Source organism: Enterococcus sp. 5B3_DIV0040 (assembly GCF_002140755.1).
Classification (GTDB): Bacteria; Bacillota; Bacilli; order Lactobacillales; family Enterococcaceae; genus Enterococcus_D; species Enterococcus_D casseliflavus.
In genome coordinates this window covers 2,400,521-2,503,874 of record NZ_NGLC01000001.1, presented here as the reverse complement: position 1 = coordinate 2,503,874, position 103,354 = coordinate 2,400,521, and the positions used below count along the sequence as shown (strand labels likewise).

90 protein-coding genes, 1 tRNA gene and 3 pseudogenes (1 of these 94 only partly in view) are annotated in these 103,354 nt (G+C 41.1%); 78 read left to right on the top strand and 16 right to left on the bottom strand.

What is annotated here, in order from left to right; translation table 11 throughout:
• On the bottom strand, nt 1-625 hold a 625-nt coding region (locus A5883_RS19485; RefSeq protein ID WP_254907842.1), incomplete at its 3' end, for an AraC family ligand binding domain-containing protein.
• Nucleotides 626-907: 282 nt separating this feature from the next.
• Here A5883_RS19485 and A5883_RS11760 point away from each other — a divergent pair.
• Both A5883_RS11760 and A5883_RS11755 read left to right on the top strand, forming a co-directional pair.
• On the top strand, nt 908-2,104 hold the full coding sequence (locus tag A5883_RS11760; RefSeq protein ID WP_086338629.1) for an IS110 family transposase: 1,197 nt from the start codon (nt 908-910) through the stop codon (nt 2,102-2,104).
• A gap of 239 nt (nt 2,105-2,343) precedes the next feature.
• On the top strand, nt 2,344-3,699 hold the full coding sequence (locus A5883_RS11755; protein WP_086338628.1) for a PTS sugar transporter subunit IIC: 1,356 nt from the start codon (nt 2,344-2,346) through the stop codon (nt 3,697-3,699).
• Between the two features lie 205 nt (nt 3,700-3,904).
• Here the strand turns inward: A5883_RS11755 and A5883_RS19825 are convergent.
• Nucleotides 3,905-4,070 (bottom strand): annotated as a pseudogene (locus tag A5883_RS19825) (ISL3 family transposase); the annotation flags it as partial.
• A 416-nt stretch (nt 4,071-4,486) separates the two neighbouring features.
• Between A5883_RS19825 and A5883_RS19820 the strand changes: the two are divergent.
• The 9 genes and pseudogenes from A5883_RS19820 to A5883_RS11715 all read left to right on the top strand — a co-directional run.
• A pseudogene (locus A5883_RS19820) lies at nt 4,487-5,531 on the top strand (transposase); the annotation flags it as partial.
• 79 nt (nt 5,532-5,610) lie between these two features.
• On the top strand, nt 5,611-5,823 hold the full coding sequence (locus A5883_RS11745) for a hypothetical protein (RefSeq protein ID WP_141108403.1): 213 nt from the start codon (nt 5,611-5,613) through the stop codon (nt 5,821-5,823).
• A gap of 1,438 nt (nt 5,824-7,261) precedes the next feature.
• A complete protein-coding gene (locus tag A5883_RS11740; protein WP_086338626.1) occupies nt 7,262-8,200 on the top strand; it encodes a metal ABC transporter solute-binding protein, Zn/Mn family in 939 nt (312 codons plus the stop codon).
• Nucleotides 8,197-10,761 carry a pneumococcal-type histidine triad protein gene (locus A5883_RS11735; protein WP_086338625.1) on the top strand — a complete coding sequence of 855 codons (2,565 nt, stop codon included), beginning with the start codon at nt 8,197-8,199 and terminating at the stop codon, nt 10,759-10,761. Before A5883_RS11740 ends, A5883_RS11735 begins: the two co-directional genes overlap by 4 nt.
• Nucleotides 10,762-11,029: 268 nt before the next feature.
• Nucleotides 11,030-11,182: an LPXTG cell wall anchor domain-containing protein gene (locus A5883_RS19710; protein ID WP_141108417.1), complete on the top strand. Its 153-nt coding sequence runs from the start codon at nt 11,030-11,032 to the stop codon at nt 11,180-11,182.
• Nucleotides 11,183-12,670: 1,488 nt separating this feature from the next.
• Nucleotides 12,671-12,907, top strand: coding sequence for a group II intron maturase-specific domain-containing protein (locus A5883_RS19705; RefSeq protein ID WP_369596882.1), 237 nt, complete (start codon nt 12,671-12,673; stop codon nt 12,905-12,907).
• Between the two features lie 60 nt (nt 12,908-12,967).
• Nucleotides 12,968-13,329, top strand: a pseudogene (tnpA, locus tag A5883_RS11725) (IS200/IS605 family transposase).
• A gap of 431 nt (nt 13,330-13,760) precedes the next feature.
• Nucleotides 13,761-14,156, top strand: coding sequence for an RNA polymerase sigma factor (locus A5883_RS11720; RefSeq protein WP_086338623.1), 396 nt, complete (start codon nt 13,761-13,763; stop codon nt 14,154-14,156).
• A complete protein-coding gene (locus A5883_RS11715) occupies nt 14,150-14,395 on the top strand; it encodes a helix-turn-helix domain-containing protein (protein WP_086338622.1) in 246 nt (81 codons plus the stop codon). Before A5883_RS11720 ends, A5883_RS11715 begins: the two co-directional genes overlap by 7 nt.
• 654 nt (nt 14,396-15,049) lie before the next feature.
• Here A5883_RS11715 and A5883_RS11710 read toward each other — a convergent pair.
• Nucleotides 15,050-15,122, bottom strand: a tRNA-Lys gene (locus A5883_RS11710).
• A gap of 73 nt (nt 15,123-15,195) precedes the next feature.
• Here A5883_RS11710 and A5883_RS11705 point away from each other — a divergent pair.
• The 12 genes from A5883_RS11705 to A5883_RS11650 all read left to right on the top strand — a co-directional run bounded on the left by A5883_RS11705 (nt 15,196) and on the right by A5883_RS11650 (nt 27,903).
• Nucleotides 15,196-15,426, top strand: a complete 231-nt coding sequence (locus tag A5883_RS11705) for a helix-turn-helix domain-containing protein (RefSeq protein ID WP_086338621.1) — start codon at nt 15,196-15,198, stop codon at nt 15,424-15,426.
• Between the two features lie 43 nt (nt 15,427-15,469).
• The gene (locus A5883_RS11700; RefSeq protein ID WP_086338620.1) at nt 15,470-16,639 is read left to right on the top strand and encodes a tyrosine-type recombinase/integrase; all 1,170 of its coding nucleotides are present in this window, start codon (nt 15,470-15,472) and stop codon (nt 16,637-16,639) included.
• Nucleotides 16,640-17,092: 453 nt separating this feature from the next.
• A complete protein-coding gene (locus A5883_RS11695) occupies nt 17,093-17,659 on the top strand; it encodes a DUF1836 domain-containing protein (protein WP_034858210.1) in 567 nt (188 codons plus the stop codon).
• Complete coding sequence (locus A5883_RS11690) at nt 17,652-18,512, top strand: DegV family protein (protein WP_005225280.1); 861 nt, start codon at nt 17,652-17,654, stop codon at nt 18,510-18,512. The genes A5883_RS11695 and A5883_RS11690 overlap by 8 nt, the downstream gene beginning before the upstream one ends.
• Nucleotides 18,513-18,644: 132 nt before the next feature.
• The gene (yycF, locus tag A5883_RS11685; protein ID WP_010747607.1) at nt 18,645-19,349 is read left to right on the top strand and encodes a response regulator YycF; all 705 of its coding nucleotides are present in this window, start codon (nt 18,645-18,647) and stop codon (nt 19,347-19,349) included.
• 3 nt (nt 19,350-19,352) lie between these two features.
• Complete coding sequence (gene walK / locus A5883_RS11680; RefSeq protein WP_016610545.1) at nt 19,353-21,194, top strand: cell wall metabolism sensor histidine kinase WalK; 1,842 nt, start codon at nt 19,353-19,355, stop codon at nt 21,192-21,194.
• Nucleotides 21,191-22,501, top strand: coding sequence for a YycH family regulatory protein (locus tag A5883_RS11675; protein WP_016610546.1), 1,311 nt, complete (start codon nt 21,191-21,193; stop codon nt 22,499-22,501). The genes walK and A5883_RS11675 overlap by 4 nt, the downstream gene beginning before the upstream one ends.
• A complete protein-coding gene (locus A5883_RS11670; RefSeq protein ID WP_005225285.1) occupies nt 22,502-23,356 on the top strand; it encodes a two-component system regulatory protein YycI in 855 nt (284 codons plus the stop codon).
• Between the two features lie 55 nt (nt 23,357-23,411).
• Nucleotides 23,412-24,218 carry an MBL fold metallo-hydrolase gene (locus A5883_RS11665; protein WP_005231151.1) on the top strand — a complete coding sequence of 269 codons (807 nt, stop codon included), beginning with the start codon at nt 23,412-23,414 and terminating at the stop codon, nt 24,216-24,218.
• A 43-nt stretch (nt 24,219-24,261) separates the two neighbouring features.
• Nucleotides 24,262-24,999 (top strand): MurR/RpiR family transcriptional regulator, encoded by a 738-nt coding sequence (locus A5883_RS11660; protein WP_034858213.1) that lies wholly within the window; start codon nt 24,262-24,264, stop codon nt 24,997-24,999.
• A gap of 155 nt (nt 25,000-25,154) precedes the next feature.
• On the top strand, nt 25,155-26,447 hold the full coding sequence (locus A5883_RS11655) for a PTS sugar transporter subunit IIC (protein ID WP_005225288.1): 1,293 nt from the start codon (nt 25,155-25,157) through the stop codon (nt 26,445-26,447).
• Nucleotides 26,448-26,472: 25 nt separating this feature from the next.
• Nucleotides 26,473-27,903, top strand: coding sequence for a 6-phospho-beta-glucosidase (locus tag A5883_RS11650; protein ID WP_086338619.1), 1,431 nt, complete (start codon nt 26,473-26,475; stop codon nt 27,901-27,903).
• Nucleotides 27,904-27,945: 42 nt separating this feature from the next.
• Here A5883_RS11650 and A5883_RS11645 read toward each other — a convergent pair whose 3' ends face one another.
• Entirely contained in the window at nt 27,946-28,590 is a 645-nt protein-coding gene (locus tag A5883_RS11645; RefSeq protein ID WP_005225290.1) for a CPBP family intramembrane glutamic endopeptidase, read from the bottom strand.
• A gap of 217 nt (nt 28,591-28,807) precedes the next feature.
• Between A5883_RS11645 and groES the strand changes: the two genes are divergently transcribed.
• Entirely contained in the window at nt 28,808-29,092 is a 285-nt protein-coding gene (gene groES, locus A5883_RS11640; protein ID WP_005225291.1) for a co-chaperone GroES, read from the top strand.
• A gap of 32 nt (nt 29,093-29,124) precedes the next feature.
• Complete coding sequence (groL, locus tag A5883_RS11635; protein WP_005237384.1) at nt 29,125-30,753, top strand: chaperonin GroEL; 1,629 nt, start codon at nt 29,125-29,127, stop codon at nt 30,751-30,753.
• 206 nt (nt 30,754-30,959) lie between these two features.
• Here groL and A5883_RS11630 read toward each other — a convergent pair whose 3' ends face one another.
• Complete coding sequence (locus A5883_RS11630) at nt 30,960-31,166, bottom strand: hypothetical protein (RefSeq protein WP_223597468.1); 207 nt, start codon at nt 31,164-31,166, stop codon at nt 30,960-30,962.
• A 390-nt stretch (nt 31,167-31,556) separates the two neighbouring features.
• Here A5883_RS11630 and A5883_RS11625 point away from each other — a divergent pair, with 390 nt between their 5' ends.
• From A5883_RS11625 to A5883_RS11615, 3 genes are all read left to right on the top strand, one after another.
• A complete protein-coding gene (locus tag A5883_RS11625; RefSeq protein WP_016610552.1) occupies nt 31,557-32,303 on the top strand; it encodes a YcjF family protein in 747 nt (248 codons plus the stop codon).
• Between the two features lie 98 nt (nt 32,304-32,401).
• Nucleotides 32,402-32,908, top strand: a complete 507-nt coding sequence (locus A5883_RS11620) for a hypothetical protein (RefSeq protein ID WP_034858218.1) — start codon at nt 32,402-32,404, stop codon at nt 32,906-32,908.
• On the top strand, nt 32,908-34,227 hold the full coding sequence (locus A5883_RS11615; protein WP_086338618.1) for a glycosyltransferase family 2 protein: 1,320 nt from the start codon (nt 32,908-32,910) through the stop codon (nt 34,225-34,227). Before A5883_RS11620 ends, A5883_RS11615 begins: the two co-directional genes overlap by 1 nt.
• A 64-nt stretch (nt 34,228-34,291) precedes the next feature.
• Here the strand turns inward: A5883_RS11615 and A5883_RS11610 are convergent, their stop codons facing one another.
• A complete protein-coding gene (locus tag A5883_RS11610) occupies nt 34,292-34,990 on the bottom strand; it encodes a GntR family transcriptional regulator (RefSeq protein WP_034858220.1) in 699 nt (232 codons plus the stop codon).
• A gap of 199 nt (nt 34,991-35,189) precedes the next feature.
• On the opposite strand from A5883_RS11610, the gene A5883_RS11605 reads away from it, so the two are divergent.
• The 4 genes from A5883_RS11605 (at nt 35,190) to A5883_RS11590 (ending at nt 38,876) form a co-directional block, all read left to right on the top strand.
• The gene (locus A5883_RS11605; protein WP_086338617.1) at nt 35,190-36,569 is read left to right on the top strand and encodes a glycoside hydrolase family 1 protein; all 1,380 of its coding nucleotides are present in this window, start codon (nt 35,190-35,192) and stop codon (nt 36,567-36,569) included.
• Nucleotides 36,570-36,580: 11 nt separating this feature from the next.
• Nucleotides 36,581-37,894, top strand: coding sequence for a PTS sugar transporter subunit IIC (locus A5883_RS11600; RefSeq protein ID WP_086338616.1), 1,314 nt, complete (start codon nt 36,581-36,583; stop codon nt 37,892-37,894).
• A 151-nt stretch (nt 37,895-38,045) separates the two neighbouring features.
• Nucleotides 38,046-38,345, top strand: coding sequence for a MazG-like family protein (locus tag A5883_RS11595; protein WP_086338615.1), 300 nt, complete (start codon nt 38,046-38,048; stop codon nt 38,343-38,345).
• Nucleotides 38,346-38,417: 72 nt separating this feature from the next.
• Nucleotides 38,418-38,876, top strand: coding sequence for a GNAT family N-acetyltransferase (locus A5883_RS11590; RefSeq protein ID WP_005225310.1), 459 nt, complete (start codon nt 38,418-38,420; stop codon nt 38,874-38,876).
• Between the two features lie 255 nt (nt 38,877-39,131).
• Here the strand turns inward: A5883_RS11590 and A5883_RS11585 are convergent, their stop codons facing one another.
• Nucleotides 39,132-39,971: an AraC family transcriptional regulator gene (locus A5883_RS11585; protein ID WP_086338614.1), complete on the bottom strand. Its 840-nt coding sequence runs from the start codon at nt 39,969-39,971 to the stop codon at nt 39,132-39,134.
• 114 nt (nt 39,972-40,085) lie between these two features.
• Here A5883_RS11585 and A5883_RS11580 point away from each other — a divergent pair, with 114 nt between their 5' ends.
• Nucleotides 40,086-40,964 (top strand): DMT family transporter, encoded by an 879-nt coding sequence (locus A5883_RS11580; RefSeq protein ID WP_086338613.1) that lies wholly within the window; start codon nt 40,086-40,088, stop codon nt 40,962-40,964.
• 74 nt (nt 40,965-41,038) lie between these two features.
• On the opposite strand, the gene A5883_RS19205 is transcribed toward A5883_RS11580, so the two are convergent.
• The gene (locus tag A5883_RS19205) at nt 41,039-41,179 is read right to left on the bottom strand and encodes a hypothetical protein (RefSeq protein ID WP_005237363.1); all 141 of its coding nucleotides are present in this window, start codon (nt 41,177-41,179) and stop codon (nt 41,039-41,041) included.
• A gap of 612 nt (nt 41,180-41,791) precedes the next feature.
• On the opposite strand from A5883_RS19205, the gene A5883_RS11575 reads away from it, so the two are divergent.
• Both A5883_RS11575 and A5883_RS11570 read left to right on the top strand, forming a co-directional pair.
• Nucleotides 41,792-43,432: a C40 family peptidase gene (locus A5883_RS11575; RefSeq protein WP_086338612.1), complete on the top strand. Its 1,641-nt coding sequence runs from the start codon at nt 41,792-41,794 to the stop codon at nt 43,430-43,432.
• Nucleotides 43,433-43,675: 243 nt separating this feature from the next.
• Entirely contained in the window at nt 43,676-45,448 is a 1,773-nt protein-coding gene (locus A5883_RS11570) for an oleate hydratase (RefSeq protein ID WP_010747625.1), read from the top strand.
• Nucleotides 45,449-45,534: 86 nt separating this feature from the next.
• On the opposite strand, the gene A5883_RS11565 is transcribed toward A5883_RS11570, so the two are convergent.
• Nucleotides 45,535-46,323, bottom strand: coding sequence for a MerR family transcriptional regulator (locus A5883_RS11565; protein WP_086338611.1), 789 nt, complete (start codon nt 46,321-46,323; stop codon nt 45,535-45,537).
• Between the two features lie 73 nt (nt 46,324-46,396).
• On the opposite strand from A5883_RS11565, the gene A5883_RS11560 reads away from it, so the two are divergent.
• From A5883_RS11560 to A5883_RS11545, 4 genes are all read left to right on the top strand, one after another.
• A complete protein-coding gene (locus A5883_RS11560; RefSeq protein ID WP_086338610.1) occupies nt 46,397-47,020 on the top strand; it encodes a GNAT family N-acetyltransferase in 624 nt (207 codons plus the stop codon).
• Nucleotides 47,021-47,176: 156 nt separating this feature from the next.
• On the top strand, nt 47,177-48,016 hold the full coding sequence (locus tag A5883_RS11555) for a Cof-type HAD-IIB family hydrolase (protein WP_176323982.1): 840 nt from the start codon (nt 47,177-47,179) through the stop codon (nt 48,014-48,016).
• 108 nt (nt 48,017-48,124) lie between these two features.
• Entirely contained in the window at nt 48,125-49,072 is a 948-nt protein-coding gene (locus A5883_RS11550; protein ID WP_086338608.1) for a hypothetical protein, read from the top strand.
• A gap of 228 nt (nt 49,073-49,300) precedes the next feature.
• Nucleotides 49,301-50,965, top strand: a complete 1,665-nt coding sequence (locus A5883_RS11545) for a peptide ABC transporter substrate-binding protein (protein WP_016610573.1) — start codon at nt 49,301-49,303, stop codon at nt 50,963-50,965.
• A 194-nt stretch (nt 50,966-51,159) separates the two neighbouring features.
• On the opposite strand, the gene A5883_RS11540 is transcribed toward A5883_RS11545, so the two are convergent.
• A complete protein-coding gene (locus A5883_RS11540; RefSeq protein ID WP_010747631.1) occupies nt 51,160-51,744 on the bottom strand; it encodes a polymer-forming cytoskeletal protein in 585 nt (194 codons plus the stop codon).
• A gap of 245 nt (nt 51,745-51,989) precedes the next feature.
• Complete coding sequence (locus tag A5883_RS11535) at nt 51,990-52,799, bottom strand: MurR/RpiR family transcriptional regulator (protein WP_008377267.1); 810 nt, start codon at nt 52,797-52,799, stop codon at nt 51,990-51,992.
• 107 nt (nt 52,800-52,906) lie between these two features.
• Between A5883_RS11535 and A5883_RS11530 the strand changes: the two genes are divergently transcribed.
• From A5883_RS11530 to A5883_RS11510, 5 genes are all read left to right on the top strand, one after another.
• A complete protein-coding gene (locus A5883_RS11530) occupies nt 52,907-54,778 on the top strand; it encodes a beta-glucoside-specific PTS transporter subunit IIABC (RefSeq protein WP_086338607.1) in 1,872 nt (623 codons plus the stop codon).
• Entirely contained in the window at nt 54,775-56,217 is a 1,443-nt protein-coding gene (locus tag A5883_RS11525) for a glycoside hydrolase family 1 protein (protein ID WP_016610579.1), read from the top strand. Before A5883_RS11530 ends, A5883_RS11525 begins: the two co-directional genes overlap by 4 nt.
• A 1-nt stretch (nt 56,218) precedes the next feature.
• Nucleotides 56,219-57,679 (top strand): glycoside hydrolase family 1 protein, encoded by a 1,461-nt coding sequence (locus tag A5883_RS11520; RefSeq protein WP_074536531.1) that lies wholly within the window; start codon nt 56,219-56,221, stop codon nt 57,677-57,679.
• 247 nt (nt 57,680-57,926) lie between these two features.
• Entirely contained in the window at nt 57,927-58,127 is a 201-nt protein-coding gene (locus A5883_RS11515; RefSeq protein WP_005225331.1) for a cold-shock protein, read from the top strand.
• Nucleotides 58,128-58,684: 557 nt separating this feature from the next.
• Entirely contained in the window at nt 58,685-59,038 is a 354-nt protein-coding gene (locus A5883_RS11510; RefSeq protein ID WP_086338606.1) for a nuclear transport factor 2 family protein, read from the top strand.
• Nucleotides 59,039-59,488: 450 nt separating this feature from the next.
• Here the strand turns inward: A5883_RS11510 and A5883_RS11505 are convergent, their stop codons facing one another.
• The gene (locus A5883_RS11505) at nt 59,489-60,889 is read right to left on the bottom strand and encodes a metallophosphoesterase (protein WP_086338605.1); all 1,401 of its coding nucleotides are present in this window, start codon (nt 60,887-60,889) and stop codon (nt 59,489-59,491) included.
• A gap of 391 nt (nt 60,890-61,280) precedes the next feature.
• Between A5883_RS11505 and A5883_RS11500 the strand changes: the two genes are divergently transcribed.
• On the top strand, nt 61,281-62,657 hold the full coding sequence (locus tag A5883_RS11500) for a CHAP domain-containing protein (protein ID WP_034858235.1): 1,377 nt from the start codon (nt 61,281-61,283) through the stop codon (nt 62,655-62,657).
• A gap of 164 nt (nt 62,658-62,821) precedes the next feature.
• Here the strand turns inward: A5883_RS11500 and A5883_RS11495 are convergent, their stop codons facing one another.
• The gene (locus A5883_RS11495; RefSeq protein ID WP_086338604.1) at nt 62,822-64,960 is read right to left on the bottom strand and encodes a HelD family protein; all 2,139 of its coding nucleotides are present in this window, start codon (nt 64,958-64,960) and stop codon (nt 62,822-62,824) included.
• A 263-nt stretch (nt 64,961-65,223) separates the two neighbouring features.
• Between A5883_RS11495 and A5883_RS11490 the strand changes: the two genes are divergently transcribed.
• The 21 genes from A5883_RS11490 to A5883_RS11390 all read left to right on the top strand — a co-directional run bounded on the left by A5883_RS11490 (nt 65,224) and on the right by A5883_RS11390 (nt 85,305).
• Nucleotides 65,224-66,261 (top strand): NADH:flavin oxidoreductase/NADH oxidase, encoded by a 1,038-nt coding sequence (locus A5883_RS11490; RefSeq protein ID WP_016610585.1) that lies wholly within the window; start codon nt 65,224-65,226, stop codon nt 66,259-66,261.
• 320 nt (nt 66,262-66,581) lie between these two features.
• Entirely contained in the window at nt 66,582-67,064 is a 483-nt protein-coding gene (locus A5883_RS11485) for a PTS sugar transporter subunit IIA (RefSeq protein ID WP_231473535.1), read from the top strand.
• Complete coding sequence (locus A5883_RS11480) at nt 67,061-68,464, top strand: PTS fructose transporter subunit IIC (protein ID WP_016610587.1); 1,404 nt, start codon at nt 67,061-67,063, stop codon at nt 68,462-68,464. Before A5883_RS11485 ends, A5883_RS11480 begins: the two co-directional genes overlap by 4 nt.
• Nucleotides 68,465-68,517: 53 nt before the next feature.
• On the top strand, nt 68,518-69,384 hold the full coding sequence (locus A5883_RS11475; RefSeq protein ID WP_086338603.1) for a ketose-bisphosphate aldolase: 867 nt from the start codon (nt 68,518-68,520) through the stop codon (nt 69,382-69,384).
• Nucleotides 69,385-69,451: 67 nt separating this feature from the next.
• Nucleotides 69,452-70,156, top strand: a complete 705-nt coding sequence (locus A5883_RS11470) for a DeoR/GlpR family DNA-binding transcription regulator (RefSeq protein WP_016610590.1) — start codon at nt 69,452-69,454, stop codon at nt 70,154-70,156.
• A 156-nt stretch (nt 70,157-70,312) separates the two neighbouring features.
• The gene (locus tag A5883_RS11465; RefSeq protein WP_008377296.1) at nt 70,313-70,630 is read left to right on the top strand and encodes a PadR family transcriptional regulator; all 318 of its coding nucleotides are present in this window, start codon (nt 70,313-70,315) and stop codon (nt 70,628-70,630) included.
• 6 nt (nt 70,631-70,636) lie between these two features.
• Entirely contained in the window at nt 70,637-71,470 is an 834-nt protein-coding gene (locus A5883_RS11460) for a hypothetical protein (RefSeq protein ID WP_016610592.1), read from the top strand.
• Between the two features lie 118 nt (nt 71,471-71,588).
• Complete coding sequence (locus A5883_RS11455) at nt 71,589-72,533, top strand: tocopherol cyclase family protein (RefSeq protein ID WP_034858240.1); 945 nt, start codon at nt 71,589-71,591, stop codon at nt 72,531-72,533.
• A gap of 90 nt (nt 72,534-72,623) precedes the next feature.
• Nucleotides 72,624-74,603: a S9 family peptidase gene (locus A5883_RS11450; protein ID WP_016610594.1), complete on the top strand. Its 1,980-nt coding sequence runs from the start codon at nt 72,624-72,626 to the stop codon at nt 74,601-74,603.
• A gap of 300 nt (nt 74,604-74,903) precedes the next feature.
• Nucleotides 74,904-75,056 carry a 50S ribosomal protein L33 gene (rpmG, locus tag A5883_RS11445; RefSeq protein WP_005225339.1) on the top strand — a complete coding sequence of 51 codons (153 nt, stop codon included), beginning with the start codon at nt 74,904-74,906 and terminating at the stop codon, nt 75,054-75,056.
• Between the two features lie 16 nt (nt 75,057-75,072).
• Nucleotides 75,073-75,342 (top strand): 30S ribosomal protein S14, encoded by a 270-nt coding sequence (rpsN, locus tag A5883_RS11440; RefSeq protein WP_005225340.1) that lies wholly within the window; start codon nt 75,073-75,075, stop codon nt 75,340-75,342.
• A 15-nt stretch (nt 75,343-75,357) separates the two neighbouring features.
• A complete protein-coding gene (locus A5883_RS11435; protein ID WP_005237325.1) occupies nt 75,358-75,492 on the top strand; it encodes a putative metal homeostasis protein in 135 nt (44 codons plus the stop codon).
• Nucleotides 75,493-75,521: 29 nt separating this feature from the next.
• Nucleotides 75,522-75,692, top strand: coding sequence for a 50S ribosomal protein L32 (rpmF, locus tag A5883_RS11430; RefSeq protein WP_005225341.1), 171 nt, complete (start codon nt 75,522-75,524; stop codon nt 75,690-75,692).
• Nucleotides 75,693-75,729: 37 nt separating this feature from the next.
• Nucleotides 75,730-76,125, top strand: a complete 396-nt coding sequence (locus A5883_RS11425) for a hypothetical protein (RefSeq protein WP_005225342.1) — start codon at nt 75,730-75,732, stop codon at nt 76,123-76,125.
• A gap of 25 nt (nt 76,126-76,150) precedes the next feature.
• A complete protein-coding gene (locus tag A5883_RS11420) occupies nt 76,151-76,558 on the top strand; it encodes a NusG domain II-containing protein (RefSeq protein ID WP_086338738.1) in 408 nt (135 codons plus the stop codon).
• Between the two features lie 375 nt (nt 76,559-76,933).
• Nucleotides 76,934-77,641, top strand: coding sequence for an EAL domain-containing protein (locus A5883_RS11415; RefSeq protein ID WP_086338602.1), 708 nt, complete (start codon nt 76,934-76,936; stop codon nt 77,639-77,641).
• A 4-nt stretch (nt 77,642-77,645) separates the two neighbouring features.
• On the top strand, nt 77,646-78,755 hold the full coding sequence (locus A5883_RS11410; RefSeq protein WP_086338601.1) for a GGDEF domain-containing protein: 1,110 nt from the start codon (nt 77,646-77,648) through the stop codon (nt 78,753-78,755).
• Between the two features lie 332 nt (nt 78,756-79,087).
• Nucleotides 79,088-80,140, top strand: a complete 1,053-nt coding sequence (locus A5883_RS11405; RefSeq protein ID WP_086338600.1) for a GGDEF domain-containing protein — start codon at nt 79,088-79,090, stop codon at nt 80,138-80,140.
• Nucleotides 80,141-80,199: 59 nt separating this feature from the next.
• On the top strand, nt 80,200-81,240 hold the full coding sequence (locus tag A5883_RS11400) for a bifunctional glycosyltransferase family 2/GtrA family protein (protein WP_074932399.1): 1,041 nt from the start codon (nt 80,200-80,202) through the stop codon (nt 81,238-81,240).
• Nucleotides 81,237-83,501, top strand: a complete 2,265-nt coding sequence (locus A5883_RS11395) for a glycosyltransferase family 2 protein (RefSeq protein ID WP_016610597.1) — start codon at nt 81,237-81,239, stop codon at nt 83,499-83,501. Before A5883_RS11400 ends, A5883_RS11395 begins: the two co-directional genes overlap by 4 nt.
• Complete coding sequence (locus A5883_RS11390) at nt 83,476-85,305, top strand: hypothetical protein (protein ID WP_034858247.1); 1,830 nt, start codon at nt 83,476-83,478, stop codon at nt 85,303-85,305. The genes A5883_RS11395 and A5883_RS11390 overlap by 26 nt, the downstream gene beginning before the upstream one ends.
• Nucleotides 85,306-85,497: 192 nt before the next feature.
• On the opposite strand, the gene A5883_RS11385 is transcribed toward A5883_RS11390, so the two are convergent.
• The gene (locus tag A5883_RS11385; RefSeq protein ID WP_005225353.1) at nt 85,498-86,379 is read right to left on the bottom strand and encodes an AraC family transcriptional regulator; all 882 of its coding nucleotides are present in this window, start codon (nt 86,377-86,379) and stop codon (nt 85,498-85,500) included.
• Nucleotides 86,380-86,578: 199 nt separating this feature from the next.
• On the opposite strand from A5883_RS11385, the gene rhaB reads away from it, so the two are divergent.
• The 4 genes from rhaB to fucO all read left to right on the top strand — a co-directional run bounded on the left by rhaB (nt 86,579) and on the right by fucO (nt 91,312).
• Complete coding sequence (gene rhaB, locus A5883_RS11380) at nt 86,579-87,994, top strand: rhamnulokinase (RefSeq protein ID WP_153883577.1); 1,416 nt, start codon at nt 86,579-86,581, stop codon at nt 87,992-87,994.
• Nucleotides 87,991-89,244 carry an L-rhamnose isomerase gene (gene rhaA, locus A5883_RS11375; protein ID WP_016610602.1) on the top strand — a complete coding sequence of 418 codons (1,254 nt, stop codon included), beginning with the start codon at nt 87,991-87,993 and terminating at the stop codon, nt 89,242-89,244. Before rhaB ends, rhaA begins: the two co-directional genes overlap by 4 nt.
• A gap of 7 nt (nt 89,245-89,251) precedes the next feature.
• Nucleotides 89,252-90,076, top strand: coding sequence for a rhamnulose-1-phosphate aldolase (gene rhaD, locus A5883_RS11370; protein ID WP_005234418.1), 825 nt, complete (start codon nt 89,252-89,254; stop codon nt 90,074-90,076).
• A gap of 84 nt (nt 90,077-90,160) precedes the next feature.
• A complete protein-coding gene (gene fucO, locus A5883_RS11365) occupies nt 90,161-91,312 on the top strand; it encodes a lactaldehyde reductase (RefSeq protein WP_034858251.1) in 1,152 nt (383 codons plus the stop codon).
• Nucleotides 91,313-91,590: 278 nt separating this feature from the next.
• Here the strand turns inward: fucO and A5883_RS11360 are convergent, their stop codons facing one another.
• Nucleotides 91,591-92,454, bottom strand: coding sequence for an alpha/beta hydrolase (locus A5883_RS11360; RefSeq protein WP_086338599.1), 864 nt, complete (start codon nt 92,452-92,454; stop codon nt 91,591-91,593).
• 169 nt (nt 92,455-92,623) lie between these two features.
• Between A5883_RS11360 and allC the strand changes: the two genes are divergently transcribed.
• From allC to arcC, 7 genes are read left to right on the top strand one after another with little or no spacing between them, the layout of a single operon-like run.
• Nucleotides 92,624-93,853 (top strand): allantoate deiminase, encoded by a 1,230-nt coding sequence (gene allC, locus A5883_RS11355; RefSeq protein WP_086338598.1) that lies wholly within the window; start codon nt 92,624-92,626, stop codon nt 93,851-93,853.
• Nucleotides 93,854-93,868: 15 nt separating this feature from the next.
• Nucleotides 93,869-94,654, top strand: coding sequence for a (S)-ureidoglycine aminohydrolase (gene allE, locus A5883_RS11350; protein ID WP_086338597.1), 786 nt, complete (start codon nt 93,869-93,871; stop codon nt 94,652-94,654).
• Between the two features lie 13 nt (nt 94,655-94,667).
• The gene (allD, locus tag A5883_RS11345; protein WP_086338596.1) at nt 94,668-95,744 is read left to right on the top strand and encodes an ureidoglycolate dehydrogenase; all 1,077 of its coding nucleotides are present in this window, start codon (nt 94,668-94,670) and stop codon (nt 95,742-95,744) included.
• An 8-nt stretch (nt 95,745-95,752) separates the two neighbouring features.
• Nucleotides 95,753-97,507 carry an acyl-CoA synthetase FdrA gene (gene fdrA, locus A5883_RS11340; RefSeq protein WP_086338595.1) on the top strand — a complete coding sequence of 585 codons (1,755 nt, stop codon included), beginning with the start codon at nt 95,753-95,755 and terminating at the stop codon, nt 97,505-97,507.
• A 12-nt stretch (nt 97,508-97,519) separates the two neighbouring features.
• The gene (locus A5883_RS11335) at nt 97,520-98,782 is read left to right on the top strand and encodes a DUF1116 domain-containing protein (RefSeq protein WP_005234461.1); all 1,263 of its coding nucleotides are present in this window, start codon (nt 97,520-97,522) and stop codon (nt 98,780-98,782) included.
• Nucleotides 98,783-98,820: 38 nt separating this feature from the next.
• Entirely contained in the window at nt 98,821-99,684 is an 864-nt protein-coding gene (locus A5883_RS11330; RefSeq protein ID WP_086338594.1) for a DUF2877 domain-containing protein, read from the top strand.
• The gene (gene arcC / locus A5883_RS11325) at nt 99,657-100,592 is read left to right on the top strand and encodes a carbamate kinase (protein WP_015509188.1); all 936 of its coding nucleotides are present in this window, start codon (nt 99,657-99,659) and stop codon (nt 100,590-100,592) included. The genes A5883_RS11330 and arcC overlap by 28 nt, the downstream gene beginning before the upstream one ends.
• Nucleotides 100,593-100,622: 30 nt before the next feature.
• Here arcC and A5883_RS11320 read toward each other — a convergent pair whose 3' ends face one another.
• Nucleotides 100,623-102,254 carry a PucR family transcriptional regulator gene (locus A5883_RS11320; protein WP_086338593.1) on the bottom strand — a complete coding sequence of 544 codons (1,632 nt, stop codon included), beginning with the start codon at nt 102,252-102,254 and terminating at the stop codon, nt 100,623-100,625.
• 130 nt (nt 102,255-102,384) lie between these two features.
• Between A5883_RS11320 and A5883_RS11315 the strand changes: the two genes are divergently transcribed.
• Nucleotides 102,385-103,354, top strand: partial view of a pyridoxal-phosphate-dependent aminotransferase family protein gene (locus tag A5883_RS11315; RefSeq protein WP_086338592.1) — the 5' portion only. 245 nt of this gene lie beyond the right edge of the window; the window shows 970 of its 1,215 coding nt (coding positions 1-970); the start codon lies at nt 102,385-102,387; its stop codon lies off the right edge, out of view.

Genomic DNA, 103,354 nt, shown 5'->3' with positions numbered 1-103,354 from the left:
GTTTATATAGCTGACTGTAACTTATGTTAAAATATTGAGCTATTTTTTTTGGAGAAATATCGTTCATATAATGGTTATTAATATAGTCAATAATGTTAACTTGAGTTGGTTTATTTGTGATTAAAGAAGGTGCTAAAAAAGCTTTTTTAATATAATACAAAAAATTATATATACTTGCTATATTTCTTAATTCTTTTAAAGTTTCCGGTTCATCAATTAGTTCTCTATTTTCACATACTATTTTCAATAGTATGTTTTTTATTTTTTTATTCATATTCTTAGTCAAGCTAACTGTATGAGTATTTAGTAAAGTTGTTTCTTTCAAAAATTCAGAAGTCTTATCACCTTGTATACCTAACCAAATCAGTGTCCAAGGTTCCTTTTTATCTGTATAATACTTCACTTTTTGACCTTGAAAAAAAAAGAAAATATCGTGTTCTTTAAGTTCAAAATGTTGAGCTTCTACTTCTAAGAATCCCTTGCCAGATAAAACATAATGAAATATCCATTTTTGTTGAACTATATAATTACGAATAGAAGATTTGGGATGATAAGATTCATATCCGCATTGAGAAAGAGAAATTGGAGCAGAAACTGAGCTATTATGATACCAAAAATCTTCCATCATTATCTCCTTATATTTAAATTACTCAATTAAGCAGCCATTCCGTTTTAATTAGCTGTTATTTTATCTATAATTGAGTTAGGTGCTGTGGACTAGTATGCATCTCCACCAGATTCCTTTGGAATACTGTTTTAGAAAGGCTCTAGCCACAGCTCTTTGTCATATTGTTAATAAGTTTGTTAGCGCATGGCATCTGTCTGTGACGCTTGATTGATCACAAGATTACATAGGCAAAGAGTAAGTGGAGCACAGCGTAAATTTAATCTGTCAGGAGTGGTTCTTATGTTGTACGTTGGAATAGACGTTGCCAAGCACAAACATGACTTAGCGGTCATTGATACTGAAGGAACGATTTTTGTCCGTCATCTTCAGATTGAAAATAATCGTGAAGGATTTACAAAGCTTCAAATGACGCTTGCCAATCTGCAGAAAACAACCGGTGAAGACATACAAATCGCCTTAGAAGATACCGGTCATTATTGCTTCAATATCCTACGCTTCCTTAGGACGCAAGGATACCCAACCTACAGCTATAATCCGTACTTAATCAAAGAATTTGCCAAAAATCAAAGTTTGCGAAAAATCAAAACCGATAAAAAAGATGCCATAACGATCGCTCGAAAACTACGAACAGATCTTGATAAACAATCATTTAGTGCTAACCCTTCAATGATTGAGTTGAAGTATTTAACTCGACATACAGCCAGATTGAAAGAGGATTGTACTCGAAAAAAAGTAAGCTACACACGCATTCTAGATATTCTCTTTCCGGAACTCGCACCTTCTTTGGGTTCTTCTTCTGCGAAACACCAATCCTATGTGTACGCAATCTTGAAAGAATATCCTTCTGCTAAAAAGCTAGGAAATGCACATTTAACGAAGCTGACGAATCTTATTTCAGCGCACTCAAAGGGCCGCTTTGGAAAAGAACAGGCGGTCAAGCTCAAAGCACTCGCGCAAGCCTCTATTGGTCAAGAGTCCCCTGCATTAGAATTTGAACTCCTTCAAACCATTGATACCATTCAGTACCTTACGACTATGCGGGACGAAGCAGAGAAGGAAGTCGCTCGATTAATGAATGAAATCGATTCCCCACTTTTAACGATTCCTGGCATTGGTTTTAAATTAGGGAGTGTCATTCTTGCCGAAATTCGGGATATTAAGAATTTTCGTTCGCCGAATCAGTTACTTGCTTATGCAGGCGCAGAACCTTCAGTCTCCACTTCTGGAATGAATCAAACGGAAACTGGACGAATGGTCAAACGTGGCTCTTCGCAATTACGCTGGGCATTGCATGAGTCCGCCAGGCTCATGTCTATTTGGTCGCCGTCTATGCGTGTCTATTTCCAGAAAAAACTAGCGGAAGGAAAACACTACAATGTCGCAATTAGTCATGTCGTAAGAAAACTGGTGCGTATCATTTATCAATTACTGAAAGATAATAAACCCTATGAGGAACAGAAGATGATCGTTAATTGATCCTTTCAAAAATTACCTTTGTCTAGGGTTTCTTTGTCATGCCTTCAAACTACATCCAAACTATGTTATTCAAACTTTTCATTTTGTGCTTGACTCAATATAGTTTGTCTTTATAGAACTAATTATGAAGAAAATACCATGTTTTAAGTATAAATTATCATGTTCAAATAGTCAAAAACAATTATATACTAAAATTTAGATAGCGCTTTCTAAATTTTATATTCAAAGGAGTTAATGCAATGGGTGAGAAAATAATGGATACAATTCAGAGTAAAATTTTACCTATGGCTACTAAAATTGGGAATCAACGATTTTTAGTAGCTTTGAGAGATTCGTTTATAGGGACAATGCCTATAGTAATGACAGGTTCAATTGCGTTGTTAATCAATGCTTTTTTGGTTGATATTCCTGATCAGTTTAATTTACAAAAGATTACGTCGGTTTTTCAATGGTTGGTGGATATTAATAACTTGGTTTTTAAAGGTAGCATTTCTATTGTATCTTTGCTTTTTATTTATTGTTTAGGAGTAAATATTGCCAAAATATATAAAACAGATACTTTGTCTTCAGGACTAGTCGCACTGTCTTCATTTATTATTTCCATAGGTAATTCTATGACTTCAACTTACAATTTATCGAATAATGATAATATTGACTTAACAACACTATTTACTGGGGTTGAGGGAATAAAAGTTACAGGTAGCAGTTTAAATGTGACTATATCAGGATTGTTGCCTGGTACTCAAATTAATTCAAATGGTTATTTTACTGCAATAATCATAGGTTTTTTATCTTCAATTATTTTTTGTAAACTCATGAATAAAAATTGGACAATTAAATTACCTGATACAGTTCCTCCAGCTATTGCTAAACCATTTTTATCAATAATTCCAGCTCTAGTTTCATTGTATATAGTAGCTATTTTTACTTTTTCATTCACTAAAATTACGGATTTATTAATTATAGATTGGATATACAAAGTATTACAAACACCGATGTTAGGCTTATCTCAAAGTTTTCTTGCAGTGGTATTAGTGGCAATCTTAACACAATTTTTCTGGTTTTTCGGTATTCATGGTGGAAATGTTATGGCGCCTATTATGGAAGGTGTATTTGGAGTGGCTCTATTAGCTAATTTAGAAGCTTATCAAAACAATGAAACTATTCCTTATGTTTGGACAAGCGTATCATACGGGTCGTTTGTCTGGTATGCAACTTTAGGTTTATTAATTGCGATTTTTTGGGTATCAAAAAATAGTCATTATAAAGAAGTTGCAAAACTTGGAATTATGCCTGTTTTGTTTAATATTGGTGAACCAGTAATGTATGGATTACCTACTGTATTAAATCCTATTTTATTTATTCCATTTTTATTATGTCCTGCTGTAATGTCTAGTGTGGCTTATTTAGCAACAGATTTAGGTTGGGTTTCTCCAGTAACACAAAATGTAACTTGGGTAATGCCACCGATCTTATATGGCTTCTTTTCGACAGGATTTGATTGGAGATCAATTATTTTATCAATTATTAATTTAATTTTAGCCATGTTAATTTATTTGCCATTTGTAAAGATGGCTAACAATGAAACTATTTAACAAGTAAGAAAAGATAAAGTTATACCCATAGTGATAATTCCTTTTTTGACGAAAAATGATTTGAAATATTGTTAAATCAACAAAAAACGTCTATATTAGATATTGTTTTTTTGAAATTTTGAGTCTAGTATAGGCGTTTAATAAAATATGGTTTTAAGTCAATTAGTGTTACCTCGGTGCTTCCTTTTTTAGGAGATCGAACGTTCTTACATAGGTTCTGTTGGATTAACACTCGTTTACGAAGATGAAGGAACGTTCGAAAGTTGCTTAATCACTTTGATCAGAGTGCTTTTCCCTTTTAGTTTTCCGTTGAAATAAGGATATTTTACGGAAATGATGGTTGCTTTCCGATGTTTATTAAGATGGGTAACGGTATTTTAAAACCCGCATTTATCTGTTGTTTACCCGATATATTGTTAAGTAATCTGTTTGTAATTTTATTTGTTTCTTGTTACAAGGAGCATATGGTTCGGTGAAGTAAAACTGAATGCCATTAAGTATCTCTGTTATTTCTGAACGATTATTTAGAAGTGACAGGATGTTCGTGGATAAGATTTGATATCTGTATTTTCCTCTTTTCAATCTTGTATGTTTATATGTGTAGCTTTGTTTTTCAAGCACAACTAACTGTGACAAAGAGCACGTAAACTTATTTTTGGATGAGTGACTTGTTTGTGTAGAGCTTTGTAGTCCCTATATAGTTTTTCTAATATCAAGGTAGATTCTCACGATGTTAAAAACCGTGTATCCAAACTGCTGTGGTATTGATGCACATAAATAGTTCGTTATCGCTATGATCGCAATCACTGACAGCAAAAGAATTACTAAATACAAGTGTCGTTGCTTTTTAACGTTTATGAATTCGTTGAAAGAGTTGAAAAAAAGTTTGATTTCCATTCTTATTTTCACGTTTGTATGGAATTTACTACTAAGTATTTGGGTCCACTCTATAACTTCTTTGAGGACGAAATGGCCTAGCCTAAATATGTCAAAGCGATTCGGATTTATTCCGATACCGAATGAAGCGGATCTATCTTTAAATTAGTGAAAAACGTTATCAGAACAGTTTGATTTTGTTAAATCTTCAAATTGTTAGTGTTATTTTCGATCCTTTAGGAAAGCCCGCTCAAAAAGTATTCAGAGTATTCTAGACAAGATTGATGAGAAAACTGATATAGCTATAATGATTTACTGTCGTATGCAAGTTTCTATTGAAGAATTAGAGATTTCAATGGTTGGTGAGCTATCTGATGAACAAGTAGAGAGACTGTACGTAATCAAAGTTCACTATGATGCGATTACTTTATGAAAAAAATCTCGAAGAGATGATCACTGAGTTAGGTAAAGAATATGCGCACTAACAAGAGTTGATTTAAACCGTTCTTGGATTTAAAAATTCTCTAACTGAGTTACGGGGAATTTCGGAAATCGACATTGTTATGAATCAGTTTTCTTCTGTTAGGCACCTCTATTCATAGGATGGGGTAGTTCCTGTTAACAACTAAAGTGCTGGTAAGAAATACTCCACACGAATATTTAAACGTGGTTGCTACCCGAAGCTTTTACTGGTTGAAGTTGCTAATGCAGTCGTAAAGTCTAACAAATTTTTAGAATGTAGAAATAGATAGCTCCAACGTAAGAAACGTAGAGGGCATAAGAAAGCAATAATTACGATTGCTCGTCAGTTGCTTGTGGTGATCTATCATATTTTGAGAAAAGATGAGGTATATAATCCTAATCCGTATCACTATCACGAATATTTCATTCCCAATAGAAAGTTGTCTATTCAGGAATATGCAAATTCACAAGAAAATATCGAAAAAACTGTTGCAAATATTCAGTATTTAAACTGTTCGGTACTTATTGACACTAAAGATAAAATGATTTCTATAAAGAAAGAAGAGTATGAAATTGAATAAAGCAATAATAATAAATATATTAAATCAATCAACATTTCAGATAAATTTATCAATAATTCCAAGGGTGGGAGAAACTTTAAAAATTGAAGGGTTTGATGACAATATTTTATTAATACATGGTATTTGCTATGATTTAAGAGAAGGATTAGTTTGTTTGTTATTTGTGGAGCCTATAAATGAAATATATTGGAGGAACGATATTTAGGAATAATATGATATACGTTAATAAAAATTATTCTATACACTAACATATAATGTGAAAAGAAGTTAAATCTTATGTTGAAATTTATATGAATAAGGTAGTATCTATTTTAATTTCTTGATAATTATTTTATTTATAGATGAAATATCTCGTGTATTATTAACTGTTTAAGCATTATAGTTCAGCTTTCAATTTAGTCACCTGACCACTTCGCCTATAATTCTTTTGTGTGTAAATAAAGTAGTTTTATGAGTGCACTCTTTTTAGAGAGCACTCTTTTTTAGGCTTTTTTGAAACCTAAATTAACATTTTCAACTGTATTTGTAGTGTGTATAATTTTCCGAATGGTACTGCTGCGATTTTGTTTATAGCTCTCGTCCCTTCCCTACACTCTTGTGCAATTCTTTTTCAAAGAAATGAAAAAGCAGATTAGATGTTATTTTCGTTTGTGTGGAAGGAGAATCCAATGCTATTGTCAGCTTCTATTATTTCATTGAGAATAAAGATGTGAAACGAGGTTGTGATGTGATTGGAAAAGGTATTTATATTTTTGAAACGATATGAATCATTGTCATAGGCATAATCGTTATCTTTTGCAGAAATAAATTCTATTTATGACAGAAAAATGAAGTACAGATTGCTCTTGTTTACTTTATTTTTGTTGTTCTGGATTATTTTAGTGTTGATCTAGAATATGATTATTTCATGACATTGATGGAGAAGAGTATGTGTCAGTTGTAGATGATGCGACTGTCAATTTTTTTGATATCGTGCAAAGAAAGAATCATTTCTATAATTGAAACCGGTCACGTTACGATAATTTTGATAAATATGAATACAAAATAGATTATCATCATTACTATTAAAAACAAAGAATATGTTTTTGTTGCTTACTACAGATGGGAGTATTCATGAGTAAAATCAGAAAAGGATTTGTTGTTTTTGACATATATTGCACTTTTAATTTGTATGTAGCTGTTGCTATAGCTAGTGAATTTGTATGATTGATGCAGATCTCATTGAACTTAGGATATCGTTTTTTTGATTTAATCGTAGAATAATCGGTGATTCGAGGAAATACTAAGTGAATCAAATGGTGGTGCAACAACTGATAAAGCTTTTTTATTTGTAAAAGAACTTTACTGTAAAGTATAAACTCTGTTAGTTTTTGCAATTGGTTATATTGTTATGTTATTTTGGCGAAAGATCTATTTTGTTTGTTGTGACATAGGATTTGACGAACTTATCTTACTTGGTTTGTCGTTTGAATAAACAATATAAATAAGATTTGTTACAGTATTATTAAAGTCAGAAAATATGTTGTATTAATTAAAAAATGATTGACAAATAATACAGTGTTTGTTAAATTTTTACTGCAAATAGTAATCGTTACGATTTGATTTGCGTAAAATGTAGTGAAATATTAGAGAGGAGACTATTGATGAAGAAATGTAAGATTTTACTGTTATTTTCCCTTACATTCGGACTTATACTTTTATGTTCATGTAAGGACAATCATCATAATAACTTATCTACTGATAAGAATTTAGAAATTGTTACTAGTTTTTATCCTGTATATGCAATTACTAAAGAAATATGTGGAAATCTGAACGATGTACGGATGATTAATTCCATTAATGGTATACATTCTTATGAACCATCTGCTGCGGATATAAAGGCAATTAATGATTCAGATGTTTTTATTTTTCATTCTAGGACTTTAGAAAGTTGGGCACGTAATTTGAAAGAAACCTTTAATAACGAGCAGGTAAAAATTATTGAGGCATCTGACGGACTAAATCTAAAGAGGGTGCAAGGTTTAGAAGATATTGAGGTAACTGAAGGTATAGATGAAAAAAGTTTGTATGATCCGCATACTTGGTTAGATCCTATATTAGTTAAAGATGAAGCAAGGATTATTGCTCAGAAGTTATCTGAATTGGATCCTAAAAACAAAAAAGAGTACTTAAAAAATGCAGATACATTTGGTAAAGAAGTTATAGAAATATCTAGTAATTATGATGAAAGATTCAAAAAGGTCAAGAGCAGAACTTTTGTTACACAACATACAGCATTTTCTTATATAGCAGAAAGGTATAATTTGAAGCAATTGGGAATTTCTGGGATAGAGGATGAAGAACCTAGTCCTAAACGTATGGCTGAAATTTCAGAATTTGTAAAAGAAAATAATGTTAAGACTATTTTTGCGGAACCACAAACTTCGAGAAAAAAGGCAGAGACTGTTGCTAAATCAACAGGGGCAAAAATAAAAATTCTTAATCCACTAGAAGCGGATCCTCAAAATAATAAAAGGTATTTAGAAAATTTAGAAGATACTTTAAATACTATTGCTGAAGATTTAGAAGGGGATAAACAATGAAATACAGAACGAAATTAATTACTATAGGTTGTTTTATTGCATTAGGATTTGGTGTATGCGGATATACCTTGGCTTCATTTCAACATGGACAAGTCGATTCAAGAGATAATCGTGTTCATTATATTGATGATAGTGAATCAAGCAATATAGAGCAGTTTTCTAGTAATGACGAGTCATCAAAGGCACAGACGGCCAAGTTAAATAGTGAAGAAGGTATAGATGCAGAACAAATTGTTGTAAAGATTACAGATGATGGATATGTTACTTCTCATGGGGATCATTTTCATTACTATAGTGGAAAAGTACCTTATGATGCTTTAATTAGTGAAGAACTAGTAATGAAAGATCCGAATTATAAATTAAAAAAAGAAGATATTGTAAGTGAACATGAAAATGGATATATAATAAAGGTTAATGGCAAATACTATCTATATCTGACCGATCCTCAAAATGCAACTAATATAAGAACCAAGGAAGAGATTATTGAGCAGCAAAAAGGTACAAAGGATAAAGGAATCATGACTAGTTCTGGGCATAAAAATAAAGAAGGGCGGTATACAACAGATGATGGCTATGTGTTTACACCAGAAAGTATAGTTGAAGATACTGGAGATGCTTTTATTGTATCTCATGGAGATCATTTTCATTATGTGCCTAAGGCGGATTTATCATCCTGGGAATTAGAGTTAGCTAACAAATGGTTGTCAGGAAAAGGTATTTCTTCAGTCCATATTCCTAAAACACAAAATACGTCAATTGTGAGGGACAGAGATGGCAATATGGTTGATTTGAAGCTCAACTATAATGATAATTATTTTAATTCCAAAGAAAACTTAAATAAGGGAATTCACATTTATCCCAATAATATTATTAGTAAAACATCTACCCATCATGGTCTAGTAAGGAAATCGAGCAATGTAAATACATCTTCACTAAGTAATAATGCTATAGGAAATGCTATGGATAAATGGTATAAATTACCTGAAAGCCAAAGACACAAAGAAAAAGATGGTCTAGTATTTGATCCACGTATTGTAATTGAAAGAAAAGCTTTTGGTTATGTGTTGCCTCATGGAGATCATTACCATATTATTCCGTTTTCTCAATTATCAAAAATTGAAATTGAAGCAGCAGAAGCAGTAATAAATGCTAAACAAAGAGGAATAAAAATTCCTAGCCAGAAAGAATTGTCCCAAAATAAAAAAGATGAAAAAATAAAAAAAACAAATAAAAAACGAATATTTCATAAGTTTTTTGGGAATAATATAGAAGCTTATGGTAAAGGATTAGATGGGAAACCGTATTTTACCAGTGATGGTTATACATTTACAGCAAGTTCCATTATTGATGTTGATGAGCATGGGGTTGTTGCTAAGCATGACGATCATATTCATTATTTTGGATTAGGCGAATTAGAACAGAATGAATTAGCTATGATAGAAAAATGGACTAAAGAAAATAAAAAAACAATAGTCAGTTCAGAGATAAATTCTGATGATGAGAAACCTGCGTTTGACCACAACAAAATTATTATTAAAAATAAAAACATGTATGTTGTCAAGGATAATAACCAGGTATATAGTTATTCATCTGAATCTTTGGATTTAAATCAACGAGCTTTTGCTGAATTAAAAACATCTGAATTAAATAATGGAAATTACAAGTTTTCAATAGTTCCTCCAAAGGATGGAGAGCTGGCACCAGCTTTGTTGGTTAATGTTGATCAGCTACCAATGCATGTTGGTAATGCTACTATTGATACCGGTAAGGAGTTTATCATTCCTCATATTGATCATATACACGTAGTTAGATATTATCAACTAAAGCCTGAAGAATTAGCAACTGTTAAGTATTTAATGCAAAATCCTGAAGTTAGACCAGATCCGTGGATCGCTGCTCATGGAAGTGAAGATCAAACTGATAAATATTCTCAGTTGAAGTATATAGTTAATGTTACTCCGAAGGAAGAAAGAGAAAACTTGAAAAATTGGCAAATTATTCATTCTGTAGAAGAAGTCAAACAAGCTTGGAGGGAAGGAAGATATGCAACAACAACTGGATATATCTTTTCTCCGCAAGATATTCTTGATGAACAAACTTATGTTTTTTCAGATTCTTATACAATTCCTACTCCGTATGGAATATTTAAAAGTATATTAAAAACTGAATTATCATCGAGTGAACTGAAAAATGCAATTGAAATGGAAAATAAAATCAAAGAAAAAAATATGAATAAAGAAAAGAAAGATTTTGTAAATAAAGTTGATTTTCCTCAGTATAAAGGAAAAAATGAAAATATAGACAAAGAGTCATCAGAGATAAAAGTTGAAGGAAATGCCAGTCACGATTCAGAGCCTTCTTTAGACAAGAAGAGTAAAAATGAGGAACAGAAATCAGAGCCTTCTTTAGAGAGTGATATTCAAAATGAAGATCAGATTTTAGATTCATCAGATTCATTTATTGAAAATAAAAAGAATGTGGAGGGAGAAAATAAAAATTCAATACAAATAACAGAAAGTGGTAAAGCTAATTATCAAATAGAAGAAAATGAAAATAATTAAGCAGAAATAAAGTTGAGCTGAATGAATCAATCATTAATAATTGTTAACCTCAGTTTTAGAGGAGAAACAGTAAAAGAGTTTAAAGAATTAGCAGATAATCAATTGAATATTTGTTTTGATTAGTTAATAGTGAAACAGATTAACTAAACCTCTTTTTTATTAAATATTTTAGAAGTAGCGGATACCTTAGCATCTCTAAAATAAAGTTGATCTTGTTAAATAAGGGAATACTGATAAATTAGGCAATACAAGTGAATCAAAAGCTACTATTGTTTCATATCAAAAGAAATCAGCATTAGTTTTCTTTGAAGAATTATCTAAAACGGGCGAAGCAAGTAATAGTTTGTATACTTTTACTGGTGGACCTATTTTTATGAGCATATTGAAATTACTTGGTTATAAAAAGAAAGAGCATGAATAGAAGTTAGAAGCTATTCATGCTCAGAAGAGAAGAGCTTTTCATTTATGATTTTAGTCAATTTTGTTCGTGTAGCGTACGAAACAAAAAAGTACTTTTCTACTTGTGGTCGAGATATCTTTAGCGATAAAAACTCCTTTCAATATACTAATAGTGGTTATCAACCGCATATTAGATCGAAAGGAGTTTTTTTTGTTTAACGATGATAAAAGTTTAGCATATAGTGTGTCCTGAATGTGAGGGGAATTGAAGGAGGAAAGGTATTTCCTAGGCAATGCTTTTTAAAAGATGGAAGTAGGTCTTCCATAGTTGATATGCAGGTATAGGCTTTTGAAAGGAATAGGGGAATCCTGATTTGTAATAATAAGTGAAACATTCAAGCAAACACATATGCGAGAATGAAAGCAATTAGGAATAAATCAGGTATGAAAGAATTTGTAGTGAAGGGATCTATTATCACAACTTCTTTTATTTAACAAACAAGTGAATGAGAGCATTTTATGAAGTGAGGGAAATAATTTAAAACTACACAGAACAAAGCATTATATGCATACAAACATGTAAAACAAATAAAGGTGCGAATGGGATTTATGACGTTGGTCTTCATACATTTGACAAAAAATGAAAAGATCAATTAAACAGATTATGGAATCGAATAACATTTGGAAGTTATTTCTCGAAAGCTGTTAGAGGTGTTGGTATTTCAAAGAGAATTGGAAAGACTAGTCTTTTAGACATTCTAATAATAGAAGATCGTGTTGTTCAAATGATAGTCAGAAATCGAATAGAACTTAGGTTAGAAAAAAATTTTTAGAAAACTTCTACGGTTACAGATTGAATTAATCTGCGTTAGTTACTATTAGAATTACGAGAACGAGGTGTTTCAAATATCCTTGGATTGTCGAATTTGATAGTGTAGGGTTATTTGATTTTATCAACCATGAAAAAATACTAGTAATTATGAGCAGAAATGTTAAAGAAAATGGTTTTATTGTATTATCAAAGATTTATAACAGCTCCAATTCGATTATCAAATGGTGAGAAGAAAGAAAATTTGGTACATCTCAAGGAAGTGTTATCCGTCCAATTCTAACCAATTCATATATACACTATGAATTTGACTTGTGTATGAGAACGATATTTCCAGAAAATCCATGGTGAGATATGTAGATGATGGCCTGATTTAGTATACCGAAAATGTAAGTATTCTATCTTATGAAAGAAATGAAAAAAACGAATGAAAGATTGTTTTCTTGAAATTTATCTATGTAAAAGAAAAATTGTTTAAAAGAAAAATGATTAGTCAAATGAAGAAAATAGTTTTGAATTTCTGGGCTACTTCCTTCGAAATCGATTATGTAAAAATTGATATGGCGTTTATTTCACAGGATTTATTCCAGCAGTAAGTAAAAGTGCCGCAAAGAGTTTCAGAAACAAAACTAAGTTAGCTATAAAAGAAGCGAATACCACTTTGATTATCTGCTTGCTGGAGTGGAGAGTTCGAATCTCATTATTCGAGGATGGATTAATTATTTTATGAGGTTCAATAAAAGTGAAGTTATCAGGAAAAGAAGTAATTATATGAATCTGACATTGATAAGATGGTTAAGAAAAACACACAAATCGGCCAAAAATCGATTGAATAAACCGCAAAGACTACTAAGAAGAATGTCATCAAAAAGTAGTCCAAATCTCTTCTATCATACGGAAATGACTATATGCCAATGAATTGATAATAAGAGCTGTATGATGGGAGACTATCACGTACTGTTCCGTGAGAGGCTTGAGGTGAGATCCCTCTTGACTATACGACCGAGATGGAATTATAAGGATCACATAGTTTTCACCCCGAAGTATCGACGAGAAGTGATTTATGGAAAGTTAAGAACAAGTATTGTCAGATAGTAAAATAATTATGTGAGATGAAAGATGTTGAAATTATTGAAGTTCACGCGATGCCTAATCACATTCATTTGTTAGTAAGAATACTGCCGAAGATCCCTATTTACAGCTTTGTGGACTACTTAAAAGGATGAAGTGTAACCTTAATCGATGAAAAACATGCGAATTTGAAATATAAATATAGAAATAAAAGTTTTCGGTCTAAAGGGTATTATGTGCGTGCGTTTGGGTTTAATAAATACAATTAAAAAATATACTTGGAAATAAGAGGCAGAGAATCGAATTAGAGACACTATAAGTAATCAATAGTACATAGATCTATTTAAATAATGAAAGAGAGATAGGGATGTGAGTGGTTGGTGCTCATATAAAAGATTTTTTAAGAGGATATTGAGTAGTGAATTCTTCTAGATCTGTTAAAAAACTGGTTTTGTGTGTGGATATTTACTTTATTTCTATCCCTATTCGTTTGATTTCCTTCTAAAAATGTAAATTCTTATAACTTAAGAAGAACTGTAAAGACCCATTTATTTATTCTATTGCAAAATATAAGATGTTATTGAAACGATATATAGACTCAAAATATTAAGTTCATTTTATTTATTTTTTTTATTTTTCGAAAAAAAGGCACTTTCTGATCGTTGTATTAGTGGAAAGGGGATAAAAGGAGCATATTATCATGCAACGAAACGATATATCTATACAGCACCAGTTTGATGCCTACTGCAAAAAAGTATTACGAAATGAAGCTAAGTCTATTAGAAAACAAAACTCTAGAATAAAGGAAAATGAGGAACCGCTGAATGATGCAAATGAAGGTAAGTATATACAAACTAATTTTGATGAGCAAGATATTTATTCCTTATTTGGAATGGATATCTTGATTTCAGATCAAAAGCTATCAGCAGCAATTGATCAGTTATCGAATTTAAGAAGAAAAATTATTTTGCTTTATTATTTTGCAGGTTTTAATGATACTGAAATCGGTAAAATTCTTAATATGAGTACTAGTGGTATCTGGTATCAACGAACGAAGGCAGTTGAGCAATTGAGAATGGAGTATGGCTTATGGTAGACAAACAAAGAAATCGACATTATCCATTAGTCCCAACATCCATTATCTTATCTGCTATGGAAGAAGATCCAATTTCGATCAAAATGATACTTAAACACTATCATAATTATATGGCTAAGTTGTGTTTAACAAATGGATTTAATGAGGTCGGTCAATTTATTACCTATGTAGATGAGTATATGTTGAGACAGCTAGAAATTAAATTAATAAAAGCTATGGTGAGATTCAAAATTAACTAATTAAAATAGTCCCCTTTCCACTTTTTTCTACCTAAAAGAATCTACTAATCTAGCCAATATTAAAAGATTCTTTTAGGTAGAAAAACTATTGGTCATTGAAAATTATATAAATTCTATCAGTACGTTAACATTTCAAGGAGCATATTTTAGTTGCGCCATGATCTCTTATTGTAAAGAAGGAGCGATTAAAATTCTAAAATAATTTTTATAGTCAATAAAAAGCGATGATTTGAAGTTGGGATAATGATACTTCCGTAAGGCTCGCCGTAAACTTGGGGAGAGGTGAAATTCCTATGTGCTTGTGACAAAAGCAGCTGATTAAGAATTGTTTTCACATGTTGATTTCAACATTTTTTATTATTTTTAAGACTTGAGTAATATAACAATTATAAAAAATTACAAAACTATACTGAAAATGAAATGTCAAAACATACCTATTTAAATTTAAGTACTATAAAAACTAAATTTACATGATGCTATTTACTTTAGCGATTTCATTACTCATAATCATTTTTTACCTAAAAAATAGATTATAGTATTTTGGTTGGAAACAGGGATACTATAGTATTTTTGTGGAACAAAAAAATACAGTATATACGTTTTCTAAATGCTAAGCACCAACGTTTTTACTGTATTTAAGGGTTTGGCACCCAATGGGCTGTGAGGGGCTCGAACCCGCGACCCGATGATTAAGAGTCATCTGCTCTACCAACTGAGCTAACAGCCCAATTTAATACTTTGTTATTTTAACACTTAAATGAAAAAAGTTCAATACTTATTATCAGATTGGAAGTGAATTTATGGATTTTCAAGATTATGAAAAAATATTTGAGAGTTATCCATCTCTATTGAAAATTACTGATTTGACTAAAATGTTGAATATTGGAAGAAATAAAGCTTACGATCTGCTGAGAGATAGATCAATAGAAAATATAAAAATTGGAACAAGGTATAAAATTCCTAAAAAAGCTGTGATTGAGTACTTATTAAAAATACAAGATGAGGGTAAAAATCATGCTATAATAGAATAGTCAAAATTTTTGCCGATATTTCAGTTTAAGAGGAGAGATTGAATTGAAATTAAGAGCAAACATAATTGAAAAAAGAGGGACATTACAAGTAGTTGTATCTTACAAAGACTCTAACGGAAAAATTAGACAAAAGTGGAAAGATACAAAATTAAAAAAGAAAGGAAATAAAAAACGAGCAGAAAAAATTAGAGATGAATTTTTATTAGAGTTGGAAAGTCAATTAGCTATGGAATGTGAATGTGCTAATCCAGATTTATTGTTTTATGACTATTTGCTTAATTATTTGGAAGTATCAAAAAAACAAGTAGAATTTAACACATATGTTGGGTATAAGCATTACGTCCATAATCGAATTTACAAGTTTTTCTACCCTAAAAAAATTAAGCTAAATAGGTTAAAGCCTTATCATTTACAGGATTTTTATCAATATATGCTTGATGATGACTGTACAGCCAATACGGTTATTCATTATCACGCATTTATACGCAAAGCTCTTCAAGAGGCTTTTATTACAGAAATGATAAGTACAAATGTAGCAGATAAAGTAAGAAAGCCAAAAAAGAAACAATTTGTTTCTCAAGTTTATAATCAACAAGAGATCTTGGAATTACTTGATATTTTGTCAGAAGAAAAGCTCTATTTAGTAGTTCTTTTAACAGCATTTTATGGATTGCGAAGAAGTGAAGTTTTAGGATTAAAATGGTCTGCTATTGATTTTTTAAACAAAAAAATCGTGATAAATCATGTGATTATAGAAAATCCAGAGAACATGTCCGAGTTAATAAAGAAAGATCAAACAAAGAACTCTTCCAGCTATCGTACGTTGCCTTTGGTTGAAACGATTGAACGAGCATTAGTAAATCAAGCGAAATGGCAACAAGATAATCGTATTCTTTTAGGAGACGATTATCTTTTAGAAGATAATGAGTACGTATTTACTATGGAAGATGGACGGTTGATGAAACCTCAATATGTAACGCATCGTTTGAGTAAATTGATTAAGAAAAATGGATTGAAAAAAATTCGCTTTCATGACTTGCGTCATTCTAATGCTTCAATAATGTTAGATAGTGGACAGAATATGAAATCCATTCAAGAATGGCTGGGACATGCATCGTATTCGACAACTGCTAATTTATATACGCATTTAACTGCAGGAGTAAAAGATTGTGCAGCAGAAGCGTTAGAAAACGCATTTGGGTTTAAAAAATAAAAAAACAAGAAAGAATATCTTTGCAGTGTTGTTTCTTATTTTTTTCGTTGGCAGTTTGTTGGCAATATGTTGCCAACAAAAAATGCACAAACTAAAAGCCTATTTATAAAGCTTTATAAATCTATTTTCACAAACAGAGCATTTGATTAAGAGTCAGCTGCTCTACCAACTGAGCTAACGGCCCGTACCAAAAGTACTTCATTATCTTAGCACTCCATTGTTGAAAAATCAATCATTCTTTTGAAAAAAATATGCGCTTTTTTCAGTTGAGAAACTGGCGTTATCTTAATAAAACACCATTTGTTTCCCAAATTCAAATGATAGGAAATTCTTAAAAGATTGATCAGATTGCTTTAAAAACTCAGAAAACCGTGATAAAATGTATCTAGTTATCAAAACTAGATGATTAGTTTGTGATAATCTAACCTTCTGTTCGTCAAAATGGAGGATGACATGGAAAAATTACAAGCAGACATGAAAAATTGGGGCAATTCATTGCTGAAATTCCACCTGCCGAGATGGGAAGAATTGCCAACGCTGGAACTGTATATGGATCAGGTGATCACATTGATCGATCAATATTTATCGCCGGTGATCCAAACGGAAAAGCATCCGCTATTGACCTCTTCCATGGTCAATAATTATGTCAAAAAAGGGATGATTCCAGCACCAGAGAAGAAACGTTACAATCAAAAGCATCTCGCATTTTTGATTGCGATCACGATGCTCAAGCAAGTGCTGACGATTCCTGAAATAAAGACGGGGATCCTTTTTCAAGGGAAAGTTGTCGGCATCAGAAATGCCTACAATGTATTTTGTGAAGAACAAGAAAAAGCGATCCACCTTGTCGGCAAAGAAGCGATGGGAGAACCCGAACAAATGACGTCGGAACCGATCCCAATTGAATTAGTAGCCATGAAAGGTGCGACGCGTTCCTTTGCCAACAAACTATTGGCAGAAAAAACGATTGAATTAGAAGTCATTTATTTAGACACACATAAAGGAGAAGCCCATGAATAAAGAGAAAATTGCCCTATTAGTTGATTCAGGTACCGATGTTCCCGCACAGATCATGGAGCAATACGGCATGTATATGCTGCCATTGCAAATTATCTACAAGGATCGGACCTATACCGATAAAGTTGATATTACTGCGGAAGAAATTTACGAGCGCTTGCCGCAAGAGATCCCTAGTACCTCGTTACCTGACGGTGCTGCGATCGGGGAAATCTTTGATCGGATCAAAGCCGATGGGTATGAGAAAGTCTTTGCCGTAACCATCTCCAGCGGATTGAGCGGAACGTTTAACGTCGTTCGCCTGTTAGGTGAACAACGGACGGATCTTGAGGTTTTCGTGCTTGATACGAAAAATATCGGAATCGGTGCAGGGCTGCAAGCGATTCGTGCAGCAGAACTGTTAGAAAAAGGCGTGACTTGGGAAGAACTGCGGGCACAATTAACGAATGAAGTGCCGAAAAACAAAGTCTTTTTCAACGTAGCTACCTTAGAGTATTTACAAAAAGGCGGCCGCATCGGTCTGGTTGCATCCATCTTAGGCAATGCCTTGAAATTGAATCCAATTATCTCTTGTAATGAAGAAGGGATCTACTATACGGTCGCAAAATCTCGTGGACGGAAGAAAAGCTTGGACAAAACCGTTGACTTGATCAAGCAATTCATCGGTGATCATCGCCATGTGCGTTTAGCTGTGGCGCAAGGTGATGCACTGCAAGAAGCCAAAGAAATGAAAGCACGATTAGAAGCCGAATTTCCTAAGGTCAAAGAAATCTTATTTGGACAAATTTCTCCCGCATTAGTCGTCCACACGGGTCCTGGGTTGTTAGGGATCGGTATCCAGCTTTTAGAAGAGTAAAAAAGAAAGGCCCCGTGCCTTTCTTTTTTTGTGCTTTCCTTAAGAATAAGGCCGCGGTTTTTGGGAAAGATGAAAAGCCCGTTTAAATAATGTATAATAAGTAAGAAACCAAAAAAAATTGAGGTGACATTTTTGAAAAAGATCCTAGTCGTGGACGATGAGAAACCAATTTCTGATATCGTCAAATTTAATTTAACCAAAGAAGGATATGAAGTATATACCGCCTATGATGGAGAAGAGGCATTAGAAAAAGTAGCCGAGGTCGATCCTGATCTGATTTTGCTTGATTTGATGCTGCCAAAAATGGATGGGTTGGAAGTTGCACGGGAAGTGCGCAAAACCCATGACATGCCGATCATCATGGTCACAGCAAAAGATTCTGAAATCGATAAAGTACTAGGCCTCGAGCTTGGTGCGGACGATTATGTAACCAAACCATTTTCAAACCGGGAATTGGTGGCCCGCGTCAAAGCCAATCTGCGTCGTGGCTCGGCAGCTGCGAAGGAAGCAGACGATAACGCCAACAGCGAATTAACGATTGGTGATTTAACCATTCATCCTGATGCGTACATGGTCACTAAAAATGGTGCAGCCATCGAATTGACGCACCGGGAGTTTGAATTGATGCACTACTTGGCAAAACATCTTGGTCAAGTGATGACCCGGGAGCATTTATTGCAAACGGTTTGGGGCTATGACTACTTTGGTGATGTTCGGACCGTTGACGTGACGGTGCGTCGTTTACGTGAAAAAATCGAAGACAGCCCGAGCCATCCAAATTATTTGGTTACTCGTCGCGGAGTGGGCTATTACTTGCGGAACCCAGAACAGGAATAAGCTATGAAAAATAAAGTTCGCTTTTTTCAATCGGTGAACTTCAAAATCGCCCTGACTTTTATCTTGATCTTATTGATTGCGATCCAGATTATCGGGGCGTATTTTATTCGCGAATTGGAAAGAACAACGGTCGATGCCTTCAAACGCGACATGGAGGCACGTGCCAGCACGTTAGTGGTAACGTTAGGCTCTGAATTGAGTCGAATGGATAATGATGACGGTTTAGATTGGGATTCCATGAATGCTTCCTTGAATCGAATCTTAACGAGTACCAACTCATCGGAAATTTTGGAGATGCGGGTGGTGGATGAGCAAGGGATCATTCGTGCAACCACCAATATCAATGATCGTGGCTCGGTGGGAGAAAAAAATGATTACCGTGATTACGATACGAACCGCAGTGAAGTCCTCTATGATGAATCCAGCGGCCAGCGGGTGTTCAATATCGTGCAGTCGATCCAATCACCGACAGGGGATACCGTTTTAGGAACCCTTTATTTACGGAGCAATCTTGAGTCAAAATACAATGAAGTCAGTACGACTGCGGTCATTTTTGTGACAGCCTCGCTGATTGCGGCAGTGATTTCGATCATTGTGGCACTATTGGTCTCTCGTTCCATCACCCAACCGATCGGGGAGATGCGCGAACAAGCGATTCGCATCGCCAAAGGAGATTATAGCCGCAAGGTCGCGATTCATGGAAAAGATGAATTGGGGCAACTGGCGGAGACCTTTAATCAACTAGGAGAACGAATCGAAGAGACTCAAGAGGCGATGGAATCCGAGCGAAACCGCTTGGACAGCGTCTTGTCTCACATGACAGACGGCGTTGTTGCCACCGACCGACGAGGCAAAGTCATTACCATCAATGAGATGGCGATGTCCTTGTTAAATGTCAGCAACGAAGAAGCGATCGGGCAGTCGATTTTGACGTTATTGGAAATCGATGAAGAATACACGTTACGAAAGCTTTTGGAAAATCCTGAAGACATGCTGTTGGAGCGTCCTAGCAATGATTTGACGGGAGCAAATATGATTTTGCGCATCGATTTCTCCATGATTCGTCGGGAGTCTGGCTTTATTTCTGGGTTAGTTGCGGTGATGCACGATGTTACAGAGCAAGAAAAAAATGAACAGGAACGGCGAGAGTTCGTTTCCAACGTTTCTCATGAGTTACGGACACCATTAACGAGTATGCGCAGCTACATCGAAGCGTTGAGTGAGGGTGCTTGGAAAGACCCAGAAATTGCGCCGAACTTTTTGAAAGTGACGTTGGATGAAACGGATCGAATGATTCGGATGATCAATGACTTGTTGAGTCTGTCGCGGATGGATAGCGGCAATTCGCAACTGCAGTTGGAATACATCAACTTCAATGAAATGGTCAATTTCGTGTTGGATCGTTTTGACATGATGGTGACGAATGAAAGCAAAAAATACTTGATTCGTCGGGAGTTCACTAAACGAGAATTGTGGGTGGAAGTCGACACCGATAAAATGATCCAAGTGATCGATAACATCATGAATAATGCCATCAAATATTCGCCAGATGGCGGGATCATTACGGTGAAATTGATGGAGACCCATAACAACATCGTACTTAGCATCAATGACCAAGGACTAGGGATTCCGAAAAAAGATCTCACGAAGATCTTTGATCGTTTTTACCGAGTCGACAAAGCTCGTGCCCGTCAGCAAGGAGGTACTGGCTTAGGATTGGCGATCTCACGAGAAGTCATCAAAGCTCATGGCGGTGCGATTTGGGCGGAAAGTCGAGAAAATCGCGGGTCAACATTTTACATCATGTTGCCGTATGAACCGTATGAGGAGGATTGGTGGGTATGAGAATCTCAGAAAAAATCATTCGTGTAGGCTTGATCGTGATGATCGCCTTGAGTTTTTATTTCTCCTATATGATTTGGCTGAATCCGACTGGGTTCAACAATGCCAGCACGGAAACAGATACCGGCGTCAATCCTTCGGTTCAAACCTACAAACAAAAAAGCGATTTGTTTTTGCCCCTGTATTTGACTTGGAATGACGAGGACGCGATCAAAGAAACCAACTCTGAAGCGGTGATTCGTGAGATCCAAGAGGCGATCAATGAGGCAACGATCAGTGATTTGACGCTGCGAACCTATGGCGAGGAACAAGCTTTTTCAAAAGCCCAAGAAGTCAATCAAGGGGTGTCCTTAAACTACTATACAACGTTTTACTTGAAAGATTATGAGAAAACCTTTGAAAAAGAGCTGTCCTTAGAGGACGAAAGTGAAACAGAGGATTTTCCGTTTTCCCGCATCCAGTTTGACCTTGAAGAAAACACGATCCAATTTGTTGATTTTACCCATCAACGAGTGGTGCGAGGCAAAATCGACTGGGACAAAAGCCAAGTAAAACACTTACTAGCAGACAACCCTCGGGAATGGACCACAATGGTGGCAGATGAAGAACGATCCAGCAAGCAATATTATACGCAGGATTCGATCAAGCTGAAAAAATACAGCTACTATTCTTCGACCCAATCTCAGAGCTTATTTCGAGAAGCTTTTTTCAGCAATCCTAAAAACGTCAAGATCAATGATGAAAGTGTCGATACCTACTATTATGAAGGTGGGCAAAACATGACGGTCTTGCAAGATCAGCAGCAAGTCAAGTTTGAAACTACCACAGACAGTTCCGATGAAACGGATCTGGCGATGTTGAGTGCGGATTATATTATTCGTTTAGGCAACAATTTTGGGACGATCCGCTATTTTGATCAACAAGACAAGCACTTGGATTATCGGGTTTTCGTTGAAGGCTATCCAGTCTTTAGTACTGGTGGTCAAGGGGTGATCAGTGTGGCTTTTTCAGAAAGTGGTCAGACCGGCAGTCGGGAAATGACGATTTCTGCCAGTTTGAACGCGATTCAAGTGCCGATTCCTTCTGAAACCGAGATTGAATTGCCCTCTAGTTTGTCGGTCAAAAATGAGCTGATTGCGGCAGGGGCTGATCCTGATTTATTGCAACAGATCATCGTTGGCTATCAATGGGGGGAGATCAAAGATGCACCACTCGTTGATTTGACGCCTGCTTGGTATGTCAATTATGACTCGTCTTGGATCAGTTATGATGCATTAATGACAAAATTAGCAGAAACGGAGGAGAATTAATTGGATTTTAAACGAATCGAATGGATTTTTTTCCTCGCTTTTCTTGGTCTGAACGTCTTTTTATTCAATGTTTACAGTGAGGCTCGCAGCGAGCATCAGATGGTTTCACAATCAAACCAAACGATTCCTATCGAACAACGTCTCGAGTCTGAGGACATTCGGTATTCTGGCGAATTATCAGATGAGGTCTTGAGTGGCTATTATTTGAGCGGTGAACAGACGGATTTTGATGTGGAGCTACGAAATCCGCAACTCAATACGCAGTTCAAAAGAGGGTCGACGGTCAAAGGGCAGCAGTTGATCCATGTCTCAACCAATGGCTTTTACATCAGTGATGATTCTCAAACGGAAGAAACCGTCAATGGTTTTTTGCAACGAAAAGATCAAGTCCTGTTTGGGGATGAATATGACTATTTGGAAAACCTCTCTGTCTTGAACGCCAATCATCCGACCGTGGTGGCGGTTCAATCCTATGAAGGCATTCCTTTCAATGACAGCTCAAGTCGAATCGATATCACCTTAGAACAAACGGATGATCTATTGCAGATTGCTCGTTACACGCAAACACATATCTCCAATATTACGCCTCTAAGGGAAAAGATGACGGTCTATTCAGAAAAAGAAGCAGTAAATACGCTTTATCTAAACAACAAGCTGCCGAGTCACTCGAAAATTCTCTGGACGGAATTAGCCTATACGATGATTTTGAAGGTTAGGGAAAAAAATGTGTACATTCCTGCATGGTTTATTGCGTTCCAATTAGATGGCGATGACACCATCCAAATCGAAACGGTCAATGCCTTTAGCAATCGGATCATCACGAATAATGCCGTTCAAAAGGTAGAAAATCCATAAAAAAGCGGGTATAATGGAACTCGTTGAAACAACCAGAGAGGAAGTCACGTAAACCATGATGAAGGAAAATGCCTTTCAAGTAAGTATTCTAGCCAGCGGAAGCTCAGGAAATTCGCTCTATATCGAAAGCAATAAAAAGCGGATCTTAGTGGATGCCGGTTTGAGCGGCAAGAAGATCACTTCATTATTGGATGAAGTAGGGCGTAAACCAGAAGATTTGGACGCCATTCTTGTGACCCACGAACATCGAGATCATATCCACGGTGTCGGAGTACTGGCGCGAAAATACAAACTTGATGTCTATGCGAATACAAAAACATGGCAAGCGATGGATCCAATGATCGGTAACGTCGCTGTCGAACAAAAACATATCTTTGAAATGGGAAAAGTGCTGACCTTGGGTGACTTGGACATTGAAAGCTTTGGCGTCTCTCACGATGCTGCAGCGCCGCAATTTTATCGTTTCCATAAAGACGGCAAATCATTCGTAATGTTGACGGATACCGGTTATTGCAGCGATCATGTGCGAGGCATTATCAAAGGCGCCGATGCGTATCTTGTGGAAAGCAACCATGACCTAGAAATGCTGCGAATGGGCCCTTACCCATGGAGCCTCAAACAACGAATTCTTGGAGACCGTGGTCACTTATCGAATGAAGATGGCGCTCTGGTCATGACGGATATCTTGACCGACAATACCAAACGGGTCTATCTTGGTCATTTAAGTAAAGAAAACAACTTGAAAGAGTTGGCGCACTTAACGATGGTCAACACCATGAAAGAACATGATCTAGGTGTTGGAGAAACATTTGAAGTCTATGATACCGATCCTGACAAAGCGACGGAATTATTTGCAATCTAATCGATCAAACAAAGGATAAAATTGTCGGGTGGAGGCAGCAGGTATGTTTGATGAAGAAAAAATCAAGCGTCTGAACGAGCTTGAAATGGCTGTTTACAAGTACATTGTCCAGCATTTTGAAGAGATCGATCAGTTGACGATCCGCGAATTTTCAGCTGCATGCCATGTCTCGACCTCGACGATTTTACGATGTATCACGAAATTAGGCTATCGCGGGTATTCAGAGTTAAAGTATGCGATCTGTCAAAAAAAGGAACAAGATGCACGAGCGTTTGATCTTTTCTATGATGCAACGATCCAAGTCAATACATTTTTAAAAAAAGTCAATAATGAAGATTACCGTAAGTTTATCCAGCCAGCGGTAGAACTGATTCTTTCCGCACGCCATGTGGCGTTTTCAGGTATCGGCACAAGTGGCATTCTTGGCACCTATGGCAGTCGCTATTTTGCTAATTTAGGCATCAATGCCTATAGCATCGTCGATCCCTTTTTGCCAGTACCGCCTCGTGGGATGGAAAATACGTTAGCGATCATTTTATCAGTTTCGGGGGAAACCATTCAAATGATCAAGCAAACGGAGGACTTCAAACGGTATGGGGCAAAAGTACTCAGCATCACCAATGATGAAAAATCGACGATCGCCCAAATGGCAGATTACAATATTTCCTACTATATGCCCGTCGTCAGTGGGGGAAAAGAAGTCGATTTGAACCTGACGACGCAAGTCCCGGTGATTACACTGATCGAACTTTTAGCCCATCAAGTCTACAAGCAAATCTAAGTGATCGTAAAAAAACAGCTTCGGCTGTTTTTTTTGTTGGAACATGTTTCATAACTTGGAAAAGCTATAGGCAAGGGGAATATTATCTATTAAGATTTATTTGTAAGCGAATTCACTGGCCAGTGGATGGAATTTTATTTTAGGAGTGATGTGAGATGAACGAATGGATCAATGAGAAATTATTACCCCCAATATTAAAATTTGTCAATACGAAAGCAATCACTGCATTAAGAAACGGTATGCTCTATACGATGCCCTTTTCAATCGTAGGATCGATTTTCCTGCTATTAGCAAACTTTCCCGTCCAGTCGATTGCGGATTGGGTAACGAATAGCGGCTTAGGTGAATACTTCAACCAAGCCTATGGCGCCTCTTTTGCAATTATGGCCTTTTTCGCCGTAATGGGCATCGCCTATTCATATGTAAAAGCAGAAGGTTACGAAGGACTCCCTGCAGGAATGATTGGTTTAGTTATTTTCTTATTAACTATGGAGTCAAGTGTGACGGATGCTGAAGCAAATGTGACCATCGCAAATGTCATTGATAAGACGTGGACCGGTGGACAAGGAATGATCAGTGCCATCTTAGTGGGACTTTTTGTGGGTTGGGGTTATACGTGGTTCTTGAAACGCGACATCCGAATCAAACTGCCAGAGCAAGTACCCACCAATGTCGCAAACTCATTTACAGCATTGATTCCAGCCGCTGTTTTGACGACCATCGCATTAGGCATTTATATTTTCTTTGATAAAGTTTTTCAAACAACCGTGGTCGAATGGATCTACACCGTGATTCAAAGTCCAATGCAAGGGGTGACGGATTCTCTTGGTGGTGCAATGATGCTAGGCTTCTTAGTGCCATTCTTGTGGTTCTTTGGGGTTCATGGTTCGACGATCGTGGGCGGGATCATGGGACCAATTTTACAAGCCAATTCATTAGCCAATACGGCTATTCTTGAATCTGGTAAAGCATTGACATTAGAAAATGGCGGACACATCGTGACCCAGCAGTTTTTGGATCAATTTATGACGGTAACTGGCGCAGGAATGACGATTGGGATCGTGCTATACATGGTGGCTTTTGCCCGTTCGGCGCAGTTCAAACAATTAGGACGTCTTTCCTTGATCCCGGCATTCTTTAATATCAATGAACCAATTATTTTTGCGACACCGATCGTCATGAACCCAATCATGGTATTACCATTTATTTTGACACCGATGGTTTCAGGCGTGATCACGTATTTTGCACTTTATACCGGTATCGTACCGCTATTTACTGCTGTGCAAGTTCCATGGACGACCCCGCCGATCATTTCAGGTTTTCTAGTAGGTGGCATTCGTACCGCTATCTTACAATTTGTTGTTTTAGCAATCGGCTTCTTTATTTACTATCCTTTTATTCGTAAGGTCGATAGTTTGAACTATAAACAAGAAACAGAGATCGTTTAATACCAAGGAAGCAGGTTGAATAGAAATGAATAAACTAAGAAGCGATTTTTTATGGGGTGGCGCAGTCGCTGCTCACCAATTGGAAGGCGGCTATCGTGAGGGTGGAAAAGGCGTGAGTGTCGCTGATGTCATGACTGTCGGAGGCAACGGAATTCCTCGCCGAATCACGGAAGGTATCCAACCGGGCGAAAGCTATCCCAATCATGAAGCGATCGATTTTTATCATCGGTATCCTGAAGACATCAAGCTTTTTGCCGAATTAGGGTTGAAGTGCTTCCGAACATCGATTGCCTGGACCCGTATTTTTCCAAAGGGGGATGAGCACGAGCCGAATGAGGAAGGCCTGGCCTTTTATGATCAATTATTCGATGAGTGTTTACGCTATGGCATCGAGCCAGTCATTACCCTGTCTCACTTTGAAATGCCTTATCATTTAGTGACCGAATACGGAGGTTGGCGTAACCGTAAGTTGATCGATTTGTTTGTCCGCTTTGCAGAAGTTTGTTTTACGCGCTATCAAAAGAAAGTGAAGTATTGGATGACCTTCAATGAAATCAATAATCAAGCAAACTATAAAGAAGATTTTGCGCCATTTACCAATTCTGGTCTGTTCTTTACGGAAGGAGAAGACCGAGAAAAAGTCATGTACCAAGCAGCTCATTACGAGCTCGTTGCCAGTGCAAAAGCGGTGGCGCTAGGACATGCGATCAATCCTGCGTTTCAAATCGGATCGATGATCGCGATGTGCCCAATCTATCCGTATTCTTGCGATCCCAAAGACATGATGGCAGCTACGGTGGCCATGCAACGGCGCTATTGGTTTTCAGATGTTCATGCCCGTGGGCACTATCCGAGTTATATGCGCAGCTATTTTGAAAGAAAACAATTTGATTTAGATATCACCCCTGAAGATGAAGCAGCTTTGGCAAAAGGTTGTGTTGACTACATTGGTTTTAGCTACTATATGTCTTTTGCGATCAAAGGCAAGGAGAATGATCCAACCTATGACTATGATGAGAGCCAAGATCTGGTGGACAATCCTTATGTCGATGCTTCTGAATGGGGCTGGCAGATTGATCCCGTAGGCTTGCGCTATGCCCTGAACTGGTTTAACGAACGCTACGAATTGCCGCTTTTCATTGTAGAAAATGGCTTTGGTGCGGTGGATACGGTGGAAGAGGATGGACAAATCCACGATGACTACCGTATTGACTACCTAAAAGCCCATATCGAAATGATGAAAGAAGCAGTAGCTTATGATGGCGTCGACTTATTAGGTTATACACCGTGGGGCATCATTGACTTGATTTCTGCGGGGACAGGGGAAATGAAGAAACGCTATGGTGTGATCTATGTGGACAAAGACAATGAAGGAAATGGAACCCTTGCTCGTCAGAAGAAAGATTCATTTGCATGGTATCAGCAAGTGATTGCGTCCAATGGCACGAAGGTCTAAAGAAAAAAACGTTACGCAAAATTTCTGCGTAGCGTTTTTTCTTTAGGGCATTTGGATATAGCCGTAATGAAGCAATAACTGAATAATAATAACTAAAGTGTTCATTCCCACATGGGTGATCATGGAAGTCCAAATACTGCCGGTCAAAGCATAAAGCCCAGAAAAGAACAGTCCTAAGAAAATATAGACTAAGAGATGATTGTCATTGTGGGCAAAGGCAAAGGCTACGGCGCTGACCACTACACCAACCCAAACATTGCTGTATTTCCCAATGATGCCAACTAAGGCTCTGCGGAAGACAAATTCCTCCATAATTGGCCCACCGACCATTGCTGCGAGAGCAAAGAGTGGGTTTTGCACCACGATGGCAATGATGTTTTCGGTATTTTGCGAAGCGCTGACTTCTCCGAAAAAGGATTCGATAAAGATGGCTAGATTTTGTAACAAAATCGCTGCGACAATGCCGGTTAGCCCGTAAATAAGAATCGCTGAGACTTTGGTTTTTTTGTGTTCAAACGATAGCGGTTCTGTTTGTTTGAAATACAAGAAAAACATGATCGCTGCACCAGCTAAGTAACCGATCGTTGTTGCTGCTACTTGATGTCCGCTAGGGACGAAGGCGATCGGTAGAAAAAAGACGATGCCGTAAGTAAGAATCGTGGACAAAGAATATTTTGATAAAGACATAGTTGTTTCCTCACACTCCTTTGCTTCATTATAGACTAGGTTGCTTCTAGAAACAAAAAATCCTACTATATTTATCAATCAATTAGAAATGCAAAAAAAATTTAGCAAAAGGCTTGCAAAAATTTGGGAAAATGAGTAATATTGAAACTGTAAGTTAGCACTCGATATAAGAGAGTGCTAATGCTAAATTCTATAACATTCATTGGAGGGATTTATCGTGTTAAGACCATTAGGTGATCGTGTGATTATCGAAGTCGCAAAAGAAGAAGAAAAAACTGTAGGCGGAATCGTGCTTGCATCAGCAGCAAAAGAAAAACCACAAACGGGTACCGTTATTGCAGTCGGCGAAGGACGCACGCTCGAAAACGGTGAAAAAGCTCCTGTTGCTGTCAACGTTGGCGAACAAGTAATGTTCGAAAAATACGCTGGCACAGAAGTGAAATATGAAGGAACAGAATATTTGATCGTTGCTGCAAAAGATATCATTGCAGTAGTAGAATAAGAAAAATAAAAAATACTTGAGGTGATGAAATCATGGCAAAAGAAATCAAATTTGCAGAAGACGCACGCGCAGCAATGCTTCGTGGGGTAGATAAATTAGCAGATACAGTAAAAGTAACCTTAGGCCCTAAAGGTCGTAACGTGGTTTTAGAAAAATCTTACGGTTCACCATTGATCACAAATGACGGTGTAACGATCGCTAAAGAAATCGAATTAGAAGATCATTTTGAAAACATGGGCGCAAAACTTGTTTCTGAAGTCGCTTCAAAAACAAACGATATCGCTGGTGACGGAACAACGACTGCTACGTTATTGACACAAGCAATCGTTCGTGAAGGATTGAAAAATGTCACCGCTGGTGCGAACCCATTAGGTATTCGTCGTGGGATCGAAATGGCAACAAAAGTGGCTGTAGAAGAGCTACACAACATTTCATCAATCGTTGATTCAAAAGAAGCAATCGCACAAGTTGGTGCTGTTTCTTCTGGTAGTGAAAAAGTTGGTCAATACATCGCTGATGCAATGGAAAAAGTCGGCAATGACGGTGTTATCACTATTGAAGAATCAAAAGGGATCGAAACAGAATTAGATGTTGTGGAAGGAATGCAATTTGATCGTGGTTACTTATCACAATACATGGTAACTGACAACGATAAAATGGAAGCAGCGTTAGAAAATCCATACATCTTGATCACTGACAAAAAAATCTCTAACATCCAAGATATCTTGCCATTGTTAGAACAAATCTTACAACAATCAAAACCATTATTGATCATCGCTGATGACGTTGATGGCGAAGCATTACCAACACTTGTATTGAACAAAATCCGTGGAACATTCAATGTTGTTGCAGTGAAAGCACCAGGATTTGGTGACCGTCGTAAAGCAATGCTAGAAGACATTGCGATCTTAACTGGTGGTACAGTGATCACTGAAGACTTAGGTCTTGAGCTGAAAGATGCAACCATCGATAACTTAGGTCAAGCAAGCAAAGTGGTTGTGGATAAAGACAACACAACAATCGTTGAAGGTGCTGGTGAAAAAGAAGCAATTGACGCACGCGTTCAATTGATCAAAAACCAAATCGCTGATACAACTTCTGACTTTGACCGTGAAAAACTACAAGAACGCTTAGCAAAACTTGCTGGTGGGGTTGCAGTGATCAAAGTTGGGGCACCAACTGAAACTGAATTGAAAGAATTGAAATTACGTATTGAAGATGCATTGAATGCAACACGTGCCGCTGTTGAAGAAGGCATGGTCTCAGGTGGGGGAACTGCCTTAGTGAATGTCATCAACAAAGTTGCAGAAATCGAAACAGATGGCGATGCAGCAACAGGTGTCAAAATCGTTTTACGTGCCTTAGAAGAACCAGTTCGTCAAATTGCTGAAAATGCAGGCTACGAAGGTTCAGTTATCATCGACAAATTGAAAAACGCTGACTTAGGCGTTGGTTTCAATGCAGCAACTGGCGAATGGGTAAACATGCTAGAAGCTGGGATCGTTGACCCAACAAAAGTGACGCGTTCTGCATTACAAAACGCAGCTTCTGTTGCCGCATTATTGTTAACAACTGAAGCAGTCGTTGCCGACAAACCAGAACCAGCAGCGCCAGCAGCTCCTGCAATGGACCCATCAATGGGTATGGGCGGCATGATGTAAGCAAGCCTTGAGAACTCCTCTTTTGAGGGGTTCTTTTTTTGTGCGATCTAAAAATACTTCAACACAGAAAAAGACAAAAAACCTTTCTTCTTAGTATTCTAAGCACCAAAGAATTGGTTCATTGCTTGAATAAAAGGAGAAAGGATTGGTAGATATAAGCTATCTATTTGTCTTGTAAAGGCAGCGAGTTTTGTAAGGAACGTCAATTACAACCGTTCCCAAAATCCCTGCGCAAAACCAGTAATAAATTCGTAGAGAGCCGGCAGTATCACCGAAATACATAAAACGACAAAGACCATTTTCTGAACAGCAGTTAATTGTTTGAGGAAATGGTTTTTTGTGAACAATAAATACGCGATACAGATAACGGCAAGCAGCTGCAATAGATCAAATAAAATGGACAAGAAAATCACCTTTTCTGATTAGATTGAATGGACGATAGAATGATGGATTCTCTCAACATAGAGCAAAGAGTTGAATGATATGGTTCTGAGAAAATGTGAAGATCAACGTTTATAAAGAAACGGTATTTCGACTCCAAAGAATGCGAAGATCCCGCTTAAAAGAAAGTAAGTCAATAAGCCTAGATAAAAAAGGACTTTCCAATTCAATTTCTTTTTCATTCGATCCACTCCTTTTGTGTATCATAGCATAAAAAAACGATAATATAAATAAATAATCTAAAGATGCAAATTTGCATTTTTCAGCAAGTGTAAGCTCTCTCAAGCTACATTTTCGCTATCTTGAAAAACCTGAGCTAAAATAGAAAGAGGAACAAAATCATGGCTCACTTTGATTTTTAAATGAACAACGAGTCGAAAGAAGGAGACATTTCTTTGAAAAAACCATGGATAAAACGCAAAAAGAAGCAAAACGAAAATGAATTATTAACGGAACAGTCCGTTCAAGTCGAGCAAAGTCAAACGAGAGAAGAGCTGCAAGAAGAAGCGGAGTTTACTTCTTTTTTTGCGGATGTCATGAAGCGAATGCCGAAAAAATCGGCTTCCCTGGTGATGAAAGGCTATGACGGATCAAAAGCCCAGGCGGAAAAAGTGTTAGCGAAAAGCAAGGATCAATTTGATCAGGTGTTTGAGGAGTTTTTGGTTGGCGTAGATGATGAAACGCGGAAAAAAGCCCACCGCACGATCCATGCGGCTTCTTTGACGGCGGCGATCATCGGCTGTTCACCGATTCCCTTTTCAGATGCAGTGTTACTTGTGCCAGTTCAGATGACAATGATGGCCCGTTTGTATCGTATTTTTGGGCGAACATGGCGTGAAGGGTTAGCGAAAAGTATTTCGAAAGAGCTAGTCGTTGTGAGTTTTGGTCGCAGTGCCGTTGGCAATATCTTGAAATTTGTCCCAGCAGTCGGCACCGTTGCTGGAGCTGCAATCAATGCCAGTGTGGCTAGTGGTATCACCGAGGCATTAGGCTGGGTGACTGTCAAGATGCTGAATGATGGGGAAGATGTGTTTGAGCAAGTGATGTCCTTTAAAGGCCAATTTCACACGCTGTTCAATGCGTTGAAAGTTGGCAAGAAATCCAAGTGAGACAAACAGAAGAAGAACGAAACAGGTCCAGAGGACTTGCTTTTGTTGCTTCTTTTTCTTCACAGCAAATAAATAGTTATTTTAAAGGAGTGAGTAAAATGAAACAACGAGTGACACGGGAAGAAGTCAAAGAACGGTTGGTCACCGATGCGTATTTTCAAAAAGGTCGTTCCGCTTTAAAGACCCGCCAAACGATTTTGACGATTCTTGCTTGGCTGATGGTCTTGGTTCCCTTTGTCTGGCTGGCCATTCCGTTGACGCTGCCGAATCTGGCGGATCGGATTGCCTTTCGAACATATCTGGAAGAAGCAGTGACTTTTGATTTTTTGGCGTTATTTTTAGGCATTTCTTTTTTGATTTTAATTCTTACGTTTGCTTTATTAACTTTGAGGAACAACCGCCGCTTCAAACGATTGCTGCAAAAGCAATCGATGCATGATGAAGCTGCCTTGGAAAAACGCAAAGAGTTGCTAGAAGCATTTTACGAAGAACGCTTCGGGACGAAAGAAGAACGCCACGGGGCAAAATACTACGCGGTTGCACCGGAGCAAAACATCGGAGAAAGAGAGATCCAAGAACTTTTCCGTAGAAATGGGGTGGGCTGATGGTTGTCAATTTTGATACTGGGTTCCCGTGGTTGGATACATTTTTAACAGTCGTTTTAATGATTCTGTTCACGTATCCCATTTTGGGCGGCTTTGCTTGGTTCATCGGGGTGATCTGCAATCGTTTTTTGTTCCGTTATCGACAATTAGAGTGGATACCGATCCCCGAAGAGATCGAGCCGATGATCACGATTATGGTACCAGCTCACAATGAAGAAATCGTTATTGAAGACACGATTCATTATTTAATGAACAATCTGAACTACAGCAATTATGAGGTGTTGGTGACTGATGATGGTTCAACGGATCAAACTCCTGTGATATTAGGCCGATTGATGGAACAGTACCCAAATCTAAGAGTGTTGCGCATCGAAAAAAACCAAGGAAAAGCCCATGCCTTTAATATTGGGGTAGGGTTTGCCAAAGGGGAATTGATCTTGAGCAACGATGCAGATACGGTTCCTGAACCTGATGCGTTATGGAAATATGTCAATTATTTCATCCGCCAAGACTCCATCAATATCTCTGCCATTACGGCGAATATGGACGTTCAAAACCGCACAACGATCGTAGGAAAATCACAAACTGTTGAGTTTTCAAGTATCGTAGGAATTATCAAACGGACACAGCAAGCCGTTTTCGGCGTCATCTATGCCTATAGCGGTGCCAATACGATGTATCGCCGCGCGGCCTTGATGGACGTGGGTCTGTTTCGACAAAATCGAGCAACAGAAGATATCAGTATTGCCTGGGACCACCAATTCCGAGGTTGGCTGTCTTTATTTGCTTCACGAGTGATGTTTTTCATGGAGGTGCCAGAAACACTCAAGATGCTCTACCGACAACGGAAACGCTGGGCGAAGGGCGGTACAGAAGTATGGCTGACCAACTTTAAAAAGGTCTTTTTGCATCCTTTTGAAAACATTGGTCGAACCGCTATGTTTGTCGATCAAACATTAAGTATCATTTGGTCATTCTTTTTCTGGCTTTCATCTGCCTTGTTTGTCTTCTATCTGATCTATTATGGTGCAACTGGGAATTACGAACGGATCTATCATATGTTTACGATGGCCTTTCTCTTCGTTTGTTTCGAGATGATTGCGGGGGTCATGCAGCTATTTACCAGCCTCTTGGCGGATGATAACCGCAGCAAGCTGAAGTATTTCCGTTTTGCCCCTTTTTACATGCTGTTTTACTGGATGATCAATGCCATAACGATCGTCACTACCTTTATTCCAGCCGTCAAGACCATCCTTGGCTACGGCAGCGGTGTTTGGGTCAGCCCTGAGCGAACGGCGAAAAAAACCGAAGAATCTTAACGAATTCACCTTCCCTGGACAATAAAAACAAGTCTGAGTTTTCTTCAGACTTGTTTTTTTGCCATTAAGGTTCAGAAAGATAGTAAATCTCACGATTTTGGTATGGATAACGAGTTTGCGAAAATTCGAAGGGCCGTCCGTCGGAGAGACGAGCAACTTGTTCTAATTCTAAGATCGGATCATTGGGATCGACTTCTAAATATTTGATATCATAGGAATCTGCTTTGTCGGCACGGATTTTACGTATGGCGGGACCTATTTTGAGATGTAAGGAATCAGTGATATATCGATAGATCGAGTGTTCAAGGATCGCCATATCAATATCGGGAATGGTTTTGATGGGCATGATCGTGTACTCCAATTCAAAGGGTTCGTTATCAACATAGCGCAGTCGTACGATATCATAAACAGGTTCGTTTTCTCGCAAAGACAAGTAATCCATTTCGTTGGCTTCTGGAAAACGTACATTGAAACTAATGATTTTACTTTGCACTTTATGCCGTCCGCCATATCGGTTGACTAAACCGATATACTCATTGATCTGTCCTTGGTAGGTCGCTGAATTGACATAGGTGCCATGACCTCTTTTGGTAGAAATCAGGCCTTCTTGCTTCAATTGATTTAGCGCTTTTTGGATCGTCATTCGCGAGGTTTGAAATCGTTTGGCTAACGCCGTTTGTTCCGGTAGTTTTGATAAAGCTGGAAAAACTCCTTCATAAATATCTGTCCGCAACTGATCAACGATCTCTTTGTATTTTGTCATAGTCATCACTCCTTATGTAAAGAAATTCATGGACTTGAGTTTTGTTTGAAGGGGATAAAAACAAGGTATATCACTAAAGAATCCGCTGAAATTCACATGTATAGAAAAAGCTTTACATGTGTTTTTGAAAAATTTACATGCCTGTTTCGCCTAATTATAATAGGTTTTGTAAGCGAATACAAACGATGGAGGAATCAATATGAAAAAATTTTACTGGGGAAACAGTGTCAGCAGTATGCAGACAGAAGGTGGTTGGAATGAAGGCGGTAAAAGCTTATCCGTTTATGATATACGGGAAGCTTCGGAACAGGCTAGCGATTGGCATGTAGCAAATGATAACTATCATGCGTATACAGAAGATTTTGATTATATGCAAGATTTGGGGATGAACATGTATCGTTTCCAAATTTCTTGGTCAAGGGTCGTTCACGATGGAGATGGTGCCTTTAATGAAGAAGGGATCGCCTATTACGATCGTTTTATTGATGATCTGTTAGCTCGAGGGATCGAGCCTATGATTTGTTTGTACCATTTTGATATGCCTCTGCATCTGGCGAAAACCTATAACGGGTTCATCAGCAAAGAAGTGAAGGACGCATTCATTCGTTTCGGAAAAGAAATGGTGGATCGTTTTGCGGATAAAGTCCATTATTGGTTAACCTTTAACGAACAAAATCTTTTCCACCAAGACCATGGTTTTAAGATCAGCGGTTATTTAGAAGGGGAAGAAACGACAGAAGAATTGTATCAGATTTTCCACAATGTCATGGTTTGCCATGCAGAAATCTGTAATTATCTTCATGAAACAACAAATGCGAAGATCGGCGGCATGCTGGCGTATTCTGAGGCGTATCCAGCGACTTGTCGTCCACAAGACATCAAAGCAGCAAGAGAGTTTGATGAATTTGCGAACTTTACTTTATTAGATTGCTATGCGCACGGCAAGTATTCGGCAGCACAAGACCGATACGTGAAAAATCATCAACTCAATATGAATATTTTACCTGGGGAATTAGAAGCGATCGCAGCGCAGAAAAATGATTACATTGCCTTTAGCTATTATGCTTCTTCTACCTTGAACGCTGAAAAAATTCCTGAAGGAACGCCGCCAAATCGGTACATGACTTTTGGAAAACAAGACAATCCGTATATTGAAACGACGGAATGGAATTGGCAAATTGATCCACTCGGCTTCCGTGATGTCTTAAATAAAGTCTATCAGCGGTACCGGTTGCCAGTGTTTCCGATTGAAAACGGGATTGGTGTCAGAGAGCATTGGAATGGCAAAGAACCGATTCAAGATGATTACCGTATTGCCTACCATCAAGAGCATATTCGAGCGATGTTTGAAGCGATGGTGGAAGATGGAGTGGTCTGTCTTGGGTATCTTGGTTGGGGGCTAATCGACATTTTGAGCTCGCAAGGTGATATGGAGAAACGATACGGGCTCGTGTATGTCAATCGTGGCAACCATGAGTTGCGAGATATGAAACGTGTGCCGAAAAAATCGTATGAATGGTTCAAAGAAGTGATCAAAACAAATGGTAGTACGATCTATGCAAACCCATATACAGAATAGGAGGAACAAAAATGGCAGCAGAAAAGCGCACGTTTTTAGATAAATTTACAGAGTTTTCGGTCCGTCTCGGCAATCAGGTTCATCTCAAAAGTCTTCGTGATGCGTTTGCGACCTTAATGCCTGCCTTTATTATCGCAGGGATCGCTGTGTTGTTTAATAATGTCTTCTTTCCATGGTTTTTAGAAGGGGCTGCCTTGGCGCGAATGCAAGTGTTTGGCAATTCCATCACCAATGGAACATTGAATATCGCCGGTCTGCTGATCGCCCCGATGATCGCTTATTTTCTTTGCCGCAACAAAAACAATCCGAGCGCCATCAATGCAACCTTTGTGGCAACGACTTGCTTAGTGGTCATGTTGGCGATGGCTCATGCCGTGTTGCCAGAAGGCGCTCAAGCAGAAGTGACCATCAGTGGTGTGATGCTATTTAACGATGTCGGGACCAAAGGGATGTTTTCTGGAATCATTTGTGGGTTAGTTGCCACGGAATTATTTATTCGACTGTCAGAAAACAAGCACCTAAAAATCAATTTAGGGGATCAAGTTCCTCCTGCCGTCAGCAAATCCTTCAGCACGTTGATCCCTGCTATTTTGGTGATTTCCTTCTTTGCCGTAGTTGCGACCGTGCTAGCAGCCTTTGATACCGACCTGATTCAAATCATTTCAACAGTGATCCAAGAACCACTGCGTTTATTGAACACATCGATTTTTGGGTTCTTGATCATCTATTCAACGGGAAATTTTCTGTTTACTTTAGGCATTCACCAAACCGTCATCAATGGCACCTTGTTAGATCCATTGCTGTTAGTCAATATGAATGAAAACATGCAAGCCGTGCAAGAAGGCGCTACGCCACCCAATATCTTAAATTCAGCATTCGTGACGGTTTTCGCACAACTAGGCGGGACTGGGTTTACGATCAGCTTGATCATTGCAGTGCTCTTATTCGTCCGCAATTACCAACCTTTTCGAGATGTCGTCAATCTATCCCTAGCTCCGGGTATTTTTAATATCAACGAGCCAATCATCTTTGGTTTACCGATCGTCTTCAATTTACCAATGATCATTCCCTTCGTTGCAAGTCCAATTGTTGCGACGTTGATTGGCTACTTTGCTACCGCAGTAGGATTCATTGAGCCACTTTCTGTGATGGTTCCTTGGACGACACCACCAATTCTTAGTGCATTGTTGGCATCAAAAGGGGATTTCAAAGTTGTTTTGGTTCAAGTGATCATCATCGTCGTCTGTGTAGCAATCTATTTTCCATTTCTAAAAATCGCTCAACGGGTTGCAATCAAATCTGCTGAATTGGAGCGGGCAGAATAAACAAAACAGGATGAATCCTATACTAGAGTGACCTACAAAAGTTAGAACAAAATTCTAACGTTTTGGGGGTCACTATTTTTTGAGGTGATTTTTTACTAAGTTTCTATTTTGAACTTTAATTAAATGGTATACTATCCCAAAAGGAGCGACTATGAAACTTTCAGAAATGCAAAAAGCGATTTATCAAAACAAAATCGATCACCAATTCAATGTCACAAATATTGAAAAAGAGTTTTTGGCTTTATATGGTGAAGTAGGGGAAGCCTTTGACGCGTATCGGAAGCAACAAGAGGTAGGAGAAGAATTGGCGGATGTGGCGATTTATCTTCTTGGGTTAGCGGAAATCCTTTCCATCGATCTTGAAGCAGAGATTCATAAAAAAATGGCCGTCAACCAAGAGCGTCGTTATACGAGTTATGGCAATGGCTATGCCAAACGAATCGATAATTGATACACGCACAAAAACTAGTAGATTCCTCGAGTATAGGCCCTTACCGAAATAGAAATGGAAGCAGGAGATAGGATGGAAAAGAACGTAAGCATGCGTGAATTAACCACGGCAGATTTAGCAGAAGTCGTGGACCACTATATTGCCGTATTTTCAGCAGAACCATGGAATGACCAATTGACAGTGCCACAAATCACCGACTATGTATCATCAATGATGGCAATGAATACTTTTATTGGTTATCGACTAACAGACCGAGCATCGAATGAATTGATTGGTCTTTCATTAGGCTTTATCAAGCCCTGGTATCAAGGAAAAGAGTATGTGATCGATACCTTTTTAATTACTGGCACGCATCAAGGAAAAGGCCTTGGTTCCACTTTTTTAGAAAGGATCAAAGAGGATCTGCTCAAGAAAGAGATTCCAACGATCCTGTTAGATACCGAAGAAAGTATGCCAGCAGCGGATTTTTATAAAAAGAATGGCTTTAAACCGCTACCAGATAATGTGAGCTATTATTTATCTCTAGAATAATAATAGCTTGTCAATAAATAAAAAAGTCTGCGAAAAAATCGCAGGCTTTTTAGTTATGCACAGTTTCAACAGGTTTATCCACAATATGTTGTAGGAACATGTTTTCGCCTACTAAATATTGGGTGTGTGGTTTTTAGAAAAGGATTTCAAAGAGATTCTTATGGACCAATGAGCGTAAAAGTGAAAAAAGTACTGAAACGCTTATAGAATATAGCAATATTTATCTAGATGAGAGGCTCTGTTGGTACCGATCAGCTAATTTCTATCATCTTCGCGATAGGTTTTGCGATACTGTAGCGGCGTTAAACCAAATTTACGCTGAAATCTTTTGCTAAAGTAGCTCAAGTGATTGAAGCCAACGTGGTAGCAGATGGTTGAGATCGGCTCATCCGTTTCGATCAATAGGTTTTTGGCTTGAGACAATCGATAATCAATCAGATAGTTGATTGGGGTCAATGTCGTGTATTGCCGAAAAAGGGCGGTACAAGTACGTGTATTGATGGCAGCAGCTTTAGCGATCGCAGGAACCGTTAATGGTTCTTGATAATGCTCATGGACAAATGCCAGCATTAAGTAGATAGTTTCTTTCTTTGGTGAAGCAGGTCTTGCAGCCATTAGCTGTGAAAGGGCAGCTAAAAACAATTCATAGAGAGTAAATCGTTGTTCAATAAGCAGAGGCAGACGCACGGTTTGAACAAATGCTTGATGTTGGGCGGTTAAGGTTAAGCGCCGATAGCTGCGGGTGCGATCGTGGACTAATTGTTCGATCGCTTCTTTAAAAACAAGGTCAGCAATAAAGCCTGAAGAAAAATCAAAGCAGCAATATCGGATGTTTTCTGAAGCTAAAACAGCACCATGGAGTACACGGCTATTAATAATGATCGCCTCATTCTTGCTTAGCAAAATTTGCTCGTCGTCTATCGTATACACGAAGCTACCTTCTTCGACCCATACAATTTGCAGCTCGTCGTGCCAATGCAGAGGCAATTGGTCGCCACGCTTTTGTTGCAAGCAACGTTGATAAATTGCGAAGGAGCGATTTGTAGTTGTATGTTTGGTCGTTTCTTCGTTTTCTTCTGTGCGTTCAAAGTACATACCGCACCACCTTTTTACAGAATAGTGTTAAAAACAATCAGGATATTGACAAAAGTTCACTATCTGATTCGGTATAATACTAACAAAGTAAAGTGAAAGACAAAAGGTGTTTTTATGAAAAAAACAGTTGGGATTGTTTATGCTTGTTCAGCAGCAGCTTTGTGGGCAGTTTCTGGCATCGCTGGACAAATTTTATTTACGAAATATAGTATTTCAGCAAATTGGCTCGTTTCAACAAGATTGGTTCTTTCAGGGTGTTTGTTGCTAAGCATTGGGTTAAAGGATCGCGCTCGATTGATTTCCCCATTTCGGGAGAAAAAGGACTTCATTCAGCTGCTCTTGTTTTCTTTCTTAGGCATGTTTCTCGTTCAATTTACCTACTTTAAAACGATTGAGCAAAGCAATGCTTCGTTTGCAACGATTATTCAATATACAGGACCTTTCTTTGTTTTACTCTATGCCGCGATAGCCAAAAGGCAGCTCCCCTCGTTAAAGACATGTTTCTGGTTATTGGTAACCTTACTTGGTGTGACGGCTGTGGCATCAAAAGGACAGATTGAGCAATTAGCGACTTCCCAATCTGCACTAGGCTGGGGGTTAGCATCAGCGATATCACTAGCTTTTTATTCTATACAGCCGCGTAAACTCTTGCAAAAATATGGGAGTTTACCAATTGTCGGCTGGGGGATGTTGATTGGTGGAGGCTTGGGGAATGTGGTTCATCCAATGTGGCAGATAGGTAGTCAACTGAACGTTCAAGTAATTCTTTATTTGCTGGTGGTCATTTTATTTGGAACAGCACTAGCGTACTTGATTTTTTTAACAAGTTTACGCTATTTATCCTCAACACTTGCAACAGTTTTAACAGCAGTTGAGCCATTGCTGGCTGCTTTCTTATCGATCATTGTTTTTCATGATCACTTCACAATGGTGGAGATACTAGGATTTATGGCAGTCATAGGGAGCATCATGTGTTTACAAAAAAAATTGTGAAAAAGACGAGATTCGCCAAAATCGGTGAAGTCTCGTCTTTTTTATAAATCAACAGAAAAAGAAAACGCAGGAGTCTACGCTTTCTTTTTCTGTTCTTCTTTTTTCTTGTCTGTGGTCGGTACGGAATCTAGGGCTTTTTTGAAAATCTCTTCTTTTTTCGTTTTATAGTTATGTTGTCGTTCAGCATACACTTTTTCTTTCGTCTTTGTTTTCATACTCGGTCACCTCTTCCTTTTTTTTAAGTATAGCATAATTTCACAAACTTATGCAAATCCTTGATTTTCTCCTTGATGTTATAATCTTTCTTGTAAAATACATTGTGAAAATATTTCTTTTGGCAGAGATGAGGGACTTCTCTATTAAGAAATTCGCATCCGGTTGGAAGCGATGTAACAGGATTTCATCTAAGCGTCGATCACACAGGTGAAAGCAGCGTTCTTTTTGAAACAATTTTTTCACAGAATCCCTCGTGTAAAAAAGGAATGATAAATGGGTGGTTTTAGTATCGATTTTTGAAAAAGGGAATCAGGAAAGAAATGTTATTCAAATAACAGTCTTGTTTTTCAAAAAGTGGGTTTGTTTGCAAAAAAAATCCTGTTTTTATTCGCGAATTAAAATAACGTTGAATGAAATAGCGTTTTTCTGTAGTTTATAGAAATCTTTGTAAATAGAGTGCCATTGAGCAACACCAAAGAGAAAGTGATCAAAAAGAATAACGCAGGAAAATAAATGACACGTTTTATTAAACGTAAAGTAAAAAAATACAAAACGAAAACAATATCAAAAAATATTAATTTTTGTTAAAATGGGGTACAGGGGGTGTTTTATTGGAATCTCGGAAAATCAAACGTAAGCGTTTAGTGAAACAAAAACGGTCCCTTTTCGTACAAAAAGGATTGGGTATCACAGCAGCGTTAGCATCGACTTCAGGTGTCTTTACGTCTCTTGCTCATGCGACCGAAACGACAAACGCTTCGTCATCAACCAACACAACTGCTACTCTTGCCAGATCGTCAGCTGAAACGGCGATCAATCGACAATTTAAAACAACAGCTTCACTGAATGTTCGTTCAAATGCTTCAACAAGTGCCTCTATCGTAAGTGGTGTAGGAGCAAATACAACAATCACTGCGGTGGCTCAAAAGAACGGTACCTCAGTGAATGGCAATACAACATGGTATAAGCTATCAACAGGCGGCTGGATCTCAGGGGCTTATGTGAAAAGCACTTCAGGCTCTTCTTCTGCCAATACAGGCTCGTCCAATTCGTCGTCTTCATCGGAAAAAGCAATTTCGAAATCAGTGAAAACGACCACTGCATTGAACGTCCGTTCAAATGCAACGACTAGTTCTAGTGTCGTACGTGGACTAAGCAGCAATGCGACGGTGAAAGTCGTTGCACAAAAGAGTGGAACGTCGGTGAATGGCACGACCACTTGGTACAAATTGTCCACAGGCGGTTGGATCACGGCGGCCTATGTCAAAGATGTTTCCAGCAGTTCGACAGGAAATAGTTCTTCTGGCGGCAACACAAGTGTTTCTGCAGAAACGGCTATCAACAAGAACGTGAAAACAACAGCGGCATTGAATGTCCGTTCGAGTGCCTCAACAAGCGGGAGTGTCGTTGGTAGCCTAAGCAACAGCACGACGGTGAAGGTCGTTGCCCAGAAAAATGGCACATCCGTTGGCGGCACCAATGTTTGGTACAAAGTATCGACTGGTGGTTGGATCACAGCGGCATATGTGCGTGACGTCACGTCTAGTTCTGGAAATACAAGTAATAACAATAATTCAAACACAGGTTCAAGCAACACTGGTTCATCAAATGGCTCAAGCAATGCGAGTGAGCAAGCCATCAATAAAACGTTCCAAACAACCACTGGTATGAATGTCCGCTCAAATGCATCGACTTCTGCAAGTGTAGTCAGCAGTTTGGGCAGCAATGCGACCTTCAAAGCAGTCGCTCAAAAACAAGGAACGTCAGTCAATGGCAATGCCACTTGGTATAAGTTATCAACGGGTGGCTGGGTATCTGCAGCGTATGTGAAGGAAGTCAGTGCAACGACTCCTGGCAACAATAACAACGCAGGCAATACCAATGTTCCGATGAGCGTGAACGGAGCAGCGATCGTTGCAGAAGCTAGAAAACATATCGGCACTCCTTATCAATGGGGAGGCAAAGGACCAGATGTCTTCGACTGTTCCGGGTTTACACGCTACGTCTTCTTAAAAGTGACGGGCAAAAACATCGGTGATTGGACAGTCCCACAAGAAAGCGCAGGGACGATCATTCCTGTCTCGCAAGCACAAGCTGGCGACTTGCTGTTCTGGGGTCAAAAAGGGAATACCTACCACGTAGCGATCGCTACCAGTAATACAAGCTATATCCATGCGCCAAGCACGGGTTATACAGTCACTGAAGCACAATCAGGCTTTTCGACTGCTAGCTTCGCTCTACGAGTGAAATAAATGTTTCATTGAATAGGCAAAGGGTTTGTCCTTTGTTAGAAACGCCCATAAGAAAGCTGCCATCAGTTTTCTTATGGGCGCTTTTTGGGTTGGGCGCAGATCTTTTTAAAAGGTGGGCTTTGCCCTGTTTTTTTGACAAAAAGGCCGATTTGTCAAAATCACTTGTTTTTACTAGTACAAATTTTTGTCAAAAAAAATAGTTACTGATACCATAAATACGTACCAATATTAGGAGGGATCTACATGAGATATACGAACGGAAATTACGAAGCTTTTGCAAGAAGCAGAAAACCGAAAGATGTCGAAAAGAAAGAAGCCTATATTGTTGGTGGGGGATTAGCAGGACTTGCTGCGGCAGTCTTCTTGATCCGTGACGGCCATATGGCGGGTGAGAAAATCCACGTCCTTGAAGAACTTTCTTTATCAGGCGGTTCATTGGACGGAAAATTCATTCCCCATGATGGATTTGTGACCCGCGGCGGTCGAGAAATGGAAAATCATTTTGAGTGTCTGTGGGATCTATTTCGCTCGATTCCATCTTTGGAGGTGGAAGATGCTTCGGTGTTAGATGAGTTTTACTGGTTGGACCACGATGATCCAAATTCGTCTAACTGTCGGATCATTCACAATCGCGGCCAACGAGCAGCAGATGATGGAGAATTTACCTTGTCTGCTACAGCACAAAAAGAATTAACCCAATTATTTATGACTTCAGAAGATCAATTGATCGGGAAAAAAATCGAAGATGTTTTTGGCGATGAATTCTTTGAATCCAATTTTTGGCTATACTGGTGTACGATGTTCGCCTTTGAAAAATGGCATTCGGCGATTGAAATGCGCCGCTATGTGTTGCGTTTTGTGCACCATATCGATGGCTTGCCTGATTTTACTGCGTTAAAATTTACCCGTTACAACCAATATGAGTCATTGGTCAAACCACTACTTGCTTATTTGGAAGAACAAGGAGTTGACTTCCAATATGAATGCACCGTCAGCAATATTGATGTTCGGATCGTGGGCGAGGAAAAAGTTGCTCAAAAACTTGTGCTAGAAAAAGCGGGGGCAATCGAAGAAATTCCTTTATCAGAAGATGACTTGGTCTTTGTTACCAACGGATCGATCACTGAAAGTTCCACGCAAGGGGACCATTATACTCCAGCGCCTATCTCAAAAGCACCTGGTGGCAGCTGGCGTTTATGGAAAAACTTGGCGGCGCAATCGCCTGAGTTTGGTCATCCAGAAGTCTTTTATGAAAACTTGCCTGAAGAAAGCTGGTTTGTTTCGGCAACCGTGACTTGGCAGAATTTTGATGTGGAACCTTATTTAGAAAAATTGACCCATCGCAAGTTACGAACAGGCAGAATCGTCACTGGCGGGATCATCACCATCAAAGATTCCAATTGGATGATGAGCTTTGCGACCCATCGCCAACCGCACTTTAAAGAACAAAAAGACCAACAAACGATCACATGGGTGTATGGCTTGTTGTCAAATACACCAGGAAACTACATCAAAAAACCAATTGAACAATGTTCTGGACAAGAAATCGTGCAAGAACTGCTTTACCATTTAGGCGTGCCGGAAGCAGAAATCCAACGCATTTCAAAAGAATCAAGTGTGGCAGTTCCAGTCTACATGCCGTTTATCACTTCTTACTTCATGCTGCGTGAACCAGGGGATCGGCCATTGGTTATTCCAAATGGCTCCAAAAACTTAGCTTTTATCGGTAATTTCGCAGAGACTGAACGAGACACTGTTTTTACAACAGAATATTCCGTTCGGACTGCAATGGAGGCTGTTTATCAGCTATTAGATGTGGAACGTGGGGTACCAGAAGTGTTTGCTTCCGCTTATGATCTACGTACTTTGGCCAAAGCTGTCTATTATCTGACCGATAAGAAAAAAATTACGGAAATGGAGCTGCCGTTTATCGAACGGAAACTCTTGGAAGGCTTCGTTAAGAAAACCGAACATACCTACATTGGCGATCTGTTGAAAGAAAACCATTTGATTTAAATAAAACGCAACGACAACGAGGCGAAAGAAGCTGCTCGTTGTCGTTGCGTTTTTTATTTACTTTTTAGCGCAGTTTGAACGAATCATTATTCCTCAGATAAAATCCGAACTTGGATCTCTGTCAAATAAGCTCGCTCGTTGCTAAGGGTCGTTTCGTGGATCGATCGTTCATAGAAGTAGTCATCGACTTGCCATTGGTGCGTCGCAATCAGCTGCTTGAGTTTTTGATAGACCTGCTTCAATCCTTCGTCATCCCCCTGATAAATGGCGGTTAAATAGCATCCTGCTGGTTTCACGAAGGAAGTCCTTTGCGGCTCTTCTTGACGCACGTAAACGTAGTCGATGTCTTGCGTATCGTCTTTGTTCGTCCGAATCATAAAACCGTACTCGTTATTCGAAAAAAGATAAGGCTGTGCCATCAAAAGGTCGTAGGCTTGGGTGATCATCTCTGGGATGGAGCTGCCGTTTAATCTAGGACTAAGGGAGAAATATTCCTCTGGCTGTTCCTTCAAGGTGAAGGGGGAAGTTTTTTCTGCAGCCAGGCGCAAGTCCGCAGCTTTTCGTTCGATGATTTTTTTGATGTTGGTCAACTGCTGAATTTTTTCATCGATGGTTTGCCGCTTGGCTTCCAATAAGTTTCTCATGGTCTCGGCATCCCCCTGCAGCGCTGTTTGGATCTCTTTTAAGGGCATCGATAATTCTTTCAATGACAGGATCAATCCGAGATCCAAAAGTTGATCAAGGGAATAATACCGATACCCGTTCTCGTCTTTACTGTTTGGTTGAAATAGCCCAATCTCGTCATAATAGTGGAGTGTCCGAGGATTGATCCGCGCGAAGCGTGCCATTTCCGATACTTTTAATTTGGTTTTCATGAAACTCCTCCTTGACCTTACAGTTACTGTAAACTTTATACTAAGGATAGTCAACTACTGGGAGGAAGATAGAATGAATAAAAAAGTAACGTATCGACCATTTAAACGAGAAGATCTGCCTGCGCTTGTGCAAGTAATTATTGATAGCTGGAACTACGACAAGCAATTTGACAAGAAGACCGCCAAGCACTTTGCTCATGTCTTTTTGTGTTATGAACTTGCCCGTGCGACCTATTCGCGGGTGGCTCTTTTAAATGGTGAAGCTGTCGGTATCTTATTAGCAGACAGTAAGAGAGGGAAGAAGCTTCATCCAGCGCGCTATTGGGGGAAAACGATTTGGCATGCTGGCTGCTTACTGCTTACGAAAGAAGGGAGAAACACGCTGCTGCATTATGCCAAGGAGGTGGCTGAGTTAAATCAAGCGATGTTGAAAGACTTACAAATTCCTTTTCAGACCGAAGTTGGTTTGTTTGCCGTTAGTCCCAAAACACAAGGATTGGGTGTAGGCAAGCAGCTCTTTACTTCCTTTTTAGCGATGGTCCAGCAGAAAAAAACGGCTCCGTTTTTCCTTTATACCGATACCACCTGTAATTTCGGTTTTGATGAGCATATGGGCTTGAAGCGGGCAGCTGCTGTGAAACGCTGGATCAAAAAACCGATGAAGAAGGAAATCGAGTTTTATATCTATACTTCCTAAGAGTGCAGCGATGCACTCTTTTTTCATTGGCTAGTATGGTAAACTGGAAGCAAAGAAGGTCAAGGAAGCTGTTTTCGTTTTATGGAAACGGCGCTTATTTTGGTCGAAAGCGATGGCTCAATCCGCTTTCGTAAAAAGGATGGGGAATGGGAAAGGATGGTTTATTTGGAAAAAAAGCAGATAGGGTTTATTTTAAGTGATATTGATGGGACGATCTTGGATCATAAGCATCAAATCGATCTGGATTTGATTGAAGAAATCAAACGATTGAAGCAGCAAGCGATTCCTTTTGTTTTGGCTTCCGCTCGCTCCCCGAAAGGAATGCTACCGATAGCTCAAGAATTAGGGATAGAAGACTGGCCCTTGGCTTGTTACAACGGTGCCCTGATTGGAGGGTACGATCAAAAGGGCACACTGGTACCGATTTTCAGTCATGAGGTCAAAAAAGCAGAAGCAAATACTTTGGTTGCGCGCATCAAAGCTGATTTTCCTGGTGTTTCCATCAATGTCTACTCTGGTGATCAGTGGTATTGCGAAAGAGTGGACCAATGGGCACGAGCAGAAGCGGCGATCACCAAAGAGACTCCTGTAGAAACTTCATTAGAACAACTGTTGGCACAAGAAGCTTTTGAGGTTCATAAGTTTCTTTTGATCGGCACAACGGCAGAAATCCAAGCGCTTCATGCTGCCTGCCAGAACGCTGGATTTTTAGAAAGCGCCTTTTACTTATCCAAAGAGAATTATTTGGAAGTCACTCATCAAGCTGTGGGAAAAGATAAGGCGCTAAATGAATTGGCGGCCTATTTTCAAGTGCCGCTGGCGCAAACCTTAGCGATTGGCGATAATTTTAACGACCTGCCAATGATTGCTTCAGCTGGTATTGGTGTTGCGATGGAGAATGCGCCCGAATTGGTCAAAGCAAAAGCTGATTTTGTGACGACTAGCAATACAGACCATGGGGTTGCTGATGCGTTGCGGCGATTTGTCACAGAATAGATAAAAAAACTAGGTTTTTTGAACAAATTGATTGACTTTCATTTCTACTCTCCTTAAACTTTTAGCTATACCTAAAAAGGTAAGTGTTTGTTGGAAAGAAGGAGAAAAATGAATAAGAAGATCGAGAAGACATTGACCAAATTTGCCGAGCCGTTGGGGCTCTCCGTTGATACTTCCACTGGGGTGATTTATGGAACGTATCATAGTTATAAACTTTTTTTAGTTCAAGAGAATAACAATAGTTATTCTCTAGTGGCTCATTTTTCACTTAGCAAAGATGGCGAACTTCCCAACCAAGAAGAAGTCAAAGAAGTTTTAAGTGAGTCAAAAGAGATCATCGACTGTGTGATCCAAGGATATCAAGTTGCCTATACTTTACGCGGAGCGATGACTGCAGGGAAAACCGTGGACAAGTTACGTACTGCGTTGGACCAGTTGACGAATTTTTTGAAGACGAAAGGCTTCAAAAATGCTTGTACCTTCTGCGGCGCGGTCACTGAGCCGGTTTCGCTGTATGCTATTGGCGGCGCTCCTGTCATTGCCTGTGAAGCTTGCTTTAAGAAACAACAAGAAGCAGTCCTTGCGCAAGAACGGGAAAAAGGGCAGAAAAAAGAAAATTGGTTAGCTGGAACCGTGGGTGCGTTTCTTGGCTCACTGATTGGTGCCGGCGCAATTATTTTATTAGGACAACTGGGGTATGTTGCTGCATTGTCTGGGATCGCGATGGCGATCTGTGCCATCAAAGGGTATGAATTATTAGGTGGAAAACTCAGCACAAAAGGTATTATTAGTAGTATTATCGTCATGATCATCATGGTCTATGTCGGGAATCGTATCGACTGGTCGATCAGTGTAGCGAATTATTACACGGACGTTGATGTCTTCTATGCCTTCCGTATTTTACCTGATTTGATTCGTGAAGGATATTTGGAAGCGAGTCAATATTACGGGAACTTAGGTCTGGTCTATCTCTTTACGGCGATTGGGGCTGTGCCAACTATTATCGCTACGGTACGAGAGGGGAAAGTGACGCGTCAAAGCTATAAAATGGAGTAATCCACGTTTCTATCCAAAGATAAAAAAACACAAAGTGAGATCTTTTTCGCTTTGTGTTTTTTGTTTTTGTGTCATAAATAATAACATGCAGTGTTAACATAAAAAATAAATAATAATAAAATGAGAAAAATAGCTTGCTTTTATAATTAATATTTATTAAAATCTTATTTACATTCAGAGTTTTGTAATAATTCTGAAAATTTTGGATTTTCATAAGGGGTAGGTAAGATGAAGAAAAAATGGGGATATGGTGTCGTCGCTGTTTGTGGAATCGTATTAGCAGGTTGCTCAACAGGAGGGACATCAAGTACAGGTGAAAGTTCAAGTGGTAGTGGGACAGCAGCTGCCGAACAAATTTTTAATGTTGTGGTTCAACAAGAAATGCCGAGTGCCGATCTATCCTTAGCCACCGATACGATCAGTTTCAGTGCTTTAAATAATGTGTATGAAGGGTTGTACCGCTTAGATGCTGATAGTAAGCCCGAACCTGCAGGTGCCGCCGAATTAGCGGAAGTCAGTGAAGATGGTCTGACCTATAAATTGAAACTACGAGAAGATGCCAAATGGTCAAATGGAGAACCAGTAACGGCAGCGGATTATGTGTTTGGTTGGCAACGCACCGTAAGTGCGGAAACAGGTTCTGAGTATGCGTACTTATTTGCGCCCGTAACCAATGCCGAAGCGATAACAGCAGGTGAAAAAGATGCCTCAGAATTAGGGATCAAAGCAGTCAGTGACTATGAATTAGAAATCACGCTGACGACACCTACGCCATACTTCCAATACTTATTGGCATTTCCATCCTTCTTCCCACAAAGCCAAGCAGTCGTAGAAGACAACGGCGATCAATATGCTTCAACGAGCGACAATGCCGTTTACAATGGACCCTTTGTGTTGGCTGGCTTTGATGGGCCAGGAACCGATACAGAATGGTCATATGAAAAGAACGACCAATATTGGGACAAAGAGACGGTGAAACTTGATACCATCAATGTTAGTGTCGTAAAAGAATCATCGACCTCCTTGAATCTATTCCAAGATGGGCAAGCAGACGACGTCATCTTAACAGGAGAATTGGCACAGCAAATGGCCAATGATGAAGCGTTTGTGTCAGAACCATTAGCCCGTACTTCCTATATCGAGTTGAATCAGCGCGAAGAAGATTCGCCATTCCGCAATGAGGATCTGCGTAAAGCAATCTCTTATGCCATCGATCGTGATGCATTAGTGACATCGATTTTAGGGGACGGTTCATTGGCTTCCACAGGATTGATACCAAAAGGAATGACCTTTAACCCAACTGATAATACTGATTTTGTCGATGAAGCGGAAAGTGTCATTGAATACGATCAAGAAAAGGCCAAAGAACATTGGGAAAAAGCCAAAGAGGCGTTAGGAATCGATTCCTTGAGCTTTGAAATTTTGGCTTCTGATACAGATTCAACCAAAAAGGCCATTGAGTATATTCAAAGTGCGATTCAAGACACGCTGGATGGGGTGAAAGTTAGCCTAAGTCCTGTTCCTTTCTCCGTTCGTTTAGATCGTTCAAACTCAGGTGACTTTGATGTCGTCATGGGTGGTTGGGGAGCTGACTATGCGGATGCTAGCAGCTTTACTGATTTGTTTGTTACCGACAATTCCTACAACCGCGGTCGTTGGACAAGTGAGGAGTACGATGCAGCAGTGAAATCGTCTGCCACGACAAATGCTGGCAATCCAGATGCTCGCTGGCAAGATTTGTTAGATGCAGAGAAAATCATTATGGATCAACAAGGGGTCATCCCTGTGTACCAAAACGTTGAAGCTCATTTACGTGCACCAAAAGTAAAAGGGGTCGTATCACACGGTGCTGGTGCGCAATATGACTACAAGTGGGCAGTTATTGAAGAATAAGCGCCTAAAGAAGAAACTGGTTTTGCGTAAGCAAGCCAGTTTTTTTTCTTGGGCTTTGTTCTTACTTACACAATGTTAGTAATGAGAGCGGATGCAATTGTTTATAAAAAAACAAAAAAAGTTGGCAAGGGATCAACGATCGACTTGCCAACCTCGTTTTTTGTTCATCTATTTCACAGAAATCCAGTGAAAGATTATTCGCTAACTGTTACGTCACCTGTTACAGAAGCGCCATCTTCGTCAAGTGTTGCTGAATCTTGGAATTCTTTTGAAGTGAATGTTACGTTACCTTCAACTTTTGCACCGTTCAATACAAAGCCGTTAGCATTCACTTCAACGTCACCTTTGATTACACCGTGAACGATGTTGAAGTTTTCTGAGTTAACGATCAATTTAGGAACAGTTACTGTGTATTCAGCTGTTACGTTGCGGTCTTCATCTTGTGAGTACAATGCAAATTTACGGTAGATATCAGCAGAGTCGTCACCTTTGTCGTGGAATTCGCCATCAACGGTTACATCGTTATCAAATGTCATGTCGCCAGTTACAGCAACGATCCAGTTACCATCTGCGCTCAATGCTTTTTCGATCACTGAAGTTTGGTCACTGATAGAAGCAGTTGAAACAACGTCATCTGATGATTCAGTTGATGCAGCAGTTGAAGCTGCTGTTGATGATGATGAGCTTGCAGCTGTATCGTTATCTGAACTACATGCAGCTAAAAGAGTGCCTCCCATAAGCAATGATGCAGCGATTAAAGTGATTTTAGTTTTTTTCATGTTTCCTTCTCCTTTGTATTCCCATAGTTTTCTTAAAAACAAAATGATTATACCATACCGAGGTGAAGTTTGTGAAACAAAAAACATAAATGAGGAGAAATTTAATAAATAGCAGCCTAGGATTAAAAAAATTTCAAAGAAACTAGGAATAAATGAGTGACGCTTACGAATGAATGAGACATCTTATTCACAAAGAACCCTCCATTATGGAAGAAATGCCCTTCTTCTATAATGGAGGGTCATTACTACATGCGCTTTCGATCCGTCAACTGCTTGAACTTCGATACGATCAAATCCATGATGAACTGATACATAAAGGCATGGGTTTGGAAATGGGTTTGATGAGGGAAGATGATTGCTTCTTGGACAAAAGGAAGTTCCGAGATCTGTGGGTTGGCGGTGATCACAATGACTTTGGCTTTGGTTCGATCAAAGAAATCTTTTCGAGGCGTTCCATTTCGAATTTGTTGCTTGGTCAGGTAGTCACCGGAATTGGTAAAAATAATAAAAAGCGATTCTTCATCGGCAGATTTGATGATTTCTTCCTGTACGAGATCGTCTTGGAAGGTCCGAATGAACTTGCCGTTGTAAGCTAGTTTGATCTGGAAATCAATAGCAGCCGATTCTGAGAATAATATTCCAAAAGCAAAGACATTTTTATGCGAAACAATTGCTTGTGCGACCCGTTCGATGGCTGGCAGATCAAGATGATGCCGCAGATAATCGATGTCTTGTATCACTGCGTCAAAATAGGAGTCTACGCCTTCTTGCTCCAAAGCAGACAAAATATTCGAGCGATAATTTAGCGGATTGTTGAAGCGGTTCTCGATGAAAGCTGCGTTGTCTTTTAAATCACCATAGTCATCAAAGCCTAAGGTACGGGCGAATTTTGAAACGGTTGACTTTGACACATGGCAAAGAGCGGCGAATTCACCAATACTTAGAGTTTGGATCTGATCGTAATAGTTGATCATGGTCAAACCGATATAGTAGTTGGTGGAATCAGTGGGTGCATTATTTAAAAGATTCAATAAACGAATGATTAAGAGGCCCATTTTCTTTCCTTTCTTGTAAGCAGTTTCCAAATTGCGAACTTTCGCAGGTGAGAGAAAAAAATCTGCTATAGTAACGCCATAAAGCGCTTTATAAATCAAACACGGGAGTGAGTCATTTGGCAAAAGATTATTCAAAACTTGCTAGTGAAATTATAGCACAGGTCGGTGGGGAACAAAATATCGTTAGCCTGTATCATTGCATCACTAGATTGCGTTTTAAGTTGAAAGATGTCGAGTTGGCACGAAAAAATAAGGATAAGATTCAGCAGCTTGATGGGGTATTGTCTGTCATTGAAGGAAATGGCCAGTTTCAAGTCGTGATCGGTAATCATGTAGCAGATGTTTTTCAAACGATCATGAGCAAGTATTCGATCCAAAATGCTTTGGAAAGTGATGGGGATGCCGAAGAATCAACAGAAAAACAAGGCAATGTATTTATCCGATTCTTCAATGTATTGTCTGCGATCTTTAATCCAATCATTGTTGCTCTTGCAGGGGCAGGGATGTTGAAAGCTTTGCTAGTTGTTTTTACAACCTATCATTTGATGGATGCGGAAGGAAGCACCTATAAAATATTAGCTGCTGCTGGCAATAGTGTCTTTTATTTCTTGCCTTTATTTTTAGCGATCAGTGCAGCGCGGATTTTCAAAGTCAATATGTTTATTGCTTTAGCAATCGTTGGGGCGTTGCTGGAGCCGAATTTTACAGCAATGGTGACGGAAAACGGTGTGACGGTCGATTTCTTTGGCATCCCAGCTGTGTTGATGGGGTATTCGGGTACCGTGATTCCAGCGATCGTTTCGATCTATATCTACTCGCACTTGGAACGACTACTTAAACGGATCATTCCTAAGAGTATCGAGATTTTTGCTCTATCACTAGTGGCTCTTTTGATCATGGTGCCTTTGACCGTTTTGATCATTGGACCGGTCGGTGTAATGCTTGGGGACGGTTTAGGCAATGCCATGAACTTTATCAGCGATAAGAGTGGGCTGTTGGCTGGCTTGTTGATCGGTGGCGGTTGGACATTCTTAGTAATGATCGGGATCCATTGGGGAGTTGTACCGATCATGGTCAATAACCTAGCGGTATATGGCTATGATACGCTGCGCCCGATGATCGCAGCAGCAACATTTGCGAGTGCTGGGGTTGCTTTAGGTGTGTTTTTACGCTCTCGCAGAAAAGAAACCAAAGGCCTGGCGCTATCTTCTTTGCTTCCAGCATTGCTTGGAGGAATTACAGAGCCAATCGTCTATGGACTTTCGGTAAAATTTAAAAAGCCGTTGATTGCTCAAACCATCGTTGGTGCCCTTGCTGGTGCGTTTATGGGAATGATGCAAACCAAGGCCATCGTCTATGTTTTCCCAGCATTGACGACATTGCCAGCTTTCTTTGGGGACACCTTTGTGTACTATTTGATCGGCATTGCCTTTGCGTTCTTCGGTACTGCTATTTTGACCTATGTATTAGGATTTGAAGAGACGCTAGAACCTGTTTTAGAAGAAGGTGCAGGGCTGCAAGTGATGACACCAGTTGCTGGTGAAGCGATCACGCTTGATGATGTCAAAGATGAAGTATTTTCTTCTCGAGCAATGGGGGATGGATTAGCCGTTTATCCATCAGCCGGCGATATTTATGCGCCACTTACTGGTACGGTTGTGACAGTTTTTCCAACTGGACATGCTTTTGGGATCCAATCAGCTGCTGGGACGGAAGTGTTGGTTCATATCGGCTTAGACACGGTTGATTTAGCAAAAGGCGTGTTTGAGATTTCGGTGAAACAAGGGGATCAAGTCGTGAAGGGGCAAAAAATTGGCACCTTTGACTTAGCAAAAATTATTGAAAAAGGATATGATCCGACAACCATGCTGGTCTTTACCAGTGTGATCAAAGAAGATGCATTGACAGTTGTGGATCAAGCGAAAAAAGACGTTACCGCTTTGGTAGCAAATGATTTATTAAAAGGAGCGATTTCATGAGTGTATTTCCAAAAAATTTCCTATGGGGCGGCGCAATCGCCGCAAATCAAGCCGAAGGAGCTTATTTGGAAGGAGGAAAAGGATTAAGTGTAGCGGATATTTTACCAGTTGGTGAAAAACGTATTGAGCAAGTTTCACTGCAGCTTGAAGAGGATAACTTTTATCCGAGCCATGAAGCCATCGACTTTTATCATCGGTACCCAGAAGACATTGAACTGTTTGCGGAAATGGGCTTGAAGTGTTTGCGTACCTCAATTGCTTGGAGTCGCATTTTTCCGAATGGGGATGAGACGGAACCCAATGAAGCAGGTTTACAATTTTATGATGATTTATTTGATGCCTTGAATGAAAAAGGGATCCAACCAGTTGTTACATTAGCTCATTTTGAGACGCCACTGCATTTGGTGACGAAATATGGTGGTTGGCAAAATCGTGCACTGATCGATTTTTTTGATCGGTATACAAAAGTGGTTTTTGCACGCTACAAAGGGAAAGTGAAATATTGGATGACTTTCAATGAAATCAACCATACCCATACGATCCCGTTACTCGCAGCAGGTATCGATGTGTTTTCTTTCGAGACTGAAGAAGAAAAATTACAGGCACTTTATCAAGCAAGTCATAATATGTTTGTTGCAAGTGCCAAAGCAGTTCTGAATGGGAAGGCAGTAGATGAAAACAATCAGATTGGCTGTATGCTGTCACTGAGTCCGATTTACCCTGCAACGTGCAACCCGCAAGATGTTTTTGAATCGTATCAACTGCGCCGTCGTTCCTTGTTCTATAGTGATGTGCAATTGCGAGGAGCCTATCCGGAATACTTCGACCGCATCGTGAAGGATAATCATCTGTTGCTGGACATTACAGAAGAAGATCTAGCGATCATTAAAGCGGGGACCTGCGATTATTTAGGCTTTAGTTTTTACCGCAGCTCATTGCATGAAGCAGGCATGAAAATTTTAGGCAATACTGGCGGATTACTAGGGAAAAAGAATCCTTACCTAAAAGAAACTGCTTGGGGATGGCCGATCGATCCGCTGGCATTACGCTATGTTTGCAGCGAATTGACTGATCGCTATCAAAAACCATTATTTATCGTTGAAAATGGAATTGGTTTAAAGGATGTTGTCAATGAAGATGGATCGATCGTCGATGAAGAACGGATGGCCTATTTGAAAGACCATGTAGAAGCAATGGCGGAATCGATCAAAGATGGCGCAACGATTCTAGGCTATACATGGTGGGGACCGATCGATATCGTTTCTGCGGGGACAGGAGAGATGGAAAAACGATACGGCTTTATCTATGTTGATAAGCAAAATGATGGTAGCGGAGATCTTTCCCGCAAGAAAAAAGCTAGTTTTGCGTATTATCAGCAAGTGATCGCCACGAATGGGGAAGCGTTGGCGTACGAATCATTTTTGAAAGGCGGCAAGTAAAATGAAAAGTTATTTTCCAAAAGATTTCCTCTGGGGAGGAGCAACAGCTGCCAACCAAGTTGAAGGAGGTTCTGGAATCGATGGAAAAGGCTTGTCGGTTTCTGATGTCTATCTATTCGATTCCTCAATGCCGAAAGAACGATGGACTGACCAATGGCATATGATGACTCATCAGCAAGTTGCAGAAGCACAGGATCCAAACAGCACGAAATACTATCCGAAAAGACAGGGAATCGATTTTTATCATCACTTTAAAGAAGATATTCGTTTATTTGCTGAGATGGGCTTCAAAGCCTATCGGATGTCAATTGCCTGGACACGGATCTTTCCAAAGGGGGATGAGGTAGAGCCAAACGAAGCTGGATTGGCATTTTACGACGCAGTCTTTGATGAGTGTTTGAAGTATGGGATCGAACCAGTGGTATCACTATCCCATTATGAGATGCCTTTGTATTTAGTGACTGAGTATGGAGGATGGCCAAACCGGCAAGTGATCGACTTTTACGTCCGTTTTGCCAAGACGGTGATTGAGCGATACCAAAAGAAAGTCAAATACTGGGTGACTTTTAATGAAATCAATTGTGTCAAACACCATCCATATGTTAGTGTCGGGATCATTGAAGAAGGTCATCCTAATATTGAACAAGACAAGTACCAAGGGGCGCACCATCAATTTGTCGCCAGCGCAATCGTGACTGACTATTGCCATCGATTGATTCCCGATGCCAAGGTCGGCTGCATGATCAGCTATCAATTATTAACGCCGTACAGCTGTGATCCAGACGATGTCCAAAAAACAGTTGAAAGTCAACGTACCTCACTCTTTTTCAGTGATGTGCAGGCAAGAGGCTATTATCCAGCATATGCCAACCGCATGTTTGAAGAAAAAGGAGTGGAATTGGTGATCGAACCAGGAGACTTAGAAGTCATCCGAGAAAACCCGGTTGATTTTGTTTCCTTTAGTTACTATATGTCCAGTGCAGTCAGCGCACATCCAGAACGATTGGAAAGTGCTGTTGGGAATCTGATCACTGGTGGGATTAAAAATCCCTATTTGCCAAGCAGTAAATGGGGCTGGCAGATCGATCCCAAAGGGTTGCGAACAGCATTGAATCAACTCTATGACCGCTACCAAAAACCTTTGTTTATTGCCGAAAACGGTTTGGGAGCAGAAGATGTCGTAAACGAAGATGGCACCATCGATGATTTTTATCGAATCGACTATCTGCGTCAGCATATTGAACAAATCAATGAAGCGTTGCATGATGGCGTCGAGGTCTTTGGCTATACGGCATGGGGCTGTATCGATATCATTAGTGCCTCAACCTCACAAATGTCGAAACGTTATGGCTTTATCTATGTTGACCAAGACGATGAAGGCAATGGCACAAAGAAACGCATCAAGAAAGCGTCATTTGATTGGTACAAAAAAGTAATTGCTTCAAACGGCGCAACTCTTTGATTTTTGATTCTTCCAGATAAAGCAATTGCTAGGCTTAATCATAAGGTTTCTTAACAATTTAGCTTTTTATCAAGAAAAAAAGCCAACTTTATTTGCTATTTTATTTTAACCATGCTATGATGAATAGGTAAAGTTCTGATATGTTAATACTTGTTTATCTTTTCTATTGATACACACTTCAATTACACATCATTTTCTATTACAAACAAATAAACACAGTCGATGTGTAATATGGAGGTATACGTTTATGAATAACGGTACAGTAAAATGGTTTAATGCAGATAAAGGTTTTGGATTTATTACAGGTGAAGACGGCAATGATGTATTTGCTCACTTCTCAGCTATCCAAGGCGACGGCTTCAAAACTTTAGAAGAAGGTCAAGCAGTGACTTTCGACGTTGAAGAAGGCCAACGTGGCTTACAAGCAACAAACATCGTTAAAGGTTAATTGACGTTAACAAGCGAGAATCCATTGGGTTCTCGCTTTTTTTGTTTTATTTTATATAAATATTGAAATGGATCGGGTGTTGATGATCTGCTACAAGAGAATAGTTGCAGGTTTTGAGGACCTGACATGGTAAATAGTACATCTTTGATTTCACTATTCAACTAGCCCTAAGCGTCGCGGTTTACTTACCTATGATTTCTCATTCGATGATAAGCGTATAAAAAGAAAGAGGGGCTGTATACCGTATTCAATAAATTAATAAAGTGGTTGAATAGGTTTAGTGGCGTTGCTACCATTAAAAGCAATGATTACTAGTGATTCAAATGGCATGACTCATGTGAATGGAATAAAGAAACAGGTAAAGCAAAACATGCTACGATTCAATATATGGTACCCCGTACTTATACAAGAGTAATCGATGTGAAAGATCGATATTTCTTATTCGTTTCATCGATATTGTCTTGAATGAATTGTAAAAGTAGAATATATTGGTACAAATTAGCTGCTTTTTTTATTGCGATTGGAACAAAGATGATTACATTTCGAGGGGGATTTATATGAAGCCAAAAGAAATACTTTGCCAATGGGTTGATGCGTTTAATCAGGCAGATGTAGGATGTATTTCAGAATTATATGATGAGAATGCAATAAACCACCAGGTTGCCAATGAGCCAGTTGTTGGGAAAGAAGCGATCAAGCAGATGTTTGAGCAAGATTTTTCTAACGCAAACATGGTTTGTATCGTTGAGAACATTTTCGAAGATGGACAATGGGCAATTTTAGAGTGGCGTGACCCCTTAGGTTTGAGAGGCTGCGGTTTTTTTCAAATAGTAAATGATAAAATTTTATTTCAAAGAGGCTACTGGGATAAATTATCTTTCTTAAAACAGCACGACTTGCCTATTGAATAAAAGGAATTCCCTTATAGGAATGGTTAGCAGATATGCATGACAGGAAGGTTGATCGCTTCACGTAGAATTCTTAAAGGAGCAACACTGTTTGAAAACAATACCTTTTGTTTAAGTAATGATTAAGAATAAGCTAGTTTACTTCCGTCGGCGCCTTGTTGCGTGGTATAGTTATTGATAAGCGACAAATATTTTTGTACCACACGTTACTTGTTTTGAAGAAATTTATTCAAACCTGGCGTAACTTCAGAGTTACAAGGATACAATAGAGGTTAGGGATTGTATCGTTTAAATGAGAAATAAATAATAGTAGTAATAGTATGCTGCACTTTCAAAGAATAAATATTGACTCGTCAGATAGCCTTCTCGTTTACCCAAACGAGAGGGCTATCGTTCATTAGAAAAGAAAAAGTGTCTTTTTCCTAAAAGAAAGGAAGAAGACACTTTTTAGCTTTATTCTGCTGTGAGGGGGATCGTCAGCTTGCGATCATCGGTTTGATCGTCCAGCATTGAATCGACATATTGCTTCAAAAAGTAAGAATAGGTCGCTAACCACTGATACTCCTCGGAGTCTTTGATGGCAGCTTTTTCTTCGGCTGAGTAAGTATCATTGCCAGTAAAAAGGGCAGTGTTCAACTTCGTGACAAACGTGCAAAGTTTTGTCATCTGGGCATCTGACAGTTCAGACACTGCGGACAATTGGTCACGGACCAGTTGGTCGGTGTCTTTTTCAAAAATACTTTTCTGGTAGTTTTGATAGTTCAGCAACTGTTCATCAGTTTGCTTCGTTTCAGCCGCCCAAGCATCGAGATCAATCTGCCGAGCTTCATAGTTGATTTCCTTGTCAGAAAGAGAAAGGACGCCGTAGCCTAATTCTGCTGTTGAATAAGACCCAGTGACTGCTTCATAAAGCGAATCATTCCCTTCGTTAATGTCTTGAATGTGGATATGACCAGAGAAAACGGCTGGCACGTTGAAGCGTTCCAACAAAGCGACAGTCTCAGAGGCGTTGTCGAGAACATAACCGTCTTGTAAGAGTTCATTATGACCAAACAAGTTATGGTGCAAAAAGACCAGTGGTACTTGCTCCGCTTCTTTCGTCAGGGTTAATTGCTCCTCCAACCAAGTTAGAGTAGCCGGTTTCAACTCACCATTCGTAGTAGGGTCATCCCAATTAACCTCAGAATCGTAGATACATGAATCGAGCAAAAAGAGACGATACTTGTCGTTTAACTGAATGCTGTAGCTAAGGGAAGACTTGTCGATACTGTTGGCTTTTTCGTAACCTTCAGCAAAAATCGTTTGAAAATCCTCAGGACTGATTTGATCTGCGTAGTATTCCTTTTCACCTTTAAATGCTCGCGCCCAACCATTGTAAATCTCGTGGTTGCCAGGTAATGCTAAAACCATAATGTCAGCTTCTTGCAATGGTTCAAGCAATCTTGCCAACTCTTGAGCACTTGCTTTCTCGCCATTGAGCGTCATATCACCGGTCAAAATAATTCCCGTGGGTTTCTCTTTTAAGGCTTGAGCGGTGAAGGCCTCGATCGATTGTTCTTGATACGTCATCTCTTTGCCAGCAGCTCCCTTTGTGAAGGTCTGAAAGGCTGCGCCGTTATCATGGAGCGTGGAGGAAAGAAAATGAATATCACTTAAGAGCCAAAACTCACTGTTGCTCGCCTGTTGCAATGGAGTATCGGCTTCATGCACCTTACGAAATTGAAAGAATAACAGGAAACAGGTGACAAAAAGTGTAAGTAGTGCCAATGGCCAAAACCATTTTTTGTGTGTACGAATCGCGATTCCCTCCTCGCTTGTTTTATTTATTATAGAAAGGAATAGGGATCTTGTCACATAAATGGTCTTTTTTTGAATGATTTCTTGTTTTCATAGTTTTTTTTATTAAAAAAAGTGTGATCAAGCTTTAAACCCTGACGAATTAGCTTTATTTTCGATAAAGATAACATGAATTGATTTTAGTTTTGATGATGAAAATGAAAAGAAAACGCGGTAATTTATTCAGAAACGTTGATTTAACGGTCTTTAATTGTCCTGTTATTTATCGTTGAGATAAAGGGAGTGTTAGATTGAAACATTTTTGTAACATTTCCTTTATCTGTGTGTCATATCATTATGGTAGAATTCATTTGTCGTTAAATCGAACATTAAACTTTCTTAGACAAAATTAAGTTTTTATAAAGGCAGTTCATCTGTCAAATCAACCAGCTAGTCGGAGGAAAAACGAGTGAAGAATAGTTTGTTATCAGCATTAATGGTGTGTTCACTAACATTAACAGCAGTTGCAGCACCTGCATTAGCATTTGCAGATTCCATTGATGATCAAATCGAGCAGCAAGACCAAAAAATCAATTCTCTTAAAGGTCAGCAAGCTGACGCCCAATCACAAATCGATTCTCTAGAAGCAGAAATTGAAACAGTGAGTGCAAAAGTTGCTTCATTAGAAGCGAAACAAGTTGAGTTAGGTCAAGAAGCTGAGAAATTGCAAGACAAAATCGCAACATTGAAATTGCGTATTGCCAAACGTGAAGAAGCAATCCAAAAGCAAGCCCGTGATGTACAAGTTAACGGTCAAAGCACCAATTTCATTGATGCTGTTTTAGAAGCAGATTCTTTAACGGATGTTATCGGTCGCGTACAAGCGATGACAACGATTGTCAATGCAAACAATGATTTAGTTGAACAACAAAAACAAGACAAACAAGATGTTGAAGACAAAGTCAAAGAAAACGAAAGCAAAATCCAAGAAGTTGCTGCGAACCAAGCAGAACTTAGCCAACAAAGAGATGCCATCGCAGCAAAACAAGCTGATTTAAATGTCTTGAAAGCAAACTTAGCAGCAGAACAAGCGACTGCTGAAAAAGACAAAGATGCATTGAACAAGAAAAAACAAGAAGCGGAAGCTGAAAAAGCCCGTATCTTGAAAGAACAACAAGAAGCTGCTGCTGCTCAAAAAGCAGAAGAAGAAAGACAAGCTGCTGCTTTGAAAGAAGCACAACAAGAAGCTGCTGCTCAATCAACTGAAAGCACGACAGAGAATACAACAGCTTCTACTGAAACAGCAACAAGTAGTTCTTCAAGCAACACAAGCTCAAGCAATACCAGCAGTTCTAACAGCTCAAGTTCATCGAACGCAGGCTCTTCAAACACTGGTTCAAGCAATTCAAGCTCAAGTAACTCAGACTCAAACTCTTCATCAAACAATAATTCTACCGGAAGTATTTCTACTGGCGGCGGAAAAGATCATTCAAGCTCAGGTAACATGTATGCTTGGGGTCAATGTACTTGGTACGTGAAAAGTGTTGCACCATGGGTAGGTACTTACTGGGGTAACGGAGCACAATGGGGTGCGTCAGCTGCAGCTGATGGGTACACTGTCAATGGTACACCAGCAGCCGGTGCCGTTGTAGTCTTTGCCGCTGGTCAATCAGTTGGTGGCGAATGGACTGCTGATCCAGTTTATGGACACGTTGCTTATGTTGAATCATACAACCCATCAAACAATACCATCACAATCTCTCAAGGCGGAATGGGCTTTGACAGTCCTGGTGGACCAAATAGAGCTACGATGAACGCATCTGGATATACTTACATCCATCGCTAATCAATTCAAAAGCAAAGCATCAACGCAATCGCGTTGATGCTTTTTTATTTGATCGATAGCTTTCTAAATCAATCAGATAAGAGAACTACTCAGAGAGGCAAGACAGGGTTCTCTCAAATCTCATCAAGATTCTATAGAAAGTAGGAGGTTTCTCGTTTTACTATTCAAGGAGTGAGAAACGGCGAAAAGGTTCCTTTTGAAGTTACCACCAGTTCTTCCATTGCACGAGAAATCGCCGTGTAGAGAATTCGCCGGTCTTGATCGGTATGATAATTTTCTTCTGAGACATCATATAAGAGGACCTGCTTAAATTCCAATCCTTTGGCAAGATGAATCGGTAAAACCGTTCCATGAAATGACACGGCCTGTTTATCGAAGAACTGTTTGAGCTCCTCACTGGATCGACTATCTTTGGTGATGATCGTTACTGGTTGCTTAAGTTCCTTTACTATGTCTACTAACGCAACGTCAGGCAGATTGGCATAAAACTGTGGCAACTTTCCTTCTGGTCGAACGGCAGAGATGTTTAAATTGGTTTTTTTTGGGAGCATTTGGGCAAATAACCGCGTGATTGCACCGCTAGAACGATAACTCGTAGTCAGCTGATACGTTTCGAGGAATTTCGCCTGTTGTTGAAATAACGTTTGGATTTCTGATACGGTGATGGCACTTGTAAAGATCGCCTGTTGCTGATCCCCCACGAGGGTAAAAGCGGTCATAGGAAAAAGACATAATAGAAACTGAATTTGTGCTGGCGTATAATCTTGGACTTCATCGATAAACAGATAGCGTAACGCAGGGACAGGTTGTTTTTCGGCGAGCAAATGACGAATCAGCAATAGACAAACGGTATAATCCAAACTATCTGTTGTTTGCGTCAAAGTGATCTGTCCGTGAGTAAAATAGTCGGCACTGTCTGCTAACAATCGTTTCGTATCAAACCAAGTAAGGTCTTTGATTTGTTTGGAAACCGTTGCGTATTTTTTCTTCAGGAGGCGAATGGCTGCTTTCTGAATTGTTTTTTCTGAATCATCCTTTAAAACTGTCCCTAATAGGGAGCGCTGTTCGTCTTCAGTCAAAGAACGAACTTGGTCGTGAACATTTGTTGCTAAGGCATTTTTTTGCAGTCGTTCCTCCCAAGCGTAAGCCAATTTCTTTTTGACTGCTTGGATGCGATCGCGCAAGGATGCCTGTTTCGGTGTCTCTTGGAAGAAAGTGTCGATCGTTTCTTCAGAAAAAAGGACGACGTTTTTTCTTTTGATTGGTTTAAACTGAAGCACAAGTTCTTCTGGCAGCTGTTTGCTCAAGGATTGAAGAAAGCGGCTGAAGTCAGCACTGCGCAAAAGGTCGATTGCTTCACTGGGTGTTTGCTGGATGCGGTCAAAATACGCCTCTTCCGATTCTAAGTCAACACTAGGAAATGCTTGGCAAAACTGCCGCATGGTCAACGTCAATGGATTTTTTTCACCGAGGGAAGGCAGCACTTGCGAAATATAATCAATAAACCGAGAGTTCGGGGAGAGGATCAAGACATTCTCTGCGGTCATCTCTTCACGAAAATGGTACAGCAAAAAGGCGATCCGTTGCATGACAGCAGACGTTTTTCCGCTTCCAGCAACACCGTTGACCAGTAGGTTTTTATGCGCTAAGTCACGGATGATGACGTTTTGTTCGTGTTGGATCGAAGCAGTGATGTCTTGCATTTTTTTGCTATTATTGGCCTCAAGGGCTGCCAGTAACACTTCATCTTGAATCGCGACTGAGGTATCGAAGGCTTGCTTCAATTGATCTTTTTCGATAATAAATTGTCGGCGATGTTCAAGAGCGGCAGAAATCGTCTGATTGTTCACTTGATAAGAGACTGGGCCCAAGCGTTTGGCATAGAACAATTCGGCAATTGGGGAGCGCCAATCATAGATCAGCCCTTCCTTATTTTCATTAACAAAACCATTGATCCCAATGTAAAAATCTTCTATTGTTTCCTCATCTTCAAACTGTAGGGAGATTTTACCAAAGTAGGGACTATCCAGTAGACGGTCGATGGCAGCTAATTCACGTTCAGCAGATTGAAGAGCGGCGTTCATTTGGTCGATCTCACGGTTCTTACTTTCGATGGCAGCAAAAGTATCTAAACGGTCAGCAAAATTATCAAAGTTTAAGCGAATCTCTTCGCCGATGCTTTGCATCGCAAGGCGATCTTTTTTTCTGCCTTCAGTCAAGAAACTGCTCAGCCCTGTCTTTCGCGTCAGCAATTGCTGGTACGTGTCTGCGAGATGCTTCTTTTCAGCCTTTAGGTCGTTCATTCAGACTCACATCCATTCTCCAAAGTATCTCAATTATACGAGCATCCACCAAAAATACTAGTCTATTTTTTTGACTCTGGATGCGGTATAATAATAGTGGGAAGAGGCAGCTGATTGTTCCAATGTCATGGGAGCAAGCAGAATGCGTCTATTTTTTTGTTTTAAAAATGAGAAAAAGGGTCATTGCTTGTGTTTTTGAAGGGGCTGTTTATACTGAATATAGAGAAAAATACAAAGCGAAGAATCGTTGAGGGAGTGTCAGCATGTCCAAATTATTGTCACCAGTGAAGCTAGCGAATTTAGCATTGGCCAACCGCGTCGTTATGTCGCCGATGTGTATGTATGAAGTAAAAAAAGAAGACGGTGTTGCGGAACCCTTTCATTTTGTTCACTACGGGGCACGAGCATTAAGCAAAGTCGGCTTGATCATTATTGAAGCGACTGCCGTTGAACCAGACGGACGAATCACAAACAATGATCTAGGGTTATGGAATGAAGAGCAGCAAACAGAGCTGACGAAATTGGTGGAACTGCTGCATGGGTTCGATGCGCAAGTAGGCATCCAACTAAGCCATGCAGGACGAAAAGCAGTTGATGCCACCAATCCTTTGGCACCAAGTACCGTTGCCTTTAACGAACGCTACCCGTTACCGTCAGAAATGACCCTGTCGGAAATCAAACGGGTGCAAGATAGTTTTGTTCAGGCTGCCCAACGAGCAGCCAAAGCGGGTGTCACGATGATCGAACTTCATGGGGCTCATGGCTACTTGATGGATCAATTTCTTTCGCCTCTCGTCAATCAACGAACCGACCTGTATGGTGGTTCCTTAGAGAATCGGTATCGCTTTGTAAAAGAAACGGTACAAGCAGTTCGAGCAGTCTTTTCTGGGTCCTTGTGGATGCGCTTGTCACTGACAGACTATGAAGAACCAGGACGCCAAAATTCGTTGGAAGATTGGCAGCAAGTAGCCCAATGGCTTCAAGCAGATGGCATTGATTGTCTTGACTGTTCCACAGGCGGTGTGGTGGATAAAAAGCCTAATATTCCGATCTATGATGGCTACCAAGTGCCCTTTGCTGCAGCTATCAAGCAAGTGGTCGATATTCCCGTAACAGCAGTCGGTTTATTGGATAATCCTGATCTTTGCGAATATCTTTTGCAAACCAATCAAGTGGATTTGGTTTTACAAGGCCGCGCATTGATCAGAAATGTCAACTGGTTGGCAGATGCAGCGGCGAAACTTCACGATAAGTCCTTTCAAGCGTACAATGATTCCTATCAACGCGGGGGGAAGCGTTGATTCATGTTTTATTACATGAGCGTTGATTCGAAAGAATGACTTGTAAGTGTAGATATCGGAAATGGAAGAAAAGTAGAGATTTACTTACGGTTCTTCTTTTAAAAAATTTTTTAGTATAGGTTAGGTATTAATCGAAATAAGAGAGCAATGGACGATGATTTGTCGTTCTTTGTTCTTTTTTTTGACTTTTATAGATCATTTTTATGAACTTATCCCACTTTTTTTCGTCTATTTGCATTAAATAGCTCATAGCATTGAACTGTTTAGTTCACGATGGTATAGTTTAGGCAAGTTTTCGAAAACGATTACAAAAAATGGAGGTGTTGAAATTGGATATCGGTCAACTGATTGATGAACGATTCATTTTATTTGATGAACAAATTCGGACAAAAGAAGAATTGTTTACTCAAGCATCTGTTTTATTCGAGTCCTCAGGAGTTATCAGTAATATAAAGAAGTACAAAAACGATTTATTTCGTCGCGAGAAACAAACCTCTACTGGGATTGAGGATCATTTTGGTATTCCTCATGCAAAAAGTAAGGCAGTGCTAAGACCCGCAATCGCCTTCGTAAAGTCGAGTCCAATTACTGATTATCAAGCAATTGACGGAACGGCAGTCACCTATTCTTTTGTCATCGCAGTACCTGAAAAGAGTACTGACGATCATTTAATCATCTTAAGCAATCTCGCACGATTGTTGATGCACGAAGGATTTCGAAATGCAGTAAAAAAGGCAGAAGACGCCTCAGATATTATTAACAATATTCAATCAAATCAATCAGAAAAGAGGGAACCTGTATGAAAATTGTCGGTATTTCTGCTTGTCCGACTGGAATTGCGCATACGTATATGGCTGCTGAAAAACTGGAAAAAACGGCAAAATCATTGGGATATACAATCAAAATCGAGACACAAGGTGTAAAAGTCGAAAACATTTTGAGTACAGAAGAAATTCAACAGGCAGAGGTTGTCATTTTAGCGGTTGACAAAGAAGTACAGACCGACCGATTTGCTGGAAAAAAAGTTAAAAGAGTGTCAACCGCAAGAGCAATCAGAGAACCAGAAAAAGTAATTCAAGAGGCAATAGATGGGGTAGAAGTGACCACGATTGCCCAAGCCGAGCATGCTTCAAACGAATCTGGAAAGAAAGCTGGCATTTATAATCATTTCATGAATGGCGTTAATTACATGTTGCCTTTGGTTATCGCCGGTGGAATTTTAATTGCGTTTAGTTTTGCTTTTGGGATCAATGCAGCTGATCCTAGCGATCCTTCATACAATCAAATTGCCGAAGTTTTAAGCACGATTGGTGGGAATACGGCTTTTGCATTGATGGTTCCTGCACTTGCAGCAGGAATTGCCACTTCCATTGCAGGTAGACCGGGCTTTGCCGCTGGTTTGGTTGCGGGAACGATGGCGGCAAGTGGAGGATCTGGTTTTTTAGGTGGGATGGTTGGTGGTTTACTCGCTGGGTATGCTACGGATTATTTAGCGAATAAAGTAACAGTAGCAAAATCATTTGCCGCACTCTATCAGTTGATTATTGTTCCTTTGATCTCAGTTGCTGTGACTGGCTTTGCCATGTTTTATTTCATTGATAAACCAATCTCTTATGTATTGGATGCTTTGACGAATTGGCTTAATGGACTTGGTTCTACGAGTGGTGTGGTATTCGGCTTACTGATAGGCATTATGCTGGCAGCTGATATGGGCGGTCCCATCAATAAATCGATTTCAACCTTTAGTATTGGTTTGATGTCGGCAGGAGTTAATGCACCAATTGCGGCTTGTATGGCTGCCGGGATGACACCGCCTCTAGGCATTGCCTTAGCTTCTATCTTGTTTAAGCAAAAATTTACTCAAGAAGAACGAACTTCCGCTCAGTCTTGCTGGGTTTTGGGATTATCTTATATTACTGAAGGTGCGATTCCATTTGCTGTCGCTGACCCATTACGAGTAATACCTAGTTTGATGGCAGGTTCAGCAACCGCTGCTGCAATATCAATGGGCGCCGGCGTAACTTCATTAGCTCCACATGGGGGTATCTGGATCTTACCGATTCCCAATGTATTGAACAATCCGTTGATGTATGTCGTGGCAATCGTTTCTGGAACGGTGGTTACAGCATTGATGTTAGGATTTCTGAAAAAATCTAGAACTGAAATGGAACGCCAACCAACCGATGAAGGAAAACTGATTTAGAAACTATTTATAGGTTGAAGCGCAACGAATCAAAAGAAAAGAGGAATGTCACAATGTTAATGACAATGAAAGAATTACTTGCTGTAGCAAAAGAACATAAATTTGCTGTTCCAGCATTTAATATTTGCAGTTTTGATATGTTAAAAGCAATCATGGAAGAAGTTGAGGCACAGGATGCACCAGTCATTTTAGAAATTCATCCTGATGAGATCGAATACTTAGGAGATTGTTTCATAGCGACAGTGCGGGAGTACGCATTAAAAAGTAAGGTACCAGTCGTTATTCATTTGGATCACGGGGGATCAATCTACGATGTCATGCGTGCGATCCGTAATGGCTATACCTCGGTGATGATCGATGCATCATTAGCCGATTACGAAGAAAATAAAAAAATCACGAAAGAAGTTGTTGAACTGGCACATACGGTTGGTGTCAGCGTTGAAGCAGAAATTGGTACGATTGGGAACAACGGCTCCGCAGAAGGGGGAGCTGCAGAAATTATTTACACAGATGTCGACCAAGCCGAAGACTTTGTACGCGCTACCGGCATTGACACCCTTGCCATTGCGATCGGAACGGCTCATGGGTTGTATCCAAAAAATATCATCCCTAAACTGAACATCGATTTGTTGAAAAAGTTGAACGATCGTATTGCTTTACCATTTGTATTGCATGGTGGGTCAGGAAACCCAGATCATGAAGTGCGAGAGTCTGTAAAATATGGCGTATGCAAAGTAAATCTTAGTTCTGATTTGAAATCCGTATTTTTTGATTCAGTCAGAAAAGTATTGACGGAAACCCCTGCTATGTATGAACCAAATCAAGTATATGTACAACCAATAGAAGATGTGAAAACTGTTGTACGCCATAAATTGACACTGCTGAATACGGTTGACAAAGCAAGTTTTTATCAGAGATAATATAGGAAATGATTGATTGGCACAGGATTAAATTGGTGGGAATTTCTTTTTTAAAAGGAGTTTATGTATGGGGAAAGCAAAAGATGAGCGTAAGCAGAAAATCATGATGTATTTAAATGAAACGAAATTTGCTTCTCTGGGGGAATTAGTTGAATTCTTACATTATAGTGATGCTACGGTCAAACGCGATCTGATTGAACTGGAAAACGAAGAACAAATCAGACGTACCCGAGGTGGTGCTATGCTGATCGATTCAGAGAAGGTCGATGCGGCTTATCTGACAAAAGTGGGGAATTATGTCAATGATGAAGAAAAACGCAGAATTGCAGAACGTGCAGTGACGTATATTGAGGACGATATGACCATTTTCGTAGACAGTTCTAGCACAGCTTTGCACCTGATCCCTTACCTGAAAAAAATTCATGGGTTACGAGTGGTAACCAATAGTGTGCTAACTGCCGCACTACTATCGGAACATACTGCTGCTGAGGTGACCATCGTTGGCGGGACGGTAACGAACAAAAAGTTTACCGTTAATTCAGTTACAGCAGTCAACCAGCTCAGGACCTATCATTTTGATCTTGCGCTTCTCTCTTGTAGGGGATACGATGAAGAAAAAGGAGCCACTGAGAATACTGAAGGGGAAGCAGTATTTAAACAGGTATTGAAAGACTGCACCGAAAAAATTATTCTAATGGTTTTAGAATCAAAGCGGAATAAAGTATATTTTTACAAGAGCCTCTTACCCGAGGATATCGATATTGTCATCTAGAAAAAAAGCATCGAGTTTGTCAAAAACGGTCTTATTTAAAAGGCCGTTTTTATTTTCACTACTAGTATGCTTTACAAACTAGTGACAAACACGTATACTAGGTACAACACTAGTTTGTATAACAAACTAGATAAAGGGAACCAAAGGAGGGAAATCGTGAAAGAGACGCAATTGCTAAAAGGGGTTTTGGAAGGGTGTGTTTTGCAAGTGATTGCTCAAAAAGAGATTTATGGTTATGAACTGGTACAGGAACTGAAGCAAAGAGGCTTTGAAACGATCGTTGGCGGCACGATCTATCCTTTGCTGCAGAAGTTGGAAAAACAAGAACTTATTACCTCTGAGATGAAAAAATCACCTGAAGGACCTGATCGCAAGTATTTCTCGATCACCCCGAAAGGCATAGACTATTTGGCACAATTTAGAGAACAATGGACGAACCTAATGAAGAAAGTCGAAGGATTATTTAAGGAGTGAGGAAACATGGCAAATAAACAAGAGACGACCTATTGGCGAGAGCAAACCAATCTGATCGAGCAACAATTCAATGAGAAAAATCGCCAATTTTTTGATGATTTTCGAAGCTACCTCTTACTTTCCAGCCTTTTTTACGATGAGCATAAAGTCACAGAGCAGGTATACGCGATTGCAATGGATTTATTAGAAGCACAAACTCATGGAGAAGAGGCGCAACACTATTTTGGCAATGATCCGAAAGGGGTGGCAGATGAACTGTTGGCAAACACGCCAAAGAGCAATCTCAAAGAGCGTCTCAAATTGGCATATCTAGCGGTTGGTATCAGTTGGGGGATCAAGTTTATAGCTGATTTTACAAATCAAGGACCACTGGTTCTTAACCTGCTGGATTATCTTTTAACAGGATTGGTAACTGTGGTAGCGGTCATCGGGATTTTTGCGATCATCAGCAAAACCATCTATCAAAAGAAGGACACAAGCAAGGTGATTCGTTTCGGCTCCCTTTGGCTCGTTGTGAGTGGCTGGATTGGTCTTTCACTGTTGATCAATCTGCTGACCCCAAACTGGTGGCTCCTGACGATCGCATTTCCTTTTGATGTAGTATTGGTTGGCAGTTTGCTGGTAGCGGCGATCGTTTTTGTTGTATCACGCAAAGAAAAAGCTTTTTATCCGATCGTTTTTCTACTGGGGGTATTTGTGTTGCTTGGTTGCCTACAAAAAGCCATGGCATTTTATCACATTGGGGATCCATCGTGGATGACCGGAGGACTTTTGACACTGCTCGTTGTAGGGTTTCTTATTTTTCTCTGGTGGACCCGTCGAGTGATGAAAAAGCAATAAGCAAAGCCAGAAACAAGTGTGTTGCTTGTTTCTGGCTTTTTTACATGGACAAAAGCATTATCCTGAGGAATCTTTCTGCTTCATGCTACACTTAAAAAAGAAACGGAGGGAAATCAAGATGTTGACAACAGATCGGTTCTTTCACGGCCACGACAAGCAGACCGCTTTTTTTGAAGGCTGGTACCATAAGCACCAAATTGGTGAAGAAGTCTATGCTTTTATTCCTGGTCTTTCGATTCAAGAAGACGGTACCAAAGAAGTGTTCATTCAAGTGATCAATCATGAGGGCGCGCATTACTTCTCCTTTCCAGAAACTGATTTTCAGGTTTCAGAAGAGGAGCGAAAAGTAACGATTGGTGACAATATCTTTAGTGAAGCAGGCATTCAAGTTTCTTTAAAAAATAACGATCTCCAAGTACAAGGAGCAGTAAAATATAACGACCACAAACCGATTCAGCGGACACGTTATGCGCCGAGTATCATGGGGCCTTTTTCGTACCTGTCATTTATGGAGTGCTACCACGGTGTCTTGAGCATGAGTCATACCTTAGAAGGTACGCTGTACTGGAACGAAGAACCAATCGATTTCACGAACGGGATCGGTTATTTGGAAAAAGACTGGGGTACCTCCTTTCCAGCAGCTTATATCTGGGTTCAGTGCAACAGTTTTGATGCACCAGATGTACGGTTCTTTTTCTCCGCAGCCGACATTCCCTTTGCTGGTTTTGCTTTTTTGGGAACGATTTGTGTTCTGCAAGTCGGCAGCCAAGAATATCGTTTTGCTACTTATCATGGTGCAAAGATTCATGATGTCAAACGTACGGAAGACCGTTTAGTGATCCATCTCAAACAAAAACAGTGGCTGCTGACGATCGAAGTGTTGACGAAAGAAGGCCATTCGTTGTTAGCACCTTCTATTGGGCAAATGAATCGGATCATTCGCGAAAGCGCCAGTACGGAAATTGCCTTGACCCTTTTAGAAAATGGGCAGGAGATCTTGCGGCAGACAGGAACGTCGGCTGGTTTTGAAGAAGTAGCGAATCTGCGAGGATTTCACTATTAAAAAAAGGCGGGAAAAAAGCAGAAAAATTCGTTTCTTTTGATATACTAGTAGATAGTTACTGCGAAAACACGTATCTTTGGAGGGAAACGGATGGAAAAAATAACGAATGAGACACTGTTTGAACTGAAAACGATTGCGCAGCCTGCAGTGGGGCAAAATCAGGTTTTTTACTTGGAAACGGCAGTCAACCAAGAGACTAATACGTATGATTCAGCGATTTATAGTATTGACCCAAAGACCAACGAACGGCGTGAGTGGGGCACCGAAGCGACGACCCACAACAACCTAAAGGTCTCGCCAGATGAGCAAAGGCTCAGTTTTGTGACGACCGATCCAAAGAAAGGTGAAAGTACGTTATGGACGATGCCAGTGTCCGGAGGCAAGCCCCAAGCACTTGTCACTGAGAAGGGTCTGGGGGACTATTTTTGGAAGCAAGACGCAACGGCGGTCTATTATAAGCTGGCACAAGAAGAGCCGGTCTCAGAGAATCAAGACGACACAGAAAAGACGGACAAGCAAAAGGAATTTCCAGAAGTAAAAGCTACTACGAAAGTCAATTATTTGGCGGATGGCGTCGGATTTTTAAAAGAAAAAAAACATTCGATCGTCAAAAAAACGATCGCGACACAAGAAACGGAACTGATTTTTGAGCATGATTCTCCCTTTGTTTTTTCTGGCATCGCGGATGATCAGAAGACGTTGTTCCTCACCTTTGACAAAGAGGAAGAAGATGAATGGGACTATGGCTCGAAGGTTTGTCTCCTTGATAGCCAGACGAAAAAGACAGAAAGTTTAGAAAACATCCTGCCAGAAGGAACCTACACTTTTGCTGCTGTGCGCAATGATCAGCTGTTACTATTAGGCAATGATCTCTCTTACGGATTTGTGACCTTGGATGATTTGTTTTTGATCGACTTAAAAACGAAAGCAGTCAAAAATCTTTCCAAGGAGTTAGATGTTGCCTTTGGCAATGCGATCATCAGTGATTTTCAACAAAAAAATCGTGGCGTAGCGATCACCTGGTTGACGGATGACACATTCCTTGTACCCGTAACAGAACATGGCAAGCTACAATTGTACCGTGCCACGACCCAAGGAGAATGGACCAAACTACTTGATGAAAAAATGGATATCCTCGATGCGGCGATCTATTCAGAAGCCAAACTTGCTGTTGCTTATGCGACGCCAACGATCCCTAGTCGCTTAGCGTTGATTGACTTAACAAGTGGCGAAGTAACCGATCTCTATGATCCTAACCAAGCAGTTATGTCACAATTAACGATCAGTAAACCCGAAGCGTTTTGGTACGAAGGAGCAGATGGCTGGCAAATTCAAGGCTGGTATTTGCCTCCGACCGAAACAAAGGAAAATCATCCAGCGATTTTGTACATTCATGGCGGTCCGCAGGTCTGTTATGGGGAAACATTTTTCCAGGAGATGCAAGTCCATGCCGCTAATGGCTATGGGGTCATCTTGTTGAACCCTCGTGGCGGGCAAGGATACGGTCAAACATTTGTCAAATCGATTTTAGGTGATTATGGCAATAAAGATTATCAAGACTTGCTGTTAGGGGTGGATGCCGTGATGGCAAACCATCCAGAAATCGATACGAACACCATCCATGTGGCTGGCGGCAGTTATGGTGGCTTTATGACCAACTGGATCATTGGCCATACCGATCGTTTTTGCGCGGCCGTTACGCAACGCTCGATCTCAAATTGGATCAGCTTTTATGGGACGAGTGACATTGGACCTGCCTTTGTCAAATTCCAATTGTTGCGGGAACTTGATGAGACCGAAGGACTTTGGAAGATGTCGCCTTTGGCCTATGCCAGCCAAGTCAAGACACCTACGCTAGTCCTCCATGGGGAAAATGATTTGCGATGTCCGCAAGAACAAGGACAGCAGTTTTACATGGCATTGCAACGTCAAGGCGTCGATACGAAGCTGATGCTGTTTCCCCAATCCTCTCATGGTTTATCACGCAATGGCTTGCCGAACCTGCGGATAGAACGCTTGCAGGCGATTAGTGAATGGCTTGCGTCACATGAGAACCAATCAGTAAATTAACCGAATGAAATCACCTGACAAAGAATCACGACTTGGGCTGCTTGAAAAGCCCAACCAGTGATTTCTTAAAGATCAGGTGATTTTTTTGCGGGATCAAAAGCTATAGGTTCCTGATATCTTGCCGCCAATGACAGCGACGGTTGAAAACAAATTCATATGACGTTTTCTTCACGTGTTAAATAACAAAAAGAAGAAATAGTTTTGCTTGCTTCCTGTGTTTTAGTGTGATATGATACAAAACGTAATCGTTACACTTTGAGTGTTCTTTTGGTGTGACGCAAGAGAAAGGAGCTGGTTATTATGAGAAACAATATTATTTTGGCATGTGTGGAGACAGGGGAAAGACTTTATTTGACCAATAAGAACCAGCGCAATACGCCGGAACGTTTAGAATTAAAAAAATATTCACCAAAGTTGCGGCGCAGAGCGATTTTTCGTGAAATCAAGAAATAGGAAGGAATATAACTGAATGGCAAAAAAATCAAAAATTGCAAAATACAACAAACAAGTACAACTCATCGAACAATACCGAGCAGTACGTCAAGAACTAAAAGCACAAGGAGATACCCAAGCATTGGCCAAACTACCGAAGGATTCGAATCCGACTCGTTTGAAGAAACGGGATATGATCGATGGTCGTCCGCGCGGCTACATGAATAAATTCGGCATGTCACGGATCAATTTCCGTAAGCATGCACATCTCGGAGAAATTCCCGGCGTTACAAAAGCAAGCTGGTAACAGAAAGGAGTCAATATGGAAAAAACGGACTTGTCTAGTGCGTATCGACGTTTAAAGAGCCCGAACATCAAAACAAGGAAACGCGCATTAAAGATCATTCATGAATTTAAGCGAAATAAACGAAAAAATGCATTGCAGCTGCGTGCATAATGAGAAAGTGAAAGAAAGTTGGAAATGACATGGCAGTACCTGCAAGAAAAACATCAAAAGCAAAAAAGAATAAGCGCCGGACCCACTATGGCGTCAAAGCACCAGCGATTTCGTTTGATGGGACAACAGGAACCTTCAAGCGCAGCCACCATGTATCATTAGCAGAATATAAAGCGCAGCACCCAATCGAAAAGAATTAACGCCGTCTTATGACGCCGTCCAGAAAGCAGGGGGAAAATGGAGATCATCTATCCGTCATTGATTGAAGAAGCCTATCGTCACAGTAAAAAATTTCATCCAGAGATCACCAAAGAGGCAATCTATCGCCATTTTTACGAAGCAGGCTTGATTAAAGAAAACGGCGATCCGACGGAAAAAGCCTTGTCAGAAGGGGTCGTTAAAGATTATACTGAGGACTGGGATCTTACCTTTGAAGAATTTTTGATGATCTACCCCGTGTTTCGTTCCTTTGACTCAAAGCATTTCAAGAAGATCGAGCATTTTTGGGAAATGGATTTGGCTTTGCAAGAACAAATTCTTGCCCAATGGGAGCAAGAAACCTTCACAGAGGAAGAGATCATCGACCTAACTGCTTTTTTTGAAGAGCGATTACCTTCTAAAAAGGAACAGTGAATGAACCATGAAAGGCGTACATGTGATGAAAAAGACGATCCAGCCATTTTTAAAACTTCTAAAGCCCTATGATTATCTGCTGTTTGTTCTGTTAGTTGTCGGCTCTTTTTTACCACTTTTTCTATTTGAAGCACAAGCTCAAAGTGATACCGGCGATCGGTATGCAATCGTGCGGATCAATGGAGAAGAGGTTGACCGTTTTAACTTAGAAGAAATCGATGCGATGGAAAAAACCTACTATCCAGCAGAAGGTCAGTACAATATCGTCGAGATCAAAGATGGCGCGATCCGAGTTCGTGAAGACAATAGTCCCGACCAGATTGCTGTCAAAACCAGCTGGATCTATCGCAATGGGCAGACGAGCATTTGCCTGCCTCATAAGCTGGTGATCGAGATCAAGCAAGCCGGTGCCTATGACTATTTAATTTATTAACAGAAAAAGGAAGCCAGCTGAACAATTCCTGTTCAGCTGGCTTTTTTATGAGGATGAGCAGAAGAAGCTGTCAAAACCGACAATCGACCAACGTGTAAGTCAGCCAGAAACAGCGTTTTTGATACAAGAAAAGCGCAGAATTCCAACCGTCAGAAGAAATGGGAACTATGGGTGGAAATAGCAATCTCTGTCCAATCGTTCACAAAAATTTCTGCCCAATCATCTAAAATAGTTGGGGAACTGCGGCTCTATTTGGTATACTTAGGCAAGTCAGTTCCTTTGAAGCTTCTTTTTCTAAGGACTATGAACGAGCGATGATACAAATATGACCAATTTTCGGAAGTGATAACTTTACTAGATGGGGGCTTAACGAAGATGGGAAATGAAACAATTTGGGAAAACACAGACAATTTTTATCTGTTATGTCAACCAATCATGCAGGTAGAATCGCTAAGTCAGCAAGAGGTGAACGGCTATGAGGTCTTGCTGCGCAGCGAGAAAAACAACCGCTTTCCGCAACAAGAATTCAGCGCAATGATTCAATCTGAAAGTGGCAACCAGCAGTTGATGGAGTGGTATGCCCAGGAGCTGCGACGGTTGTGCCAAGAAAAGCCGAAAACCCGCTTTAGTGTCAATATTCATCCACAACAGCTGCTGTGGCAGTCAACGTGGACCTTTTTTGATGGGATGACTGCTCACAAAGAGCAGTTGCAGATCGAATTAACAGAGCATCCTGTAAAAGGTCAGCATGATTCTTTTGATTTGTCTACTGCCCTTGCAAAAATCAAAGCCTATGGCTATGTGATCGCTGTCGATGACATCGGCTGTGGCCAAAATACCCTGTCATTGGTCTTTGCCAATCTTGAAAATGTGGATTGTTTGAAATTTTCACTACTGCCGTTTATTCAGCTCGATGAGGAGATCGGGTTTAGTTTCTTGACCTGTTGGTTGAAGGTCGCCAAAAAGTATCAGCTTGAGTTGATCGTTGAAGGCATCGAGACCCGCGATAAGATGGCGCAACTGCTTGAGATGGGGGTTCATTTACAACAAGGATATTTATGGTCTAAAGGAGAGCGATTGTGATGGAATGTTAGAACGAGGCGTGCTCTTGGCGTTTGGTTTGCCGCTGATGATTGCCAGTTTACTGGTGACCGCAGATGTTTTTGTACGAAGTGTGCAAAAAATATCGGTTTCTCGTCCATTTAAGTATTTTATTATTGGTATTCTGACGTTTACGCATTTGTATTTTATTCTTTCTTTCTCAATGAATTCAGTTGGGTTTATCTGTTATCAATACACAACTGCTTTTATTGCGAGTCATTTTTTCTATGGTGATCGTGGCAAGATCTTGATTTTGATAACGCCGTGTATGGTCGTGTTCTATTTACTGTTTGTCGGTTTTTCTGACATTGGCAAAGCCTTTTATTTACCACTATTAGGTGTCGGCGTCTTTGTCCTTGATTTTCTCTTATCAAAAATCAAGCCGCTGCGTCCGCAACAGCAATTTTATTTGATGTATTTTTTGACCTGTCTGATCTCACCGCGTTTTTCGATGTTGGTCCATCATACGACGACCTATGACTGGGAAGCGATGTTAGCAGTACTTGTTGGTTCTTTTGTGCTGTTGGGTGGCTTTATGTGGCTGCATCGGTTGATTGAAGGCGAAGAGTACCAAGTACTGGCAGAGTTGGCGAATAGTAAGATCGATGCGTTGACCGGCTGCTTCAACTATGGGACCTATAACCACGATCTGCTTCAAGCCGTTTCACAGAAAAAGACTGTGACGATCGCCATGATCGATCTCGATCACTTCAAAAAGGTCAACGACCGTTATGGTCATATCGCCGGAAATGAGCTATTGAGAACTTTCGCCTCACGGACGTCCACTTTTTTAGATGCGCATTTTGCCGAGACCTTTTCCTTTTATCGTTATGGCGGCGAAGAGTTCTGTGTCGTGATCGAAGGGGATGTCAAAGAACAGACCGTAGCTGCGATGACGACACTGTGTCAAACCATTTCTAGTAGTATGTTTCCTGTCGCTAATTTTGAAAAAGGGACGATGTCTTTGTCTTGCGGCGTTGAAGCGAGCACCGTTTGTCATGGGGATATCTTGGCAGCCGTTGAAAGAGCCGATCAAGCACTCTATCTCGCAAAACAAAGTGGTCGAAACCGGGTGTGCACCTTGCCTGAGACGTAAAAAAATAATGGAAAAATAATTTGCACAAATTCACAAAGAATTAAATGTTTATGCACAAAAAGTTAGTAATAATAAAGAAATAATGTTATTTATTTATAAAATATACATTTTGATTATTTTATTTATCTTGAGAATCTTCGCATATTAACAAAAAGATTGAAACTATGTATAATTTCTGGTAAATTATTCTAAATCAAGAGTGATAAAAACTGTCAATAATTAATAGTGATTCTTACTTGATGCTTTGTCCGCTTTTCCAATGAAATGTTTCTGGAATTGTCCCGTCGAATCAGCAAGTAAGGGTTCTTTTTTTTAGAAAGGAAGCACAGGAAATGGCAAATACGCTGGTTGTCAATACACTCGCAAATTTAGGCGCAATTATCATCAATATTTATTTGTTATTCAAAATCAGTGACGGATTCGTTGGCCAAGGGACGTTCAAAGCGAAACAGATCGCAGCGGCGATTGCTTGTGAAACCGTGGTGGGGATGCTGATGATGAATTTCTCTTATGTCGTATACGAAACGCGATTTGACCTGCGCTTTTTGCTTTACGCTTTTTCCATGAAATATCTGGGGTGGAAGGTGACCGTACCGACGATGGTCAATCTAGCGTTAGGGCGTTTCTTGTTTGAAGTATCAAAATCGTCTTGGTTGAACTTATATCTTACGTTTTTTTTGATAGTGACACTGACATTTCTGCATGCTTGGGCCAAACGGCGATTTACTGACAAACAAGAGTTATTCCTATCAATTACCTACTTGATCGCTATCTCCTTTCTTTTTGGTTTTTATCTGACGGGCGATATTCAAAAAACGACCCTAATTTATATAGTTTATGGCATTCTCGCCTATACGTTGGCGTTTTTCCTTTACTCGATAGTAAATGATATGCAGCGCATTTTGGCATTGGTCAAAATCGATGATCTTACGCAGTTGAACAACTTCCGTAAATTTCAAGATGACCGCCAACGCCTAGACACGACCGAGGTGGACTTATCGATCGCTTTGATCGATATCGATCATTTCAAAAATTACAATGACCGTTACGGACACCGTGCTGGGGATGTGATTTTGCAAGAAATCGCTCGTATTTTTTCGACCTACTGTACGGCGAGCAACCCGGTCTATCGCATCGGTGGGGAAGAGTTTGCGATCTTGATCCAAGGAGACGCACAGGCTGCTGCTGATCTCCTCGAAAAAATCCAAAAGCGCATCCGTTACCAAGAGATCATCTTGGATGCAGGCGATTCGGTCAGCATCACGTTGTCGATTGGGATCGCACAACGGCAAAAGGGCGAGTTGCTACAGCAAACACAAGAACGAGCCGATCAAGCATTGTATCGAGCCAAGCGCAGCGGTCGCGACCAACTCTGTCTTTACTGACGGGGTTGGCTTCTTTTCTTTTTTATTTTCAAAAATACTACCTTAAATGAGGAGCGCATATGGAAAATAGTTTAATCATGATTCCTTCGCTAGAACCTGACCACAAACTGCTGGCTCTGGTGGAGAAAATTCGTTTGCATAACCAGCACCTGCCGATTTTGGTCGTGGATGATGGCAGTGGGGTAGCTTATCAGCCTGTCTTTTCGGCATTGGCACAGCAGTTTGGTTGTCAGGTTTTGACCCATCCAAAGAATCTTGGAAAAGGCGCAGCCATCAAAACCGCTCTCACTGAAGTGCTGACAAACCAGCCAGCTGTTGAATTTATGGTGACCATTGATTCGGATGGGCAGCATGAGTATACCGATATGATGGCTTGCTTAGCAAAGGCCCAAGCCCATCCCGACAGTATTATTTTAGGGACCCGATCCTTTGGCAAAGAAGTGCCCTTGCGGAGTAAGTTCGGCAACATTTTGACCCGAAATATCCTACGTTTAGCGACTGGTCTTGCCATCGAGGATTCGCAGACGGGCTTAAGGGTTTTCCCTCGGAAATTCATGACAGATTTGTTGGCGATCTCAGGTGAGCGCTTTGAATATGAAACGCGGATGCTGATCGAAGCCCAGAAACGGGGGTGGCCGATTCTCTCGCAACCGATCGCCACTATCTATATTGAAGAAAATGCCTCTTCCCATTTTCGGGTCTTGGCAGATTCCGTCGCTATCTATAGCGTCTTTTTGAAGTATTTGTTTTCATCTGTGGTCTCCTTCTTTGTCGATGTGATTGCCTATGCGTTATTGATCCATTTCTTGTCTGTCATCGATCTGTCCTCCATCGTGATCGCTTCGTTGGGTGCCCGCTTGATTTCGGCGATCGTCAATTACTACATCAATCGCGAGCTTGTTTTTGGTCAACGGACAAAGAACAGTATGCTGCAGTATTTTTTATTAGTGATCGTACAGATTTTGCTGTCCTCTTTCCTCGTCTACCTGATCTATTTGATCCTGCCGATCGGGGATTCTGTGTTGTTAAAAATAGGCGTCGATTGCCTGCTCTTTTTCTTTAGTTACCATGTGCAAAAAAATGTCATCTTTAAGGAGTGATTGAGGTGGAACAAAAACGTTTGCCTTGGGCGAAAAAAGTCGTTTACTTTCTGGCGTTTGTCTTTTCGCTGATCTATTTATCATGGCGGGGGCTGTATACATTGCCATGGCACGAGTCTTGGTTTGCCCTGCTGTTTGGTTTGCTGCTTTGGGGCAGTGAGATCGTATCGAACTTTACGGGCTTGCTGTTGATTTGGAACAAAAACAAAGCAAAGCCTTTTGAAAAACCGATCGTGCCAGAAGCCGACTATCCAGCGATCGATGTGTTGATTGCTACCCATAATGAAGAAGTGCCGCTTTTATTAAAAACAGTCAATGCGGCAGTTCATATGAAATACCCCGATCCCAAAAAAGTTCACATCTACTTGTCAGATGACACCAACCGTCCAGAGGTCAAAGCACTGGCAGATAAATTTGGCATCGGCTATATCGGATTGACAGGCAATCAGCATGCCAAGTCAGGCAATCTCAATCATGCATTGTCAAAAACCAATTCGCCGCTAGTGGCGACCTTTGATGCAGATATGATCCCTTACTCAGATTTTTTGCTGGAAACAGTGCCATATTTTGTGGCAAATCAGCAGGAACGCCGCAAAGATCAGACCATCAAACCGTTGGGCTTTGTCCAAACACCGCAAAGCTTTTACAATGCGGATCTTTTTCAGTACAATCTTTTTTCAGAAGCGGCGATCCCTAACGAGCAGGACTTCTTTTCCAGAGAAGTCAATGTTTTGAACAACGCCCATGATACAGCTATTTATACAGGATCCAATACGGTGATCGCACGAGAAGCGATCGAAGCCGCTGGCGGATTTCCGACGGACACGATCACGGAGGATTTTGAATTAGGCGCCTTGATCAATTGCCAAGGTTATCGCAGTTTATCAACACTGCAGCCCATGGCCAGCGGTCTGTCTCCCATTGATATCCCAAGTGCCTTAAAGCAGCGGATTCGCTGGGGAAGAGGAGTGGTCCAAAGTGTCCACAATCTCCATCTTTTTAAGAACAAGACGTTGTCTTTGGCGCAAAAAATGGTTTTCTTAAACAGTTATTTGTATTGGTGGTCGTTTTTACGTCGGTTGCTGTTTATTTTCGCGCCGATTTTGTACACCGTCTTTAATGTAAGGGTCGTAGAGACCAACTTTTGGGTCTTGCTACTGTTTTGGCTGCCAAGCTATACGTTCTTGCATTTGGCGATGCAGGATTTGAGCAGTGATATTCGAACGCAGCGCTGGGGCGAGATCCAGGAAACGATTTTTGCACCTTACCTAGTGATTCCTGTCTTTTTACAAGCCATTGGCATCAAAGAGACCCGTTTCAAAGTGACCAATAAAGCAGCAACTCAGTCTAAAAAAGACTTGTTGTTTGTGGTGCCGCATTTGTTGCTGTTGATTTTGACGATTATCGGCTTAGTGAAGTTTAATTACGGCAAATTCGGTTCAGAGATTTTCTATGGCAGCGTGTTGACCTTCTGGCTGCTGACCCATTTCTTTAACTTAACCTTTGCGGTCTTATTTTATCTCGGTCGCCCGATTTACCGAACGACGGAACGGTTCAGAGCCCATTATCCTGTTGAAGTTTCCGACCAAGACGCCAGCTATTCTTTGATGACAGAAAATATCTCAGAAAACGGCTTGTCCTTCGTTTCTGACGTTCCTCTTTATTTTCCGCCAGATGCGCAGCTGACGTTTAAAATCACCCGTAACGGCTACCAAGCAGAGATGACGGGAAACGTCGTCCGCGTCTTTTCAGGCAAGGATCGCTGGGTCTATGGGGTTGCTTTACACCAATTATCAGAAAAAGACTACTTGGCTTATTTGCAGATCATTTATGATGGCTTCAATCAAAGCCTGCCAGTTCTGCGTGACCCGTGGATGACCTTCTTTGACAGTCTTTTTGAAAATCTCGGTAAGCATCTGCTGCAAGCCAAACAAAAGCCATTGCCGCCTCAACGAGTGCCCATACTGACCATTGATCAAAAATGGAACTTTGATGAAGGAACCTTTGCGGTCACAACGTTTGGTTTTGACCAGCTCACGTTGGTAAAAACAGAAGAAGTCGAGATGCCTGCCCGTCTAACCTTGCCGATCAGTAATCTTGTGCTTCACGCTGAAAAAGCAACGCTTCAACCAACAGAAAATCAAGTGATTTATCAAGTAAGCAATCTTTCCGAGCTGCGTTTTACAGCAGCCTTTCAAGAATGGGTAGACAGCTTGCTGAGAAAGGAGGAAGATGATGATCGAGATCCTGCTGCGATTTAGTCTTTTTGGTTTATCATTAGCTGGCTATGCCTATCTTTTTGTACGAGTTTGCCATTTTCCCAAACACATCAGCTGGATCGCTGCTTGCTGTTTGCCGATCCTCGTTCTTTCCTTTGTCGCATATGGTCCAAAAGGATGGTTGATTCGGGGGGCATGGGTTTTATTTGGTCTTGGCTTACTATTATGCGTTTGGCGTTTTTGGCAGGAGCGCCATCAGGTGCGTTGGGGCTTACAAGAGCCCATCATGCTGTGGTTTTACGGCTATTTTACTTTGTTCGTTTTAACCTTGCTTCACAGTCATTTGACCCACTATGACAACTTCTCCCATTGGGCGACGATCGTTAAATTCCTTTATACGCAGGGACAATTGCCAACGGCAGCCGATGCCATCATCAGTTTTACTTCCTATCCTTTAGGCAGCTCGCTATTTGTTACTTATACAGCAATCATCGTTGGCTATCATGAGAATGTCTTGCTGATTGGTCAATTGATTTTGATTTTCTGTAGTCTGTATAGTTTTTTTGCGATTATTCGTGATCCGAAAAGAAAGCTGGCTTTTGTCCTGATCTTCACCAACATGGCCGTTTTCAATTATTTTAATATTGCGATTCGAATGAATAATTTGTTAGTAGACTTTATCCTGCCAGTGTTGACTTTAGCTGGCATCGCTGGCTTATTCGCTTTAAAAGGCAAAGTACTACCGTCGATCGGTTTCTTTCTTTTGATTGGCGCCTCTCTTGATTTGGTCAAAAATAGCGCCGTCTTTTTTCTGCTGATTTTAGGTGGCTATTTACTAGTCTGCTTGTGGCAGGCATCAGTTCGTTGGCGGCAACGGCTGGGCATGATGATTGTAGGATTAGCTGCCATTGGGCTATCTGTCCTGCCGGCGATTCTTTGGAACCTGCATGTCAAAGCGAATTTTCCTAAATCGAAGCATGAAGTCAGCGTGACCGCTTATAAACAGATTTTTGGCGAAAAGGATTCTCAGATACTGCAGCAGATAACGGATGTTTTTGTCAAAACGATCACGGCTGTTGCGACGATCTCCACGCAAGGGATTCTCTTGATCCAGGTCATCCTTTTGGGCAGTTGGCTATTTGTCCGATTTATCATGAAAAAACGCAATCCATTTTTAAAAGAACTGCTGTTGATCGATGGTATCATTGTGGGGTATTATTTAGGAATCTATGCCATGTTCTTGTTCTCGATGCCCACTGATGAAGCACTGTCTTTGGCAGGGTTCGATCGCTATGCCTCAAGCATCGTGATTTTAGCACTTGGCTTAATGACCTTTTTCATGGTCCGAGGCATTGATCATTTGTATCATGAACAAGCAATCGACCGGCGAAACTACCGTAGCTTTGCCAGTTTGACCACAAAAAAAATCTATCAATACAGCACCTTGATTCTGTTATTTTTTGCGACATTGCTGATCCTTTCAGAAAATAATGGCATGCGTTATACCAATCGTGAATATGCTGCTTCGATTCCAGCACAAGTTTCAGCCGTTACTGGCGATCACTTTGACCTAAACCAGAAAAAATATTTGGTGGTCAGTACTAACAAAGAAGCAGTAGATAGCTACTTAGTTGGCTATGTCGGCAAATATTACTTGTTTTCACCCAATGTCGATGGGCGAGAGAATTTCCTCTTATCCGATGCAGATTTTCGCACGCTATTAAAGCAATACGATGAAGTCGTCGTCTTAGAAGAGCACTATACCTTTAATGCCATGACGAAGAAGCTAACAGGCAAGACCTTTGCCCCAGGCGTTTATTCGGTGGCGGAGGTGTTGGGGCGTTAAATGAAGATTATACACAAAAAAGCCGATCCTACTCTAGAGAGGATCGGCTTTTGTGGTGTCTGAAGGTTGATTTATAAGGAATGAGCATCAATAAAAGGAACGGCTGACATGCGTATAGGCCCTAAAAAGTTAAACTTTTGCGGTCGTACTTTCTACACATGGTAGTAAGTGCTTTTTTAATAAGAACCAGTCCTACCGTCCATTCTCCGTCTGGCGATAATCACTAGGTGAAATGCCGACTTTTTTCTTGAATAAACGGCTGAAATAGGCGGTGTTTTCGATGCCGATCGCCAATGAGATCTCTTTGATGGAAAGCCGAGAATAGCGCAAAAGGTCTTTCGAATAAGAGATGCGTTTGCTGATCTGGTACTCGATGGGGGGCAAGCCCATATATTTGGAAAACTCCTTGACGATTTGATACTTATTGATATGATACCTTTCCTCCAAAGATTCCAAGGTGATCCCTTGACGGAAATCTTCTTCTAGCTGGTCACGAATCTGCAAAATATAAGGCGGGATTTCACTATCCGAAAAGTCGAGATGATATTTTTGCAGGAGCAGCTCATTGAGCAGCTGATGGATCAAAACAGAGCTTTGGAAGGCAGTTTTCGCATTTGGTTCTGGCTGTAACATCAATAAATCTTGTAAGACCAAATGGATCGGATTTTGACGGCTGCTGGCAGGATTGGTGTGAAAAACTGGACTGCCATTTTTGAGGAATTCCTCATAAAACGCTGCGACGTTGGCGCCATATAGATGGATCCAGTCCATTTCCCAGGGCTCTTGACTAACGGTACGGTAGTACTGATAGTCTAGACAGTCGATAAAAAACACATCACCTGCTTTCAATTGATAGCTTTTTCCTTTGTAGCGCAATTCACCGCAGCCGGACAATGTATACTTGATCAAATAAGAAGGCAGGTTCTCTCGTTCTGTAAAGTAAGGTTTGCTGGCTTTGAAATAGCCGATTTCTTGAATGTAATAGAAAAGTTCACGCTGCTTTTGGGTTGAAGTATTGATGTAACGCAGTGAATCAGTTGACCATGAGTGGTTGGCTTTTTCCCAGTAATCCATCGGATCCTCCTTTTTACCAAGATTGTGCAAGTCTTTATCAAAATTGTGTGATGAAACTCGTTGATTGTCAAGCTAAAATTGAGTCAACAAGAATGAATCAGTGAATTGTAATCGATTTATTTTTAAACAAGATAATGAAAGGTGGAGACCAGTGAACACATTTATCGCAATCGATATCGGTGCATCAAGCGGTCGTCTGATGCTGAGCCGTTGGGAAAATGAGCAGATCACTTTAGAAGAGATCCATCGCTTTAATAACGGCTTTCGTCCTCATGAAGGCTTTGACCGTTGGGCGATCGATTATTTGATCCAAGAGATTTTAGTAGGACTGCAAAAAGTGAAACAAGCAGGTATCAATGACTGCTTCGTCGGAATCGACACCTGGGCAGTGGATTACTGTTTGATCGATCAAGCAGGCGAACGTTTAGGCGACCCAGTCGCTTATCGAGATAGTCGCACCAATGATGCGATCGCAGCTTTTGGTCAGCGCTATTCTTTGCAAAAACTGTATGAGAAAACAGGCATTCAGCTGCAACCCTTCAACACGATTTTTCAGTTAGCCGCAGAAGAAGCGCAACTGCTGCAAAAAGCCGACAAGCTACTGCTGATTCCAGACTACTTGGGCTACGTTTTTACTGGCAAGATGGTCACGGAAAAAACCAATGCCTCGACGATGCAGCTTCTAAATGCCAACATCCAAACATGGGATGCAGAATTGTTAGCTGAGATCGGCGTAACAGAAGGCCTATTCCCACCATTGGTTGATGCTGGAACGGTTTTAGGCGCACTGCAAACACAGAAGTTTCCAGCCTATGATTTGCCACAAGCGACCTTTGTCACTGTCGCTAGTCATGATACGGCATCAGCGATCATCGGTACACCTGGAGAGGGGGCAGATTGGGGCTACATCAGCAGCGGGACTTGGTCATTGCTGGGGATCGAAACCAAAGTACCCAATGTTTCCCTTGCCGCCTTTGATGAAAATTATACGAACGAATGGGGTGCCCACAACACGATTCGCTTTTTAAAAAACATCATGGGCATGTGGCTGATCCAAGAAGTGGCTCGGCAGCAAGACTATCAGTATTCCTATGCAGAATTGGCGGAATTGGCGCAAGCAACACCTGCTTTTCAACAGTTTGTCGATGTCAATGATCCTCGTTTTTTGAATCCAGAAAACATGATTACTGAACTGCAAGCGTATTGTCGAGAAACCCAGCAGAAAGTTCCAGAAACCGCAGGGGAACTGGCTCGCTGTGTGTATGATAACTTAGCGCTTTGTTATGCCAGTGAATTACAAAAACTGGAACAGCTGACAGGTACGACGAGCAAGCTGCAAAAACTGCATATCGTGGGGGGCGGTTCCAACAATCGCTTTTTAAATCAACTGACGGCTGATGCTGCGCAGCTGACGATCGAAGCTGGCCCAAGTGAAGCAACGGCGATCGGTAATCTTTTAATGCAGATGATGAGTGCTGGCATCTTCACGTCGCTGGCTGAAGCACGCCGTGCGGTCAAACACTCATTTCCTTGCAGTGTTCATGAACCACAGCCTTTTGATCACAAGATTTTAAGCAACTATCAACGTTTTATAGAAGGAGTAGGAAAAAAATGACAACGATTCAACAGCGTTATGAAGAAGCTAAGACAGCATATGCCAAATTAGGCGTCGACACGGATGCGGTTTTGAAAAAATTAGCCGATGTGAAAATCTCGATGCATGTTTGGCAAGGGGACGATGTCCAAGGATTTTTGAGTGATGAAGCATTATCTGGTGGGATCTCTGTAACGGGGAATTATCCTGGTGCTGCCCATACCCCAGAGGAGTTGCGCCAAGATTTAGAAAAAGCCTACTCTTTGATTCCTGGAAAACACAAATTGAACCTTCACGCCATCTATTTAGACACCGAGGAAGCAGTGGATCTAAATGAATTGGAGCCGAAGCATTTTGAAAAATGGGTTGCTTGGGCGAAAGAACAAGGCTTAGGTTTAGACTTCAATCCAACCTTTTTCTCACATCCCATGTTCAAAGATGGCTTTACCCTTGCTTCACCAGATGAAGAAGTTCGTCAGTTCTGGATCGAACACGGCAAACGTTCTCGTCAAATCGCTGCTTATATGGGGAAAGAAACTGGGCAAGTCTGTGTCAATAATTTCTGGGTGCCAGATGGCTACAAAGACAACCCAATCGATCGTTTTACACCACGGGAACGCTTGATGACAGCATTAGATGAGATTTTTGATGAAGAATTGCCAGCGGAATACACGGTAGATGCCGTGGAAAGCAAGTTGTTTGGTCTTGGTGCCGAAGCCTACACCGTCGGCTCTCATGAATTTTATATGGGCTATGGCTTGACACGCGATAAATTGATTTGTTTGGATGCTGGACATTTCCATCCAACCGAAGTGATCTCCAATAAACTGTCTTCACTGGCACTATTTAGCAAAGGCATTTTGCTGCATGTCAGCCGTCCTGTACGCTGGGATAGTGATCATGTCGTGATCATGGACGATGAATTGCAAGAGATTGGTCGCGAATTGGTTCGCAATGACTTATTGCCAAAAACCAACATTGGGTTAGATTTCTTTGATGCGACGATCAATCGGGTCGCTGCGTGGGTGATCGGGACGCGCAATACTCAAAAAGCGTTGCTAAAAGCGATGCTAGAACCGATCGAAGAACTAAAAGCAATCGAATTGTCAGGTGATTTCACCACTCGTTTAGCCATGACGGAAGAATTAAAAGACTATCCGTATGCAGATGTTTGGAATTACTTCTGTGAAAGCCAAGGGGTACCAGCAGGTCTGGATTGGCTATCAGAAGTGAAAGCCTATGAAGAAACCGTCTTAAAAGCCAGAAAGTAGGAGAACGATGAAAAAGATTGATATTTTACAAGCGAATTTTGTACAAGAAATGATGGAAACGACAGCAAACCTTTACCGTTTAGGGTGGGATGAGCGCAACGGCGGCAATATTTCTTACTTATTAACAGAAGAAGAGATCTTGCCTTTCATCGATCCGCAAAGCGTCTTGCGGGAAATTCCCATGATTTTTGATGCCACGGCACTAGCTGGCAAGTACTTTATCGTGACAGGTTCAGGAAAATACTTTAAAAATGTAGCGGCACATCCAGCGGAAAACCTTGGTGTGATTCGAGTCAAAGAAGATGGGCAAACATTGGAATTGCTTTGGGGCTTGGAAAATGGTGCGGTGCCAACGAGTGAACTGCCAAGTCATTTCATGAGTCATATTGCTCGCTTGTCGGTCGATCCAGAAAACCGAATCATCATGCATAACCACGCATCGCATCTTTTAGCCATGAGTTTTACCCATGAGTTGGATGAACGCAGTTTCACGCGGACCTTGTGGCAAATGTGTACGGAGTGCTTGGTGGTCTTCCCAGAAGGCGTCTCCATCATTCCTTGGATGGTCCCAGGAACGAATGAGATCGGCGAAGCAACGGCTGCTAAAATGAAAGAGACCCGTTTGGTTCTTTGGCCGCAACATGGGATCTATGGTGCTGGCAAAGATATGGACGAAGTCTTTGGCTTGATTGAAACGGCAGAGAAAGCTGCGGAAGTGTACACCTATGTCAAAGCGCAAGGCCCAATTTTACAAACCATTACAGATGAAAATCTGAAAAAACTGGCTGACGCTTTCAAAGTCACTCCCCGAGCAGGCTATCTTGAGGTATAATCAATGGTAGAAGAATAGAAAAGGCTTTCAGTCTTTTCTATTTAAAATATATTGTGAATAAACAAACAAATGGAGGTAGGAAGAATGGCAAATAGAATGATTTTGAATGAAACATCGTATTTTGGAAAAGGAGCGATCGAGAACGTACCGACCGAATTCAAGGCACGAGGGTTTAAAAAAGCGGCAGTGATCACCGACAAAGATTTGGTGAAATTTGAAGTTGCGACCAAAGTGACGAAATTATTAGATGAAGCAGGTGTCGATTATGCGTTATATGATGGGATTGTGCCGAACCCAACGATCCAAAATGTCAAAGACGGCTTAGCGTTTGTCCAAGAAGCCCAAGCCGATTGTATCATTGCGATTGGCGGTGGTTCACCGATCGATACGGCAAAAGCGATCGCGATCATTGCTACGAATCCTGAATTTTCCGATGTGATTAGTTTGGAAGGCGTGGCAGACACGAAAAATCCATGCTTGCCGATTTTAGCGGTACCGACAACTTCTGGGACTGCAGCCGAAGTAACGATCAACTATGTGATTACAGATGAAGACAATCATCGGAAATTTGTTTGTGTAGATCCTCACGATATTCCTCTGGTAGCCTTTGTGGACAGCGATATGATGATGGGGATGCCTAAGAGCTTGGCAGCCGCAACGGGAATGGATGCCATGACCCACGCCATCGAAGGCTTCATCACCAAAGGCGCTTGGGAAATGACTGATATGCTGCACATCAAAGCAATTGAGATCATCGGCCGCTCATTGCGAGATTCCGTGAATGGCGATCAAGCAGGACGAGAAGCGATGGCGTTAGGACAATACATTGCCGGTATGGGCTTTTCAAACGTCGGCTTGGGCTTAGTCCACGGCATGGCCCATCCATTGTCCGCTTGGTACAACATTCCTCACGGAGTAGCGTGCGCGTCCTTGTTGCCAACCATCATGAAATACAACAAAGACTTTACGGGTGAAAAATACCGTGAGATCGCGATCGTTTTAGGCATTGAAGGGGCAGAAACGATGTCACTTGAAGACGTCCGCGATGCTGCTTGCCAAGCAATCGATCAGTTAAGCAAAGATGTGGGCATTCCAGCGACCATTTCTGAATTAGGCGTCAAAGAAGAAGATATCCCAGCCATCGCCAAAGATGCCTTGAACGATGTCTGCACACCAGGCAACCCGCGGGATACGACTTTAGAAGAAATTATTGAGCTTTATCGTTCGTTGATGTAATCTTGTTAAAGGTACGAAATTCGAAGAAATGAAAGATGCTTCTGCAAGTTTCCCTTAACAACGATCTGCTGATCAGTTGCTGTTTTATTCTGAAGACTTCAGTAAAATTGCGAGGCAAAGCGTTAGATTTTTGAAGAAATCGTTGTGCCCATATACTAGTAATCAAATCAAAAAAAGTGATCATTAGAGTTGGTTCTCTAATGGTCACTTTTTTGCTGTACGCAAGATCACAGCGTACCGATCGCTTCAAAATCATCACCTATCAAGAGCTGAGAGTTTCAGAATTGGTTAGTCAGCCACCCAATCATCTCTCGATAGCACTCATCAGCGATCACATTTGGTGTCCGATCAAAGTCATGCTGATCTAAGTCGAGCCAAAGTGTTTTGGTATGGGGGACTTGTGCAGCGAAAGCTTCGGATGCGCTGAAGGGAACATCTGGATCTTTTTTGCAATGAACGACAAAGCAAGGAGGAAAGTCTTGGTAAGCGGCAGCAGGAATCGCCAAGGCTGCTAGCTGTTCCCGATTCCCTAAATAACGCTGCCAGTTGCCATATTGACGGGCGGAAAGGTACAAAGGGAATCGTTTTTCTAACGTGCCGTGGGTGATGGGTTGGCTTTCGATCATGGCTTCAGCGACGAATGGTGGGACTTTCGGAAATTGTGTGTAAAAGCGTGCCGGCTGCAAAAATTCTTTACAAAACAACTCTTGGTAACCGTAAAATCGGATCAAGCCCTTTTGCTCCGAGTGCTTTGTGCGTGCGGTCAGTAAGGTCGCTAAAAAACCGCCGGCGGAGCGACCGAACAAAACGTACTCATTTGTACCAACGCCGCTGAACTGCCAGCCTTCGTCCAAAAACCACTCCACTACCTTTTTTGCATGAAGGTAGATATCGTGTAGCGCTACTTCGGGAGCCAGTGGATAATCGAACAGGTAAAGGCTAACACCGGCAGCCAGCAATTGGTGGACATAATCCTGCGGAAGGTCTTCTCGCTGACCATAGAGGAAGCCACCACCATGAAAATACAAAAGGCTGATCCGAGGCTGCGCTGCTTTTAGGATCGTCACTTCTAACGGCAAAGTGCCGTAGGTGTCAAATTGGATTTTTTCTGTTTGCGCAAAGGCATTTTTAGGATAAACCATTGTTTTCTTCCTTTCTCTTCTTCGATAGTATAAGGAAGAGTATAGGAGAAGGAAGCGGTTTAAAAAACAGCGTTATGACTAAAAATAGAAACGGTTTTGTCGAAAGTGAACAATGATGTCCTTCAGTAACACGCTTACAATAACCGTATAAATCAAAGGAGGCAGAACAATGGAGTTGAAAAAAGAAGTAGCGGCAATGATCGATGCACTATCTCAGATTGGGAGTGATCCCACTGGAGGAATGACTAGACTGCTTTATACCGATTCATGGAAAGAAGCGCAATCATTTGTAGAAAAACAATTAAAAGAAACTGGCTTAACGACGTCCTATGATGCAGTCGGCAATCTCTTCGGCAGATTGGAAGGCAGCCAGTATCCAGAAGAAACGATTCTTTCAGGGTCACATATCGATACCGTCGTCAACGGTGGCACATTAGACGGTCAATACGGGGTCGTTGCTGCTGCTTTAGCGATCAAGTATTTAAAAGAGACCTATGGGCAACCTTTACGCTCCTTGGAAGTCATCTCAATGGCAGAAGAAGAAGGCAGTCGTTTTCCAACCGTTTTTTGGGGAAGTAAAAACTTTGTCGGAGAGGCCAAAAAAGCCGATGTTGAAGCGATCGCAGATTTTGAAGGCAATCGCTTCGTGGCAGAGATGCAACGCCAAGGCTTTGATTTTCGCGACCCACAAGAACCGGTTCGATCAGACATCAAAGCCTTCGTGGAAATCCATATCGAACAAGGCAGTGTTTTAGAAAAAGAAAATTTGCAGATCGGTGTCGTCAATAGTATCGCTGGTCAAAAGCGCTACACCTTTGTTTTAAAAGGACAAGCCAATCATGCAGGAACCACACCGATGGGCTATCGCCAAGATGCTGTGTATGGTTTTGCCAAAATGTGTGCCGCAGTGATCGACCGTGGCTTAGAGCTTGGGGATCCATTAGTAGTGACATTCGGTAAAGTTGAGCCAAAACCGAATACGGTCAACGTGGTTCCTGGTGAAGTGTTGTTTACGATGGATTGTCGCCATACCGATGGGCAGCTATTGGATGCCTTTACTGCTGAAGCAGAACAGATCATTCAAGCGATCGCCAAAGAGCACGACCTGACAGTGGAGATGGATCTATGGATGGATGAACGCCCTGTGCCGATGGACGATACGATCGTTGCCATGGTGGAACAAGCAGTGAAGCAAACCGGCAAACGCTACAAAGTCATGCATAGTGGGGCGGGGCATGATTCCCAAATCATTGCACCACATTTTCCAACTGCGATGCTGTTTGTACCAAGTATTGATGGAATTAGCCACAACCCAGCCGAAGCAACGACTATCGAAGATTTAGTAGCTGGGGTTGAAGTTTTAGCAGCTTCCCTTTACGAGCTAGCATACAAAGAATAGAAAGCAGGGACACACATGGGATATAAAAATAATAATACGGGCTATTTAGATGGATTGCTGCAATCACGAGCAGTCATTAGAAAAAATAATTTTGCGATCTTGCCGCATGATGGGCTAGTGAATAATGTCATTCCAGGCTTCGAAAACTGTGAATGTTCGATACTCGGCTCACCAAAATTAGGGGCGTCTTTTGTCGATTACATCATTTCATTCAAAAAAGATGGCGCCAACCAATTGGGCTTCGGCGGTCCAGAGATCGAGAGTTTCTTGTATGTCATCTCGGGCAAACTGGAAGTAAGTGATGGCAAAGAAACCCATACATTGACGGACGGAGGCTATATCTATCTGCCTGCTGGAGAAAAACTGTATATGAAAAATCTCCAAGAAGAAGCGACAGAAGTGTTCTTGTATAAGAAACGTTACCAACCACTTGAAAATCACCAAGCCTACAAAGTAGTGGGGAATCTTTCAGAGTTGACACCGATCCAATACGAAGGGATGGCAGACGTCCTACTTTGGGATTTCCTGCCAAAAGAGCTGGGCTTTGACATGAATATCCATATCCTTTCCTTTGAACCAGGGGCAAGTCATGGCTACATTGAGACCCATTACCAAGAACATGGGGCGTACTTACTGTCAGGTAAAGGGATGTATAACTTAGATAATGAGTGGTTCCCAGTGGAAAAAGGCGACTACATTTTCATGAGTGCCTATGTACAGCAAGCGGCCTATGGTGTTGGCCGTGACGAACCATTGACCTATATTTATTCCAAAGATTGCAACCGCGATCCGGAAATTTAAAGGAGTTTAGAAGATGGAAGAAACGGTTATTGTACAGTCACAAGAGTTACAGCAATTGATCCAAAACAAATTAGCGGCTGCTGGTTTGTCTGAAGAGCACGCAGCCATCGTTGCAGAGCATTTGGTTTTTGCCGATGCCAGCGGGATCCACTCTCACGGGGCTGTGCGGGTAGACTATTACGCAGAGCGGATCGCTAAAGGTGGGATGAATCGCACTCCACAGATCACGTTTGAAGAGACTGGGCCGAGCAGCGGGATCGTTCACGGTCAAAATGGCGCAGGGCAGGTCGTCGTATTAGAAGCGACAAAGTATGCCATTGAGATGGCCAAACGCTCTGGGATCGCGGCGGTTGGTGTACGGAAAACGAGTCATAGTGGGGCGCTATCCTATTATGTCAAAAAAGCTGCAGAAGCTGACTTGATTGCATTATCTATGTGCCAATCGGATTCAATGGTGGTTCCTTTTGGCGGCAAAGAAAATTATTTTGGTACCAATCCGATTGCCTTTGCGGCACCGCGAAAGCATGCTGCGCCGGTGGTTTTTGATATGGCAACGACGGTCCAAGCGTGGGGCAAAATTTTAGATGCTCGTTCCAAAGATAAAGAGATTCCAGCAACATGGGCCGTTGATGCCCATGGCAAGCCAACGACAAATCCGCATCATGTTCATGGGTTATTGCCAATCTCAGGACCAAAAGGCTTTGGGTTGATGATGATGGTGGATATCTTGTCTGGAATGCTCCTTGGGCTGCCTTTTGGCAAGCATGTTTCCTCTATGTACAACGATCTGACGAAAGGCCGCGACTTAGGGCAATTTATTTTGCTGATCGATCCGCAACGATTTACAGATTTAGAGACATTTAAAGAGTCAGTCGAAACGATGATCGAAGAGCTACACGCCATACCGGCTGCTGAACAGTTCCAGCAAGTCTATTATCCAGGCGAGATCAATCAACTAACCTATGAAAAATATATGGCAGAAGGCATTCCTATCGAAAAGAACATTTATCGCTATCTCATTAGCGACACGGTTCATTTTGACCAGTATTCTGGGTCAGATGCCTTTGCACAGACAGGAACAGGAAAGTGAGGAGACCCATGTTACACACTATTATTCAAAAAAACAATTACCAAGATTCCATTGTTTTAATGCTTTTGACCAATCGTTTACTGACGATCGAAGGGATCAACAACGCTTCGGTCATGATGGGTACACCTGCCAATAAGGATATCTTCAAGACGGGTGGTCTTTATACCGAGGAGATGAGCAATGCGACCTCCAACGATATGGTGCTCGTGTTAGACATTGAAGAGGAAGAAATCATCGAAACAGTCCTGTCAGAAATCGATGCCTTCTTATCGGACCAAAGCAATAGCGCAGGAGAAGAAACCCAAAGCGTCAAAACTTGGGAAAAAGCCTTAGATCTTGGAAAAGATGCGAAGGTCGCTGTCTTATCGATTCCTGGTACTATGGCAGCACCAGAAATTGAAACCGCATTAGCAGCGGGCAAACATGTTTTTTGTTTCAGTGATAATGTTTCATTGGAAGAGGAAGTTCGGCTAAAGAAAATGGCTCATGAACAAGGACTTCTTTTAATGGGACCAGATTGTGGCACAGGGATTCTCAATGGGATACCAGTAGCCTTCACGAATGCCGTTCGTAAAGGGAAAATCGGTGTTGTCGGCGCTTCGGGTACGGGCATCCAAGAAGTCACCACCATCATTCATAAATTGGGTGCCGGTGTGACACAAGCCATCGGAACCGGTGGACGAGATCTCAAAGAAGCCGTCGGTGGGATCACCATGAAAGACAGCATTCTTGCCTTGGAATATGATCCTGATACGGAGGTGATCGTGGTGATCTCCAAACCACCTGCACCACGTGTCCGAGATGAAGTGTTGGCATTATTAAGAAGAGGAACAAAACCTGCAGTCACGATTTTTCTGGGGGAAGAGCCAACGGACCACGAAGAAAATCTTTACCGAGCTTACACGCTGGAAGAAGCGGCACAATTAGCCGTGCAGCTGCTACGTCAAGAACAGATTGGATTAGAGCCAGTAAAAGAGGAAACGGCAGCTGCCGCTTTTGGACCTGAACAGCAAAAAATCAAAGCTTATTATTCTGGCGGAACATTGGCGTACGAAGCAGCGATGCTGGTCAAAGCAGGATTAAATCTAGAACAAGAAGATGCCCATCAGGAAGGGTACATTTTAAAAGCAGCTGGCCATGAGATCATCGATTTAGGTGATGACATCTATACGCAAGGCAAGCCCCATCCGATGATCGACCCAACAAAGCGGATCGAACTGTTGAAGCAAGCCGGAGAAGATCCTGAAACGGCAGTGATTTTGTTAGATATCGTTTTAGGGTACGGCTCTCATCAAGATATGGCGAGTGAATTGGCACCGACCATCAAATCGTTGAAGGAAGCAGCGCAAGCAGCTGGCCGAGAGTTAGCGGTGATCGCTACGATCGTCGGAACTGATTTAGACCCCCAAGACAGCAACGAGCAAGCTGAGATTTTAACCGCAGCTGGCGTGATTTTGTGTCAAAGCAATGCCCAAGCAGTCAAACAAGCTTTAGCAATGCTCGGTCACCCTTTTTCACCAATTAGTCGTAAGCTGTTGCCAAAAGCAGTGACAACTGCCGATGCGTTGCCAGAGCCATCTGAAAAGAGCCGCGAATTGTTAGCCAATGACGCGTTCATCAATGTAGGATTGCGTAGCTTTGCGGAAGCGATCCAGGCGCATCACGGTCAAGTCGTTCAATATGACTGGCAGCCAATTGCTGGTGGAAACGTAACGTTACAAAAAGCCTTACGTTTCTTAGCACAAGTGTCACTATCAGAGTAGGAGGAAGTTATCGTGTACGAAACTATTGAAGAAGCAAACCAAGCCGTTATTGCCAAGATCGTTGCCGGTTCGCCTTTTTTGCTGGATGTCGTTCCAGCAGTCAGTGTCATTCCAGAGTTAGGTGAAGGAAAAGTCCTATTGCATGCAGGACCACCGATCCGCTACGATCAGATGATCGATCCGATTCAAGGTGCTTGTGTTGGTGCGGGGCTTTTTGAAGGCTGGGGCGAAACGGAAGAAGAGGTACGTCATTTATTAGCATCTGGGGAAGTTCAACTGATTCCTTGTCACCACGTGCAAGCGGTTGGCCCAATGGGGGGCATCACCTCTGCCAATATGCCAGTGCTCGTAGTGGAAAACAAAACCGATGGCAACCGAGCGTATTGTACGATGAACGAAGGGATCGGGGCAGTTTTACGATTTGGCGCCTATTCTCAAGAAGTCATTGATCGCTTGCATTGGATGAAAAATACGTTAGCGCCAGTTTTAAGTGCTGCACTACAAACAAAACCCGATGGCTTGAACATCAATGTCTTAGTCGCAAAAGCAATCGCCATGGGGGATGAGTTCCATCAACGGAATATCGCTGCTTCGTTGGCGTTCTTAAAAGAAGTAGCACCAGCGATCGTTACTCTGGAAGGATTTGAAAAAGAAAAACCAGAAGTCATTCAGTTTCTAGCAGACACGGATCAGTTCTTCTTGAATATCATGATGGCTTCTTCAAAAGCGGTGCTTGATGGCGCCCGGACGATTGAAGAAGGCACGGTTGTGACCGCAATGTGTCGCAACGGGCATGAATTCGGTATCCGTATTTCTGGCATGGGAGATGAGTGGTTTACTGGACCTGTCAATACACCAAAAGGGCTGTATTTCTCAGGATTCAGTGAAGAAGATGCCTCTCCAGATATGGGCGACAGTGCCATTACGGAAACCTTTGGTGTTGGGGGAATGGCAATGATTGCTGCCCCAGCTGTGACACGCTTCGTTGGTTCTGGGGGATTTCACGATGCGTTGAAAACCAGCAATGAGATGTTAGAGATTTCCATTGATACCAATCCGAATTTTCCCGTTCCTACATGGGACTTCAAAGGGATCTGTTTAGGGATCGATGCTCGTAAAGTCGTAGAAACAGGGATCTTACCGGTGATCAATACAGGGATCGCCAACAAACAAGCTGGACGGGGACAAATTGGTGCCGGGACAGTGACACCACCAATGGATTGCTTTGAAAAAGCTGTCTTGGCTTATGCAAAAAAATTAGGATTTGAAGAATAAATCAGGAACTGAAAACGTGAAAAAGGAGCAACATAGTGATGATACAGGCAAAATGGATCGACCAAGCTTTATTTGAACCCGCATTTATCAATGACAACTGGCTCGTTCACAGTGTGTTTCAGCATAGTTTCAATCTGCAAGATCCTCGTCAGGATCAGCTGATCTTTGTCTCCAAACAAGCGGCTCGCGTGCCCAAAGGGATGATTTTAGCTGCCGACGATTATGCAGCATTGGCGACAGGCTTAGTTGCTGGTACCACTCTTTTGGTTCAGCAACGGGTGATCCATTTTCCGCATCATCGTCTGTCTTTTCAAAAGGCAGCCCAATTTACAACCACCTTTCCAGCTGGCACAGTCCCATTTGATCGAGAACTGTTTTGGTCAACCCTTCAAAACGTCACGGAAAAGACGGGGATTCAAGAAGCTGTTTCAGCAACCATCCGCAGCAATCATCCGTTTTATGACGCAATCGATCAGCTATGCAAGCCTTCATTTAAGGAACAACGGCAAGCAGTCGCTTATTTAGTCGGACGGGGTGTCGGATTGACCCCCACAGGCGATGATATGCTAGTTGGTCATTTACTGGCTCGCCGAGTGATGGGGCAAGAAGATACCCGCTTGGTGGCTTATCTACAAAGAAGGCTGTTGACAGTCAATGATTTAACGACTGACGTCAGTAAACATTATCTTCTGCATGCACTGACAGGCGCATTCAATCAATCGGCATTATCCTTGACCAAGTGTACCGATTCAGTGGCTTTTTCCCAAGTAATTAAAGAGATACTAGCGATCGGTCATACCTCGGGGGCCGACTTTTTGGCAGGGTTTGCTCGCAGTATCGATCAATTTCAAAACAATAGAAATGAGGAATTCATATGGCAAAACGAGTGGTCATCGCTCTAGGGGGCAATGCAATTTTAAAACCGAATCAACCAGCGACCGTTGAGACACAGCTTGCAAATATCCAGTTAAGTGCAGAACAGATCGCTAAAATCGAGAAGCTTGACCATCAAATCGTCGTGACGCACGGCAATGGTCCGCAAGTCGGCAATATTTTACGACAAAATGAAGAAGCCAAAGAAGTCGTGCCGCCTTTTCCACTAGATGTCTGTAATGCAGAGTCACAAGGCTTTATCGGTTATTTAATGGAGCAAAGCATCAAAAATAAAATCGAGCAAGAAGAACTGACCAGCAATGTCGTGACCTTATTGACCCAAGTGGAAGTGGCAGCGGATGATCCCGCGTTTGAAAAGCCAACGAAGCCGATCGGCTTGTTCTACTCAGAAGAAGAAGCAAAAAAGATGGCTGAGGAAAAGCATTGGGTGATGGAAGAAGATGCTGGACGTGGGTACCGTCGCGTCGTGCCATCTCCACAACCTGTGACGATCCACGGCGTGGAATCAATGGTTCATTTATTGAATCAAAATACCATCGTGATCGCTGGTGGTGGCGGAGGGATTCCAGTCGTAAAACAAGCGGAAGGCTTGAAAGGGATCGAAGCAGTCATCGATAAAGACCGAACCGGAAAGAAATTGGCAGAACAAGTGGATGCCGATGTATTTATGATGCTGACCGACGTCAACAACGTTTATATCAATTACGGAACACCGGAGCAAGAAAAATTAACGGGCTTATCCGTAAGTGAAGCGCAAGCATATTTTGATGCGGGGCATTTTGCAGAAGGTAGTATGGGGCCGAAAATGGAAGCGGCGATTGCGTTTGCCAAACAAGGAAAGACAGCAATCATCTGCTCATTGGAAGAAGCGGACTTAGCATTGTTAGGTGAAGCAGGCACAAGGATCGCTGGGTAACACCAGCGATCCAACTGCTTGATTCGCCTATTAGTCGCCTTCTTCGGACAGCTCAAGGGCTAAACGCAGATCCAGGCTGATGCTAGGATCATGCACGTTTTTTCCTAGTAGCTTTTGACACTGTTCGATGCGGTATTTGATCGTGTTGCGATGAACGAACAAGGCTTTGGCGGTGCGGGTGATCTCACATTGATAATCCAAGTAAGCTCGTAAGGTTTTGCGCAATTCGATGGTGGCATCTTCTTGCGGAAACGCCAATTCTTTAAGAATCGTACGGCAGAAATAATGGATATCTTCAGGACTCATTTTTTCAAATAGACTCCGCATTCCCCGTTGATGGTAGAAAGAGACGATGGACGAATCATGTTGGCCTCTTCGTTCTTCATAAGCAGTCTTTGCTTCGATGTAGGAGCTGGCTAAATCATTGATACTTTCACAGATACTCCCTACCCCAAAGGCCATTCGAAATGGCAACCGATTGGTCAAAGCATTGGCGGTCTCGATCAAATGGTCTTCTAAGGCGTCACACTTGTGCTGCACGAAAATCGCAAAGTGATTGCTGCCCTTTAAGCGAAAGAGACAAACATCTTTGATGCGATAAGGCAGTTGTTCACTAAACCACTGATAAACCAAGTCACTTTCTTCTTTTAAGTATTTGTCTTTGCCTTTGGTTTCTTTGGTTGGTTCGCAGGCACCATAGATGACACGATAATGGCGGGCTTTGACTAACCCGTAAGTCTTTCCGAGATCTAACCAATCCTTTTGTTCTTGCTTGGTGGATTGCTGGTATTCGATCATCCGTGTTAAAAAGTCACTTTTTAAATCTTCAAAAGATTCTTGCACTTTTTGGTTTTTGTAGAGCATAAATGACAAGACCAGTGCTGCTTGTTCCAGCGCAAAATCCGAGACAGGATAAGGAATTGCCTCAGGATTCAAAATGACTAAATAATGCGGGAAATAAGTGGAGGTTTCAATGGCATAATAAGAAATTTGTGACGTTTTTTCATGGAGATCTTTGATAGGGATCGCCCCGCTTTTTTCACCAGTAAAAACCCCTTTCGTTTGTCCTAATTGATGGATGTAGTACTCCGCGGGTTTTGACATGCGGGTGAAATGCTTGGAGTGAGCAATCACTTGTTTGAAAGGATTCAACAAAATGATCGGTGTATTGACCATTTGGCCAAAATCAGCGATAAAGCGAGCGATGCTGACATCCTTCATCAAGGAAGCAGAGAACCGTTTTTGGATATCTAAGGCATAACTCAACTGCTCGGTTTTGGTGTTCCATAGTAAATTCAAAAGCTGGTGCATCAAACGGCCCAGCGGCATCGTGGCAGGTACTTCTACGATGGGGAAACCTAAACTATCGGCGTAGGCGATGACTTCAGGATCGATGACATCCAAAAAACGACCAATCTTGATGCCTAATCCAGCGGCATTTTTGGCTACGAGAGAATCGATCAGCTCCAGAAGCGCTCCTTGATTATCTTTATAAACCATCGCCGTACTTAAGATAAAGGTATGCTCAGGAATATAGTGGGCGATATCGGGGGTCTCGGTAATTTCGATACTGTCGACGGGAATTTCCGCAGTCAGGGGATCTGTCAATAAACGCAAATTGGAAAAGCGTGGTATAGCAAGCAATTCAGCAACTAACTTCATAGAGAAACTCCTTTTGGAATTGAACAAAATAAACAAAAATATGTCCTTTTTTAGCTTTATTGTACAACAAACTTGGAAACGTTGACAAGGCGTTGGACAGTGAAATCAAAAAGAGAAATGAGGGGAAAAGATGTATAAAGAGTTAACGATCGCACAACGTACGATCATGACACCTGGGCCTGTAGAAGCCCATCCTGCTGTTTTACAAGCAATGACCAATCGCATTTTGGGGCAGTTTGATCCGAATTTTTTGGCGATCATGGATGAGGTCAAAGAAATGATCAAACAACCGTTTGGAACCAAAAATAAAGAAGCATTTGCCATTGACGGGACTTCCCGAGCTGGTTTAGAAGCGGCGCTGATCGCTTTGATCGAACCAGGGGACAAAGTCTTGATCCCAGCCTATGGGCGCTTTGCTTTCTTACTGGGAGAAATCTGTGAACGTGCTCAAGCACAAGTCAAATATGTAGAAAAAGAGTGGACGGCTCCTTTTGCACCCGCAGAGGTCATCAAAGAAATCGACGCATTTCAACCTAAGATCGTGGCGATGGTCCACGGGGAAACCGCCAACGGGCAAATGCAGCCGTTAGCAGAAATCGGGCAGTATTGTCGCGCAAAAGATATTTTCTTTGTCGTTGACATGGTGGCGACTTATGGTGGCGTGGCCCTGTCAGTCGATGATTGGTGTGTCGATTTAGCGATTGCCGGTACACAGAAGTGTTTAAGTGTGCCGTCTGGTCTTTCATTAGTGACCTACAACGATCGCGTCGAAGCCGTCCTTAATGCCCGTTACCAAAAAGAATTAGGCTTGAGTAAAACGGATCGAAACAAGCGGCACATTATGAGCAATTACCTGGATTTGAGTCAACTGCAACGCTACTGGAACACAGAGCGAATCAACCATCACACAGAAGCGACGAGTATGATCTATGCGCTTCATGAAGGATTACGGATGCTGCTAAACGAAGGCCTTGATGCAGCCTATCAACGTCATTTGACGAATGAAGGCGCGTTGGTCGCTGGACTGGAGGCAATGGGGCTGTCGATTTATGGGGAAAAAGCAACCAAAATGCCGACAGTTACCCCCATCTTTATTCCAG

Excerpts from the sequence above, each read along its gene's own strand:
- A5883_RS11760 (WP_086338629.1), top strand. The coding sequence starts at position 908 with ATGTTGTACGTTGGAATAGACGTTGCCAAGCACAAACATGACTTAGCG.
- A5883_RS11755 (WP_086338628.1), top strand. The coding sequence starts at position 2,344 with ATGGGTGAGAAAATAATGGATACAATTCAGAGTAAAATTTTACCTATG.
- A5883_RS11740 (WP_086338626.1), top strand. The coding sequence starts at position 7,262 with ATGAAGAAATGTAAGATTTTACTGTTATTTTCCCTTACATTCGGACTT.
- A5883_RS11735 (WP_086338625.1), top strand. The coding sequence starts at position 8,197 with ATGAAATACAGAACGAAATTAATTACTATAGGTTGTTTTATTGCATTA.
- A5883_RS11720 (WP_086338623.1), top strand. The coding sequence starts at position 13,761 with ATGCAACGAAACGATATATCTATACAGCACCAGTTTGATGCCTACTGC.
- A5883_RS11715 (WP_086338622.1), top strand. The coding sequence starts at position 14,150 with ATGGTAGACAAACAAAGAAATCGACATTATCCATTAGTCCCAACATCC.
- A5883_RS11705 (WP_086338621.1), top strand. The coding sequence starts at position 15,196 with ATGGATTTTCAAGATTATGAAAAAATATTTGAGAGTTATCCATCTCTA.
- A5883_RS11695 (WP_034858210.1), top strand. The coding sequence starts at position 17,093 with ATGGAAAAATTACAAGCAGACATGAAAAATTGGGGCAATTCATTGCTG.
- A5883_RS11690 (WP_005225280.1), top strand. The coding sequence starts at position 17,652 with ATGAATAAAGAGAAAATTGCCCTATTAGTTGATTCAGGTACCGATGTT.
- walK (WP_016610545.1), top strand. The coding sequence starts at position 19,353 with ATGAAAAATAAAGTTCGCTTTTTTCAATCGGTGAACTTCAAAATCGCC.
- A5883_RS11675 (WP_016610546.1), top strand. The coding sequence starts at position 21,191 with ATGAGAATCTCAGAAAAAATCATTCGTGTAGGCTTGATCGTGATGATC.
- A5883_RS11665 (WP_005231151.1), top strand. The coding sequence starts at position 23,412 with ATGATGAAGGAAAATGCCTTTCAAGTAAGTATTCTAGCCAGCGGAAGC.
- A5883_RS11660 (WP_034858213.1), top strand. The coding sequence starts at position 24,262 with ATGTTTGATGAAGAAAAAATCAAGCGTCTGAACGAGCTTGAAATGGCT.
- A5883_RS11655 (WP_005225288.1), top strand. The coding sequence starts at position 25,155 with ATGAACGAATGGATCAATGAGAAATTATTACCCCCAATATTAAAATTT.
- A5883_RS11650 (WP_086338619.1), top strand. The coding sequence starts at position 26,473 with ATGAATAAACTAAGAAGCGATTTTTTATGGGGTGGCGCAGTCGCTGCT.
- A5883_RS11645 (WP_005225290.1), bottom strand. The coding sequence starts at position 28,590 with ATGTCTTTATCAAAATATTCTTTGTCCACGATTCTTACTTACGGCATC.
- groL (WP_005237384.1), top strand. The coding sequence starts at position 29,125 with ATGGCAAAAGAAATCAAATTTGCAGAAGACGCACGCGCAGCAATGCTT.
- A5883_RS11625 (WP_016610552.1), top strand. The coding sequence starts at position 31,557 with ATGAACAACGAGTCGAAAGAAGGAGACATTTCTTTGAAAAAACCATGG.
- A5883_RS11620 (WP_034858218.1), top strand. The coding sequence starts at position 32,402 with ATGAAACAACGAGTGACACGGGAAGAAGTCAAAGAACGGTTGGTCACC.
- A5883_RS11615 (WP_086338618.1), top strand. The coding sequence starts at position 32,908 with ATGGTTGTCAATTTTGATACTGGGTTCCCGTGGTTGGATACATTTTTA.
- A5883_RS11610 (WP_034858220.1), bottom strand. The coding sequence starts at position 34,990 with ATGACAAAATACAAAGAGATCGTTGATCAGTTGCGGACAGATATTTAT.
- A5883_RS11605 (WP_086338617.1), top strand. The coding sequence starts at position 35,190 with ATGAAAAAATTTTACTGGGGAAACAGTGTCAGCAGTATGCAGACAGAA.
- A5883_RS11600 (WP_086338616.1), top strand. The coding sequence starts at position 36,581 with ATGGCAGCAGAAAAGCGCACGTTTTTAGATAAATTTACAGAGTTTTCG.
- A5883_RS11595 (WP_086338615.1), top strand. The coding sequence starts at position 38,046 with ATGAAACTTTCAGAAATGCAAAAAGCGATTTATCAAAACAAAATCGAT.
- A5883_RS11590 (WP_005225310.1), top strand. The coding sequence starts at position 38,418 with ATGGAAAAGAACGTAAGCATGCGTGAATTAACCACGGCAGATTTAGCA.
- A5883_RS11585 (WP_086338614.1), bottom strand. The coding sequence starts at position 39,971 with ATGTACTTTGAACGCACAGAAGAAAACGAAGAAACGACCAAACATACA.
- A5883_RS11580 (WP_086338613.1), top strand. The coding sequence starts at position 40,086 with ATGAAAAAAACAGTTGGGATTGTTTATGCTTGTTCAGCAGCAGCTTTG.
- A5883_RS19205 (WP_005237363.1), bottom strand. The coding sequence starts at position 41,179 with ATGAAAACAAAGACGAAAGAAAAAGTGTATGCTGAACGACAACATAAC.
- A5883_RS11570 (WP_010747625.1), top strand. The coding sequence starts at position 43,676 with ATGAGATATACGAACGGAAATTACGAAGCTTTTGCAAGAAGCAGAAAA.
- A5883_RS11565 (WP_086338611.1), bottom strand. The coding sequence starts at position 46,323 with ATGAAAACCAAATTAAAAGTATCGGAAATGGCACGCTTCGCGCGGATC.
- A5883_RS11560 (WP_086338610.1), top strand. The coding sequence starts at position 46,397 with ATGAATAAAAAAGTAACGTATCGACCATTTAAACGAGAAGATCTGCCT.
- A5883_RS11555 (WP_176323982.1), top strand. The coding sequence starts at position 47,177 with ATGGTTTATTTGGAAAAAAAGCAGATAGGGTTTATTTTAAGTGATATT.
- A5883_RS11550 (WP_086338608.1), top strand. The coding sequence starts at position 48,125 with ATGAATAAGAAGATCGAGAAGACATTGACCAAATTTGCCGAGCCGTTG.
- A5883_RS11545 (WP_016610573.1), top strand. The coding sequence starts at position 49,301 with ATGAAGAAAAAATGGGGATATGGTGTCGTCGCTGTTTGTGGAATCGTA.
- A5883_RS11540 (WP_010747631.1), bottom strand. The coding sequence starts at position 51,744 with ATGAAAAAAACTAAAATCACTTTAATCGCTGCATCATTGCTTATGGGA.
- A5883_RS11535 (WP_008377267.1), bottom strand. The coding sequence starts at position 52,799 with ATGGGCCTCTTAATCATTCGTTTATTGAATCTTTTAAATAATGCACCC.
- A5883_RS11525 (WP_016610579.1), top strand. The coding sequence starts at position 54,775 with ATGAGTGTATTTCCAAAAAATTTCCTATGGGGCGGCGCAATCGCCGCA.
- A5883_RS11520 (WP_074536531.1), top strand. The coding sequence starts at position 56,219 with ATGAAAAGTTATTTTCCAAAAGATTTCCTCTGGGGAGGAGCAACAGCT.
- A5883_RS11515 (WP_005225331.1), top strand. The coding sequence starts at position 57,927 with ATGAATAACGGTACAGTAAAATGGTTTAATGCAGATAAAGGTTTTGGA.
- A5883_RS11510 (WP_086338606.1), top strand. The coding sequence starts at position 58,685 with ATGAAGCCAAAAGAAATACTTTGCCAATGGGTTGATGCGTTTAATCAG.
- A5883_RS11495 (WP_086338604.1), bottom strand. The coding sequence starts at position 64,960 with ATGAACGACCTAAAGGCTGAAAAGAAGCATCTCGCAGACACGTACCAG.
- A5883_RS11490 (WP_016610585.1), top strand. The coding sequence starts at position 65,224 with ATGTCCAAATTATTGTCACCAGTGAAGCTAGCGAATTTAGCATTGGCC.
- A5883_RS11480 (WP_016610587.1), top strand. The coding sequence starts at position 67,061 with ATGAAAATTGTCGGTATTTCTGCTTGTCCGACTGGAATTGCGCATACG.
- A5883_RS11475 (WP_086338603.1), top strand. The coding sequence starts at position 68,518 with ATGTTAATGACAATGAAAGAATTACTTGCTGTAGCAAAAGAACATAAA.
- A5883_RS11470 (WP_016610590.1), top strand. The coding sequence starts at position 69,452 with ATGGGGAAAGCAAAAGATGAGCGTAAGCAGAAAATCATGATGTATTTA.
- A5883_RS11460 (WP_016610592.1), top strand. The coding sequence starts at position 70,637 with ATGGCAAATAAACAAGAGACGACCTATTGGCGAGAGCAAACCAATCTG.
- A5883_RS11455 (WP_034858240.1), top strand. The coding sequence starts at position 71,589 with ATGTTGACAACAGATCGGTTCTTTCACGGCCACGACAAGCAGACCGCT.
- A5883_RS11450 (WP_016610594.1), top strand. The coding sequence starts at position 72,624 with ATGGAAAAAATAACGAATGAGACACTGTTTGAACTGAAAACGATTGCG.
- rpmG (WP_005225339.1), top strand. The coding sequence starts at position 74,904 with ATGAGAAACAATATTATTTTGGCATGTGTGGAGACAGGGGAAAGACTT.
- rpsN (WP_005225340.1), top strand. The coding sequence starts at position 75,073 with ATGGCAAAAAAATCAAAAATTGCAAAATACAACAAACAAGTACAACTC.
- A5883_RS11435 (WP_005237325.1), top strand. The coding sequence starts at position 75,358 with ATGGAAAAAACGGACTTGTCTAGTGCGTATCGACGTTTAAAGAGCCCG.
- rpmF (WP_005225341.1), top strand. The coding sequence starts at position 75,522 with ATGGCAGTACCTGCAAGAAAAACATCAAAAGCAAAAAAGAATAAGCGC.
- A5883_RS11425 (WP_005225342.1), top strand. The coding sequence starts at position 75,730 with ATGGAGATCATCTATCCGTCATTGATTGAAGAAGCCTATCGTCACAGT.
- A5883_RS11420 (WP_086338738.1), top strand. The coding sequence starts at position 76,151 with ATGAAAAAGACGATCCAGCCATTTTTAAAACTTCTAAAGCCCTATGAT.
- A5883_RS11415 (WP_086338602.1), top strand. The coding sequence starts at position 76,934 with ATGGGAAATGAAACAATTTGGGAAAACACAGACAATTTTTATCTGTTA.
- A5883_RS11410 (WP_086338601.1), top strand. The coding sequence starts at position 77,646 with ATGTTAGAACGAGGCGTGCTCTTGGCGTTTGGTTTGCCGCTGATGATT.
- A5883_RS11405 (WP_086338600.1), top strand. The coding sequence starts at position 79,088 with ATGGCAAATACGCTGGTTGTCAATACACTCGCAAATTTAGGCGCAATT.
- A5883_RS11400 (WP_074932399.1), top strand. The coding sequence starts at position 80,200 with ATGGAAAATAGTTTAATCATGATTCCTTCGCTAGAACCTGACCACAAA.
- A5883_RS11390 (WP_034858247.1), top strand. The coding sequence starts at position 83,476 with ATGATCGAGATCCTGCTGCGATTTAGTCTTTTTGGTTTATCATTAGCT.
- A5883_RS11385 (WP_005225353.1), bottom strand. The coding sequence starts at position 86,379 with ATGGATTACTGGGAAAAAGCCAACCACTCATGGTCAACTGATTCACTG.
- rhaB (WP_153883577.1), top strand. The coding sequence starts at position 86,579 with ATGCTGAGCCGTTGGGAAAATGAGCAGATCACTTTAGAAGAGATCCAT.
- rhaA (WP_016610602.1), top strand. The coding sequence starts at position 87,991 with ATGACAACGATTCAACAGCGTTATGAAGAAGCTAAGACAGCATATGCC.
- rhaD (WP_005234418.1), top strand. The coding sequence starts at position 89,252 with ATGAAAAAGATTGATATTTTACAAGCGAATTTTGTACAAGAAATGATG.
- fucO (WP_034858251.1), top strand. The coding sequence starts at position 90,161 with ATGGCAAATAGAATGATTTTGAATGAAACATCGTATTTTGGAAAAGGA.
- A5883_RS11360 (WP_086338599.1), bottom strand. The coding sequence starts at position 92,454 with ATGGTTTATCCTAAAAATGCCTTTGCGCAAACAGAAAAAATCCAATTT.
- allC (WP_086338598.1), top strand. The coding sequence starts at position 92,624 with ATGGAGTTGAAAAAAGAAGTAGCGGCAATGATCGATGCACTATCTCAG.
- allE (WP_086338597.1), top strand. The coding sequence starts at position 93,869 with ATGGGATATAAAAATAATAATACGGGCTATTTAGATGGATTGCTGCAA.
- allD (WP_086338596.1), top strand. The coding sequence starts at position 94,668 with ATGGAAGAAACGGTTATTGTACAGTCACAAGAGTTACAGCAATTGATC.
- fdrA (WP_086338595.1), top strand. The coding sequence starts at position 95,753 with ATGTTACACACTATTATTCAAAAAAACAATTACCAAGATTCCATTGTT.
- A5883_RS11330 (WP_086338594.1), top strand. The coding sequence starts at position 98,821 with ATGATACAGGCAAAATGGATCGACCAAGCTTTATTTGAACCCGCATTT.
- arcC (WP_015509188.1), top strand. The coding sequence starts at position 99,657 with ATGGCAAAACGAGTGGTCATCGCTCTAGGGGGCAATGCAATTTTAAAA.
- A5883_RS11320 (WP_086338593.1), bottom strand. The coding sequence starts at position 102,254 with ATGAAGTTAGTTGCTGAATTGCTTGCTATACCACGCTTTTCCAATTTG.